Origin of the sequence: Pseudomonas flexibilis (assembly GCF_000802425.1) — a bacterium.
In the GTDB taxonomy this organism is placed as follows: Bacteria; Pseudomonadota; Gammaproteobacteria; order Pseudomonadales; family Pseudomonadaceae; genus Serpens; species Serpens flexibilis.
On sequence record NZ_JRUD01000024.1, the window covers coordinates 57672 to 169268 of the forward strand.

General features: G+C 66.3%; 113 protein-coding genes and 1 pseudogene (1 of these 114 cut by a window edge). 51 read left to right on the top strand and 63 right to left on the bottom strand.

Annotated features, from left to right (window positions below):
* The first annotated feature begins 270 nt into the window (after window positions 1–270).
* Genes SF06_RS14405 through SF06_RS14420 form a run of 4 tightly spaced genes read left to right on the top strand, consistent with a single transcriptional unit; the run spans window position 271 to window position 4998 of the window.
* The gene (locus tag SF06_RS14405) at window positions 271–1356 is read left to right on the top strand and encodes an AI-2E family transporter (protein ID WP_027589600.1); all 1086 of its coding nucleotides are present in this window, start codon (window positions 271–273) and stop codon (window positions 1354–1356) included.
* 12 nt (window positions 1357–1368) lie between these two features.
* Complete coding sequence (locus SF06_RS14410) at window positions 1369–2865, top strand: efflux transporter outer membrane subunit (RefSeq protein ID WP_039562246.1); 1497 nt, start codon at window positions 1369–1371, stop codon at window positions 2863–2865.
* Window positions 2862–3980, top strand: coding sequence for an HlyD family secretion protein (locus SF06_RS14415; RefSeq protein WP_039562249.1), 1119 nt, complete (start codon window positions 2862–2864; stop codon window positions 3978–3980). Before SF06_RS14410 ends, SF06_RS14415 begins: the two co-directional genes overlap by 4 nt.
* Window positions 3970–4998, top strand: coding sequence for a DUF2955 domain-containing protein (locus SF06_RS14420; protein ID WP_039562251.1), 1029 nt, complete (start codon window positions 3970–3972; stop codon window positions 4996–4998). The genes SF06_RS14415 and SF06_RS14420 overlap by 11 nt, the downstream gene beginning before the upstream one ends.
* A gap of 27 nt (window positions 4999–5025) precedes the next feature.
* Here SF06_RS14420 and SF06_RS14425 read toward each other — a convergent pair whose 3' ends face one another.
* The 26 genes from SF06_RS14425 to rpmH form a co-directional block, all read right to left on the bottom strand.
* Window positions 5026–5697, bottom strand: a complete 672-nt coding sequence (locus SF06_RS14425) for a DUF3313 domain-containing protein (protein ID WP_039562252.1) — start codon at window positions 5695–5697, stop codon at window positions 5026–5028.
* Window positions 5698–5829: 132 nt separating this feature from the next.
* Window positions 5830–6423, bottom strand: a complete 594-nt coding sequence (locus SF06_RS14430; RefSeq protein WP_437123600.1) for a PqiC family protein — start codon at window positions 6421–6423, stop codon at window positions 5830–5832.
* A 13-nt stretch (window positions 6424–6436) separates the two neighbouring features.
* Window positions 6437–8047: a PqiB family protein gene (locus SF06_RS14435; protein ID WP_039562253.1), complete on the bottom strand. Its 1611-nt coding sequence runs from the start codon at window positions 8045–8047 to the stop codon at window positions 6437–6439.
* Window positions 8047–8673, bottom strand: a complete 627-nt coding sequence (locus SF06_RS14440; protein ID WP_039562254.1) for a paraquat-inducible protein A — start codon at window positions 8671–8673, stop codon at window positions 8047–8049. The genes SF06_RS14435 and SF06_RS14440 overlap by 1 nt, the downstream gene beginning before the upstream one ends.
* Window positions 8670–9266 (bottom strand): paraquat-inducible protein A, encoded by a 597-nt coding sequence (locus SF06_RS14445; RefSeq protein WP_027588909.1) that lies wholly within the window; start codon window positions 9264–9266, stop codon window positions 8670–8672. Before SF06_RS14445 ends, SF06_RS14440 begins: the two co-directional genes overlap by 4 nt.
* Window positions 9267–9554: 288 nt before the next feature.
* On the bottom strand, window positions 9555–11390 hold the full coding sequence (gene glmS / locus SF06_RS14450; RefSeq protein ID WP_039562256.1) for a glutamine--fructose-6-phosphate transaminase (isomerizing): 1836 nt from the start codon (window positions 11388–11390) through the stop codon (window positions 9555–9557).
* A 12-nt stretch (window positions 11391–11402) separates the two neighbouring features.
* The gene (locus tag SF06_RS14455) at window positions 11403–12188 is read right to left on the bottom strand and encodes a DeoR/GlpR family DNA-binding transcription regulator (RefSeq protein WP_037008356.1); all 786 of its coding nucleotides are present in this window, start codon (window positions 12186–12188) and stop codon (window positions 11403–11405) included.
* A gap of 103 nt (window positions 12189–12291) precedes the next feature.
* Entirely contained in the window at window positions 12292–13656 is a 1365-nt protein-coding gene (gene glmU, locus SF06_RS14460) for a bifunctional UDP-N-acetylglucosamine diphosphorylase/glucosamine-1-phosphate N-acetyltransferase GlmU (RefSeq protein WP_039562259.1), read from the bottom strand.
* Between the two features lie 134 nt (window positions 13657–13790).
* Window positions 13791–14219: a F0F1 ATP synthase subunit epsilon gene (locus SF06_RS14465; protein ID WP_027588913.1), complete on the bottom strand. Its 429-nt coding sequence runs from the start codon at window positions 14217–14219 to the stop codon at window positions 13791–13793.
* 74 nt (window positions 14220–14293) lie between these two features.
* Window positions 14294–15670, bottom strand: coding sequence for a F0F1 ATP synthase subunit beta (atpD, locus tag SF06_RS14470; RefSeq protein WP_027588914.1), 1377 nt, complete (start codon window positions 15668–15670; stop codon window positions 14294–14296).
* Between the two features lie 30 nt (window positions 15671–15700).
* The gene (gene atpG / locus SF06_RS14475; RefSeq protein WP_027588915.1) at window positions 15701–16567 is read right to left on the bottom strand and encodes a F0F1 ATP synthase subunit gamma; all 867 of its coding nucleotides are present in this window, start codon (window positions 16565–16567) and stop codon (window positions 15701–15703) included.
* Between the two features lie 50 nt (window positions 16568–16617).
* The gene (atpA, locus tag SF06_RS14480) at window positions 16618–18162 is read right to left on the bottom strand and encodes a F0F1 ATP synthase subunit alpha (protein WP_027588916.1); all 1545 of its coding nucleotides are present in this window, start codon (window positions 18160–18162) and stop codon (window positions 16618–16620) included.
* A 15-nt stretch (window positions 18163–18177) separates the two neighbouring features.
* A complete protein-coding gene (locus SF06_RS14485) occupies window positions 18178–18714 on the bottom strand; it encodes a F0F1 ATP synthase subunit delta (RefSeq protein ID WP_027588917.1) in 537 nt (178 codons plus the stop codon).
* Window positions 18715–18726: 12 nt separating this feature from the next.
* Entirely contained in the window at window positions 18727–19197 is a 471-nt protein-coding gene (locus SF06_RS14490) for a F0F1 ATP synthase subunit B (RefSeq protein WP_027588918.1), read from the bottom strand.
* An 87-nt stretch (window positions 19198–19284) separates the two neighbouring features.
* The gene (gene atpE, locus SF06_RS14495) at window positions 19285–19524 is read right to left on the bottom strand and encodes a F0F1 ATP synthase subunit C (protein ID WP_027588919.1); all 240 of its coding nucleotides are present in this window, start codon (window positions 19522–19524) and stop codon (window positions 19285–19287) included.
* 51 nt (window positions 19525–19575) lie between these two features.
* Window positions 19576–20430 (bottom strand): F0F1 ATP synthase subunit A, encoded by an 855-nt coding sequence (atpB, locus tag SF06_RS14500; protein ID WP_027588920.1) that lies wholly within the window; start codon window positions 20428–20430, stop codon window positions 19576–19578.
* A gap of 16 nt (window positions 20431–20446) precedes the next feature.
* Window positions 20447–20857, bottom strand: coding sequence for a F0F1 ATP synthase subunit I (locus SF06_RS14505; protein ID WP_074467532.1), 411 nt, complete (start codon window positions 20855–20857; stop codon window positions 20447–20449).
* A gap of 109 nt (window positions 20858–20966) precedes the next feature.
* Window positions 20967–21839, bottom strand: a complete 873-nt coding sequence (locus SF06_RS14510) for a ParB/RepB/Spo0J family partition protein (protein WP_027588922.1) — start codon at window positions 21837–21839, stop codon at window positions 20967–20969.
* A gap of 14 nt (window positions 21840–21853) precedes the next feature.
* Window positions 21854–22630: a ParA family protein gene (locus tag SF06_RS14515; protein WP_027588923.1), complete on the bottom strand. Its 777-nt coding sequence runs from the start codon at window positions 22628–22630 to the stop codon at window positions 21854–21856.
* A 19-nt stretch (window positions 22631–22649) separates the two neighbouring features.
* Window positions 22650–23297: a 16S rRNA (guanine(527)-N(7))-methyltransferase RsmG gene (gene rsmG / locus SF06_RS14520; RefSeq protein WP_039562263.1), complete on the bottom strand. Its 648-nt coding sequence runs from the start codon at window positions 23295–23297 to the stop codon at window positions 22650–22652.
* Complete coding sequence (gene mnmG, locus SF06_RS14525) at window positions 23297–25189, bottom strand: tRNA uridine-5-carboxymethylaminomethyl(34) synthesis enzyme MnmG (protein ID WP_039562264.1); 1893 nt, start codon at window positions 25187–25189, stop codon at window positions 23297–23299. The genes rsmG and mnmG overlap by 1 nt, the downstream gene beginning before the upstream one ends.
* Before the next feature lie 383 nt (window positions 25190–25572).
* Window positions 25573–26937, bottom strand: a complete 1365-nt coding sequence (mnmE, locus tag SF06_RS14530; protein ID WP_039562266.1) for a tRNA uridine-5-carboxymethylaminomethyl(34) synthesis GTPase MnmE — start codon at window positions 26935–26937, stop codon at window positions 25573–25575.
* A 70-nt stretch (window positions 26938–27007) separates the two neighbouring features.
* A complete protein-coding gene (gene yidC / locus SF06_RS14535; RefSeq protein WP_039562268.1) occupies window positions 27008–28672 on the bottom strand; it encodes a membrane protein insertase YidC in 1665 nt (554 codons plus the stop codon).
* A 2-nt stretch (window positions 28673–28674) separates the two neighbouring features.
* Window positions 28675–28920, bottom strand: a complete 246-nt coding sequence (gene yidD / locus SF06_RS14540; RefSeq protein ID WP_039562409.1) for a membrane protein insertion efficiency factor YidD — start codon at window positions 28918–28920, stop codon at window positions 28675–28677.
* Window positions 28913–29305 carry a ribonuclease P protein component gene (rnpA, locus tag SF06_RS18120; RefSeq protein ID WP_175610502.1) on the bottom strand — a complete coding sequence of 131 codons (393 nt, stop codon included), beginning with the start codon at window positions 29303–29305 and terminating at the stop codon, window positions 28913–28915. The genes yidD and rnpA overlap by 8 nt, the downstream gene beginning before the upstream one ends.
* Before the next feature lie 17 nt (window positions 29306–29322).
* Window positions 29323–29457 carry a 50S ribosomal protein L34 gene (gene rpmH, locus SF06_RS14550; protein ID WP_021702523.1) on the bottom strand — a complete coding sequence of 45 codons (135 nt, stop codon included), beginning with the start codon at window positions 29455–29457 and terminating at the stop codon, window positions 29323–29325.
* A gap of 517 nt (window positions 29458–29974) precedes the next feature.
* Here rpmH and dnaA point away from each other — a divergent pair.
* The 4 genes from dnaA to gyrB are packed head-to-tail and all read left to right on the top strand — an operon-like array spanning window position 29975 to window position 36084.
* Window positions 29975–31408, top strand: coding sequence for a chromosomal replication initiator protein DnaA (dnaA, locus tag SF06_RS14555; RefSeq protein ID WP_039562275.1), 1434 nt, complete (start codon window positions 29975–29977; stop codon window positions 31406–31408).
* 26 nt (window positions 31409–31434) lie between these two features.
* On the top strand, window positions 31435–32538 hold the full coding sequence (dnaN, locus tag SF06_RS14560; RefSeq protein WP_027588930.1) for a DNA polymerase III subunit beta: 1104 nt from the start codon (window positions 31435–31437) through the stop codon (window positions 32536–32538).
* 22 nt (window positions 32539–32560) lie between these two features.
* Window positions 32561–33664, top strand: a complete 1104-nt coding sequence (gene recF / locus SF06_RS14565) for a DNA replication/repair protein RecF (RefSeq protein ID WP_039562277.1) — start codon at window positions 32561–32563, stop codon at window positions 33662–33664.
* On the top strand, window positions 33661–36084 hold the full coding sequence (gene gyrB, locus SF06_RS14570; RefSeq protein ID WP_027588932.1) for a DNA topoisomerase (ATP-hydrolyzing) subunit B: 2424 nt from the start codon (window positions 33661–33663) through the stop codon (window positions 36082–36084). Before recF ends, gyrB begins: the two co-directional genes overlap by 4 nt.
* A gap of 61 nt (window positions 36085–36145) precedes the next feature.
* On the opposite strand, the gene SF06_RS14575 is transcribed toward gyrB, so the two are convergent.
* The 7 genes from SF06_RS14575 to glyQ all read right to left on the bottom strand — a co-directional run bounded on the left by SF06_RS14575 (window position 36146) and on the right by glyQ (window position 43553).
* Window positions 36146–36586: a YqaA family protein gene (locus SF06_RS14575; RefSeq protein WP_039562279.1), complete on the bottom strand. Its 441-nt coding sequence runs from the start codon at window positions 36584–36586 to the stop codon at window positions 36146–36148.
* 504 nt (window positions 36587–37090) lie between these two features.
* Window positions 37091–37705, bottom strand: coding sequence for a glutathione transferase GstA (gene gstA, locus SF06_RS14580; RefSeq protein ID WP_039562281.1), 615 nt, complete (start codon window positions 37703–37705; stop codon window positions 37091–37093).
* A 71-nt stretch (window positions 37706–37776) separates the two neighbouring features.
* Window positions 37777–39141, bottom strand: a complete 1365-nt coding sequence (locus SF06_RS14585; RefSeq protein ID WP_039562283.1) for a diguanylate cyclase — start codon at window positions 39139–39141, stop codon at window positions 37777–37779.
* 55 nt (window positions 39142–39196) lie between these two features.
* On the bottom strand, window positions 39197–39961 hold the full coding sequence (locus tag SF06_RS14590) for a lysophospholipid acyltransferase family protein (protein ID WP_039562284.1): 765 nt from the start codon (window positions 39959–39961) through the stop codon (window positions 39197–39199).
* Window positions 39958–40500, bottom strand: a complete 543-nt coding sequence (gmhB, locus tag SF06_RS14595) for a D-glycero-beta-D-manno-heptose 1,7-bisphosphate 7-phosphatase (protein ID WP_039562287.1) — start codon at window positions 40498–40500, stop codon at window positions 39958–39960. The genes SF06_RS14590 and gmhB overlap by 4 nt, the downstream gene beginning before the upstream one ends.
* Before the next feature lie 51 nt (window positions 40501–40551).
* A complete protein-coding gene (gene glyS / locus SF06_RS14600; protein WP_039562290.1) occupies window positions 40552–42606 on the bottom strand; it encodes a glycine--tRNA ligase subunit beta in 2055 nt (684 codons plus the stop codon).
* A complete protein-coding gene (glyQ, locus tag SF06_RS14605) occupies window positions 42606–43553 on the bottom strand; it encodes a glycine--tRNA ligase subunit alpha (protein WP_027588939.1) in 948 nt (315 codons plus the stop codon). The genes glyS and glyQ overlap by 1 nt, the downstream gene beginning before the upstream one ends.
* 134 nt (window positions 43554–43687) lie before the next feature.
* Between glyQ and SF06_RS14610 the strand changes: the two genes are divergently transcribed.
* From SF06_RS14610 to SF06_RS14625, 4 genes are all read left to right on the top strand, one after another.
* The gene (locus tag SF06_RS14610; RefSeq protein WP_039562293.1) at window positions 43688–44248 is read left to right on the top strand and encodes a DNA-3-methyladenine glycosylase I; all 561 of its coding nucleotides are present in this window, start codon (window positions 43688–43690) and stop codon (window positions 44246–44248) included.
* 147 nt (window positions 44249–44395) lie between these two features.
* Complete coding sequence (locus SF06_RS14615; RefSeq protein ID WP_027588941.1) at window positions 44396–45283, top strand: lysophospholipid acyltransferase; 888 nt, start codon at window positions 44396–44398, stop codon at window positions 45281–45283.
* Complete coding sequence (locus SF06_RS14620; protein ID WP_039562295.1) at window positions 45280–45567, top strand: hypothetical protein; 288 nt, start codon at window positions 45280–45282, stop codon at window positions 45565–45567. Before SF06_RS14615 ends, SF06_RS14620 begins: the two co-directional genes overlap by 4 nt.
* 75 nt (window positions 45568–45642) lie before the next feature.
* Complete coding sequence (locus SF06_RS14625; RefSeq protein WP_039562297.1) at window positions 45643–46290, top strand: 7-cyano-7-deazaguanine/7-aminomethyl-7-deazaguanine transporter; 648 nt, start codon at window positions 45643–45645, stop codon at window positions 46288–46290.
* Window positions 46291–46361: 71 nt separating this feature from the next.
* Here SF06_RS14625 and SF06_RS14630 read toward each other — a convergent pair whose 3' ends face one another.
* The 5 genes from SF06_RS14630 to def are packed head-to-tail and all read right to left on the bottom strand — an operon-like array spanning window position 46362 to window position 50921.
* The gene (locus tag SF06_RS14630) at window positions 46362–46679 is read right to left on the bottom strand and encodes a tetratricopeptide repeat protein (protein WP_039562298.1); all 318 of its coding nucleotides are present in this window, start codon (window positions 46677–46679) and stop codon (window positions 46362–46364) included.
* A 30-nt stretch (window positions 46680–46709) separates the two neighbouring features.
* On the bottom strand, window positions 46710–48083 hold the full coding sequence (gene trkA, locus SF06_RS14635) for a Trk system potassium transporter TrkA (protein ID WP_027588945.1): 1374 nt from the start codon (window positions 48081–48083) through the stop codon (window positions 46710–46712).
* Window positions 48084–48121: 38 nt separating this feature from the next.
* Window positions 48122–49435, bottom strand: a complete 1314-nt coding sequence (gene rsmB / locus SF06_RS14640; RefSeq protein WP_039562301.1) for a 16S rRNA (cytosine(967)-C(5))-methyltransferase RsmB — start codon at window positions 49433–49435, stop codon at window positions 48122–48124.
* Entirely contained in the window at window positions 49432–50364 is a 933-nt protein-coding gene (fmt, locus tag SF06_RS14645) for a methionyl-tRNA formyltransferase (RefSeq protein ID WP_039562303.1), read from the bottom strand. Before fmt ends, rsmB begins: the two co-directional genes overlap by 4 nt.
* A 50-nt stretch (window positions 50365–50414) precedes the next feature.
* Complete coding sequence (gene def, locus SF06_RS14650) at window positions 50415–50921, bottom strand: peptide deformylase (RefSeq protein WP_027588660.1); 507 nt, start codon at window positions 50919–50921, stop codon at window positions 50415–50417.
* Between the two features lie 150 nt (window positions 50922–51071).
* On the opposite strand from def, the gene SF06_RS14655 reads away from it, so the two are divergent.
* From SF06_RS14655 to tsaC, 3 genes are all read left to right on the top strand, one after another.
* Window positions 51072–52097, top strand: a complete 1026-nt coding sequence (locus SF06_RS14655; protein WP_039562304.1) for a LysM peptidoglycan-binding domain-containing protein — start codon at window positions 51072–51074, stop codon at window positions 52095–52097.
* 204 nt (window positions 52098–52301) lie between these two features.
* The gene (gene dprA / locus SF06_RS14660; protein ID WP_039562305.1) at window positions 52302–53405 is read left to right on the top strand and encodes a DNA-processing protein DprA; all 1104 of its coding nucleotides are present in this window, start codon (window positions 52302–52304) and stop codon (window positions 53403–53405) included.
* 70 nt (window positions 53406–53475) lie between these two features.
* The gene (gene tsaC / locus SF06_RS14665) at window positions 53476–54033 is read left to right on the top strand and encodes an L-threonylcarbamoyladenylate synthase type 1 TsaC (RefSeq protein WP_027588663.1); all 558 of its coding nucleotides are present in this window, start codon (window positions 53476–53478) and stop codon (window positions 54031–54033) included.
* Between the two features lie 178 nt (window positions 54034–54211).
* Here tsaC and SF06_RS14670 read toward each other — a convergent pair whose 3' ends face one another.
* Window positions 54212–55189, bottom strand: a complete 978-nt coding sequence (locus tag SF06_RS14670; protein WP_039562307.1) for an NADPH:quinone reductase — start codon at window positions 55187–55189, stop codon at window positions 54212–54214.
* Between the two features lie 112 nt (window positions 55190–55301).
* Here SF06_RS14670 and hemF point away from each other — a divergent pair, with 112 nt between their 5' ends.
* Both hemF and aroE read left to right on the top strand, forming a co-directional pair.
* On the top strand, window positions 55302–56213 hold the full coding sequence (gene hemF, locus SF06_RS14675; RefSeq protein WP_039562310.1) for an oxygen-dependent coproporphyrinogen oxidase: 912 nt from the start codon (window positions 55302–55304) through the stop codon (window positions 56211–56213).
* Between the two features lie 73 nt (window positions 56214–56286).
* Complete coding sequence (aroE, locus tag SF06_RS14680; protein ID WP_039562312.1) at window positions 56287–57102, top strand: shikimate dehydrogenase; 816 nt, start codon at window positions 56287–56289, stop codon at window positions 57100–57102.
* Here the strand turns inward: aroE and SF06_RS14685 are convergent.
* Entirely contained in the window at window positions 57075–57419 is a 345-nt protein-coding gene (locus SF06_RS14685; protein ID WP_052199836.1) for a hypothetical protein, read from the bottom strand. The genes aroE and SF06_RS14685 overlap by 28 nt on opposite strands.
* A 75-nt stretch (window positions 57420–57494) precedes the next feature.
* Window positions 57495–58070, bottom strand: a complete 576-nt coding sequence (locus SF06_RS17775) for a hypothetical protein (protein ID WP_052199837.1) — start codon at window positions 58068–58070, stop codon at window positions 57495–57497.
* 227 nt (window positions 58071–58297) lie between these two features.
* On the opposite strand from SF06_RS17775, the gene SF06_RS14695 reads away from it, so the two are divergent.
* On the top strand, window positions 58298–59137 hold the full coding sequence (locus SF06_RS14695) for an autotransporter outer membrane beta-barrel domain-containing protein (protein WP_039562313.1): 840 nt from the start codon (window positions 58298–58300) through the stop codon (window positions 59135–59137).
* A gap of 123 nt (window positions 59138–59260) precedes the next feature.
* Here SF06_RS14695 and trpA read toward each other — a convergent pair whose 3' ends face one another.
* Window positions 59261–60070 carry a tryptophan synthase subunit alpha gene (gene trpA, locus SF06_RS14700; protein ID WP_039562316.1) on the bottom strand — a complete coding sequence of 270 codons (810 nt, stop codon included), beginning with the start codon at window positions 60068–60070 and terminating at the stop codon, window positions 59261–59263.
* The gene (gene trpB, locus SF06_RS14705; protein WP_039562318.1) at window positions 60067–61278 is read right to left on the bottom strand and encodes a tryptophan synthase subunit beta; all 1212 of its coding nucleotides are present in this window, start codon (window positions 61276–61278) and stop codon (window positions 60067–60069) included. Before trpB ends, trpA begins: the two co-directional genes overlap by 4 nt.
* Before the next feature lie 109 nt (window positions 61279–61387).
* Here trpB and SF06_RS14710 point away from each other — a divergent pair, with 109 nt between their 5' ends.
* The 4 genes and pseudogenes from SF06_RS14710 to SF06_RS14725 all read left to right on the top strand — a co-directional run bounded on the left by SF06_RS14710 (window position 61388) and on the right by SF06_RS14725 (window position 65056).
* Window positions 61388–62272 carry a LysR family transcriptional regulator gene (locus SF06_RS14710; protein WP_039562319.1) on the top strand — a complete coding sequence of 295 codons (885 nt, stop codon included), beginning with the start codon at window positions 61388–61390 and terminating at the stop codon, window positions 62270–62272.
* A gap of 107 nt (window positions 62273–62379) precedes the next feature.
* Entirely contained in the window at window positions 62380–62595 is a 216-nt protein-coding gene (locus SF06_RS14715; RefSeq protein WP_027588671.1) for a dodecin, read from the top strand.
* A gap of 10 nt (window positions 62596–62605) precedes the next feature.
* Window positions 62606–62824 (top strand): annotated as a pseudogene (locus tag SF06_RS18780) (DUF1161 domain-containing protein); the annotation flags it as partial.
* A 135-nt stretch (window positions 62825–62959) separates the two neighbouring features.
* Window positions 62960–65056: an acyltransferase family protein gene (locus SF06_RS14725; protein ID WP_039562320.1), complete on the top strand. Its 2097-nt coding sequence runs from the start codon at window positions 62960–62962 to the stop codon at window positions 65054–65056.
* 13 nt (window positions 65057–65069) lie between these two features.
* On the opposite strand, the gene SF06_RS14730 is transcribed toward SF06_RS14725, so the two are convergent.
* The 3 genes from SF06_RS14730 to SF06_RS14740 are packed head-to-tail and all read right to left on the bottom strand — an operon-like array spanning window position 65070 to window position 66906.
* Window positions 65070–66065 carry an LLM class flavin-dependent oxidoreductase gene (locus SF06_RS14730; RefSeq protein WP_039562321.1) on the bottom strand — a complete coding sequence of 332 codons (996 nt, stop codon included), beginning with the start codon at window positions 66063–66065 and terminating at the stop codon, window positions 65070–65072.
* Between the two features lie 18 nt (window positions 66066–66083).
* Window positions 66084–66497 carry a PA0061/PA0062 family lipoprotein gene (locus SF06_RS14735; RefSeq protein WP_039562323.1) on the bottom strand — a complete coding sequence of 138 codons (414 nt, stop codon included), beginning with the start codon at window positions 66495–66497 and terminating at the stop codon, window positions 66084–66086.
* A 1-nt stretch (window position 66498) separates the two neighbouring features.
* Window positions 66499–66906 carry a PA0061/PA0062 family lipoprotein gene (locus SF06_RS14740; RefSeq protein WP_027588675.1) on the bottom strand — a complete coding sequence of 136 codons (408 nt, stop codon included), beginning with the start codon at window positions 66904–66906 and terminating at the stop codon, window positions 66499–66501.
* 1 nt (window position 66907) lies between these two features.
* Between SF06_RS14740 and SF06_RS14745 the strand changes: the two genes are divergently transcribed.
* Window positions 66908–68062, top strand: coding sequence for an aminopeptidase (locus SF06_RS14745; protein WP_052199843.1), 1155 nt, complete (start codon window positions 66908–66910; stop codon window positions 68060–68062).
* 60 nt (window positions 68063–68122) lie between these two features.
* Here the strand turns inward: SF06_RS14745 and SF06_RS14750 are convergent, their stop codons facing one another.
* Window positions 68123–68782 carry an HAD family hydrolase gene (locus SF06_RS14750; protein WP_027588676.1) on the bottom strand — a complete coding sequence of 220 codons (660 nt, stop codon included), beginning with the start codon at window positions 68780–68782 and terminating at the stop codon, window positions 68123–68125.
* Entirely contained in the window at window positions 68782–69324 is a 543-nt protein-coding gene (locus SF06_RS14755; protein WP_027588677.1) for a gamma carbonic anhydrase family protein, read from the bottom strand. Before SF06_RS14755 ends, SF06_RS14750 begins: the two co-directional genes overlap by 1 nt.
* 106 nt (window positions 69325–69430) lie before the next feature.
* On the opposite strand from SF06_RS14755, the gene prlC reads away from it, so the two are divergent.
* Both prlC and SF06_RS14765 read left to right on the top strand, forming a co-directional pair.
* Window positions 69431–71476: an oligopeptidase A gene (gene prlC, locus SF06_RS14760; RefSeq protein WP_039562325.1), complete on the top strand. Its 2046-nt coding sequence runs from the start codon at window positions 69431–69433 to the stop codon at window positions 71474–71476.
* On the top strand, window positions 71473–71739 hold the full coding sequence (locus SF06_RS14765) for a YheV family putative zinc ribbon protein (RefSeq protein ID WP_027588679.1): 267 nt from the start codon (window positions 71473–71475) through the stop codon (window positions 71737–71739). Before prlC ends, SF06_RS14765 begins: the two co-directional genes overlap by 4 nt.
* Before the next feature lie 14 nt (window positions 71740–71753).
* Here the strand turns inward: SF06_RS14765 and SF06_RS14770 are convergent, their stop codons facing one another.
* Window positions 71754–72545: an AraC family transcriptional regulator gene (locus SF06_RS14770; protein ID WP_027588680.1), complete on the bottom strand. Its 792-nt coding sequence runs from the start codon at window positions 72543–72545 to the stop codon at window positions 71754–71756.
* An 82-nt stretch (window positions 72546–72627) separates the two neighbouring features.
* On the opposite strand from SF06_RS14770, the gene SF06_RS14775 reads away from it, so the two are divergent.
* Together SF06_RS14775 and SF06_RS14780 are read left to right on the top strand one after the other, a co-directional pair.
* Window positions 72628–73623 (top strand): bile acid:sodium symporter family protein, encoded by a 996-nt coding sequence (locus SF06_RS14775; RefSeq protein WP_039562329.1) that lies wholly within the window; start codon window positions 72628–72630, stop codon window positions 73621–73623.
* An 82-nt stretch (window positions 73624–73705) separates the two neighbouring features.
* On the top strand, window positions 73706–74764 hold the full coding sequence (locus SF06_RS14780; RefSeq protein ID WP_039562331.1) for a PA0069 family radical SAM protein: 1059 nt from the start codon (window positions 73706–73708) through the stop codon (window positions 74762–74764).
* Here the strand turns inward: SF06_RS14780 and SF06_RS14785 are convergent, their stop codons facing one another.
* The gene (locus SF06_RS14785) at window positions 74765–75400 is read right to left on the bottom strand and encodes a hypothetical protein (RefSeq protein WP_027588683.1); all 636 of its coding nucleotides are present in this window, start codon (window positions 75398–75400) and stop codon (window positions 74765–74767) included. It lies immediately after the preceding gene.
* Window positions 75401–75583: 183 nt separating this feature from the next.
* Between SF06_RS14785 and SF06_RS14790 the strand changes: the two genes are divergently transcribed.
* The 5 genes from SF06_RS14790 (at window position 75584) to SF06_RS14810 (ending at window position 80661) form a co-directional block, all read left to right on the top strand.
* Window positions 75584–76309: a carbonic anhydrase gene (locus SF06_RS14790; protein WP_039562333.1), complete on the top strand. Its 726-nt coding sequence runs from the start codon at window positions 75584–75586 to the stop codon at window positions 76307–76309.
* A gap of 197 nt (window positions 76310–76506) precedes the next feature.
* Window positions 76507–77631 carry a cytochrome c oxidase subunit II gene (gene coxB, locus SF06_RS14795; RefSeq protein ID WP_027588685.1) on the top strand — a complete coding sequence of 375 codons (1125 nt, stop codon included), beginning with the start codon at window positions 76507–76509 and terminating at the stop codon, window positions 77629–77631.
* A gap of 13 nt (window positions 77632–77644) precedes the next feature.
* A complete protein-coding gene (gene ctaD / locus SF06_RS14800) occupies window positions 77645–79234 on the top strand; it encodes a cytochrome c oxidase subunit I (RefSeq protein WP_027588686.1) in 1590 nt (529 codons plus the stop codon).
* Window positions 79231–79758, top strand: a complete 528-nt coding sequence (locus tag SF06_RS14805) for a cytochrome c oxidase assembly protein (protein WP_039562335.1) — start codon at window positions 79231–79233, stop codon at window positions 79756–79758. The genes ctaD (SF06_RS14800) and SF06_RS14805 overlap by 4 nt, the downstream gene beginning before the upstream one ends.
* Window positions 79759–79767: 9 nt before the next feature.
* The gene (locus tag SF06_RS14810) at window positions 79768–80661 is read left to right on the top strand and encodes a cytochrome c oxidase subunit 3 (RefSeq protein ID WP_039562336.1); all 894 of its coding nucleotides are present in this window, start codon (window positions 79768–79770) and stop codon (window positions 80659–80661) included.
* Here the strand turns inward: SF06_RS14810 and SF06_RS14815 are convergent.
* Window positions 80649–80843 (bottom strand): twin transmembrane helix small protein, encoded by a 195-nt coding sequence (locus SF06_RS14815; RefSeq protein WP_039562338.1) that lies wholly within the window; start codon window positions 80841–80843, stop codon window positions 80649–80651. The genes SF06_RS14810 and SF06_RS14815 overlap by 13 nt on opposite strands.
* A 92-nt stretch (window positions 80844–80935) precedes the next feature.
* On the opposite strand from SF06_RS14815, the gene SF06_RS14820 reads away from it, so the two are divergent.
* The 6 genes from SF06_RS14820 (at window position 80936) to SF06_RS14845 (ending at window position 85268) form a co-directional block, all read left to right on the top strand.
* Complete coding sequence (locus tag SF06_RS14820; RefSeq protein WP_052199838.1) at window positions 80936–81613, top strand: SURF1 family protein; 678 nt, start codon at window positions 80936–80938, stop codon at window positions 81611–81613.
* Entirely contained in the window at window positions 81591–82163 is a 573-nt protein-coding gene (locus SF06_RS14825) for a PA_0111/PP_0108 family redox-active disulfide protein (RefSeq protein WP_027588691.1), read from the top strand. The genes SF06_RS14820 and SF06_RS14825 overlap by 23 nt, the downstream gene beginning before the upstream one ends.
* Window positions 82164–82181: 18 nt before the next feature.
* Window positions 82182–83228: a COX15/CtaA family protein gene (locus tag SF06_RS14830; protein WP_027588692.1), complete on the top strand. Its 1047-nt coding sequence runs from the start codon at window positions 82182–82184 to the stop codon at window positions 83226–83228.
* Window positions 83225–84127 carry a heme o synthase gene (gene cyoE / locus SF06_RS14835; RefSeq protein ID WP_039562341.1) on the top strand — a complete coding sequence of 301 codons (903 nt, stop codon included), beginning with the start codon at window positions 83225–83227 and terminating at the stop codon, window positions 84125–84127. Before SF06_RS14830 ends, cyoE begins: the two co-directional genes overlap by 4 nt.
* Window positions 84124–84759, top strand: a complete 636-nt coding sequence (locus SF06_RS14840; RefSeq protein WP_027588694.1) for an SCO family protein — start codon at window positions 84124–84126, stop codon at window positions 84757–84759. The genes cyoE and SF06_RS14840 overlap by 4 nt, the downstream gene beginning before the upstream one ends.
* Window positions 84760–84842: 83 nt before the next feature.
* A complete protein-coding gene (locus SF06_RS14845; RefSeq protein ID WP_039562343.1) occupies window positions 84843–85268 on the top strand; it encodes a CopD family protein in 426 nt (141 codons plus the stop codon).
* 2 nt (window positions 85269–85270) lie between these two features.
* Here SF06_RS14845 and SF06_RS18375 read toward each other — a convergent pair whose 3' ends face one another.
* Window positions 85271–85738 carry a DUF2231 domain-containing protein gene (locus SF06_RS18375; protein WP_039562346.1) on the bottom strand — a complete coding sequence of 156 codons (468 nt, stop codon included), beginning with the start codon at window positions 85736–85738 and terminating at the stop codon, window positions 85271–85273.
* Window positions 85739–85795: 57 nt separating this feature from the next.
* Between SF06_RS18375 and coxB (SF06_RS18380) the strand changes: the two genes are divergently transcribed.
* From coxB (SF06_RS18380) to SF06_RS14870, 4 genes are read left to right on the top strand one after another with little or no spacing between them, the layout of a single operon-like run.
* Window positions 85796–86731, top strand: a complete 936-nt coding sequence (gene coxB / locus SF06_RS18380; protein WP_076380843.1) for a cytochrome c oxidase subunit II — start codon at window positions 85796–85798, stop codon at window positions 86729–86731.
* Window positions 86728–89247 carry a cytochrome c oxidase subunit I gene (gene ctaD, locus SF06_RS14860; RefSeq protein ID WP_039562349.1) on the top strand — a complete coding sequence of 840 codons (2520 nt, stop codon included), beginning with the start codon at window positions 86728–86730 and terminating at the stop codon, window positions 89245–89247. The genes coxB (SF06_RS18380) and ctaD (SF06_RS14860) overlap by 4 nt, the downstream gene beginning before the upstream one ends.
* Window positions 89244–89582: a hypothetical protein gene (locus SF06_RS14865; RefSeq protein ID WP_027588699.1), complete on the top strand. Its 339-nt coding sequence runs from the start codon at window positions 89244–89246 to the stop codon at window positions 89580–89582. Before ctaD (SF06_RS14860) ends, SF06_RS14865 begins: the two co-directional genes overlap by 4 nt.
* On the top strand, window positions 89582–90445 hold the full coding sequence (locus SF06_RS14870; RefSeq protein ID WP_081993450.1) for a cytochrome c oxidase assembly protein: 864 nt from the start codon (window positions 89582–89584) through the stop codon (window positions 90443–90445). The genes SF06_RS14865 and SF06_RS14870 overlap by 1 nt, the downstream gene beginning before the upstream one ends.
* Here the strand turns inward: SF06_RS14870 and SF06_RS14875 are convergent.
* From SF06_RS14875 to SF06_RS14885, 3 genes are read right to left on the bottom strand one after another with little or no spacing between them, the layout of a single operon-like run.
* Entirely contained in the window at window positions 90402–91175 is a 774-nt protein-coding gene (locus SF06_RS14875) for a MetQ/NlpA family ABC transporter substrate-binding protein (RefSeq protein WP_027588700.1), read from the bottom strand. The genes SF06_RS14870 and SF06_RS14875 overlap by 44 nt on opposite strands.
* A 58-nt stretch (window positions 91176–91233) precedes the next feature.
* Window positions 91234–91899, bottom strand: a complete 666-nt coding sequence (locus SF06_RS14880; RefSeq protein ID WP_039562351.1) for a methionine ABC transporter permease — start codon at window positions 91897–91899, stop codon at window positions 91234–91236.
* On the bottom strand, window positions 91899–92906 hold the full coding sequence (locus tag SF06_RS14885; protein WP_027588702.1) for a methionine ABC transporter ATP-binding protein: 1008 nt from the start codon (window positions 92904–92906) through the stop codon (window positions 91899–91901). The genes SF06_RS14880 and SF06_RS14885 overlap by 1 nt, the downstream gene beginning before the upstream one ends.
* A 112-nt stretch (window positions 92907–93018) precedes the next feature.
* Here SF06_RS14885 and katE point away from each other — a divergent pair, with 112 nt between their 5' ends.
* Window positions 93019–95211 (top strand): catalase HPII, encoded by a 2193-nt coding sequence (gene katE, locus SF06_RS14890; protein WP_267882111.1) that lies wholly within the window; start codon window positions 93019–93021, stop codon window positions 95209–95211.
* 113 nt (window positions 95212–95324) lie between these two features.
* Here the strand turns inward: katE and SF06_RS17780 are convergent, their stop codons facing one another.
* The 4 genes from SF06_RS17780 to SF06_RS18785 all read right to left on the bottom strand — a co-directional run bounded on the left by SF06_RS17780 (window position 95325) and on the right by SF06_RS18785 (window position 98039).
* Window positions 95325–95924 carry a hypothetical protein gene (locus SF06_RS17780; protein ID WP_051587289.1) on the bottom strand — a complete coding sequence of 200 codons (600 nt, stop codon included), beginning with the start codon at window positions 95922–95924 and terminating at the stop codon, window positions 95325–95327.
* A gap of 72 nt (window positions 95925–95996) precedes the next feature.
* Window positions 95997–96779, bottom strand: a complete 783-nt coding sequence (znuB, locus tag SF06_RS14900) for a zinc ABC transporter permease subunit ZnuB (RefSeq protein WP_027588704.1) — start codon at window positions 96777–96779, stop codon at window positions 95997–95999.
* Window positions 96772–97545, bottom strand: a complete 774-nt coding sequence (gene znuC, locus SF06_RS14905; RefSeq protein WP_027588705.1) for a zinc ABC transporter ATP-binding protein ZnuC — start codon at window positions 97543–97545, stop codon at window positions 96772–96774. Before znuC ends, znuB begins: the two co-directional genes overlap by 8 nt.
* Window positions 97542–98039 (bottom strand): Fur family transcriptional regulator, encoded by a 498-nt coding sequence (locus SF06_RS18785; protein ID WP_027588706.1) that lies wholly within the window; start codon window positions 98037–98039, stop codon window positions 97542–97544. Before SF06_RS18785 ends, znuC begins: the two co-directional genes overlap by 4 nt.
* Window positions 98040–98102: 63 nt before the next feature.
* On the opposite strand from SF06_RS18785, the gene znuA reads away from it, so the two are divergent.
* The 3 genes from znuA (at window position 98103) to SF06_RS14925 (ending at window position 102365) form a co-directional block, all read left to right on the top strand.
* Window positions 98103–99107, top strand: coding sequence for a zinc ABC transporter substrate-binding protein ZnuA (znuA, locus tag SF06_RS14915; RefSeq protein WP_437123599.1), 1005 nt, complete (start codon window positions 98103–98105; stop codon window positions 99105–99107).
* Window positions 99108–99424: 317 nt separating this feature from the next.
* A complete protein-coding gene (locus SF06_RS14920) occupies window positions 99425–101587 on the top strand; it encodes an adenosylcobalamin-dependent ribonucleoside-diphosphate reductase (RefSeq protein ID WP_437123598.1) in 2163 nt (720 codons plus the stop codon).
* A gap of 58 nt (window positions 101588–101645) precedes the next feature.
* On the top strand, window positions 101646–102365 hold the full coding sequence (locus SF06_RS14925; RefSeq protein ID WP_039562356.1) for a TSCPD domain-containing protein: 720 nt from the start codon (window positions 101646–101648) through the stop codon (window positions 102363–102365).
* A 115-nt stretch (window positions 102366–102480) separates the two neighbouring features.
* On the opposite strand, the gene SF06_RS14930 is transcribed toward SF06_RS14925, so the two are convergent.
* The 3 genes from SF06_RS14930 to SF06_RS14940 are packed head-to-tail and all read right to left on the bottom strand — an operon-like array spanning window position 102481 to window position 104701.
* Window positions 102481–103422, bottom strand: a complete 942-nt coding sequence (locus SF06_RS14930) for a ZIP family metal transporter (protein ID WP_037008237.1) — start codon at window positions 103420–103422, stop codon at window positions 102481–102483.
* A 42-nt stretch (window positions 103423–103464) separates the two neighbouring features.
* Window positions 103465–104415 (bottom strand): homoserine kinase, encoded by a 951-nt coding sequence (locus SF06_RS14935; RefSeq protein WP_039562359.1) that lies wholly within the window; start codon window positions 104413–104415, stop codon window positions 103465–103467.
* Between the two features lie 7 nt (window positions 104416–104422).
* A complete protein-coding gene (locus SF06_RS14940; RefSeq protein WP_027588712.1) occupies window positions 104423–104701 on the bottom strand; it encodes a DUF2782 domain-containing protein in 279 nt (92 codons plus the stop codon).
* Window positions 104702–104775: 74 nt separating this feature from the next.
* Here SF06_RS14940 and polA point away from each other — a divergent pair, with 74 nt between their 5' ends.
* Complete coding sequence (gene polA, locus SF06_RS14945) at window positions 104776–107538, top strand: DNA polymerase I (RefSeq protein ID WP_039562360.1); 2763 nt, start codon at window positions 104776–104778, stop codon at window positions 107536–107538.
* A gap of 218 nt (window positions 107539–107756) precedes the next feature.
* Here polA and yihA read toward each other — a convergent pair whose 3' ends face one another.
* Window positions 107757–108395, bottom strand: coding sequence for a ribosome biogenesis GTP-binding protein YihA/YsxC (gene yihA, locus SF06_RS14950; protein ID WP_027588713.1), 639 nt, complete (start codon window positions 108393–108395; stop codon window positions 107757–107759).
* Window positions 108396–108599: 204 nt separating this feature from the next.
* Between yihA and SF06_RS14955 the strand changes: the two genes are divergently transcribed.
* The 4 genes from SF06_RS14955 to SF06_RS14970 form a co-directional block, all read left to right on the top strand.
* A complete protein-coding gene (locus tag SF06_RS14955) occupies window positions 108600–109232 on the top strand; it encodes a c-type cytochrome (RefSeq protein WP_027588714.1) in 633 nt (210 codons plus the stop codon).
* A 133-nt stretch (window positions 109233–109365) separates the two neighbouring features.
* Entirely contained in the window at window positions 109366–109995 is a 630-nt protein-coding gene (locus SF06_RS14960; protein WP_027588715.1) for a thiol:disulfide interchange protein DsbA/DsbL, read from the top strand.
* A gap of 27 nt (window positions 109996–110022) precedes the next feature.
* On the top strand, window positions 110023–110877 hold the full coding sequence (locus tag SF06_RS14965; protein ID WP_027588716.1) for an endonuclease/exonuclease/phosphatase family protein: 855 nt from the start codon (window positions 110023–110025) through the stop codon (window positions 110875–110877).
* Window positions 110878–110882: 5 nt separating this feature from the next.
* On the top strand, window positions 110883–111597 hold the start of the coding sequence (locus SF06_RS14970) for a GGDEF domain-containing protein (RefSeq protein ID WP_052199839.1). 896 nt of this gene lie beyond the right edge of the window; 715 of the gene's 1611 nt are visible here — the first part of the coding sequence; it begins with the start codon at window positions 110883–110885; the stop codon falls past the right edge of the window.

The following is a 111597-nucleotide window of genomic DNA, read 5'->3' on the forward strand; positions in this document are numbered from 1 at the left end:
ACGATCTCCCAGGAAAGGGGGAGCACCACTACGGCGACATCCTTGGCGACGATGCCCGCGCCGGGAATAACCCTACCATCAGTGCGGTATCAGGAAGCTGTGTGAGTTCCGACACGGGGATTCGCGCCGAAGTGCCCGACACGCCCGGGTTTCCGATAGCCGGCGATGCATACACTCAGCCAGGGCCCGCCAGCGCACTCTGCCGTGGAGCGCTGTCTATCGATGGGTTGACCATCTCGCCGCGGCGCCGCGCGCGGCAAGGAGTTCTCCATGCCGCCCTTCGCCTATTCCGACCAGGCTCGCGACCTGCTCGATGTGCTGATCCGCGCCGGTCTGATCGTGGTGCTGGTGTTGTTCTGCTTTCAGATCTTTCGCCCCTTTCTCAACCTCATGCTCTGGTCGCTGATCCTGGCGGTGACCCTGTATCCGCTGCATCGCTGGCTGCGCGAACGCCTGGGCGGCCATGACGGCGGGTCCGCCACGCTGCTGGTGCTGGTCGCCGTGGTGGTGTTGCTGGTGCCCCTCATCCTGCTGGGCACTTCCCTGGCGGAATCCGTGGAGAAGTCCCTGGACCTCATTCGCTCCAGCGATTTCCGCGTCCGCCCCCCCGCAGCGTCGGTGGCCAACTGGCCGCTGATCGGCCAGCCGCTGTACGACGCCTGGCTGCAGGCGTCCATCGACTTCAGCGGGGCCATGCAGCGCTTCGCGCCACAGATCAAGGCCGCCCTCCTGGTCGCCTTCGGCTCGCTCGCCGGCCTCGGGATCGGCCTGCTGATCTTCATCGTCGCGCTGATCATCGCCGGCATCTTCATGGCGTATGGCGAGCTGGGTAACCGCAGCGCGATAGACATCGCCTCGCGCATTTCCGGGCCGGAGAAAGGTCCGCAGATCGCCCGGCTATGCACCTCGACCATTCGTGCCGTGGCGATGGGCGTGGTGGGCATCGCCTTCATCCAGATGCTGCTGATCGGCGTCGCCCTGGTGATCAAGGGCGTCCCCGGCGCCGGCCTGCTGGCCCTGGCGGTCCTGCTGCTGGGCATCATGCAGTTGCCCGCCACGCTGATCACCGTCCCGGTCATCGTCTATGTGTTCAGCACGGAGGGCTTTGGCACCGTGCCGCTGGTGTTCGCCGTCTACCTGTTCATCGCCGGCCTGGCCGACAACGTGCTCAAGCCGCTGCTCCTCGGCCGGGGCGTCAACGTGCCCATGCCGGTGGTGCTGATCGGCGCCCTGGGCGGGATGGTCACCAACGGAGTGATCGGCCTGTTCATCGGGCCGGTGGTGCTGGCCGTGGGTTACCAGTTGTTCTGGCAATGGGTCAGGGATCAACCGGCGCCCGGCGGGCCCGGACACTGAAGCGCCGCCGCGATGGCGCGCTATCCGTCGCTGCTGCTCGGCGCCCTTGCCCTGGGCGGCTGCATACGGGTGGGGCCGGACTTCCAGCCGCCGGGCGAAGCCTGGCTCGATCACTGGAACAGCCCGGCCATCGAGCTGGCCAGCCAGCAGCGGCCGGAACCGGATGTGTCCGCCTGGTGGCAGGTGTTCGGCGATCTGCTGCTCGACCGCCTGATCGCCGAAGCCGATATCCACAACGGCAGCCTGCGCATCGCCGGCCTGCGGGTCATGGAGGCGCGCGCGCAACTGGGCATCGCCAGCCGGGGACGTTATCCACAGGTTCTGCAGGCCAGCGCTGACAGCCTGTATGTGGATCAACGCCAGTCCGGGGGACGCAACCCGCAGGACAGCCAGTTCTGGCAGCACAGCCTGGGGGTGGACATCGGCTGGGAACTGGATTTCTGGGGCCGCTTCAGCCGCGCCATCGAGTCGGCCGACGCCAGCTACTTCGCCGCCCGGGCCAATTTCGAGGACGTGCGCGTGCTGTTGCGGGCGCAGGTTGCGGACACCTATTACCTGATGCGCACCACCGAGGCCCGCCTGCGCGTGGCTACGGAAAATGCCGCGCTGCAGAGGCGCAGCTTCGAAATCACCGAAAAGCTGTTTGCCAGCGGCCAGAGTGACGAACTCGACCTGCAGCAGGCCAAGACGCAGTACCTGGCCACGCTGAGCAGCATCCCCGAGCTGGAGGATCAGGCCCTGAGCACGCGCAATGCCTTGGCCGTGCTGGTGGGTCGGCCGCCTGGCCCGCTGGCGGAACTGGCCGAGCGCCAGGGGCTGATTCCGCTGGTCGATCAGGCGGTGCTGGACGACGTGCCGGCCAACCTGCTGCGCCGCCGGCCGGACATCCGCGCGGCGGAACTGAATGTCGCCGCCCAGTCGGCGCTGATCGGCGTGGCCCAGGCGGATCTCTACCCCTCGCTGAGCCTGCTGGGCAGCATCGTCTGGTCGACCAGCTCGCTGAGCGGCGCGCCCGATACCCTGGAGCGGGTCGGCGGCCCGAGCCTGCGCTGGAACCTGGATTTCACCCGCACCCGCCATAACGTGCGCGTGCAGGACGCCCGCCTGCAGCAACTGATCGAATCCTACCGCGAGCGCGTCCGCCAGGCCGCGCGCGAGGCCGACGACGCCGCCCGCGGCCTGAGCAAGGCCCTGCAGCGCGAGCGCATCCTGGGGGAGGCGGCGCAATCGGCCGAACGCTCGCTGAGCCTGGCCAACGCCCAGTACCGCGAAGGCCTGGCCGATTTCCAGCGCGTGCTGGACGCCCAGCGGGCCCTGCTGGTGCAGCAGGACACCTACCTGCTGACCCGCTACAGCGCGGTCAGCAACCTGATTGCCCTGTACAAGGCCCTCGGTGGTGGCTGGTCCGGCACACAACCGTGGATCGACGCGGCCACCCGCGAGCAGATGCAACAACGCACCGACTGGGGCGATCTACTGGACGAGCCCGGCACAGGAGCGCCCCGATGAACGATCAGCCCACCGCGCCGGCGGCGGAACCGGAAAGCACGCCCAGCGCGCCGGTGGACAGGGGCATTCGCCGGGTGCTCTGGCTGATCGTCATCAGCCTGGTCTGGTACCTGCTGGCCGACCGCTTCACGCCCTATACCCAGCAGGCCCGCGTGCAGGCCTTCGTCGTGCCGGTGGCCGCGGAGGTGGCCGGGCGGGTGGTGCGCGTGCCGGTGCGCAACAACCAGATGGTCGAGGCCGGCGACCTGCTCTTCGAGATCGATGCGGAGCAGTACCGGATCGCCGTGGCGCGGGCCCGCGCCGATCTGGAGTCGACCCGCCGGCAGATCGCCGCCAGCACCGCCGGCATCGACTCGGCGCTGGCCAAGTTGGCGGCGGCCCGGGCCAATGCGCTCAAGGCCCGGCAGGACCGCGAGCGCCTCGAACGCCTGTACCGGGACGACCCGGGCACCATCTCCCTGCGCCGTCTGGAGGTCTCGCGGGCCAGCCATGCCGAGGCCGACAGCCAGGTGGCGATGGCCGAGGCCGAGGTGCAGCGTGCGCGCGAACAACAGGGCGGCAGCGAGGAGCAGAACGCCCTGCTGCGCAGCGCCGCCACCGCCCTGGAAAAGGCCGAGCTGGACCTGGCCAACACCCAGGTACGGGCCCGCACCGCCGGGCTGATCACCGACCTGCGCACCGACGTCGGCCAGTTCGCCGTGGCCGGCAATCCGGTGATGACCCTGATCACCCTGCAGGATGTCTGGATCCAGGCGGAGATGACCGAGAACAACCTGGGCCGGGTGGTGCCCGGCACGCCGGTGGGCATCGTGCTGGATGCCCTGCCCGGCCGGGTCTTCGCCGGCCGGGTACGCAGCGTCGGCTATGGCGTCAGTGTCGGTTCCAGTACCCCGCCGGGCAGCCTGCCGAGCGTGCAGAACAGTCGCGACTGGCTGCGCCCGGCCCAGCGCTTCCCGGTGATCGTCGAGATCGATCCTGGCGAGCTGACCAGCCTGCGGGGCATCCGCGTCGGCGGTCAGGCCGATGTCATGGCCTTTCCCAGCCGGGGCAATCCCCTCAACCTGCTCGGCCGCCTGTTCCTGCGCCTGATGAGCTGGCTGGCCTATGCCTACTGATCCCCGCGCCCGGCGGGCGCTGCGCCTGGCCTCCGGCACCGCGCTGTGCCTGGCGGCCAGCTTCGGCCTCGGCCTGCCCCTGCCCTTCATTGCCCCGCTGCTGGCTACCTTCCTGCTCGCCCGGCTCCACCAGCCGCTGCCGCTCAAGGCCTGCCTGGGGCTGATCGTGCTGGTGGTGCTCACCACCGGCGGCGGGCTGCTGCTGATTCCGCTGCTGCGGCATACCCCGCTGACCGCCCTGCTGCTGGTGGCCGTGGCGCTGTTCCTGAGCTTTCGCCGCGGCTTGCGGGGCGAAGGCAGCGCCCTGGTGACCACCTTCCTGGTGATCGGGCTGACGATGATTTCCGCACTGGGCAGCCTCGAGTTCGCCCTGGCGCTGGCGGTGATCGGCGCCCTGGTCCAGGGCCTGCTGCTCGCCGTGCTGGCGCTATGGGTTGGCCACGCGCTGTTTCCCGAACCGCCCGGTGCAACGGCCGCGCCGGCGGCCCCGCCGCTGTCCGAGGAGGCCGACTGGCTGGCCCTGCAGGCCACGCTGGTGGTGATGCCGGCCTACCTGCTGGCGCTGATCGACCCGTCCGCCTACCTGGCGATCATTCTCAAGGCGGTCAGCCTCGGCCAGCAGAGCAGCGGCACCCCGGTGCGCACGGCCATCCGGGAACTGCTCGGCTCGACATTGCTGGGCGGCCTGCTGGCCATCCTGTTCTGGTGGGCGCTGGGCCTGTTCGTGCACCTGTGGATGTTTTTCCTGTGGATGCTGCTGGTCGGCCTGCTGCTGGCGCGCAAGCTCCATGGCCTGCGGCCAAGTCGGCACAGCCCGGGGTTCTGGCTGAACACCCAGGTGACCATGCTCATCCTGCTCGGCCTGTCGGTGCAGGACAGCGCCAACGGGCAGGATGTCTACCATGCCTTCGCGGTGCGCATGAGCCTGTTCATTGCCATCAGCCTGTACGCCGGCCTGATGGTGCATCTGCTGGCCCCCTTGCGCCACCGGCGGCGCGGGCGCGCCCTCGCAGGCTAGCCCGGCCGCCCCTGGTCGCTGCAGCGCTCAGTCCTGGAAGCGCTCGATATCGTTGACGATGGTGTCGATCACGCTCTTGAGCGTGGCCAGGGTCACCTGCTCCTCGCGGTTCTCGAGCTCCTGCCCATAGCCCTTGCGCACCACGCGCATCACCGGCTGGCCGGTGGAGGCATCCAGCATTTCCGCCTCGACGAACAGCTCCGTCGTCCGGTCGCGGCTCCCCGCGGCCGTGGTGGTAGCCGCCACCACCAATGCGATGGGAATCACCTCATAGGCCTTGAGCCCTTCGGCCTTGGTGTCCACGCCGGTGACGGCCGCCCGCAATACCAGGGTCTGCGGACGCGGCGCCGCGTTGGGGTCCAGCAACTGGAAGCGACGACCGAAGGCCGCGGAGATCTGCTGCCGGGCATAGACCCGCAGCTCATCCAGGGTCTGGTTGCTGATCTGCTCGGAGGCGCTCGGCTTGGGGTAGAAATCGACCGAGCGGATCTGCAGGTACTTGTAGTTGCCCACCTTCACGCCTGGGGCGATCCAGCGCATCACCGGCTGGCCGGTGGCCGACACCGCCGGCTGCAGCTGCGAATAGTCGGAAAGGAACCCGGAGTACTGCTCCGGCTGGGTGACGTCTTTGGATGCACAGCCACCGAGCAACAGGGCGGAAAACAGCAGCCCGGAGAGTGCGGTACTCGAACGTTTCATGGTGTCGCTCCTGCCTTGACGAGGGATTGATGGCGTCCAGCGAAACCACGCACCGGACGGTGGATGTGGCACCCTGCCCTGCGCGACCAGCCTCGTGCCTGCCAGCGCTCCTTCTTCCCGAATGGCCCCGACCTACCCGCCGCCCGCGCAGCTACGCAATCGGCCATGACTGGCGTCGACAATCAACGCCGCCAGGGCGATCAGATTGGTCTGATGCGCATTCACCAGTGCCTCCATGTCGGCGCCGGCCGGCGTTTTCAGCACCGTATGGCACAGCGTCTCGGCGCTCGAATCCGCCGGCTTAAGCCGCCATTTCACGTCCAGCAGGGCGTACTCCCCAAGCACCGAATCGAAGCGTTGCACGTCGACCCACAGCGCAGCCTTGGGTTGGGTAGGCGGGGAACCCGGCGGTGGATTCAGCCGGTACTGCAATGCGCTGTGGATTTCGTCGACCAGTGGGGCGCCCCACCACTCGGTTTCGAGCACGGCCAGGCCACTGCGTCCCTGGCGAATGACGATTTGCGTACGGTCCACCTGGGCCGGCACGGTCACCTGCTGAATACGGATATCCAAGCCCGGTGCCTGGCCGTCGGCCGGCGCCCCATAGGCAGGCACCAGCGTATGAAAGTTGACCGGCTCACTCGCGCAGCCCGTGAGGATCAGCACCAGAACGATGCCTAACGCCGGAGCCAGGCGACTCGTGAGGTTTGCGGGCTGCATCGACATGGGCTCACTCCCCTCAGGGTTCCGAGGATTTCGGGCGGCCCCGGATCAGCGATTCGGGATGCCGGCCCAGGTAGTCGGTCAGCTCGCGCAGGGAGCGTGACATGCGTCGCAGCTCGGTGATGGCCTGGTTGAGTTGCTGGCGCTGCGGGGAGTCATCGGCCAGCGTACGATTGGCCGACTCCAGGGTTTGTTGCAGCTCTTCCAGGGTGGTCTGCAGGCCCGGCAGGGTCTGCCGATTGAAGAAGCGCAGCCCTTGCCGCAGCTCGTTCAGGTTCCCATCCAGATTGGTGACGATGCTTTCGAGCGGGAGCTGGCTCAGCTTGTCGACCAGGCGCTGGAAGCGCTCCTGAACACGCTCCAGATCACCTGGCACCGTGGGAATGCGAATCGGCCGTTCCGACAGATCAACGGCAACCGCGGGCTCGTCCGGATAGAAGTCCAGGGAGATGTACAGCTGGCCGGTCAGCAGGTTGCCGCTGCGGGCCTGGGCGCGCAGGCCATGCTCCACGAAATTGCCGATGAGCCGCGCCGTGGCCATCTCGTCGTCGGGGGAGTGCTTGAGCGCCTTGAGCATCTTGGCATGGGCCGGCCCGAGGCGATCCGGATAGACCACCGCGTCGACCATGACCGGGAACGACTGCTTCTGCTCATCGAAGTCCAGCTTCACCGCCACGACCTTGCCGAACTCGACGCCCATGAACTCGACCGGCGCGTCGACCGCCAGCCCGCGCAACGCTTGATCGAAACGCAGGCGAATGAATTTCGCCTGGCCAGTGGGCGGTGCCAGTGCGCTCTGCTCATCGGCAAACAGCTCGAAACGTTGCCCCTGGGCAGCGGGCGGCCCGTCGGCGGCGTACTCCGGGGAACGGAAGGCCAATCCGCCGGCCAGCATCGCGGCCAGCGACGCGGTATCGACCCGGATGCCCTTGGCGTCCAGGGTCACATCGATGCCGCTGGCATTCCAGAAACGGGAGTTTTGCGTGACATACGCGTCGTGGGGGGCGCGAATGAAGATCTCGATGGTGACGCTTCCGCCATCGGCGTCCAGGGCATAGGAAATCACCTGGCCCACCGGGATCCGGCGATAGTAAATGGGGGAGCCAATGTCCAGCGACCCGAGGTCCGGCGCCGAGAGGAGGAAGCGCTTGCCTTCCTCCCCGTAGGTAATGGGCGGCGGGGATTCCAGCCCGGTGAAATGTTCGGCGCGCCGCGCGGACTGGCCGGCGTCGGCGCCGATGAAGCTGCCCGATAACAGTGTATCCAGCCCGGTGACGCCGCCGGCTCCGATGCGCGGACGCACCACCCAGAACTGGGAATCCTCGCTGGCGAAGGACTCCGCTTCCTTGGACAGGCGCACCGTGGCCTTCACGCTTTTCTTGTCCTCGGCCAGCTTGATCGAGGTCACCTGGCCGATGACCAGGTTGCGGTACCTGACCTCCGTCTTGTTGGCCACCAGGCCTTCCCCGGTCCTGAAGGTGATCGTGAGCGTCGGACCTTCCTGCATCCAGTTGCGCACCACCAGCGAGGCGCCCACCAGCAGGGCCACGATCGGCACGATCCACACCAGCGACACGTTCCAGCGCCGGGTCTTGATGGGAGCCGGTTGCGGCGGCGTCTCCTGCATCAGCCGTCCCTCCGGGGTGTCGCGCCGTCCCAGATCAGACGGGGATCGAAACTCATGGCCGAGAGCATGGTGAACACCACCACCAGGCCGAAGAACAGGATGCCCGGGCGGGGTTCGATGGTACCCAGCTCCTGCATCTGAACCAGGGCGGCGACCAACGCCACAACCAGCACGTCCAGCATCGACCAGTAGCCGATCACTTCAATGAAGCGATAGAGCTGTGCGCGCTGGCGCAGTGCCCAGTCGGTGTGCCGCTGCGTGGTGATCAGCAGCAGGGACAGGCCCAGGAACTTGATGCAGGGGACGCCGACGCTGGCGATGAAGATGATCAGTGCGATATCCCAGGCACCGCCCTTCCAGAACTCCACGACGCCGCCAATGATGGTGCTGCCGCCACTGCTGCCGAACATGCTGGTGTGCATGACCGGCACCACATTGGCGGGTATGTAGAGCACCAGCGCCGCGAGCAGGTAGGCCCAGCTGCGGGCAATCGCATCGCTCTTGCGCCAGTGCAGCGGTGCGCCACAGCGGACGCAGCGCTGCGGATTCCCCTGCATGTCGCAGGCCAGGCCGCAGCCGTGACACAGGCACAGGTTCAGGGTGATGGCCAGCGGTGGCTCGTTCATAACCTGTCCCAGAGGTCGCGCACATCGCGCCCGGCGATGTAGATCAGCACCACGCTCAGGGCGGCCAGCGCGATCAGCCCCGCGCCGGGTATCACATCAAGCATGCCGGCCAGCTTGATCACCGCCACCAGCGCGCCGAGCAGGCACACTTCGAGCATGTTCCACGGCCGCAGGCTCTCCAGCCCGCGCATGCACAGCGCGAACGCCGGCGAGCGCCGCCGAAGCATGGCGAACGCCAACACCCAGATCAGCAACAGCACCTGCAGGACGGGCGCGATGATGATGGTCAGTGCGGCTACCAGCGCGATGAAGGTGATGGAGCCCTGACTGAGGATCTGTACCGAGTCCCACAGCGTCGCGGAGTTGCTCACGCCCTGCAGCCTGATGCTCATCACGGGATAGAAGTGGGCGTAGACCATCAGGATCGCGGCCGTCACGCTCAGGGCCAGGCGCTGCTGTACGGTAAGGCCGACATGCCGCTGCAGAACGCCCCCGCAACGCACGCAAACCGAGCGCTGGTGGCGCGCCAGAGACGTCTTGCGATAGACCGCATCGCAGTACTCGCAAACGATCAGCTCGCTGGTTTTCGTCATGGCGCATGCAACCTGGCCAAGCCCATCCACCCAATGCGACCTCCGTCGAAGCCATGGACGGGCAGCCGCGCCTCTGCGGGTCGCTCGCTTCCAGTCCTGACCGGAGTAGCGAAGCAGGCTCAGCTGTAGAGCGGACGATGCGCGAATTAGTTCAGGCATATGCCGGGGTGACGAGGCGAGCTGGCGAGGCGGCCGATACGAAAAAAAAGAAGCCGCAGATGCGGCTTCTTTTTTTAAGCAGTGCAGCAACAACAGACCGACCAGACCAAGTGGTCGGACAGGTACGAATTACTCCACGGTCACCGACTTGGCCAGGTTGCGCGGCTGGTCGACGTCGGTGCCGCGCAGCACGGCAACGTAGTAGGACAGCAACTGCAGCGGCAGGGTGTAGTAGATCGGCGCCAACACCTCGTGCACATGCGGCATGGGAATGACCTGCACGCCATCCTCCTTGTCCATGCCGGCCTGTTCGTCGGCGAAGACGATCAGTTGGCCGCCACGGGCGCGCACTTCCTGCAGGTTGGACTTGAGCTTTTCCAGCAGCTCGTCGTTGGGCGCCACGGTGACCACCGGCATGTCGCTGTCCACCAGGGCCAGCGGGCCGTGCTTGAGCTCGCCGGCCGGGTAGGCTTCGGCGTGGATGTAGGAGATTTCCTTGAGCTTGAGCGCCCCTTCCATGGCCACCGGATACTGGACGCCACGGCCGAGGAACAGGGTGTGGTGCTTCTCTGCAAACAGTTCCGCGACCTTTTCCACAGCCTTTTCCATGCCCAGCACTTCGCCGAGGCGGCTGGGCAGGCGACGCAGCTCGCCGACCAGCTCGGCCTCCAGGCCTGCAGCCAGGCGCTGCTGGCTGCGGCCCAGGGCCAGGGTGAGCAGCAGCAGGCCGACCAGCTGGGTGGTGAAGGCCTTGGTGGACGCCACGCCGATTTCCGGGCCGGCGTTGGTCAGCAGGCACAGGTCGGATTCGCGGACCAGCGAGCTGGTGGCCACGTTGCAGATGGTCAGGCTGGCCAGGTAGCCGGCGCCCTTGGCATTGCGCAGCGCGGCCAGGGTGTCGGCGGTTTCGCCGGACTGGGAGATGGTCACGAACAGCGTGTCGGGCTGCACCGCGACCTTGCGGTAGCGGAACTCGCTGGCCACTTCCACCTGGCAGGGAATGCCGGTCAGGCCTTCCAGCCAGTAGCGCGCCACCATGCCGGCGTGGAAGCTGGTGCCGCAGGCGATGATCTGCACGTTGCGCACCTTGGCGAACAGCTCGGCGGCCTGCGGGCCGAAGGCCTGCACCAGCACCTGATCGTCGGCCAGACGGCCTTCCAGGGTGCGCTGCACCACCTTGGGCTGCTCGTGGATCTCCTTGAGCATGAAGTGGCGGTATTCGCCCTTGTCCGCGGCCTCGGCACCTTCCTGCAGTTGCAGGGTTTCGCGCTGTACCTCGCGGCCTTCGATGTCCCAGATGCGCACGCTGTCGCGGCGGATCTCGGCGATGTCGCCCTCTTCCAGGTAGAGGAAGCGGTCGGTCACCTGGCGCAGGGCCAACTGGTCGGAGGCCAGGAAGTTCTCGCCCAGGCCCAGGCCCACCACCAGCGGGCTGCCGCTGCGTGCGGCGAGGAGACGGTCCGGCTGGCTGGCGGCGACCACCGCCAGGCCATAGGCGCCATGCAGTTCCTGCACGGCGGCCTTGAGGGCTGCGGCCAGGTCGCCCATCTCGTGCAGCTTGTAGTGCAGCAGGTGGACGATGACCTCTGTGTCGGTGTCCGAGGTGAACAGGTAGCCCAGGCCTTTCAGCTGCTCGCGCAGCGCCTGGTGGTTCTCGATGATGCCGTTGTGCACCACGGCAATCTCGTTGCTGGAGAAGTGCGGGTGGGCGTTGCGCTCGCAGGGTGCGCCATGGGTGGCCCAGCGGGTGTGGGCGATACCGATGCGCCCGGCCAGGGGCTCCTGCTGCTGGGCCTGTTCCAGCTCGGCGACCTTGCCGGAGCGGCGCAGGCGCATCAGCTGGCCATCGCTGTCGATGACGGCGATGCCGGCGCTGTCATAGCCGCGGTATTCCAGGCGCTTGAGGCCTTCGAGCAGGATCGGCGTGATGTTGCGTTCGGCGACGGCGCCTACGATGCCACACATGGTTGTTTCTCCTTAGGGGTGCTCGGCCATGGCGGTACAGATGAGCCTCACGCCATGGGCCTCGATGCGTCTGCGCGCGTCGTCTTCGAGGCGCGTATCGGTGATCAGGGTATGGATCTGCGCCCAGGGCAGCTCCAGGTTGGGAATGCGCCGGCCGATCTTGTCGCTCTCCACCAGCACGATGACTTCACGGGCCACCTCGGCCATCACCCGCGACAGGCCGAGCAGTTCGTTGAAGGTGGTGGTGCCACGCTCCAGGTCGATGCCGTCGGCACCGATGAACAGCTGGTCGAAATCGTAGGAACGCAGCACTTGCTCGGCCACCTGACCCTGGAAGGATTCCGAGTTCGGGTCCCAGGTGCCGCCGGTCATCAGCAGCGCCGGCTCATGCTCCAGCTCGCGCAGCGCGTTGGCCACGTTCAACGAGTTGGTCATCACCACCAGACCGGGCTTGCGGCCCAGCTGCGGAATCATCGCGGCGGTGGTGCTGCCGCTGTCGATGATCACCCGCGCATGCTCGCGAATCAGCCCCACCGCAGCGCGGGCGATGGCCTGCTTCCAGGGGGAAGCGGTCTGTGCCTGCTCCTCGGCAATCAGTTCCTGGGGCATCGGCACGGCGCCGCCATAGCGACGCAGCAGCAGCCCGTTCTTTTCCAGCGCCGCCAGGTCTTTGCGGATGGTGACTTCGGAGGTGGAAAAACGCTTGGCCAAGGCGTCGACACCCACCTCACCCTGCTCGGCGAGCAGGCTGAGAATGGCGTGGCGACGCTGCAAGGTGTTGCGTTTGGGAAGCGACATGTTTCGATCCGAAACTTTCAGGGCGCGAATCAAAACATAGCAGCGGGCGCAGCGGCAAGCGAAAGCTGATCGCTAGCGCGCTTTCCGTGGGAGCGGACTGGCCTCAGGGCTTGTTCTTCACCGGACGCTTCCAGCCTTCGATGTTGCGCTGCTTGCCGCGCCCGACCGCCAGGCTGTCGGCCGGCACGTCCTGGGTGATGGTCGAACCGGCACCGGTGGTCGAGCCGGCGCCCAGGTTGAGCGGCGCCACCAGCGAGCTGTTGGAGCCGATGAACACGTCCTCGCCCATCACCGTGCGGTGCTTGTTGGCGCCGTCGTAGTTGCAGGTGATGGTGCCCGCACCGATGTTGGTGCGCGCACCGATCTCGGCATCGCCCAGGTAGCTCAGGTGACCGGCCTTGGCGCCCTCGCCGAGCACCGCGTTCTTCAGCTCGACGAAGTTGCCGACGTGGGCCTTCTTGCCCAGCACGGCGCCCGGGCGAAGGCGGGCGAACGGACCACAGTCGGCGCCCTCGCCGACTTGCGCGCCTTCCAGGTGCGAATTGGCCTTGATGACGACGCCGGCGCGCAGCACGGAATCCTTGATCACGCAGTTCGGGCCGATCTGCACGTTGTCCTCGATGATGACCTTGCCTTCGAGGATGACGTTGACGTCGATCAGCACGTCGCGACCCACACTGGCCTCGCCGCGCAGGTCGAAACGCGCCGGATCGATCAGCGTCACGCCCTGGGCCATCAGCCGGCGCGCGGCACGGCCCTGGTAGTGGCGCTCCAGCTGGGCGAGCTGGATGCGGTCGTTGGCGCCCAGTACTTCCATCTCGTCGGCGGCTTGTACGGTGGCGATGCGCAGGCCGTCGGCTACGGCCATGGCGATCACGTCGGTCAGGTAGTACTCGCCCTGGGCGTTGCTGTTGGACAGCCGCCCCAGCCAGTCGCCCAGGCAGTGGCCAGGTACGGCGAGGATGCCGGTGTTGCCTTCGCGGATGGCGCGCTGCGCCTCGCTGGCATCCTTGTGTTCGACGATCGCCTGCACTTCGCCGTGCCCGTCACGCAGGATGCGACCATAGCCGGTGGGATCGGCCAGTTCGACGGTAAGCAGGCCGAGCTGACGCGCGTTCACCTGCTCCAGCAGGCGCTGCAGCGTAGCGGGTTCGATCAGCGGCACATCGCCGTAGAGGATCAGCACACGCTCGGCGCTCAGGTGCGGCTGCGCCTGGGCCACAGCGTGGCCGGTGCCCAGTTGCTGCTCCTGCACCACGAAGGACAGGTCATCGGCCGCCAGGCGCTCGCGCACCTTCTCGGCACCATGGCCGATCACCACCTGGATGCTTTGCGGCGCAAGTTGGCGGGCGGTGTCGATGACGTGGCCGAGCATGGGCTTGCCGGCGACCGGATGGAGAACCTTGGGCAGGGCCGAACGCATGCGGGTACCCTGGCCGGCAGCGAGAATGACGATATCGAGCGACATGGAAAGATCCTGAACGGGGCGCCGGCGAACGCCGTGCGCGCTGGGCTTCATGCAGGGCCGTACGGCCCTTCCAAAATGAAAAAAGGGTAGCCGAAGCTACCCTTTCTCGTCTTGCGGAAAATACGGCGTGGCGATCAGCCGCGGCCGTACTTCTTGCGCATCGCCTCGATGGTCCGCAGCTGGGCAGCGGCCTCGGCCAGGCGAGCGGCGGCCGAACCGTAATCGAACTCGGCGCCCTTCTCGTTGAGGGCCTTCTCGGCGGCCTTGATGGCCTCCTGGGCGGCAGCCTCGTCGAGGTCCTTGGCGCGAGTGGCGGTATCGGCAAGCACCTTCACCATGTTCGGCTGCACTTCGATGAAGCCGCCGGAGATGTAGAAGATTTCTTCCTCACCGCCCTGCTTGATCACGCGCACCGGGCCCGGCTTGAGGTCGCTGAGCAGGGGCGCGTGGTTGGGCAGGATACCCAGGTCGCCGAGGTGACCATGGGCAACGACCATTTCCACCAGCCCGGAGAACAGCTGCTCTTCTGCACTGACGATGTCGCAATGGACTGTCATAGCCATACAAATGCCTCGGTAGTCAGGTCAGGCGGGGTTGCCCCCGCCCTGGTACGGCGCCCGTTGCCGGGCGCGACCCATTACAGTTTCTTGGCTTTCTCGATGGCTTCGTCGATGGTGCCAACCATGTAGAACGCCTGCTCCGGCAGGTGATCGTAGTCACCAGCGAGGATGCCAGCGAAACCACGGATGGTTTCCTTCAGCGGAACGTACTTGCCGGGGGCACCGGTGAACACTTCGGCCACGTGGAACGGCTGGGACAGGAAGCGCTGGATCTTACGCGCGCGGGCCACCAGCTGCTTGTCGGTCTCGGACAGTTCGTCCATACCCAGGATGGCGATGATGTCCTTCAGTTCCTTGTAGCGCTGCAGCACGTACTGCACGCCACGCGCGGTCTCGTAGTGCTCCTGGCCAACCACCAGCGGGTCCAGCGAACGGCTGGTGGAGTCCAGCGGGTCCACGGCCGGGTAGATACCCAGGGAGGCGATGTCACGGGACAGTACGACGGTGGCGTCGAGGTGGGCGAAGGTGGTCGCCGGGCTCGGGTCGGTCAGGTCGTCCGCGGGAACGTAAACGGCCTGCACGGAGGTGATCGAACCGATCTTGGTGGAGGTGATGCGCTCTTGCAGAACGCCCATTTCCTCGGCCAGGGTCGGCTGGTAACCCACTGCGGACGGCATACGACCCAGCAGCGCGGACACTTCGGTACCGGCCAGGGTGTAACGGTAGATGTTGTCGACGAACAGCAGAACGTCACGGCCTTCGTCACGGAACTTCTCGGCCATGGTCAGGCCGGTCAGGGCGACGCGCAGACGGTTTCCCGGCGGCTCGTTCATCTGGCCGTACACCATCGCCACCTTGTCGAGGACGTTGGAGTCCTTCATTTCGTGGTAGAAGTCGTTCCCTTCACGGGTACGCTCGCCCACGCCGGCGAACACGGACAGACCGCTGTGCGCCTTGGCGATGTTGTTGATCAGCTCCATCATGTTCACGGTCTTGCCGACGCCGGCGCCACCGAACAGACCGACCTTACCGCCCTTGGCGAACGGGCAGACCAGGTCGATAACCTTGATGCCGGTTTCCAGCAGCTCGTTGCCGCCCGCCTGATCGGCGTAGCTCGGCGCGGCGCGGTGGATGCCCCAATGCTCGTCGGTGGCGATCGGACCGGCTTCGTCGATCGGCTCGCCCAGCACGTTCATGATGCGGCCCAGGGTACCTGCGCCGACCGGAACGGCGATGGCGGCGCCGGTGTTGGTCACGTCCAGGCCACGCTTGAGGCCTTCGGTGGAACCCATGGCGATGGAACGGACGATGCCGTCGCCCAGCTGCTGCTGGACTTCCAGGGTGGTTGCCGCGCCTTGAACTTTCAGCGCGTCATAGACGTTCGGCACCTGATCGCGCGGAAATTCCACGTCGATGACGGCGCCGATGATTTGAACGATACGTCCACTACTCATGTTTGGTTCCTCTGAATATTTGAACCGTTCTTAAACCGCGGCAGCGCCGCCGACGATTTCCGAAATCTCTTGAGTGATCGCAGCCTGACGGGCCTTGTTGTAGACCAGTTGCAGTTCGCTGATGAGCTCACCGGCGTTGTCGGTGGCGCTCTTCATGGCGATCATCCGCGCAGCCTGCTCGGCAGCACCGTTCTCGACCACACCCTGATAGACCTGGGACTCGATGAAACGAACCAGCAGGGCATCCAGCAACTGCTGGGCATCCGGCTCGTAGAGGTAGTCCCACAGACCCTTGCGCGGGGTCTCGCCGGCGTCCAGCGATGCCAGGGGCAGCAGCTGGTCGATGTTCGGCTTCTGGGTCATGGTGTTGATGAACTTGTTCGACACCAGGTACAGACGGTCGATACGGCCGGCGTGGAAGGCGTCCAGCATGACCTTGACGTTGCCGATCAGGTCATTGATCGACGGGGCTTCGCCCAGGTTGCCGATCGCCGCGACCACGTTGCCGCCGAAGCTGCGGAAGAAGCTTGCGCCCTTGTTGCCGATCACGCACAGATCGGCCTCGACCTTCTGGTCGTGCCATTCCTTCATGTGCTTGATCAGGGCCTTGAACAGGTTGATGTTCAGGCCGCCGCACAGACCACGGTCGGTGGAGACGACGATGTAGCCGACTCGCTTGACCGGGCGCTCCACCATGAACGGATGACGGTATTCCGGATTGGCGTCGGCCAGGTGACCGATCACTTCACGGATCCGCTCCGCATAGGGGCGGCTGGCAGCCATGCGCATTTGTGCCTTGCGCATCTTGCTGACCGCCACCTTTTCCATGGCGCTGGTGATCTTCTGCGTGCTTTTGATGCTCGCAATCTTGCTGCGAATCTCTTTTGCGCCTGCCATTTCACACCTTTCGGGTTAGCAGGCGGGAGCCTTGCGGCTCCCGCTGCGGCTTACCAGGACTGGGTGGCTTTGAACGCTTCGATACCCGCCTTGATGCCGGCATCGATGTCGTCGTTAAAGTCGCCCTTCTCGTTGATCTTCGCCAGGAGGTCGGCCTTCTCGCGCTGGAAGTACGCGATCAGGGCCTGCTCGAAGGCGCCCACTTTGGACACTTCAACGTCGACCAGGTAGCCACGCTCGGCGGCGTACAGCGAAACGGCCATCTCGGCGATGGACATCGGCGCGTACTGCTTCTGCTTCATCAGCTCGGTGACACGCTGACCATGCTCCAGCTGCTTGCGGGTCGCTTCGTCCAGGTCGGAAGCGAACTGCGCGAACGCAGCCAGTTCACGGTACTGGGCCAGCGCGGTACGGATACCACCAGACAGCTTCTTGATGATCTTGGTCTGAGCGGCGCCACCCACGCGGGATACCGAGATACCGGCGTTGACGGCCGGACGGATGCCTGCGTTGAACATGGCCGATTCCAGGAAGATCTGACCGTCGGTGATGGAAATCACGTTGGTCGGAACGAACGCGGAAACGTCGCCAGCCTGGGTTTCGATGATCGGCAGTGCGGTCAGCGAGCCGGTCTTGCCCTTCACTTCGCCCTTGGTGAACTGCTCCACGTACTCTTCGGACACGCGGGAAGCGCGCTCCAGCAGGCGGCTGTGGAGATAGAACACGTCGCCCGGGTAGGCTTCACGTCCCGGCGGACGACGCAGCAGCAGGGAAATCTGGCGGTAGGCAACGGCCTGCTTGGACAGGTCGTCGTACACGATCAGGGCGTCTTCACCGCGATCGCGGAAGTATTCGCCCATGGTGCAACCGGAGTACGGCGCCAGGTATTGCAGGGCGGCGGACTCGGAGGCGGAAGCGGCAACGATGATGGTGTTGGCCAGGGCGCCGTGCTCTTCCAGCTTGCGAACCACGTTGGCGATAGTGGACTGCTTCTGGCCGATGGCCACGTAGACGCACTTGATGCCGCTGTTGCGCTGGTTGATGATCGCGTCGATCGCCATGGCGGTCTTGCCGATCTGACGGTCACCGATGATCAGCTCGCGCTGGCCACGGCCGACCGGGATCATGGCGTCAACGGACTTGTAACCGGTCTGCACCGGCTGGTCCACGGACTTACGCCAGATCACGCCCGGAGCGACCTTCTCGACTGCGTCGGTCAGCTTGGCGTTGATCGGGCCCTTGCCATCGATCGGGTTGCCCAGGGCATCGACCACGCGACCCAGCAGTTCCGGACCGACCGGGACTTCCAGGATGCGGCCGGTGCACTTGGCGCTCATGCCTTCCTTCAGGCTCAGGTAGCTGCCCAACACCACGGCGCCCACGGAGTCCTGCTCCAGGTTCAACGCCATGCCGTAGACACCACCGGGGAATTCGATCATTTCGCCGTACATGACGTCGGCGAGACCGAAGATGCGCACGATACCGTCGGAAACGCTGACGACGGTGCCCTCGTTGCGGGCTTGAGCGGCGACATCGGTTTTCTCGATGCGCTGCTTGATGATTTCACTAATCTCGGAAGGATTCAGTTGCTGCATGCCATGACCCTCAAATCAGGATTTCAACGATTCGGCCAACTGGCTCAGTTTGCCGCGGACCGAACCGTCGACAACCACGTCGCCGGCGCGAATCACGACGCCGCCGATCAGCGCAGGATTCACCGCCTGCTGGAGGTTGACGGTGCGATCTAGTCGCTTGGACAGGGCGGCAGCCAAGGATTGGAGTTGCTCGTTGCTAAGCTCGTACGCGGTTTCCACCTGCGCATCGAGCGTTTTTTCGGACTCGGCCTTGAGCTCCTCGAACAGCTCGCGCACGGTCGGCAGCACCGCCAGGCGATCGTTCTCGCCCAGGGTCAGCACGAAATTGCGGAACGCTTCGTCGATATCGCTACCGAACAGACGAACCAGAGCCTCGACCTTGCTTTCGCGGGTCAGGCGCGGGTCGTTCAGCAACGCGGCGACTTCGGGAACTTCGACGGCGACGGCTGCCAGGTTCAGCATGGCCGACCAGGCATCCGCACGACCGGCCGCGCTGGCGACCTCGAAAGCGGCTTTGGCGTAAGGCCGAGCAAGCGTCTGGGTATTGATCATCGCTCGCCTCGCTTAGAGTTGGGAGGCCAGTTTTTCGACCAGATCGTTGTGTACCTTGGCGTCCACCTGGGACTCCAGAATCTTCTCCGCACCGGCCACGGCCAGAGCCGCCACCTGGTTGCGCAGTTGATCCTTGGCGCGGTTCACTTCCTGTTCGATTTCGGCGCGGGCACCGGCGATCAGGCGTTCGCCTTCGGCGCGAGCCTGTTCTTTGGCTTCCTCGATGATCGAGTTGGCGTGCTTGTTCGCCTGCTCGAGGATCTGGGCAGCCTGTTCCTTGGTCTCGCGGAGGGTGTTGGACACCTTCTCCTGAGCCAGTTTCAGGTCTTGCTGCGCACGGCCGGCGGCATCCAGACCTTCGGCGATTTTCTTCTGGCGGGCACTCATGGCGGCCGTTACCGGCGGCCAGACGAACTTCATGCAGAACCAGACGAAAATAGCGAAGGCGAGCGTTTGACCGAGCAGCGTCAGATTAATGTTCACTGATCTACCTCATGCTATTTCGTTGTTTCACAGTGATTGCAGCCGGGTGGCGGGCCTCAGGCGCCGCCGCCCGGAAGTAATCATTGATTAGCCAGCGACGCTGGGAGCAACAACGAAGATGAGGTACATGGCGATACCAACACCGATCATCGGAACGGCGTCGAGCAGACCGGCCATCAGGAAGGTCTTGGTTTGCAGCTGGGGAGCCAGCTCGGGTTGACGAGCGGTGGATTCCAGCAGCTTGCCACCCAGGATGGAGAAGCCGATGCCGGTGCCCAGAGCACCCAGACCGATCATGATAGAGGCGGCGATGATGACGAGTTCCATGTAAAGCTCCTGAAGCTAAGGGGTTAGGGTTTGCAAAGGATCGAGCGTTGCTCAGTGGTGTTCTTCATGGGCAGCGCTGAGGTACACCACGGTCAGCACCATGAAGATGAACGCCTGCAGCGGGATCACCAGAATATGGAAGATCGCCCACGGCACGTTCAGTGCCCACTGCACGTAGAACGGCAGCAGTGCGATGAGGATGAACACCACCTCACCGGCATACATGTTGCCGAACAAACGCAGAGCCAGACTCAGCGGCTTGGTCAGCAGACCGAGGATTTCGAGGAACAGGTTGAAGGGGATCAGCGACCAGTGCTTGAACGGGGTGAAGCCCAGTTCCTTGGCGAAGCCGCCGACGCCCTTGACCTTGACGCTATAGAACAGGATCAGGATGAACACGCCCAGCGACAGGCCGAAGGTGCCGTTCGGGTCGGCGGTCGGCACGATCTTGAAGGCCGGCAGGCCCAGCAGGGTGGCGATGCCCGGGATGTAGTCGACCGGGATCCACTTCAGGCTGTTCATCAGCAGCACCCAGACGAAGATGGTCAGGGCCAGCGGCGCGATGACGGGATTGCGACCATGGAAGGTGTCCTTGACGATGCCTTCGATGAACTCGACGCTGATTTCCACCAGGTTCTGCAGCTTGCCAGGCACGCCTTCGGTGGCGCTCTTGGCAACCATGCGGAACAGGAAGATGAAGATGAAGCCCATCAGCAGCGACCAGCCCAGGGTATCCAGGTGGACGGCCATGAAGCCCATGGCCTGGGCTTCGGCGCCGGTCTGGGCGACGGTCCAGGTGGCCTGATCGAGGACGCTGCCATCTGCGCGAACATAGCCTTCCGGCAACTTGCCATAGGTCAGGTTCTGCAGGTGGTGCTGGATATACTCAGCCGGGGTGCTTGCCATAGTCGCCTCAAAATGCTCAATGCTTCGGATTGTTTTTCAGCAGCAGCAATGCGCTTGCCCCCGTGCCCAGCACCAGCAGGTAGCCGGTGAACAGAGCGAGCGGCTGCAAGGGCTTTACCGCCACGAACACCAGCGCGAACAGCGCTGCTGTCAGAATCAGCTTGCCCATTTCGCCCGCCCAGAAGGACTGGACGATGGCCCGGGCCGATCGCGCGCCAAAATAACGAAAGGCCTTGAACGCGAAATACACATTGGCCAACAGGGCAATCAGTCCGCCCAGAAGCATGGAGTACCCCGTGAGCCGGCCGAACAGGACCGTGCCACACAGGGCTGCGACCAGCATCACCAGGCTCTGCGCCCGCAACACCCGGAAAACCGGCAGGCGATACAGCGGTGTCTTGTTGCGGTAGTTCACCGATCGTCCCATTGGCTCGGCGGACCCGCCGCCGAAAAATGCGGGGCGAGTATAGGGTGGTCCCCTCTGGCACTCAACCGCCTTATGGTGGATTTCCGACTATCGCCGAATGTGAAGTGTTTCAGCGGATATGCGCCAGGACGCCCTGCAACTCGTCCAGAGAACTGTAGCGGATGATCAGTTGGCCCTTGCCTTTCTGTCCATGACGGATCTGCACGGGCGAGCCCAGGCGCTCCGCCAGCCGCTGCTCCAGTCGCTCGATATCGGGGTCCGCGCGCTCCTCGCGCGCCGGACGCTCCTTCTCGTTCAGCCACTGACGCACCAGGGCTTCGGTCTGCCGCACGGTCAGCCCGCGTGCGACAACATGCCGCGCACCTTCCACCTGACGTTCCGCCGGCAGGCCCAGCAAGGCGCGCGCATGCCCCATCTCCAGGTCGCCATGAGCCAGCAAGGTCTTGATTTCCTCAGGCAGGGCGATCAGGCGCAGCAGGTTGCTGATGGTCACCCGCGACTTGCCGACCGCATCGGCCACCTGTTGCTGGGTCAGCTGAAATTCCTGCTGCAGCCGCTGCAAGGCCACCGCTTCCTCGATGGGGTTGAGATCCTCGCGCTGGATATTCTCGATCAGCGCCATGGCGATGGCCGCCTCATCGGGCACTTCACGCACCATGGCCGGGATCTTTTCCAGTCCGGCCTGTTGGCTGGCACGCCAGCGGCGCTCACCGGCGATGATCTCGTAGCGGTTGTCACCGATCGGGCGCACCACGATCGGCTGCATGACGCCCTGGGCCTGGATCGAATGAGCCAGCTCTTCCAGGGCCTCGGGGTCCATGTCGCGACGCGGCTGGTACTTGCCGCGCTGGATCAGGTCGAGCGGCAGGTGTTGCAGCTCGCGCTGGTCGGCCGTAGCGGCCTCTTCCTGCATGGCGGTCACGCTGGCTCCGCCGAGCAGGGCATCGAGTCCACGTCCGAGACCTTTTTTCTTGATCGCCATGCGGGTTCCTTGAGTCAGGCGGGGACTGCGGCCTGGCGGCGCGCCAGTTCGCCGGCCAGCGCCAGATAGGCCAGCGCCCCGCGGGATTGCTTGTCGTAGGCCAACGCGGGCATGCCGTAGCTGGGCGCTTCGGCCAGCCGCACGTTGCGCGGAATGATGGTGTCGTAGAGACGGTCGCCGAAATGCGCCTTGAGCTGCTCGGACACTTCGTTGGCCAGGCTGATGCGGGGGTCGTACATGGTGCGCAGCAGGCCTTCGATCTTCAGCCCGGGATTGAGCGCCTGGGCGATGCGCTGGATGGAGTTGACCAGATCGGTCAGACCTTCCAGGGCGTAGTACTCGCACTGCATGGGAATGATCACCCCGTCGGCCGCGGCCAGGGCGTTGACGGTCAGCATGGACAGGGTCGGCGGGCAATCGATCAGAATGTAGTCGAAACGGTCGCGCACCGGCGCCAGGGCCTCGCGCAGGCGCAGCTCGCGGTTCGGCACCTTGAGCAGCTCCACCTCGGCGGCGGTGAGGTCACGGTTGGCCGGCAGCAGTGGATAGCCGCCGTGTTCGCAGTGCTGCAGCGCCTCGTCGACGCTGCAGTTGCCCAGCAGCACATCGTAGATGGTCAGCTCGACGGCGGACTTGTCCACACCGCTGCCACTGGTGGCGTTGCCCTGTGGATCAAGGTCGATGAGCAGCACCTTGCGCTTGGTGGCCACCAGCGAAGCTGCCAGGTTGATGCAGGTGGTGGTCTTGGCGACCCCACCCTTCTGGTTGGCGATGGCAAATACCTTGCCCATGGCTGTCACATTCCCCTGTCTAGACCGTGCGGCGCAGTATCAGCAGATGCCGCTGGCCTTGGCAACCAGGGACCTTCAGCACCTGGCAACTTTCCAGGCGGAAGTCTTCCGGCAGGGCCTGCAGCTCGTCATCCGGCTGCACGCCCTTCATGGCCAGCCAGCGGGTTTCGCCATCGCCCAGATGGCGGGTCCAGTCGGCGAAGTCCTGCAGCGAACTGAACGCGCGCGAGCAGATGCCAGCAAAGGGCTGCGCCGGGGTGTAGGCCTCGACGCGACTGTGGACAACATCCAGGTTCGACAGTTGCAACTCCAGCTTCACCTGGGTCAGGAAGCGGGTCTTCTTGCCGTTGGAATCCAGCAGGGTGAACTTCCGCTCCGGGAACAGGATGGCCAGCGGCACACCGGGCATGCCGCCGCCGGAGCCCACATCCAGCCAGCGCTCGCCCAGCGGCGCCACACTGGGCACGATGCTCAGGCTGTCGAGCAGATGACGGGACACCATCTCGTCGGGGTCGCGCACAGCAGTGAGGTTGTAGGCCTTGTTCCACTTGATCAGCAGGGCCAGGTAGGCGAGCAGCTGTTCTTCCTGGCGGGCCTGCAGGCTCACGCCAAGCTGACGCGCGCCCTGGCGCAATTCTTCGGCATGCCGTTCGGTCACCAGGCTCATCAGGCGCTTTGCTCCAGGCCGCGGGCAGCGCCGCGTTTCTTCAGGTGGATGAGCAGCAGGGAAATCGCCGCCGGAGTGACGCCGGGGATGCGCCCGGCCTGCCCCAGGGTTTCCGGGCGGGCCTGACCGAGCTTCTGCTGGATCTCCCGCGACAGACCGGATATCGCCGTGTAGTCGATATCCTCCGGCAGGCGGACGTCCTCGCTGGCCCGCAGGCGAGCAATCTCGTCCTGCTGACGCTCGATATAACCGGCGTACTTGGTGCGGATCTCCACCTGTTCGGCAACCTGCGGGTCCACTTCCGTGTCGCCGCTGACGGCCAGCAGGCCGGCGTAGTCCACCTCCGGGCGGGCCAGCAGGTTGAGCAGGTTGTATTCGTGGGTCAGCGGAGTGCCGAAGCGCTGCACAATCGCCTCACCCTCCGGCGTGCCTGGACGGACCCAGGTGCTCTTCAGGCGCTGTTCCTCGCGGGCAATGCCCTCGCGCTTGGCTTCGAAGGCTGCCCAGCGTGCGTCGTCGATCAGGCCCAGTTCGCGGCCCTTCTCGGTCAGGCGCAGGTCCGCGTTGTCCTCGCGCAGGATCAGCCGGTACTCGGCGCGCGAGGTGAACATGCGATACGGCTCCTGGGTGCCCAGGGTGATCAGGTCGTCGACCAGCACACCCAGATAGGCCTCGTCACGGCGCGGACTCCAAGCCTCGCGGCCCTGCGCACGCAGCGCGGCATTGGCGCCGGCCAGCAGGCCCTGTGCGCCGGCCTCTTCGTAGCCGGTGGTGCCGTTGATCTGACCGGCAAAGAACAGCCCGCCGATCACTTTGGTTTCCAGCGAGGACTTCAGGTCGCGGGGATCCAGGTAGTCGTACTCGATCGCATAACCCGGGCGCACGATGTGGGTGTTCTCCAGGCCGCGGATGGAACGCACGATCTCCAGCTGGACATCGAAGGGCAGCGAGGTGGATATCCCGTTCGGGTAATACTCGTTTGTGGATAACCCTTCCGGCTCCAGAAACACCTGGTGGCTGTCCTTGTCGGCGAAGCGGTGGATCTTGTCCTCGATCGACGGACAGTAGCGCGGGCCGATGCCCTCGATGATCCCCGAATACATGGGCGAGCGATCCAGGTTGCCGGCGATGATCTGGTGAGTACGCGCGTTGGTATGGGTAATCCAGCAGCTGACCTGGCGCGGGTGCTGCTCCACCTTGCCCAGGTAGGACATCACCGGCGTCGGCGTGTCTCCCGGCTGCTCGGTCATCACCGAGAAATCGATGGTGCGGCCATCCAGGCGCGGGGGCGTGCCGGTCTTCAGGCGGCCGATGCGCAGCGGCAGCTCGCGCAGGCGACGGGCCAGGGCGATCGAGGGCGGGTCGCCAGCGCGACCGCCAGAGTAGTTCTGCAACCCGATGTGGATAAGTCCGCCGAGGAAAGTTCCGGTGGTCAACACCACGTTATCGGCCAGGAAACGCAGGCCCATCTGAGTGACGACACCCTTGACCTGATCCTGTTCGACGATCAGGTCATCGGCGGATTGCTGGAATATCCACAGGTTGGGCTGGTTTTCCAGCAGGCTGCGGATGGCGGCCTTGTACAACGCGCGATCCGCCTGGGCGCGGGTGGCGCGTACGGCGGGCCCTTTGCGCGCATTGAGCACACGGAACTGGATGCCGGCCAGGTCGGTGGCTTGCGCCATGACACCGCCCAGCGCATCGATCTCCTTGACCAGGTGGCTCTTGCCGATGCCGCCGATCGCCGGGTTGCAGCTCATGTGGCCGAGGGTTTCCACGTTGTGGCTGAGCAGCAGGGTCTTCACGCCCATGCGCGCAGCGGCCAGGGCCGCCTCGGTACCGGCATGGCCACCGCCGATCACGATGACGTCGAAACGGGAAGGGAAGTCCACCACGCACCTCGCGGTTATGAACTGTGAATTCGGGGAAGCCGGCAAGTATAGGCGCAGAGAGTGCCTGAAAGAAGTCATGGCCGTCGCTTGCCCGCCACTCGGTACGCCAGGTCTTTTATAAATAGAGAGATATGAATTTCTTAAAGAGCTTTCTCTTAAAGCTATGTTTAGCAACGTTCCGTTCTGTGGATAACGGCCTGAAAGCCCTCTGGCAAAGGGCTTTCAGACAATGACAACCCTGTGCCGAACCCGGGTGCAAGCTTGGCATAAGCGGTCGGCAAGCTGGGGAGAAGTGGCCTATCTATCCACAAGCGCGTTTTCCAGTGGCCAATCCCCAGGCTTATCGACCGGGTTCACAGGCAGTTGTGCACAGGGTTTGCGGGTCACTTGCCGATGCAGAAACTGGAAAAGATGCGTCCCAGCAGGTCGTCGGAACTGAACGCGCCGGTGATCTCGCCGAGGGCCTGCTGAGCCTGGCGCAGATCCTCCGCCAGCAGTTCGCCGGCGCCGGCCAGGGTCAGCTGGGCATGCCCGTGATCCAGGTGGGCGGCTGCCTGATGCAAGGCTTCCAGGTGCCGGCGGCGTGCGCTGAAGCCACTTTCGGCGGTCTGCTGATAACCCATGCAGGTCTTCAGATGCTCGCGCAGCAGCTCCAGACCGGCGCCACTGCGTGCCGACAGGCTCAGGGTGACATGGCCATCGGCGCCCTGCTGGAGGCCGGCCGGCTCGCCGCTCAGGTCGATCTTGTTGCGAATCAGGGTGACCCGCTCGGGTGCCGGGCGCTTGTCCAGGAATTCCGGCCACAGCGCAAAGGGATCGTCGGCCTCCGCAGCGCTGGAGTCGACCAGCAGCAGAATGCGGTCGGCCTCCTCGATAGCCTTGAGCGCGCGTTCCACACCGATACGCTCCACCTGATCCTCGGTGTCGCGCAGCCCGGCGGTATCCACCACGTGCAGCGGCATGCCATCGATGTGGATATGTTCGCGCAGCAGGTCGCGGGTGGTGCCGGCGATGTCGGTAACGATCGCCGCCTCGCGGCCGGCCAGGGCATTGAGCAGGCTGGACTTGCCGGCATTGGGGCGGCCGGCGATCACCACCGTCATGCCGTCGCGCAGCAACGCGCCCTGCCCGGCCGTGCGCTGTACCTCGGCCAGGTAGGCGCGGATGGCTTCCAGCTGGCGCAGCACGTGGCCATCCGCGAGGAAGTCGATTTCCTCCTCGGGGAAGTCGATGGCCGCTTCCACATAGATGCGCAGCTGGATGAGTTGTTCGCTCAGCTCGTGCACGCGCCGCGAGAACTCACCCTGCAGCGAGCGCAGGGCGTTGCGCGCCGCCTGGGCCGAGCTGGCCTCGATCAGGTCGGCAATGGCCTCGGCCTGGGCCAGGTCGAGCTTGTCGTTGAGGAAGGCGCGCTCGCTGAACTCGCCCGGACGCGCCTGCCGCGCGCCGAGTGCCAGGCAGCGATCCAGCAGCAGATCGAGCACCACCGGCCCGCCATGCCCCTGCAACTCCAGCACGTCCTCGCCGGTGAACGAATGCGGGCCGGGGAAGAACAGCAGGATGCCCTCGTCCAGCACCTGGCCCTCGGCGTCGCGCCAGGGCCCGTAGTGGGCGTGCCGCGGGCGCGGCGTGCGGCCGCTGAGCGCCTCGGCGATCGACAGGGCCAGCGGCCCGGAAACCCGCACGATGCCGACCCCTCCACGACCCTGGGCGGTGGCGACGGCGGCAATGGTGTCACGGCTGTGCATGGAACGTTTCTCCACAATGCAAAACGCCCCGAGAACGGGGCGTTTGCAGGGTTTGGCGAATGGCGCCGGCTTACTTGGCCGCGGCCTCGATCTGCCGGGTAATGTACCACTGCTGGGCGATGGACAGGACGTTGTTGACCACCCAGTACAGCACCAGACCAGCCGGGAACCACAGGAAGAAGAACGTGAAGATGATCGGCAGCAGTTTCATCACGCGCGCCTGCATGGGGTCCGGCGGCGTCGGGTTGAGTTGCTGCTGGATGAACATGGTCACGCCCATGATGATCGGCAGGATGAAGTACGGGTCGGTGATCGACAGGTCGGTGATCCACAGGATCCACGGCGCCTGGCGCATCTCCACGCTTTCCAGCAGCACCCAGTACAGGGCCAGGAACACCGGCATCTGCACGAGGATCGGCAGGCAGCCGCCCAGCGGGTTGATCTTCTCCTTCTTGTACAGCTCCATCATCGCCTGGGACATCTTCTGGCGATCGTCACCGTACTGCTCCTTGAGCGCCTGCAGCTTGGGCGACACGGCGCGCATGCGGGCCATGGACTTGTAGCTGGCCGCCGAGAGCGGGAAGAAGATCAGCTTGATGATCAGGGTCAGCACCACGATCGACCAGCCCCAGTTGCCCAGCACGTCGTGGATCAGCTCCAGCAGCCAGAAGATCGGCTGGGCGAGGAACCAGAGGATGCCGTAGTCGACGGTCAGGTCCAGGTCAGGGGCCAGGGCCTTGAGGTCTCCCTGGATCTTCGGACCGGCGTAGAGGGTCATGCCGGTTGCGCCCTGGCTGCCGGCGGGGACGTCGAGTGCCTGACCGGTGAAGCCGACGATGTAGTTGCCCTGGCTGTCCTTGCGGCCGTAGACGCCGTTGCTGCTGTCGGCCGGCGGAATCCAGGCGGTGACGAAGTAATGCTGCAGCCAGGCGACCCAGCCACCTTGCACGGTAGTGCGCAGCGGCTTGTCGTCCAGGTCGCCCATGGAGACCTTCTTGTAGTTCTCCTCGGGGGTCCAGATCGCCGCGCCGAGGTAGGTGGCCGACGTGGCGGTGGTCGAAGACGGATCGGCGCTGCCGTCGCGCTTGAGCTGCGCGTACGGGGTGCCGCGCCAGGCCTGGCCGCTCTGGTTGTCGACCAGGTACTCGACTTTCAGGTCATAGCTGCCGCGGGTAAAGGTGAAGCGCTTGGTGTAGCTGATGCCCAGGTCGGCGTAGGTCAGGTCGACCACCAGACGGTCCTGACCTTCGGCCAGCTGGTACTGGCGCGATTCCGCGCTCCAGCGCGCCCGGCCGCTGCTGCTATCCGGCGCGTTGTTGCCGAGCAGACCGCTCTGGGCCAGATAGGTGCTGCCGTTGCGATTGTCGAACAGCTGGAACGGTACATCGGGGTTCTTCTGATGGCGCGGGTACTTCGGCAGGCTCAACTGGACGATATCGCCACCGACCGGGCTGATGGCCAGTTCCAGCACGTCGGTGCTGACACGGATCAGCTGGTCGGCACCGGTGGCATCGGCCACCTGGCTGGGTTGCGGCTGCGCCTGCTCCGCCACGGGCACATCGTCGTGCGCCGTGTTGCTCTGCGTGGTATCCGGCAGATCGCTGGCGGGGTTGGCGGCAATGGAGCTGTGTGCCGGCGGCTGTGCCGCCTGGCCGTAGTCCTCATTCCACTGCAGAACCAGCAGATAGGAGACGACTGCCAGGGCGACGAGCAATATCGAACGTTTGATATCCATGGTTACTCGGCCATCGAAGGGGGTCGGGGAGAGGAAGCGGGTGGAACCGGGTCGTAACCGCCCGGGTTCCACGGGTGACAGCGGGAAAGTCGGCGCAGGCTCAGCCAGCCGCCGCGCAGAACGCCATGCTGCTCGATGGCTTCCAGCGCGTAGCAGGAACAGGACGGATAGAAACGACAGTGGCTGGCCATCATGGGACTGATGGCGTAGCGGTAGAACCGGATCGGTGCGACGACCAGTTTACGCATCCGCGAGCTGTTGGGCATGGGAACCGTCCTGGGGGCGTGGCAGCCGGGCAAGACGCTTCCAGAGCTTGATGAACTGGCCGGCAAGCTCCGGATTGTCCAGGTCGCCGAGGCCCTTGCGGGCCACGACCACGACATCCCAGCCAGCCAGATCGCACTGCTGCTGGCGGAATGTTTCGCGGATCTGGCGCTTCAGACGGTTGCGCTCGACCGAGAGCCTGACGCTCTTCTTGCCGATCACCAGCCCAAGGCGGGGGTGATCCAGACCGTTTGCGCGGGCGAGGAGCAGAACGTTCCTGCCCGCGACCTTACCGCTGGGTGAGTCGAAGACTGCTTTGAACTGTCGGGGTTTGAGCAGGCGCTTTTCCCGACCGAAACTTCGGCTCACCACGAGTGCTGCTGTGGTCAGACAGTCAGACGCTTGCGGCCCTTGGCGCGACGACGCGACAGGACAGCACGGCCGTTCTTGGTGGCCATGCGGGCGCGGAAACCGTGGACGCGAGCGCGCTTCAGGGTGCTGGGTTGGAAAGTGCGTTTCATGATGGATTACCTGGTGGTCACTACGGGCCGGGAGTGGCCCCCGTTTTAAGAGACCGGCAATTCTAGAGAAAGCGAGGGGGCAGGTCAATTTCCAGCCAGCCCCGGCTCGTCTGAAGAAAAGGAATAGGTACTTTTGAGAAAAAGATTGTTTATGTCGTTATGTATTGGTCGCCGAGACTATTGTGGATAACCTTACCTAAGCCCTCTGTTCTAGGGCTTGCGGCGCTGTATAGGTCAGCGGATAAGCGTTGGCGTTCCGGTGCACGGGTTGCGGATAAGCGGTGGATGGAATGGCAGCTTACCCACACCCACTTTATCCCGATCGTTATCCGGTGGCTTGCCCACAGCAGTATCCCTTGGTTTATCAACAGATTGGCGCACAGCTGCGTTGCGCCTGACCCATCGGCTCGTCGGCGCGGCGATCGCCCTGTTTGTTGTGGATAACATCCCCCCTGCTCGCTACAATGCCCGCTTGTTTGGCGACCATGTTTTACGCCTTCGAGGCTTGGGGGTATCCGTGTCTGTGGAACTATGGCAGCAGTGTGTGGAACTGCTTCGCGATGAGCTGCCGGCCCAGCAATTCAACACCTGGATTCGCCCGCTGCAGGTCGAAGGGGATGCCGATGAGCTGCGCGTGTATGCGCCCAATCGCTTCGTGCTCGACTGGGTCAATGAAAAGTACCTGGGTCGTCTGATAGAGCTGCTCGGTGAGCGTGGGAATGGCCTGTCGCCCGCCGTGTCGTTGCTGATCGGTGCCCGCCGCAGTGCTCGCCCAGCTGCCACTGCGCCGCGGCCGGTGGCTGCTGCGGCTCCTGCGCCGGCCATCGATGCGATGCCGGCGCCTGCAGTCGAGGCCCCAATGGTTGCTCCGCCGCCGGCGCCCAGCCGGGTGGTCGAGCGCAACGTCCAGGTGGAAGGTGCGCTCAAGCACACCAGCTACCTTAATCGCACCTTCACCTTCGAGAACTTCGTCGAGGGCAAGTCCAACCAGCTCGCGAGGGCGGCCGCCTGGCAGGTGGCCGATAATCCCAAGCACGGCTATAACCCGCTGTTTCTGTACGGCGGGGTCGGCCTGGGCAAGACGCACCTGATGCACGCGGTGGGTAACCACCTCCTGAAGAAGAATCCTAATGCCAAGGTGGTCTACCTGCATTCCGAGCGTTTCGTGGCCGACATGGTCAAGGCGCTGCAGCTCAATGCCATCAACGAGTTCAAGCGTTTCTACCGTTCGGTGGATGCGCTGCTGATCGACGATATCCAGTTTTTTGCCAAGAAGGAGCGCTCCCAGGAGGAGTTCTTCCACACCTTCAACGCGCTGCTGGAAGGTGGTCAGCAGGTCATCCTGACCAGCGATCGCTACCCCAAGGAAATCGAGGGGTTGGAGGAGCGGCTGAAATCGCGCTTCGGCTGGGGCCTGACGGTGGCGGTCGAGCCGCCCGAGCTGGAAACTCGCGTGGCGATCCTGATGAAGAAGGCCGAGCAGACGCGTATCGAGCTGCCCCATGACGCCGCGTTCTTCATCGCGCAGCGCATCCGCTCCAACGTCCGTGAGCTGGAAGGGGCACTCAAGCGTGTGATTGCTCACTCGCATTTCACCAACAGCCCGATCAGCGTCGAGCTCATTCGCGAGTCGCTGAAGGACCTGCTCGCCCTGCAGGACAAGCTGGTCAGCATCGACAACATCCAGCGCATCGTGGCCGAGTACTACAAGATCAAGCTGACCGAGCTCCTCTCCAAGCGACGCTCGCGTTCCATCGCCCGGCCACGACAGGTGGCCATGGCGCTGTCCAAGGAGCTGACCAATCACAGCCTGCCGGAGATTGGTAATGCGTTCGGTGGGCGAGACCACACAACGGTCCTGCACGCCTGCCGTAAGATTGCCGAGCTCAAGGAATCCGACGCGGACATCCGTGAGGATTACAAGAACCTGCTGCGCACGCTGACCACCTGATTCCACCTGTTCGCAAGGAACCCACCATGCATTTCACCATTCAACGCGAAGCCCTGTTGAAACCCCTGCAACTGGTGGCCGGCGTCGTTGAGCGCCGTCAGACGCTGCCCGTGCTTTCCAACGTTCTGCTGGTGGTTCAGGGCCAGCAGCTGTCTCTGAGCGGTACCGACCTGGAAGTGGAGCTGGTTGGCCGCGTCAGCCTGGAGGAGCCAGCCGAGCCGGGGGAGATCACCGTGCCGGCGCGCAAGCTGATGGATATCTGCAAGAGCCTGTCCAGCGATGCGCTGATCGACATGCGCGTCGATGATCAGAAGTTGCTGATCAAATCCGGCCGCAGCCGCTTCACGCTCTCTACCCTCCCCGCCAACGATTTTCCCAGCGTCGAGGAAGGTCCCGGTTCGCTGGGTTTCAGCGTTGCACAAAGCAAGCTGCGTCGGCTGATCGAGCGGACCGGCTTTGCCATGGCCCAGCAGGACGTGCGCTATTACCTCAACGGCATGTTGCTGGAGGTCAATGCCGGTGTGCTGCGCGCCGTGGCCACCGATGGGCATCGTTTGGCCATGTGTGCCCTGAATGCCGGTATTCCTCATGGCGACCGCCATCAGGTCATCGTGCCACGCAAGGGGATTCTCGAGCTGGCTCGCCTGCTCACCGACCAGGACGGCGAAGTGGCTATCACCCTGGGCCAGCACCATATCCGCGCCACCACCGGTGAATTCACCTTTACGTCCAAGCTGGTCGACGGCAAGTTCCCCGACTATGAGCGCGTGCTGCCCCGTGGCGGCGACAAGGTGGTGATCGGCGACCGCCAGCAGCTTCGCGAAGCGTTCAGTCGCACTGCCATCCTCTCCAACGAAAAGTACCGTGGCATCCGGCTGCAGCTGGAGAATGGCCTGCTAAAGCTGCAGGCCAACAACCCGGAGCAGGAAGAGGCCGAGGAAGAAGTGGTAGTGGAATACCAGGGCTCGCCTCTGGAGATCGGCTTCAACGTCAGCTACCTGCTGGATGTGCTCGGTGTGATGAGTGCGGAGCAGGTGCGCCTGGTGCTCTCCGATGCCAACAGCAGTGCGCTGGTGCAGGAAGCCGACAACGACGACTCTTCCTACGTCGTCATGCCGATGCGCCTGTAATACGCGCACCTGCCTTTTCGAAGTGTCCCTGCTTCGTCTGATGGTCACCGGCGTGCGCAATCTGCAGCCGGTGACCCTGCAGCCTTCCCCCCGTATCAACATCCTCCACGGTGCCAACGGCAGCGGTAAGACCAGCGTGCTCGAAGCTATCCACCTGCTGGGCATGGCGCGGTCCTTTCGTAGTCCGCGCCTGCAACCCGTCATTCAGACCGAGCATAGCGCCCTGACTGTTTTTGGTGAGATCCAGCTTGCCGAGGGTGGCTGCAGCAGCTTGGGCCTCGGCCGTGAACGAAACGGCGAGCTGCAGATCCGTATCGACGGACAGAACGCACGTAGTGCCGCGCAGTTGGCCGAAGCGCTGCCGTTGCAGCTGATCAACCCGGACAGTTTCCGGCTGCTTGAGGGCGCGCCCAAGGTACGCCGCCAGTTCCTGGATTGGGGAGTGTTCCACGTGGAACCTCGCTTCCTAGGCAGCTGGCAACGCCTGCAAAAGGCCCTCAGGCAGCGGAATTCGTGGCTTCGGCATGGTAGACTGGACGCCATTGCGCAGGCTGCCTGGGACCGGGAGCTGTGCCTGGCAAGCCGAGAAATCGACACCTATCGACGCGCTTATCTCCACTCCCTGAAACCGGTTTTCGAGAACACGCTGGCCCAGCTGCTGGATCTTCCCGGGCTGTCCCTCAGCTACTACCGAGGGTGGGACAAGGATCGCGAGCTGGAGGAAGTGCTGGAGAGCAGCCTGCAGCGAGACATGTCGCTCGGCCACACCCAGGCAGGTCCTCAGCGCGCCGATCTGCGTTTGCGCCTGGAGGGCCACAATGCGGCAGACATTCTATCCCGCGGTCAGCAGAAGCTGGTGGTGTGCGCCTTGCGCATAGCCCAGGGGCATCTGCTCAATCAGGCCAAACAGGGTCGTTGCCTCTATCTGGTAGACGACCTGCCCTCGGAGCTGGACGAGCGTCACCGGATGGCGTTGTGTCGCCTCCTTGAAGAGTTGCAGTGCCAGGTATTCATCACCTGCGTCGAACCCCACGTATTGAAGGATGGCTGGCGCACGGATACGCCGGTTGCCATGTTCCACGTGGAACATGGTCGAATCACCCAAGACTATCGGAGTGAAGCATGAGCGAACAAAACACCTACGACTCCTCCAGTATCAAGGTGCTGAAGGGATTGGATGCAGTGCGCAAACGCCCCGGTATGTACATCGGCGATACCGACGATGGCACCGGTCTGCACCATATGGTGTTCGAGGTGGTGGACAACTCCATCGATGAAGCCCTGGCCGGCTACTGCTCCGAAATCACCATTACCATTCATACCGACGAATCGATCACCGTCCGCGACAACGGGCGGGGCATTCCTGTGGATATCCACAAGGAAGAAGGCGTTTCGGCTGCTGAGGTCATCATGACCGTGCTGCACGCTGGCGGTAAGTTTGATGACAACAGCTACAAGGTCTCGGGCGGTCTCCACGGCGTGGGCGTCTCGGTGGTCAATGCGCTCTCCGAAGAGCTGGTGATGACCATTCGGCGTGCCGGAAAAGTGTGGGAGCAGACCTACGTGCATGGCGTGCCGCAGGCGCCGCTGGCCGCAGTGGGCGAAACCGAGGGCACCGGCACGCAGATCCACTTCAAGCCGTCCGCGCAGACCTTCCGCAATATCCATTTCAGCTGGGACATCCTGGCCAAACGTCTGCGCGAGCTGTCGTTCCTCAACTCCGGCGTCGGCATCGTGCTGCGCGACGAGCGCAGCGGCAAGGAAGAACTCTTCAAATACGAAGGCGGCTTGAAGGCCTTCGTCGAATACCTGAACACCAACAAGACCGCAGTCAACAGCGTGTTCCACTTCACCGTGCAGCGCGAAGAGGACGGTGTGGGCGTAGAAGTGGCCCTGCAGTGGAACGACGGCTTCAATGAAAACATCCTGTGCTTCACCAACAACATTCCGCAGCGTGATGGCGGCACCCACCTGGCGGGCTTCCGCTCGGCGCTGACACGCAATCTGAACAACTACATCGAGGCCGAGGGCCTGGCCAAGAAGTTCAAGATTTCCACCACTGGCGACGATGCCCGTGAAGGCCTGACCGCGATCATCTCGGTGAAGGTGCCGGATCCCAAGTTCAGCTCGCAGACCAAGGACAAGTTGGTGTCCTCGGAAGTGAAGACTGCGGTGGAACAGGAAATGGGCAAGTTCTTCGCTGACTTCCTGCTGGAGAACCCCAACGACGCCAAGGCGGTGGTCGGCAAGATGATCGATGCCGCACGGGCTCGCGAGGCCGCGCGCAAGGCCCGGGAAATGACCCGTCGCAAGGGCGCCCTGGACATCGCCGGCCTGCCGGGCAAGCTGGCTGACTGCCAGGAAAAGGACCCCGCGCTGTCCGAGCTCTACCTGGTGGAGGGTGACTCCGCCGGCGGTTCCGCCAAGCAGGGCCGCAACCGGCGCACCCAGGCGATCCTGCCGCTCAAGGGCAAGATCCTCAATGTGGAGAAGGCGCGCTTCGACAAGATGCTTTCCTCCCAGGAAGTGGGCACCCTGATCACCGCGTTGGGCTGCGGCATCGGCCGCGACGAGTACAACATCGACAAGCTGCGTTACCACAACATCATCATCATGACCGACGCCGACGTCGACGGCGCCCACATCCGTACCCTGCTGCTGACCTTCTTCTTCCGTCAGCTGCCGGAGCTGATCGAGCGTGGTTACGTCTACATCGCCCAGCCGCCGCTGTACAAGGTCAAGAAGGGCAAGCAGGAGCAGTACATCAAGGACGACGAGGCCATGGAGGAGTACATGACCCAGACCGCCCTTGAAGACGCCAGCCTGCACGTCAACGAGAACGCGCCGGGCATTTCCGGCCTGGCCCTCGAAGCCTTGGTCAACGATTACCGCGCGGTGATGAAGACCCTCAAGCGCCTGTCGCGCCTGTATCCGCAGGAGCTCACTGAACACTTCATGTACCTGCCGGCCATTGGCCTGGAGCAGTTCGCCAGCGAAAGCGCCATGCAGGGCTGGTTGGATGGGCTGCGTGAGCGCCTGAAGGCCGAGGAACGCTCGGGCCAGGCCACCTACCAGCTGCAGCTGCGCGAGGACCGCGAGCGCGGTTTCTGGCTGCCGGAGGTGGAGATCAAGTCCCACGGCCTGTCGCACTACATCACCTTCAACCGCGACTTCTTTGCCAGCAACGACTACAAGAGCGTCGTGGCATTGGGCGAGAAGCTGGGCAACCTGCTCGAGGAAGGCGCATATGTGAAGCGTGGCGAGCGGCGCAAGGCGGTTAGCACCTTCAAGGAAGGCATGGACTGGCTGATGGCGGAAACCAGCAAGCGCTACAGCGTGCAGCGCTACAAGGGCCTGGGCGAAATGAACCCGGATCAGCTGTGGGAAACCACCATGGACCCGGCCGCCCGGCGCATGCTCAAGGTGACCATCGAGGACGCCATTGCCGCCGACCAGATCTTCAATACCCTGATGGGCGACGCCGTGGAGCCGCGCCGCGACTTCATCGAGGCCAATGCCCTGGCGGTGTCGAATCTGGACGTCTAACACCTGCAGACGATGAAAAAAACCCGGCCTGCGCCGGGTTTTTTTTTGCCGCGAAAGAGCCCTAGCCCATCCAGCCAAGGGTGAGGCCGGTGAGCATCAGGTAGCGCGCACCCTTGGCGACCAGGACCAGTAACAGGAAGCTCCACCAAGGCTCACGCATCACGCCGGCAATGACCGTCAGCGGATCGCCGATGATGGGGAGCCAGCTCAGCAGCAGGCTCCAGCGGCCGTAGCGTTGATAGCGCTGGCGGGCCTGTTCCAACTGCTGGGGGCTGACAGGGAACCAGCGTTGGTGCTGCCAGTGTTGCAGAGAACGACCCAGCAGCGCATTCAGGCAGGAGCCCAGCACGTTGCCGGCGGTTGCGATCCCCAGCAAGGCGACGATTGAATACTGCCCGCTCAGCAGCAGTGCCACCAGCAGGGCTTCGGATTGCAGGGGCAGCAGGGTTGCCGCTCCGAGGGCCGCAAGAAATAACCCGCTGTAGGCGCCGGCTTCGATCATCGTGTGGGCACTGCGTAGCGGGGAAAACGGCGCATGAGAAACATGTCTCTGGGAAAAGGCACGGCAGGGTAACCGAAGCGTCGCCGGCAACCCACGGAAAATCATGGACTTAGGTCTTATAGCCGACTGAGGTGGTTAACAGGCCTAATGACACTCACAACAACAATGACAAACCCGAACTCAATAACAACAGCAGTCAACGCCTCTGACATAACAACGACAAGACGGCAGGGACGTAGCAAACAGATTCTTTTGACGTGGCTGTAGGTGCCCGGGAAAGAACGGACTGTCGCTTCAGGCAGCAGCCCGGTACCGGTTGAAGTAGCCGACACCCGCAGTCAAAAAAATACGTTCGCTCTTGGCTCCATGTGGGAGCCGTCAGCAACAGACACCAATGGCCATAACAACAACAAGGCCGGGGGCAGGCAAAGATACGCAGTTGAATGTTCAAGGGGAGCCTCAGGCTCCCCTTTTTGCTGCGCGCGCAAAATCCTCCGGTGGGGGTTACTTGAGCAGCCCTTCGGCCTCGAGTGCAGCCTGTACCGCCGGGCGTGCGGCGATGCGCTGCTGGAATGCCTGCAGCGCCGGATAGGGCGCGAGATCGACGGCCAGGAACTGGCACCAGCCCAGCACCACGAACAGGTAGGCATCGGCGACACCGAAGCGGTCACCCACCAGATAATCACGTCCCTGCAGGGCATCGGCGGTATAGGTCAGGCGCTGGGCGATCGTGGCGCGAGCGGCCTCCTTGACCTCCTCCGCAGTGCCTGGACGGAACAGCGCGCCGAAGTTCTTGTGCAGTTCGGTGGCGATGTAGTTCAGCCACTCCTGAGCACGCGCCCGGGCCAGGCTGCCCGCCGGAGCCAGCAGGCCGGCGTCGGGCTTCTGGTCAGCCAGGTACTGGACAATCGCCGGGCCTTCGGTCAGCAGTTCACCATCGTCCAGGCGCAGCGCGGGCACGTAACCCTTGGCGTTGATCTGGCTGAAGTCCTCACCGGAGGCGGTGCGGTGCGGTTGGGTACGCAGGTCGACCCTTTCCAGCTGGTGATCGAGACCCAGCTCGCACAGCACGATGTGCGGAGAAAGCGAGCAGGCGCCCGGGGCGTAGTAGAGCTTCATGATGGAATCCTATGCAGGTTGGAAATGGCGTCGCAGCCCTGCCCTGGTTCCACACCCGGGCAGGGCACCGTTCAGCTTGCCAGTAGAACGCTGCGATTGCGACCGTCGCGCTTGGCCTGGTACAGCGCCTGATCGGCACGGCGCAGCAGGCGCTGGTAGTCCGGATGGCCGTCGTGTACCGCCACACCGATGCTGACGCTGAGCTGAAGTACTTGGCCGCCGATGCGGAACGATTCGGAGGCAATGCGCTGCCGCAGACTCTCGGCCACCTGCAAGGCGCGTGTCGGCTCGATGTCCACCAGGACCAGCAGGAACTCCTCGCCCCCATGGCGGAAGGCATAGTCGCCGCCGCGCGTGTTGCTGGTCAGCAGGCCGGCAATCTGCTGCAGCGCCTGGTCCCCGGCCTCGTGTCCGTAGGTGTCGTTGATCTGCTTGAAGTGGTCCACGTCGATCAGCAGCACCGCGAAGCTATGGCCACTCTGTCGGCTGTAGAGCACCTCCTTGCTCATCACCACCGGCAGGAACTTGCGGTTGAGCAGGTGGGTGAGTGCATCACGGCCGGCCTCCAGGTCGTTGGCCTGCTCGAACAGGCTGTCGAGCAGGAATCGGATCGACTTGGTCTGCTCGCGGATCTGGCGCAGCAGATCGATGGGCAGATCGCTGCGCCCGCCGTGTTCCTGGCTGCGCAAATCCTCCAGCTGGGCATCGATGGCACGGATGTAGGTGAGGATGGACGTGCTCTCCGGCGAACCCTGGAAGGCGTGCGAGGCCTTGTGGCGAAACCACAGGCCGAACTCCGAATCGCTGAGCTTCGGCAGATAGCTGGCCTGCTGGCCGGTGGCCAGGGCAAACATCAGCTGGTTCTCCCAGTCCAGCAGTGCGCCGCGTTGCCGTTCCTTCTCCGTACCCAGGTTCTGCGACACCGAGAACAGTCGGTAGGCCTCTTCGGCACGCGAGTTGCGGTCGTGGGACAGCGAATAGGCCTGGCTCATGATCTCCATGGTCAGATCGATCAACTGGCAGGCCAGGCGCGTGGCGGCGTGCTGGGCGTGATCGTCCAGGCCGCTGTCCATGAGCAGCCGGGAAAGGTGGGTCTTCAGCTGGCGGGCGCCGCGCAGCACCAGGGACACCGGCACCTCGATGCGTGCGTGCACCTTGCCGACGTGCTGCTGCAGGCGAATGCACTCGATCACCTGTTCCGTCTGCTGGGCGGCAAACACGTTGATGATCCAGCGCTGCAGCGAACTGCTCAGCTGGGTACGTACCTGCTCATGACTGAGGTAGGGAGAGGAACCGGGGTTTTCCAGCATCTGTTCGTAGAATTCGCGGGCCAGCGCGACGCGGTGCGTCTCGGCCAGCGACTGGAGAATCGGCAGGGCATCGGCGTATTGGCGGATCAGTGCCTGCCATTCTTGCGCGAGAAGTTCTTCATTCATGGGAGCACGGATCAAGGCGGGGCCGGCACGCCGGCCCGGAATACGGGGTAGACCGTCAACTGGCCAGCGAGGCGCTGCTGACAGCACGAGGGGGATCGATCTCGGCCATGCGCTCACCGATCCAGCGTTCGGCACGCTGATTCAGCTCGCTGATCGCGCGCGGGCCTTCGCCTTCGGCGTACATGGGCGGGCCGATGAACACCTGGATGGTGCCGGGGTGTTTGGCCCAGCCCTGCTTGGGCCAGCAGTGGCCGGCATTGTGTGCGATAGGCAGCACCGGTAGACCGGCGTTGACGGCCAGCGCCGAACCGCCGCGGGAGAACTTGCCGGTTTCCCCTACCGGCACGCGGGTGCCTTCCGGGAATACCAACACCCAGTTGCCGCGCATCAGGTGCTCATGTCCCTGCTTGGCCAGCTGCTTGAGGGCCAGCTTGGGATTGTCGCGGTCGATGGCGATGGGGCGCATCAGAGCCAGGGCCCAGCCGAAGAACGGCACCAGCAACAGTTCGCGCTTGAGCACCTGGCTCAGCGGACTGAACAGCCCGGACAGGAAGAAGGTTTCCCAGGTGCTCTGGTGTTTGGCGAGGATCACGCAGGGGCGCTCGGGAATGTTCTCCAGCCCATGCACCTCATAGCGAATACCCACCAGGGAGCGGGCCAGCCAGATCGCCAGCCGGCACCAGCTCTGCACGATGATCCGGTAGCGCTGGCGAAACGGCAGCAGCGGCGCGATGGCCAGGCTGGCGGTGCCCCACACAAAGGCGCTGGCCGACAGCAGCAGATAGAACACCACGGTTCTCAGGCGTTGCGTTGCGCTCATGGACGGGTTTCCAGCAAATGGTCGGCCACGGCGGCCAGGTCATCAAAGACTTGTGTGCCGGATGGAAGCGGCTTCTCCAGCGTGCGCTGGCCTTTGCCGGTGCGCACCAGGAACGGATCGGCACCGAGGGCCAGGCCGGCTTCCAGATCGCGGCGGCTGTCGCCCACCGCGGGGACGCCGCGCAGGTCGCTCAGGCGGAAATGCGTGGCGATGCGCCGGAACAGGCCGGGCAGCGGCTTGCGGCAATCGCAGGCGTCGTCCGGACCGTGAGGACAGTGTTCGATCAGGGCGATTGCGCCGCCCTGCTCTTCCACCAGCCGCCGCAGGCGCTGGTGCATCGCGTCCAGGGTCTGCGCGCTGAAATAGCCGCGGGACAGCCCGGATTGGTTGGTGGCTACCGCCACCGTCCAGCCGGCTCGGCTGAGTCGGGCGATGGCCTCGATCGAGCCGGGAATCGGAACCCACTCTTCCAGACTCTTCACGTAGTCGTCGGAGTCCTGGTTGATGACGCCGTCGCGGTCAAGAATGATCAGCTTCATACAGCAGCCTCGAAGAGGGGCTTCAGGGGGTGCCTGAAGCCCGATCGTCACCTAGCCGAGCAGCGAGATGTCCGCCACGCCCAGGAACAGGCCGCGCAGCTGCGCCAGCAGGGCATAGCGGTTGGCGCGCACGCTGGCGTCCTCGGCATTGACCAGCACCTGATCGAAGAACGCGTCCACCGGCTCGCGCAGCTTGGCCAGACGCTCCAGCGCCTCGCGGTAGCAGCGCGCGGCCGCCAGCGGCTGTACGTCCTGCAGGGCATGCTGGATGGCAGCATTCAGCGAGAACTCGCTGGCGTGGTCGAAATAGCGGGCCTCGACAGCGGCTGGAAGCTGGCCTTCCTGCTTGCTCAGCAGGTTGGACACGCGCTTGTTGGCCGCGGCCAGCGAGCCGGCTTCCGGCAGCGCACGGAACGCCTGCACGGCCTGCACGCGCTGGTCGAAGTCCAGCGCGGAACGCGGCTGCACGGCGCGCACCGACAGGTAGGTGGAGACGTCGATGCCTTCGTCCTCGTAGCGAGCGCGCAGACGGTCGAAGACGAACTCCAGTACCTGTTCGGCCAGGCCGGCGGCCTTGACCTTGTCGGCGTACTGGGCGACGGCAAACTCGACGGCTTCGACCAGGTCCAGGTCCAGTTGCTTCTCGATGAGAATACGCAGCACGCCGAGGGCGGCGCGGCGCAGGGCGTAGGGGTCCTTGGAGCCGGTGGGCAGCATGCCGATACCGAAGATGCCGACCAGGGTATCCAGCTTGTCGGCCACGGCCACGGCAGCGCCGGTCAGGGTCTGCGGCAGCTCGGCGCCGGCGCCGCGCGGCATGTACTGCTCGTTGAGCGCCAGGGCGACGTCGTCGGCTTCGCCGTCATGCTTGGCGTAGTAGTAGCCGGCGATGCCCTGCATTTCCGGAAACTCGCCGACCATCTCGGTGGCCAGGTCGCACTTGGAGAGGATGCCGGCGCGGCGGGCGTTGTCCGCATTGCCACCGATGCGTTCGGCGACGAAACCGGCCAGCGCCGAGACGCGTTCGGCCTTGTCCAGCACGGTGCCCAGCTGCGCCTGGAACACCACGTTGGCCAGGCGCTGGTTGAAGCTTTCCAGCTTCTGCTTCTTGTCCTGCTTGAAGAAGAACTCGGCGTCGGTGAGGCGCGGACGCACCACCTTCTCGTTGCCGGAAACGATCTGCGCCGGGTCCTTCGACTCGATGTTGGCCACGGTGATGAAGCGCGGCAGCAGCTTGCCGTGGGTATCCAGCAGGCAGAAGTACTTCTGGTTGTCCTGCATGGTGGAGATCAGCGCTTCCTGCGGCACGGCCAGGAAACGTTCCTCGAAGGAACAGACCAGCGGCACCGGCCACTCGACCAGCGCGGTCACCTCATCCAGCAGTGCCGGCGGCACGATGGCGGTGCCGTTCTCGGCCTTGGCCAGTTCGGCGACGCGGGATTCGATCTGCGCGCGGCGCTCGGCGAAATCAGCCAGCACGTAGGCGCTGCGCAGATCTTCCACGTAGCTGTCCGGACGGCTGATGCGCACGTCGTGGTTGGCATGGAAGCGATGCCCGCGCGAGGTGCGGCCGGCCTTCTGGGCAAGGATCTCGCACTCGACCACGCTGTCGCCGAGCAGCATCACCAGCCAGCGGGTCGGACGCACGAATTCTTCCTTGCGATCGGCCCAGCGCATGCGCTTGGGGATCGGCAGGGCATTGAGCGACGCTTCGACGATGCTCGGCAGCAGGGCCACGGCGGGCTGGCCGGCGATGCGCTGGGAGAAGCGCAGCTTGGCGCCGCTGCGGTCGATCTCCGCGACGTCCACGCCACATTTGCGGGCAAAGCCCAGGGCGGCCTGGGTCGGGTTGCCGTCCTTGTCGAAGGCGGCCTGCACCGGCGGGCCATCGAGGTTCACTTCACGATCGGGTTGCTGCACGGCCAGTTGGCTGACCTGCACGGCCAGCCGGCGCGGCGCGGCGTAGTAGCAGGCAGTGGCATAGGCCAGGCCGGCGTCCTTCAGGCCCTTCTCGATGCCGGCCAGGAAGGCTTCGGCCAGGCTCTTGAGCGCCTTGGGCGGCAGCTCTTCGGTGCCCAGTTCGACCAGAAAATCTTGAGCGCTCATTATTCGGCCTCCTTCAGCTTGGCCAGGACTTCGTCACGCAGTGCGGGGGTGGCCATCGGGAAGCCGAGGCGGGCGCGGGCCAGCAGGTAGCTCTGGGCGATGTTCCGCGCCAGGGTACGCACACGCAGGATGTACTGCTGGCGGGCAGTCACCGAGATGGCGCGGCGCGCGTCCAGCAGGTTGAAGCTGTGCGAGGCCTTGATGACCATTTCGTAGGCGGGCAGCGGCAGCTGCTGCTCCATCAGCCGGTTGGCCTCGGACTCGTAGTGGTCGAACAGCTCGAACAGCTTGTCGACGTTGGCGTGTTCGAAGTTGTAGGTGGACTGTTCCACCTCGTTCTGGTGGAACACGTCGCCATAGGTGACCTTGCCGAACGGGCCGTCGGAGTAGACCAGGTCGTACACCGAATCCACGCCTTGCAGGTACATGGCCAGGCGTTCCAGGCCGTAGGTGATCTCGCCGGTCACCGGGTAGCACTCCACCCCACCCACCTGCTGGAAGTAGGTGAACTGGGTCACCTCCATACCGTTGAGCCAGACTTCCCAGCCCAGGCCCCAGGCGCCCAGGGTCGGCGATTCCCAGTTGTCCTCGACGAAGCGGATGTCATGCACCGAGGTGTCCACGCCGATGCGGCGCAGCGATTCCAGGTACAGCTCCTGGATGTTGGCCGGGTTGGGCTTGAGCACCACCTGGAACTGGTAGTAGTGCTGCAGGCGGTTGGGGTTCTCGCCGTAGCGACCGTCGGTCGGCCGGCGGGACGGCTGCACGTAGGCGGCGTTCCAGGTTTCCGGACCGATGGCGCGCAGGAAGGTGGCGGTGTGGAAGGTGCCGGCGCCCATTTCCATGTCGTAGGGCTGCAGGATCACGCAGCCCTGTTCGGCCCAGAATTGCTGCAGGGCCAGGATCAGGTCTTGGAAGGTGCGCACGGCGGGCGTAGTCTGGCTCACGGAATTTCACCTGTGCTGATGCGGGGAGAAGCGTCCCGGCCGGATGAAGCCTGGTGGATCCGACAGGCGCTTTGACGACGTTCAAAGCCGCGAAGTATATCCGAATGACCGGCCCTCGATGCTAGGAAACACTGATGCCACGCTGCGCCTGGTGCACTGACGATCCGATCTACATCGCCTACCACGACCGCGAATGGGGCGTCCCCCAGCGCGATCCGGCGGTGCTGTTCGAATTGCTGATCCTGGAAGGTTTCCAGGCGGGACTGTCGTGGCTGACCGTGCTGCGCCGGCGTGACTATTTTCGTCAGGTACTGCACGGTTTTGACCCGCAGCGTCTGGCCAATTTCAGTGACGAGGACATCCTGCGTCTGCTGCAGGATCCTGGCCTGATCCGCAATCGCCGCAAGCTGGAGGCGGTGCGTGGCAACGCCCGCGCCTGGCTGCGCATCGACGCACCCGCCGACTGGCTGTGGTCGTTCGTCGGCGGCACGCCGATAATCAACCGCCCTGCGCATATCGGCGAGGTGCCGGTACACACCCCCGAGGCCGAGGCGATGAGCAAGGCCTTGAAGAAGGCCGGCTTCAGCTTCGTCGGGCCGACCATCTGCTATGCGCTGATGCAGTCGGCCGGCATGGTGATGGACCATGTCGTGGATTGCCCGCGTCACGCCGAGCTCAGCCAGCCGCCGCGCTAGTCGGCGAGCCTTCCCGACCCGGATTGCGCTTGCGCGGGATGCCCCTGTGAATGATCCTTGCCGCCCCGGCCTGATAGCGGCTGGCCATTTTTTTGCAATGAACGTTTCGTGATGACGAAATGCCATTCCTGTAGAGAGGAAACGCGTGTGGAAAGAATCAAGGGAGCCCTGGCAGTCGGTTTCCTGAAGCTGCTGGCCCTGTTGCCCTGGCGCGCCGTGCAGGCGCTGGGCTCCGCCGTGGGCGTACTCATGTATCGCCTGCCGAACCGCTCCCGCGAGGTGGCGCGCATCAACCTTGAACGCTGTTTCCCGGAGCTTGACCCGGCCGCCCGGGAAGCCCTGCTGCGCGACACGCTGAAAGCCATTGGCAAGACCTTCACCGAAAGCGCCTGCGCCTGGATCTGGCATCCGCAGCGCACGCTGCAGAAGGTGCGTGAAGTGGAGGGTCTCGACGTCCTCGAGCGGGCCCTGGCCTCGGGCAAGGGCGTGGTCGGCATCACCAGCCACCTGGGCAACTGGGAAGTGCTCAACCACTTCTACTGCTCGCACTGCAAGCCGATCATTTTCTACCGTCCGCCGAAGATCCAGGCGCTCGATGACCTGCTGGCCGCGCAGCGCACCCAGATGGGCAACCGCGTGGCACCTTCCACCAAGGAAGGCATCCTCAGCGTGATCAAGGAAGTGCGCAGTGGCGGGCAGGCCGGCATTCCGGCCGATCCGGAGCCGAGCCGCAGCAGCGGTCTGTTCGTGCCCTTCCTGGGCACCCAGGCGCTGACCAGCAAGTTCGTGCACGGCATGATCAGCGGCCACAAGGCCGAGGCGCTGTTCCTGCATGCGGTGCGTCTGCCCGACGGCTCCGGTTTCAAGGTGATCATGGAAGCCGCTCCGGAGGCCATGTACAGCGAAGATGCACAAACCGCCGTGGCGGCGCAGAGCGAGGTCATCGCACGTTATGTGCGCGCCTACCCGGACCAGTACATGTGGACCATGAAGCGCTTCAAGCAACGCCCCGAGGGTGAGGCGAAGTGGTATTGACTGCTGTCAGCGGCGACCGCCGTCGCCATTCGCGTACGCCGCTCTACTGGCATATCCGCGTCTGGCACGAGAGCTTCGGTGAAAAGGACGCCCATACCCGTGACGTGTCCGCCGTGGGTGTCTATGTGGAGCTGCGCGAGCTGGTCAGGCTGCCGGTGGGTACGCGCCTGAAGGCGCAGATCCAGGGACTGCCATCCCCCGCTCCGGTGCTGGAGATGGAGATTCAGCGTACCGACGAGCGCGGCGCCGGTCTGCTGTTCATCCTCGATGACGCGCGCGGCTGAAAGCCGCTAGAATGCCGCCCGCCCCAAGCGGGCTTCATGGGTTCCCTCACCCCAGGTCAAAAAAAGGATCATCCGATGCCGTTGCCTACCCTGGCGGTCCAGCGTGCGCTGGCCGTGCTTATCGCGTTTCACATCCTCATCATCATCGCCAGCAACTACCTGGTGCAGATCCCGGTCAGCCTGTTCGGCTGGCACACCACCTGGGGCGCCTTCAGTTTCCCTTTCATCTTCCTGGCCACCGACCTCACCGTGCGTCTGCTCGGCAAGCAGGTTGCGCGGCGGGTGATTGCCCGGGTCATGCTGCCGGCGCTGCTGGTCTCCTATGGGGTCTCGGTGCTGTTCCAGGAAGGCACCTACCGCGGCGTCGCGGCCTTGCTGGAGTTCAACGACTTCGTGCTGCGCATCTCGTTGGCCAGCTTCGCCGCCTATGTGGTCGGCCAGTGGCTGGACATCCAGGTGTTCGACCGCCTGCGTCGTCTGCGCCAGTGGTGGGTGGCGCCCGCCGCCTCGACCACGCTGGGCACGCTGGTGGACACCTTCGTGTTCTTTTCGGTGGCCTTCTGGAACAGCAGCAATGCATTCATGGCGGCCAACTGGGTGGAGATCGCCGCAGTGGACTATGTGATCAAGCTGGCCATCAGCCTGGCGCTGTTCGTGCCGCTCTACGGCATGCTGCTCAACGCGCTGATGCGACTGCTGCCGGGGCGCCCGGCCACGGTGTAATCGCTGGTGGTGGCCAACGCTGTGCGTTGCCCACCCTACGGTGCGTCTCCGTGTAGGGCGGTCGGCGCTGTTTACGAGCGCGCCGGCTTGTCCAGCTTCTTCAGGAACACCGTCATCTCCTTCTCGGCCTGCTTGTCGCCGTGACCCTGCGCCGCCTGCAGGCCCTGTTGCCAGGCCTGGCGCGCGCCGTCGAGGTCGCCGCTGGCGTGCAGCGCCTTGCCCAGCAGCTTCCAGGCGGCGGAATACTTGGGGTCCTGCGCCACGCAGCGGCGCAGATGCTCGGCGGCCCTGGCCGGATCGCCGGCATCCAGATAGCCCTTGCCGAGCCCGAAGCGCAGCAGCGGGTTGTCGATTCCCTTGGCGAGCATGTTTTCCAGCGATGCGAGCATGACGGCGGTCTCCGTGCGGACCCGCTCACCTTAAAAGAATGCCAACCCCACTTGGAAGAGCCGTTCCACATCGCGGATATGGCGTTTGTCCATCAGGAACAGGATCACGTGGTCGCCGGACTCGATCAGGGTGTCGTCGTGGGCGATCAGTACTTCCTCGTCGCGGATCACCGCGCCGATGGTGGTGTCCGGCGGCAGGGCGATATCGCGGATGCGCCGCCCCACTACCTTGCTGGACTTGGCGTCGCCATGGGCGATGGCCTCGATGGCCTCGGCGGCGCCCCGGCGCAGCGAGTGCACGCTGACCACATCGCCACGGCGCACGTGGGTCAACAGCGTGCCGATGGTGGCCAGCTGCGGGCTGATGGCGATGTCGATCTCGCCGCCCTGCACCAGGTCCACGTAGGCGGTGTTGTTGATCAGGGTGATCACCTTGCGCGCGCCCAGGCGCTTGGCCAGCAGCGAGGACATGATGTTGGCCTCGTCGTCGTTGGTCAGCGCCAGGAACATGTCCGCGTCGTTGATGTTCTCTTCCAGCAGCAGGTCGCGGTCCGAGGCGCTGCCCTGCAGCACGATGGTGCTGTCCAGCACTTCCGAGAGATGCCGGCAGCGCGCCGGGCTCTTCTCGATGATCTTCACCTGGTAGCGGCTTTCGATGGCCTCGGCCAGGCGCTCGCCGATGTTGCCGCCGCCGGCGATCACCACGCGCCGGTAGCTGTCTTCCAGGCGGCGAAGCTCGCTCATCACCGCGCGGATGTTGCCGCGCGCGGCGATGAAGAACACCTCGTCGTCGGCCTCGATCACCGTGTCGCCGCGCGGCACGATGGCCCGGTTGCGCCGGTAGATGGCCGCCACCCGAGTGTCCACGCCGGGCATGTGGGCGCGCAGTTCCTTGAGCTGCTGGCCGACCAGCGGCCCGCCGTAGTAGGCCTTGCTGGCCACCAGCTGGGCCTTGCCATCGGCAAAGTCGATCACCTGCAGGGCGCCGGGGTATTCGATCAGGCGCTTGATGTAGTTGGTCACTACCTGCTCGGGACTGATCAGCACGTCGACCGGGATGGCCTCGTTGTCGAACAGCCCGGCGCGGGTCAGGTAGGCGGGTTCGCGCACGCGGGCAATCTTGGTCGGCGTGTGGAACAGGGTGTAGGCCACCTGGCAGGCGACCATGTTGGTCTCGTCGCTGTTGGTCACCGCCACCAGCATGTCGGCATCGTCGGCGCCGGCCTGGCGCAGCACGGTGGGAAACGAGCCGCGGCCCTGAATGGTGCGGATGTCCAGGCGATCACCCAGCTCGCGCAGGCGGTCGCCGTCGGTGTCGACCACGGTGATGTCGTTGGCCTCGCTGGCCAGGTGCTCGGCCAGGGTGCCACCCACCTGGCCGGCGCCGAGAATGATGATCTTCACCTGTTAGCTCCGTTAGCAGGCCACTGAGAGGTCAGCCACTAGCCGCGCGGGCCAGCGGCAATCTTCATCAGCTTGGCGTAGTAGAAACCATCGTGGCCGTCCGGCTGCGGCAGCAGCTGGCGTCCGTGGGCCGGTTTGATGCCGAAGTTGCCCGGAATATCCAGTTCGCGCGCGCCCGGCGTGCGCGCCAGGAAGGCGTCGATGTTAGCGCTGTTTTCCTCGGGCAGCACCGAGCAGGTGGCGTAGAGCAGAATGCCGCCGACCTCGAGGATCGGCCACAGGGCATCCAGCAGTTCGCTCTGCAAAGTGGCCAGGGCACTGATGTCCTCGGCCTGGCGGGTGAGCTTGATGTCCGGATGGCGGCGGATTACCCCGGTGGCCGAACAGGGGGCATCCAGCAGGATGCGCTGGAACGGCGTGCCGTCCCACCAGGCGGCGGTGTCGCGGCCATCGGCGGCGACCAGCGTGGCCTGCAGGCGCAGGCGATCCAGGTTTTCACGCACCCGGGTCAGGCGCAGCGGCTCGGCATCCAGCGCGATCACCTCGCCCAGGCCCGGCTCGCGCTCCAGCAGGTGGCAGGTCTTGCCGCCCGGTGCGGCGCAGGCGTCCAGCACGCGCTGGCCGGGCGCCAGTTCCAGCAGGCCGGCGGCCAGCTGCGCGGCCTCGTCCTGCACGCTGACCCGCCCCTCGGCGAAGCCCGGCAGGCCGGTGACGTCGCAGGGCTGCAGCAGGCGGATGCCGTCGGCGCTGAACGCGCAGGGTTCGGCTGAAAGGCCGGCGGCGCGCAATTCGTCCAGATAGGCGTCGCGGCTGCCGTGGCGCCGATTGACGCGCAGGATCAGCGGCGGGTGCAGGTTGTTGGCCGCGCAGATGGCTTCCCAGTGCTCAGGCCAGTCGGCCTTCAGGCGCTTCTGCAACCAGCGCGGATGAGCGGTGCGGCTGACCGGATCGCGCTCCAGTTCGGTGAACAGCGCCTCGCCTTCGCGCTGCGCGCGGCGCAGCACGGCATTCAGCAGGCCCTTGGCCCAGGGCTTCTTCAGCTTGTCCGTGCAGCCAACCGTTTCGCCGATGGCGGCATGCGCCGGGACGCGGGTGTGGAAGAGTTGGTAGAGGCCGACCAGCAGCAGGGCCTCGACATCGCGATCGGCGGCCTTGAACGGCTTCTGCAGCAGCTTCTCGGCCAACAGCGCCAGGCGCGGTTGCCAGCGGGCGGTGCCGAAGGCCAGTTCCTGCACCAGTCCGCGGTCGCGGGCTTCGACGCGCTCGAGCAGCGGCGGCAGGCTGCTGCCCAGCGAGGCGCGGCCCTGCAGGACGGCCGCCAGGGCCTGGGCGGCCGCCAGGCGCGGGTTCATGCGCCGAACACCAGGCCGGCGGCGAACTGCTCGCGGCGGCTGTTGTACAGGTCGCTGAAAGCCAGCGGCTTGCCGCCCGGCAACTGCAGGCGGGTGAGCAGCAGCGCACCCTGGCCGCAGGCCACGCGCAGGCCGTCCTTGCCGGCGTCGAGAATCGTGCCCGGCGCGCCGCTGCCGTCAGCGAGCTGTGCCGCATGCACCTTCACCGCTTCGCCGGACAGGCCGCTGTGGCAGATCGGCCACGGATGCAGCGCGCGGATCTGCCGCTCCAGGTCGACGGCCGGACGGCTCCAGTCCAGACGCGCCTCGTCCTTGCTGAGCTTGTGGGCATAGCAGGCCAGCGCATCGTCCTGTGCTTCTCCCTTGAGCGTACCGGCCTCCAGGCCGTCGACGGCCTCGACGATGGCGCGCGCGCCCAGTTCGGCCAGGCGGTCATGCAGCGTGCCGCCGGTATCCTCGGCGCTGATCGGCGTGGTCACCTTGAGCAGCATCGGCCCGGTATCCAGGCCGGCTTCCATCTGCATCACCGTCACGCCGGATTCGGCATCACCGGCTTCCACCGCGCGCTGGATCGGCGCCGCACCACGCCAGCGCGGCAGCAGCGAAGCGTGGCTGTTGATGCAGCCCAGGCGCGGAGTATCCAGCACGGCCTGCGGCAGGATCAGCCCATAGGCGACCACCACCATCAGGTCGGGTTGCAGGGCGGCCAGTTCCGCCTGGGCGGCCGGATCACGCAGCGTCTGCGGCTGATAAACCGGGATGTTGTGGGTCATCGCCAGTTGCTTGACCGGGCTGGGCATCAGCTTCTGGCCGCGGCCGGCCGGGCGATCGGGCTGGGTGTAGACGGCCACCACCTGGCGGCCTGCCTCAAGCAGGGCCCGCAGGTGCTGGGCGGCGAATTCGGGGGTGCCGGCGAAGACGATACGCATGGGAGCTCACTGACGAAAAAGGCTTGCCGAAGCAAGCCTTTGGGTTCGGATCACGCCTGCTGGCGGTGTTGTTTTTCCAGCTTCTTCTTGATGCGGTCGCGCTTGAGCTGCGACAGGTAATCGACGAAGAGCTTGCCGTTGAGGTGGTCGCACTCGTGCTGGATGCACACCGCCAGGAGGCCTTCGGCGATCAGCTCGTAGGGCTGGCCGTCGCGGTCCAGCGCCTTGATCTTCACCTTCTGCGGGCGATCGACGTTCTCATAGAAGCCGGGCACCGACAGACAGCCTTCCTGGTACTGGTCCATCTCGTCAGTCAGCGGCTCGAACTCCGGGTTGATGAAGACCCGGGGCTCGGACTTGTCCTCGGACAAATCCATCACCACCACGCGCTTGTGTACGTTCACCTGGGTTGCCGCCAGGCCGATGCCGGGAGCGGCATACATGGTCTCGAACATGTCGTCGACCAGCTGACGAATGCTGTCATCGACCACCTCCACCGGCTTGGCGAGGGTGCGCAGCCGCGGATCGGGGAATTCGAGGATGTTGAGAATGGCCATAAGCGTTTGTGAAACAGGTATGCAATTGGAAAAAGGCCCACTGCTAAGATCCGGCAGCGGTGCAAAAGTGCCTGCAAACCACGGTTTTCAAGGGTTTGAAGCGAGGTCGGGCAATTTTGCGCGGAGCCACATCATAAAGGGATTCAGCCCATGAGGAAAACACTACTCGCCCTGCTGCTGCTGGCCGGTGGCGGCCTGGCCCAGGCCCAGGTTGAGCTGCGCGACGGACATCCGGAGCGCTACACGGTCGTCAAGGGCGATACCCTGTGGGATATCTCCGCGCGGTTTCTCGACCGACCCTGGAAATGGCCGCAGATCTGGCACGTGAATCCGCAGGTGGAGAACCCCCACCTCATCTATCCGGGCGATGTGCTCAGCCTGGTGTATGTGGATGGCCAGCCGCGCCTGACCCTGGAGCGCGGCACCTCGCGCGGTACGGTCAAGCTGTCCCCGCAGGTGCGCAGTACCCCGCTGATCGAGGCGATCGCGCCGATTCCGCTGGAAGCGATCAACAGCTTCCTGCTGGCCAACCGCATCGTCGACAGCGCGGAGGATTTCGAGCGTGCACCCTACATCGTCGCCGGCAACGCCGAACGCGTGATCAGCGGCAAGGACGATCGCGTCTACGCCCGCGGACGCTTCCCCAATGACGAGCCGGTGTACGGCATCTATCGCCAGGGTCGCACCTACGTCGATCCGGTCACCCGTGAAGTGCTGGGCATCAATGCCGACGACATCGGCACCGGCCAGCGCATCGGCGAGGAAGGCGACATCACCACCCTGCGTCTGACCCGCTCCACCCAGGAAATCCGCATCGCCGACCGGCTGTTTTCCACCGAGGAACGCACCCTCACCTCCTCCTTCGTGCCCAGCGAGCCATTGCAGACCATCGACGGGCTGATCCTCGACGTGCCGCGCGGCGTGACGCAGATCGGCCAATACGATGTGGTCACCCTCAACAAGGGCCGTCGCGACGGCCTGAGCGAGGGCAACGTGCTGGCCATCTACAAGACCGGCGAAACGGTGCGCGACCGCCTCACCGGCGAGCAGGTCAAGATTCCCGATGAGCGCGCCGGCCTGCTGATGGTGTTCCGCGCCTACGACAAGCTCAGCTACGGTCTGATCCTGCAGGCCACCCGGCAGATGGCGGTGCTCGACAAGATTCGCAATCCCTGACCCGGTTCCAGGGATCACCCAGCCGCTCTCGCCCCCTGGCAGAGCGGCTTTTTTGTGCCCTTTCGTGACCACCTTACGATCACTGGTGCCCCGCCGTGTAGGACGGATAACGCAGTGCTTGGCCGCCGAAGCGGTGTGCACAGGGCGTCGGTCGTTACCCGCGGCTATCCTTGCAGCCTTTCTGAGCCGATCAGGGACGATCGCATGAACCACCTGACTTCGCCTGCCGAACTGGAAGCGCGTCTGCGTCTGCACGCCTTGCCGGAACTGGGCCCGCGTCGTTTCCGGCGCCTGTTGCAGGCCTTCGAAACCGCCAGTGCCGCCCTTAGCGCGCCGGCCTCCGCCTGGCGCGCACTGGGGCTGCCGGCGGTGTGCGCGGAAGCGCGTCGCAGCGCGTTGGTGCGCCAGTCTGCGCAGGACGCTCTGACCTGGCTGCAGCAGCCCGACCAGCACCTGCTGTGTTGGGACCACCCCGGCTATCCGGCGCTGCTCGCCGAGCTGGATGACGCCCCGCCGCTGCTGTTCGTCGCCGGCGATCCGGGGCTGCTGGAGCGTCCGCAGCTGGCCATCGTCGGCAGCCGGAACGCCTCGCGGCCGGGGTTGGAATGTGCCGGCCGTTTCGCCCGGGAACTGGCCGGTGGCGGTTTCGTGGTCACCAGCGGGCTGGCGCTGGGCATCGACGGTGCCGCCCACGAGGGCGCGCTGCAGGCGGGCGGCGGAACCATCGGCGTGCTCGGCTCCGGGCTGCTGCGCCTCTACCCCGCCCGACATCGGCGTCTCGCCGAACGCATGCGCGCCGAGGGCGGCGCGCTGGTTTCCGAACAGCCGCTGGATGCGCCACCGCTGCCGGCCAATTTTCCCCGCCGCAATCGCATCATCAGTGGGCTGTCGCTGGGTGTGCTGGTGATCGAGGCGAGTCCTTCCAGTGGTTCGCTGATCACTGCGCGACTGGCTGCGGATCAGGGGCGTGAGGTGTTCGCCGTGCCGGGTTCGATTCACCATCCGGGCGCGCGCGGCTGCCATCAGTTGATCCGCGACGGCGCCAGCCTGGTGGAAAGCGTCGATGACATCCTCCAGCAACTGCGCGGCTGGCAGCGACTTGCGCCTGTCGCTCCGTCTGGCGCGCAGTCGGCCGAACAGAAGCAGCATCCGCTGCTTGCCCTGCTGTGGGCCGCCCCGCACAGCAGCGAAGCGCTGGCGGTGGCCAGTGGCTGGCCGATGGCGCGGGTGCTGGCCGAGTTGACCGAGCTGGAGATCGATGGCCGGGTGGCCTGTCAGGCGGGCATCTGGAGCGGGCTGGCCAAATAGCGGCGCAGCGCAACGCGGACGGGCGCTTGCGGTACACTGCGCGCCCGGTTTTTTCGGTAGAGCGAGTGGCATGAACAGCAGTTGGCGCATCCGCCAGGTGGCGGGCGTGGTGAAGGGTGGCGGGGTGATCGCGTATCCGACCGAAGCGGTCTGGGGCCTGGGGTGCGATCCCTGGAACGAGGCGGCGGTGCGCCGTCTGCTGGCCCTCAAGTCGCGACCCATGCACAAGGGGCTGATCCTGGTGGCCGCCCGCGCCACCCAGTTCGATTTCCTGCTCAACGACCTGCCCGGCGAATGGCTGCTGCGCCTGGCCGATTCCTGGCCGGGTCCGAACACTTGGCTGGTGCCCCATCAGAACCGCCTGCCCGCCTGGATCACCGGGCGGCATGCCACCGTGGCGCTGCGGGTCAGCGACCATCCGCTGGTGCGGGCCCTGTGCGCCCACACCGGCCCGCTGGTCTCCACTTCCGCCAATCCGGCCGGGCGTCCTTCGGCGCGCAGCCGCCTGCGCGTCGAACAGTACTTCCACAACCAGCTGGATGGCCTGCTGGGTGGCGAGCTGGGCGGTCGGCGCAATCCAAGCCTGATCCGCGATCTGGCCACCGGCAAGGTGATCCGCCCGTCCTGAGCGGTACGCCTCCCGCCGCGCACGTTCCGTAGCGGTCAGCGCTGTTCTGGTCGCCGAGGCGCGCCGGGCCGGCGCGTTGGTGGACAAGGAAAACGTTGTCCACCCTACGGTTGCACGGAACCTCTGGGAGCAGCTTCAGCCGCGATGGATGCCAACGGCTTCCCCCCTTCGCCAACGACTACGGCAGCAGGATGGTCGACCCCACCGTCTCCCCCGCCGCCAGCGCCCGCTGCGCCTCGGCGGCATCAGCCAGCGCATAGCGCTGGCTGATTTCCACCTGGATCTGGCCGCGGGTGATCATGCCGAACAGCTCGTCGGCCATCGCCTGCAAGCGGTCCGGAGTGTTGGCGTAGCCGGCCAGGGTCGGACGGGTGACGTACAGCGATCCCTTCTGCGCCAGCACGCCCAGGTTGACGCCGCTCACCGCACCGGAGGCATTGCCGAAGCTGACCAGCAGGCCGCGCGGCGCCACACAGTCCAGGGAGATTTCCCAGGTGGACTTGCCCACCGAGTCGTAGACCACCGGGCACTTGGCGCCGCCGGTCAGCTCCAGCACGCGCTGACGGATGTCCTCGCGGCTGCGGTCGATGGTCGCCCAGGCGCCTAGTGCCTTGGCGCGCTCGGCCTTTTCCGCCGAACCGACCACACCGATCAGCTTGGCGCCGATGGCCCTGGCCCACTGGCAGGCCAGCGAACCCACGCCACCGGCGGCGGCGTGGAACAGGCAGAACTCGCCCGGCTGCAGTTCGTGGGTCTGGCGCAGCAGGTATTGCACGGTCAGCCCCTTGAGCATCACCGCGGCGGCTTGCTCGAAGGAGATGGCCTCCGGCAGTCTGACCAGCTTGTCGGCCGGCAGCACATGCAGCTCGCTGTAGGCGCCCAGCGGGCCGGTGGCGTAGGCGACCCGGTCGCCGACCTTGAAGCCGGTCACCGCGCTGCCCAGCGCCTCCACCTCGCCGGCACCTTCGGTGCCCAGGCTGGACGGCAGCGCCGGCGGCGCGTACAGCCCGCTGCGGAAATAGGTGTCGATAAAGTTCAGACCGATGGCGCGGTTGCGCACCCGCACTTCATGGGGGCCGGGCGCGGCGGGCGCGTAGTCGCGGTACTCGAGGACCTCGGGGCCGCCGTGGGCGCTGAACTGGATACGCTTGGCCATTCTGGATCTCCACAGGAAAAGCGCCTATCGAAACCCTCCCCGACACCGGCGTCAACCGCGCGGATGGTATGCTTTCGCGCCTGTTTACCAACTTCGCCAAGGTGCTGGGTTCATGAGTGTCCCGCTCGATGCCGTCAAAGCCTACCTGCTCGACCTGCAGGACCGTATCTGTGCCGCGCTGGAGGCCGAGGACGGCCGCGCGCGCTTCGTCGAGGACGCCTGGCAGCGCCCGGCCGGCGGCGGTGGCCGCACGCGGGTGATCGGTGACGGCGCGCTGATCGAAAAGGGCGGCGTGAACTTCTCCCACGTGTTCGGCGACAACCTGCCGCCGTCGGCCAGCGCCCACCGGCCGGAACTGGCCGGGCGCGGCTTTCAGGCCATGGGCGTGTCGCTGGTCATCCACCCGGATAACCCGCACGTGCCCACCTCCCACGCCAACGTGCGACTGTTCTGCGCCGAGAAGGAAGGCGCCGAGCCGGTGTGGTGGTTCGGCGGCGGCTTCGACCTGACGCCTTACTACGCCCACGAGGAAGACTGCGTGCACTGGCACCGCGTGGCCCGCGACGCCTGCGCGCCGTTCGGCGCGGATGTCTACCCGCGCTTCAAGGCCTGGTGCGACCGTTACTTCTTCCTCAAGCATCGCAACGAGCCGCGCGGCATCGGCGGGCTGTTCTTCGACGACCTGAACGACTGGGACTTCGACACCAGCTTCGCCTTCCTGCGTGCCATCGGTGACGCCTATCTGGAGGCCTACCTGCCGATCGTGCAGCGCCGCAAGGCCACGCCGTTCACCGAAGCCCAGAAAGCCTTCCAGGAGTACCGGCGCGGCCGCTACGTGGAGTTCAACCTGGTGTTCGACCGTGGCACCCTGTTCGGCCTGCAGTCGGGCGGACGCACCGAGTCGATCCTCATGTCGCTGCCGCCCAAGGTGCGCTGGGGCTACGACTGGCACCCCGAGCCGGGCAGCGAAGAGGCGCGGCTGACCGAGCACTTTCTAACCGCCCGCGACTGGCTGGCGTCCTAGTCGCAGCGTAGGGTGGTCACGGCGTGCCGTGGCCATCGTCGGCCTTTTTCATGTTTGCAGTCTGGAGCCTTTCATGGACCGCTACGGCGTCTTCGGCAACCCCATCGCCCACAGCAAATCCCCGCTGATCCACCGCCTGTTCGCCGAACAGACCGGCCAGGCGCTGACCTACGAGGCACTGCTGGCGCCACTGGATGATTTCGCCGGTTTCGCCCGCGCGTTCTTCCGCAACGGCCTGGGCGGCAACGTCACCGTGCCGTTCAAGGAAGAGGCGTTTCGCCTGGCCGACACCCTGACCGCGCGCGCGCAGCGCGCCGGCGCGGTGAACACCCTGAAGAAGCTCGACGATGGCCGTCTGCTCGGCGACAACACCGATGGCGCCGGCCTGGTGCGCGACCTGACCCACAACGCCGGTGTTGCCCTGCGCGGCCAGCGCATCCTGATTCTCGGCGCCGGCGGCGCGGTGCGGGGCATCCTCGAACCCTTCCTTGCCGAGCGGCCGGCGGAACTGCTGATCGCCAACCGCACGCCGGCCAAGGCCGAAGCCCTGGCCGAGGCCTTCGCCGACCTCGGCCCGCTGCGCGCCTGTGGGTTCGATTACGCGGGCGAGCCGTTCGACCTGATCGTCAACGGCACCTCGGCCAGCCTGGCCGGCGACGTGCCGCCGATCGATCCGCACCTGATCCGTCCCGGCCATACCCTGTGCTACGACATGATGTACGGCGCCCGGCCAACCGCCTTCAACCAGTGGGCCGCAGACCACGGCGCGGTGACCCGCGACGGCTTGGGCATGCTGGTCGAGCAGGCGGCGGAAGCGTTCTTCCTGTGGCGCGGTGTGCGCCCCCAGGCGGAGCCGGTCCTTCAGATGTTGCGTCGCCAGTTGCTGTAGTGCTCCGGGTGGCGCCGGCAATAGGCATAGCAGCCGATCGCCGCGCCGATCCCCAGCAGCAGCGCCACGCCGGCCAGCGGATGCTGGCGCGCGCAGTCCTGCGCCGCGCGCCCGGCCGCCCGGGTACTGTCCAGCAGATCTCTGGCGTGCCAGTCGCGATCCTGCCACAGCGCTTCGGCCCGGCTGCGCAAGCCGGACAAGCCATGCTGGCCGCGCAGGTGTTCACGGCTCAGTTCCTCGAGGGCGCGCCGCAGGCGCGTCAGCTCTGCTTCGACGTCGGTCTGGGTCGATGATGAGTGGTTGCCGAACCAGGACATGATGGATCCTCCCGTGAGTGTCAGCTCAACAGACCTGACACCGTCCGGGAGGTGCGACCGGCGGGATGGCCGGTGTCAGCGCCGCACGTCGTGCAGGATCTCGTGGACGATGCCGGTGGCCAGCACCACCGGTACCAGATCGCCGCCGGCGCGCCGCCACTCATGACCCCGGTAATGCGGCACGTAACGGTGCTGCTGGGCGTTCAGGCGCCGCCCCCAGCCGGGCGGTAGCGGCTTGCCGCGCACGATATGTACATGCGGCAGCGGCGTCGGGCCGTAGCCGATGTGATGGCGGTTGGCGTGGATCTGTACGCGCACCGGTCGAAAATCCGCTGGTGGACGGGGCGCCTGATGCGCCGGGCGCGCGTGCTTGACCGGCGGCTGGTGCGCACGGGCCCCTGGATGGGCCTGATGGCGTGGTGGAGGCCCGGACTGCATGGCCGGTTGCCGGCCAGTGTGCGGTGCCTGATGCTGCGGCTTGCGCTCCGGTGCGGTCTGCTGCCAGCCGGGCATCACGGCCGTGTAGGGCGGCGGCGCGGCATGACGCGGGGGCGGATGGTGCGACTGCTCGTAGCCCGGCGCCGCCAGCGCCAGGGAGCTGCCCAGGGTCAGCAGCAGGCCGAATGAGACGGCCAGACGGGACGCTTGCATGGTCGTCTCCTTGAAGGATGAGTCCGGCGAGTGAACCGGGTGCGCTGGCATCCTAACCCTAGCCAAGGCTGAGGGAGGCCTGTCAGATGACTTTTACCTTCGCCTGCGTAATGTCAGCGGTGACTTACACACTGCAACGCAATAGACGCGGGTTCGCTTCAATAGAGCTGCCAGTCGTATAGCTTTTTGCTATTAATACGCGGCTCATTCAGGAAGGAAGCCCGGTTGTGACCCCTATTCGTTTTGCCCCGCTGCGCGCTGCTGTTCTGCTGATGGCCGGTGTCTGGTTGCCGGTGCTGTCCCACGCTGCGCCCGCCGTATGGGTGGCAGGGTTGTACAGCGAAACCGACCAGGGCAGGCGTGACGGCCACGACGGCCACATCAGTTACAGCCGTGGCGCGGCCGTCGGTGTAGATGCCCGCCTGAGCCAGCGCTGGACACTGGGTGTCGGCTACCGTCAGCTGAGCACCGATGCCCGGGATGCCAGTGGCGGTCGCCTGCACGCCGACACCTGGCAGGGGTTTCTGAACGGCGGCTTCGAGCACGGCAATCTGCAGGTGCTGGGTAGTATGGAGTATGGCAAGGCCGAACACCGGCTGAGACCGGCGGACGACTACGACGGTAGCCTGCTGGGCGCGAACCTGACCCTGGCCTATCGGCATCATCTGCAGGGCACCGTGCATGTGATTCCGCGCGTGCTGGCGCGTTACAGCCAGGTGGATATCGACGATGCGGGCCGCGTCGAGCGTCAGGAGGTGGGAGAGCTGGGCGCCGGCGTGCACCTGGTCGGGCGCGTGCCCCTCGACCAGGGCCAACTGGTCCAGACCATTCGCCTGATGCGTTACCACGAGCTGATGGATGACCGTATCGACACCGCAGCCGTGTACGTGATCGATGGAGCGCCGTTGCTGAGCGGCGGGGCGCGGCGCGACCGCAACAGCTACCAGTTGGGCTTGGGCATGGATTACCAGTTGGGCGGCTTCACCCTCGGCGCCAGCTACGGCTACTACTCCCGCGCAGACTTCCACGCCAACACGGCGTCGCTGCAGGTCCAGCTGGCGTTCTGAACCGCGCCGGCCTGAACGGCGCTGACCGCCCTGCGCTTGTGGTGCTTCGGCGCAGGGCAGGCATGAAAAAGCCGCTGCGCCCTCCCGGACGCAGCGGCTTTTTCGTTGCGCTGGAACCAGAGGTCAGCCGCGCGCCCCGCGCACCCCGGCCGCCAGCTCGCTGCACAGCGTCAGCACGTCATGGATGGCCTGCTTGGGTGTGTCGGCCTTGGCGATGCGGTCGACCAGCGCCGAGCCGACCACCACGCCGTCGGCGCGACGGGCCACGTCGGCGGCGTGTTCGGCGGTGCGGATGCCGAAGCCGATGCACAGTGGCAGGTCGGTGTGGCGACGCAGGCGGGCGACGGCTTCGTCGACCTGTTGCATGCTCGCCGAGCCGGCGCCGGTCACCCCGGCCACCGACACGTAGTACACGAAGCCGGAGCTGCCGTTGAGCACCACCGGCAGGCGTGCATCGTCAGTGGTCGGCGTGGTCAGGCGGATGAAGTCGAGGCCGGCGGCCTGGGCCGGGTCGCACAGGTCGGCGTTGTGCTCCGGAGGCAGGTCGACCACGATCAGACCGTCCACGCCTGCGGCCTTGGCGTCCTCGATGAAGCGCGGCACGCCGTAATGGTGGATCGGGTTGAAGTAGCCCATCAGCACGATCGGCGTGGTCTGGTTGTCCTCGCGGAACTCGCGGACCATCTGCAGGGTTTTCGCCAGGTTCTGGCCATTGCCCAGGGCGCGGATATTGGCCAGCTGGATCGCCGGGCCGTCGGCCATCGGGTCGGTGAACGGCATGCCCAGCTCGATCACGTCGGCGCCGGCGTCCGGCAGACCCTTGAGGATGTGCAGGGCGGTGGCGTAGTCCGGGTCGCCGGCGGTCAGGAAGGTCACCAGCGCGGCGCGATTCTGCTGTTTCAGTTCGGCGAAGCGGGTCTGCAGGCGGCTCATGCGCGGGTCTCCTCAAGCTTCAGGTGGTGCATCACGGTCTGCATGTCCTTGTCGCCGCGGCCGGACAGGTTGACCACCATGAGGTGGTCCTTGGGTAGCTGCGGCGCGCGCTTGAACATCTCCGCCAGCGCGTGGGACGACTCCAGCGCCGGGATGATGCCTTCCAGGCGGCAGCACTGGTGGAAGGCGGCCAACGCCTCGTCGTCGGTGATCGGCACGTACTCGACGCGGCCGATGTCGTGCAGCCAGGCGTGCTCGGGGCCGACGCCCGGGTAGTCGAGGCCGGCGGAAATCGAGTGGGCATCGATGATCTGCCCGTCGTCGTCCTGCAGCAGGAAGGTACGGTTGCCGTGCAGCACGCCCGGGGTGCCGCCGTTCATGCTGCTGGCGTGCTTGCCGGTGTCGATGCCGTGGCCGGCGGCTTCCACACCGACGATCTGCACCGAGGCGTCATCCAGGAACGGGTGGAACAGGCCGATGGCGTTGGAGCCGCCGCCGATGCAGGCGATCAGGCTGTCGGGCAGGCGGCCCTCCTGTTCCTGCATCTGCTGGCGGGTCTCCTTGCCGATGACGGACTGGAAGTCGCGCACCATGGCCGGGTACGGGTGCGGGCCGGCGGCGGTGCCGATCAGGTAGAAGGTGTCGTGCACGTTGGTCACCCAGTCGCGCAGCGCCTCGTTCATGGCGTCCTTGAGGGTGCCGGTGCCGGCGGTGACCGGAATCACCTCGGCGCCCAGCAGCTTCATGCGGAACACGTTGGCCTGCTGCCGGTCGATGTCGGTGGTGCCCATGTACACCACGCACTGCATGCCGAAGCGTGCGGCCACGGTGGCGGTGGCCACGCCGTGCATGCCGGCGCCGGTCTCGGCGATGATGCGCTGCTTGCCCATGCGCCTGGCCAGCAGGATCTGGCCGATGCAGTTGTTGATCTTGTGCGCGCCGGTGTGGTTCAGCTCCTCGCGCTTGAGGTAGATCTTCGCGCCGCCGCAGAACTCGGTGAGGCGTTCGGCGAAGTACAGCGGGCTCGGGCGGCCGATGTAGTCGCGCTGGAAGTAGGCCAGTTCCTTGAGGAACGCCGGATCCTGCTTGGCCTTCTCGTATTCGGCGGCCAGTTCGTGGATCAGCGGCATCAGGGTTTCGGCGACGTACTGGCCGCCGAAGCTGCCGAACAGGCCCTTGGCGTCGGGTCCGTTGCGTAATGAGGTCATGGGTAGGCTCCTGGATTCGAGGGGCGTTGCAGCGATGGTCAGACCTTAACCAATCCCCGATGCCTTAAAAAGCGATAAGATTGCCGCAATTCGTCAGGAAATATCACCTATGACCGCCTCGCTTCCCCCGCTCAATGCCCTGCGCGCCTTCGAGGCCGTGGCGCGCCTAGGTAGCCTGAAACGCGCGGCCGACGAGCTACACGTTACCCATGGGGCGGTCAGTCGGCAGCTCGCCAACTTGGAACAGACCCTCGGCGTGGCACTACTGGAGAAGGAAGGGCGCGGCGTAAAACTCACCGATGCCGGCGCCCGTCTCGGCGCGGTGGCCAGCGAGGCCTTCGAGCGGCTGACCACGCTGTGCGCCGAACTGCAACACCAGGCCAGCGAGGCGCCCTTCGTGCTCGGCTGCCCGGGCAGCCTGCTGGCGCGCTGGTTCATCCCACGCCTGGATCGCCTGCAGCGCGAGCTGCCGGAGTTACGTCTGCAGCTGTCGGCCAGCGAAGGTGAGCTGGACCCGCGCCGCGCCGGCCTGGACGCCACCCTGTGGTTTGCCGAGCCGCCCTGGCCGGCCGATGTTGCCGTGTTCGAGCTGGCCGCCGAGCGCATCGGTCCGGTGCTCAGTCCGCACCATCCCCGGGCGGCGCAATTGGGCGCGGCGCCGCCGGAGGCGCTGCTTGATGAGGCGCTGCTGCACACCGTCTCGCGGCCCCAGGCGTGGCCCACCTGGCTGCGCAGCCAGGGGCTGCAGCCGGGGCAACTGCGCCTTGGCCAGGGGTTCGAGCACCTCTACTACCTGCTGGAAGCTGCGCTGGCCGGCCTGGGCGTGGCCATCGCCCCGCAGCAGCTGGTGGCCGACGACCTGGCCGCCGGCCGTCTGTTGGCGCCCTGGGGCTTCGTGGAGACCCCGGCGCGGCTGGCCCTCTGGGTACCGCGCCGGCGCCTGGATCGGCGCGCCGAGCGACTGGCCGACTGGTTGCGTGCCGCGCTGGCGTAACGGCAAGGCTTTTCTATGCTGTTCCCCAGCCCATGCGGGCGCACTCATCCAGCGGTCCGCTGTCCATGACCGTACGGGCCAGGGCCCTTCATCAGGAGAGCGGCGACATGTCGGATCATCACACCTACAAGCTGGTCGAGCTGGTCGGCACCTCCCCCACCAGCATCGAAGACGCCATCCAGAGTGCGCTGACCGAGGCGGGCAAGAGTCTGCGCCTGCTGGAATGGTTCGAAGTGGTCAGCACGCGCGGGCACATCGTCAACGGCGCGGTCGGGCATTTCCAGGTGACGCTCAAGGTCGGCTTCCGCATCGCCAACAGCTGAGGAGGCCGCCATGAACCTGTTGCCGATCCTCGGGCTGATGCTGCTAGGCACTGAGCTCCAGGCTGCGTCCAAGCCCTGCGAGGAGCTCAAGGCGGAGATCGCCGCCAAGCTGCAAGCCCGGGGCGTGCATGAATACCAGCTGGAAATCACCAACCCCGGAGGGGCGGTGGGCTGGACCGTAGTCGGGACCTGCGAAGGGGGCAGCAAGGAAATCCTCTATCGGCGCGGCCGCGCCGAACTGCCCGATACGCTGCCGGACGATGAGGACGCCGACACGGCGCCCCTGCCTGAGGATGAGCGGGATGCCGGGCCGACGTCGCTGCCCGAGCCGATCCGGCCGTTGCCCTGATCGGGCGCCCTCGCCATGGCTCACGGAGGAGCGACTGGCAGTGCGGCGGAAGAGCTGATCCAGCGCGGCTATCAGGCGCTTTCCGCAACCGACCGACGGGCGCTGCTGCGCCCCTACCAGGACAATCGGTTTCGTGACGACGTGCAGGGCATGCGCGCCCTGGGCGCCCTGCTGATCCTGATCTTCCACCTGTGGGTCCACAAGGTATCCGGCGGCGTCGACGTGTTCTTCGTGGTGTCCGGCTACCTGATGGCCGGCCTGCTGCTGCGCCAGGCCGCCAATGGCGGGCGCCTGCGACCGATCGAGTTCTGGGCCGGCGTGGTCAAGCGGGTGGCCCCGGCGGCGTATCTGGTCCTGCTGTGCACCCTGCTGTTTGGCTATCTGTACGTTCCTGCGCCGCTCTGGCGCACCGTGATCGACGACCTGCTGTTCAGCGCCCTGCAGCTGGAGAATCTGCACCTGATGCGCAGCGGCGCGAACTATCTGGATCGCCACATGCCGCCCAGCCCCTTCCAGCAGTTCTGGGCGCTGTCCATGCAGATGCAGTTCTATCTGCTGCTGCCCGGCTTGCTGGGCGTCGCCCTGTGGCTGGCGCGCCACTTCGGCTCCCGCTGGCCGCTGCTGCTGGTCATCGGCGGCGGGGCCCTGCTCTCCTTCGCCTATGGCCTGTCGGCCACCGAGGCAAACCCGGTGCGCGCCTACTTCAATCCTCTGGCCCGACTCTGGGAGTTTCTCGTCGGTGCCCTGCTGGCGCTGGCCTTGCCCCTGCTCTCGGGGCCCGGCCGCCGGCTGAGCCTGACGCTGTCTGGCCTGGGGCTGGTCCTGCTGCTGGGCACCGGCGTGTTGGTGCCTCGGGACATGCCGTTCCCGGGCGTGGCCGCGCTGCTGCCGGTGCTGGCCGCCGCCCTGCTGCTGTATGGCGGCGCCCGCCGCGAGGCCTCGGTAATCCAGCGACTGTTGTCCACCCGCCAGCTGGTGTACCTGGGAGGCGTGTCCTTCACCCTCTACCTGTGGCACTGGCCGGTACTGGTCTTCATGCTGCACCTGCACGGGGTCGATCAGGTCAACCTGCCGCAGGGCCTGCTGGTGATCGGGCTGTCGCTGCTGCTGGCCATCCTCACCAGCCTGCTGGTGGAGACACCGGCGCGTCGCATCCCGCGCAACCACCCCTGGCGCGCCTTCATGCTCGGTGTGCTGTGCCTGATGCCGGTATTCGCGCTCTGGGTAGGGGGCAAGCATGTGATTCTCGACCGGCTGCGCATGGCGGAACAGGGCGGCGAATCCCGGGGCTTCTTCACCGGCAGCCGCATCAGCCTGCAGGACAACGCCCGCAGCGTGTCGCTGGCGCGTTTCATGGGCGTCAAGCGCGACATCAGTCCCGCCGCGCGGGAAAGCTGTGACCGTGGCATGTTCAGCGCAGAGATCATCCTGTGCACCTTCGGCGACCTCGAAGCCGCGCCGCTGGTGGCGCTGGTCGGTGGTTCCCACGCTTCGCAATGGGAGCCGGCCTTCTCGGAGATCGGCCGCCGCTACGGGTTCCGGCTGGTCACCATTGTCATGTCGGCCTGCTCGCTGGGCTATCAGCCGGTGGCGTCGCGCAGCGAGGACTGCCGGCGGTGGAATGCCGGCCTGCTGCCGGTGCTGGCGGCGCTGCGGCCGAACGTGGTGATCACCACCGCGACCCGTTCCTTCTCGCCAGGCCGGGCGGACGCTGTCGAGTTTGTGCCGGACGGGTTGGTGGAAAGTCTGAGGAAGGTCCTGGCACTGGACATCCCGGTGATCGGTATCCGCGACAATCCCTGGTTCCGCCGCGACCCCAGTGCTTGCGTCTGGCAGAACCCGGCGCGCGCCAGCCGCTGTGCGCGGCCGATGCAGGAGGTGCTGCTGGTGGTAAATCCGGCGCGCGCGCTGGAGGAGCGGCTGCCGGGCTTCCACGCCCTGGACCTGAGCCACCTGCTGTGTGTGGACGGGCGCTGTCCGGCGTACTTCGACGGCCACCTGATGTGGCGCGATCGAGACCACCTGACACGCTCCTTCGTCCACTACATGGCTTCGGCCGTGCAGGCGGCGCTCGAAACCCAGGCGCCGGTGCTACCGCGGCGCGGGCCATAGCCGGATCGCCGGATCAGCGCAGGTTGGTCAGGACGTCCAGGCTGCGCAGGCGCGCGGCGTTGTCGTAGAGGTCGCAGGTGAAGATCAGTTCGTCTGCCTGGGTGCGGTCGAGCAGCCGCTCCAGGCGCTCGCGAACCCGCTCGGGTCCGCCGATCACCGCCACGCCAAGGAAATTGTTCACCGCCTCCTGCTCCTGGGGCAGCCAAAGGTCGCGCATGTCGGCCACTGGCGGCTGCATGCGCAGGCTGTGGCCGCGGATCAGCGCCAGCACGCGCTGGTACAGCGTGGTAGCCAGGTACTCGGCTTCCTCGTTGCTGTCCGCCGCCACCAGCGGCACGCCGAGCATCACCTGCGGGCGGTCGAGCACGTCCGAGGGCTGGAACTCCTCGCGGTACAGGGCGATGGCCTGGTGCATGTACTGCGGTGCGAAGTGCGAGGCGAACGCGTAGGGCAGCCCCTTGGCGGCGGCCAGACGGGCGCTGAACAGGCTGGAGCCGAGCAGCCAGATCGGCACGCGGCTGTTGATGCCCGGCATGGCAATCACCGATTGCCCGGGCTGGCGCGGGCCGAGCAGGGCCTGCAGTTCCTCCACGTCCTGGGGGAAATCGTCCGGGCTGCCCAGACGATCGCGGCGCAGGGCGCGCGCGGTGAACGGGTCGGCGCCGGGCGCGCGGCCCAGGCCCAGGTCGATACGCCCCGGATAGAGCGCTTCCAGCGTGCCGAACTGTTCGGCGACCACCAGGGGGGAATGGTTGGGCAGCATCACGCCGCCGGCACCGAGGCGGATGCGCGAGGTGCCGGCGGCCAGATAACCGATCAGCACGGCGGTGGCCGAGCTGGCGATGCCGTCCATGTTGTGGTGTTCGGCCACCCAGAAGCGCTCGAAACCCAGCGACTCGGCATGCCGCGCCAGCGCCAGGGCATTGTGCAGGGCGTCGGCCGGCGTGCCGTCGTCACGGATCGGTGCCAGATCGAGGATGGAGAAACGGGTATCGGCAAGGCGACGCATGGCGGGACTCCCGGTCGGTCAAAACGGCCCGCAGCGTACCACTTCCGCGCGGGCCAGCGGCTCGGTGCCGTCCTGGTCGTATAACCAGCCCTGGGCCTTGAGGGCCAGCGGGCGGGCTTCGAAACGATAGTCCCGGCCGGCCTGGAAGTGGGCATAACGCAGGCGCAGCTCGCAGGTGACCCGGCGCGGCTCGCCGAACAGGCCGCTGCCCTGCCGGCTGTCGTACTGGTAGCGCAGTTGCAGCTCATGGGTGCCGGGCGCCACGTCAACATAGCGACCGTCGGCGAGCCGCTGCCCGTCCAGTCGCTGGGCGCTCAGCACATCGGCCGGGGCGGCGCGTAGGCTGATCCGCGCCTGCCCGGGATCGGCCGGCGGGACCGGTGCGGCGCAGGCGCCGAGCAGCAGTCCGAGCAAGGACGCGACGGGGCGCATGCTAGCCGCCGCGACAGCCCTGTTCCGCGCCGCGTGCGACCAGGCGGTCGTAGGGATCGTACAGGCGGATCCAGGGTCGGAAGCCATGCTGCCCGGCTTGCAGGCGGTAGCGTTGGCCTGGGGTAAAGTCGTCGTACGCCAGGGTCAGCCGGCAATCGCGACGGTGGGGAGTGTCCCCGCCGATGTCGCGGGGATTGACGTCGAACTGGTAGCGCACCGCCAACTGGTGGGCGCCGGGCGCCAGCCGGAAGTGGTTCTTGCGCCACGGCGAGCCGTCCAGCTCCAGGGTGACCAGGCGATTATCGGCGGCGCTTTGCAGGTCGACCCAGGCGCGCTCGGCGTCGGGGCCCGACAGCAGGGAGCAGCCCGGTAGGACCAGCAGGCAGAGACTCAGCAGGGTGACGCGCATGATGGACTCCGGTCGACGGCGTAGGGGGCCAGGAAAACCTACAGCGGCCAGCGGGAAAGCGCGGCGATTCAGGGTTCTCGACCGCTGGTCCTGCCGTGCGGTTCCCTGGCTGCTGTGCCTCTGGCTGAGCGGTTGCGTCAATCTTGGCTACTACCACCAGATGGCAACGGGCCAGCTGCAACTCCTGCGCCAGCGTGAGCCGATCACTCAGGTGCTTTCCGACCAACGGCGCGACCCGCAGCTGCGCGCGCGTCTGGGCGTCGCCGTGCAGGCCCGGCATTTCGCCAGCCAGGTGTTGGGGCTGCCCGACAACCGCAGCTACCTGAGCTACGTCGAGCTGGACCGGTCCCATGTGCTCTGGAGTCTGATGGCCACGCCGGAATTTTCCGTGGAGGCCAGTCCGCAATGCTTCCCGCTGGCCGGCTGTGTGGCCTACCGGGGCTACTTCCGCCTCGAGCTGGCCGAAGCCGCCGCCGCGCGGCTACGCGCCCGCGGCCTGGATGTGTGGCTGGGCGGCGTGGACGCCTACTCGAGCCTGGGCTGGTTTGCCGATCCGCTGCTCAGCAGCATGCTGCGCCGCGACGACGAGCAACTGGCCGGGTTGATCTTCCACGAACTGGCGCACCAGCGCTTCTACCTGCCGGGCGACACGGCGTTCAACGAGTCCTACGCCAGCTTCGTGGAGCGTCAGGGCTTGCGCGAGTGGCGCGCGCGGCGTGGCCTGCCGGCGCCCGATGGCGCGGCGGAGCAACGGCACCGGGCGTTCGTTGTGCTGATTCTGGACACCCGCGAACGCCTGCGCGTGCTCTATGCCGCGCCGCGCTCGGTGGAGGCGCTGCGTCAGGCCAAGGCCGAGGCCTTGGCACAGTTGCGGGCCGACTACCGCCGGCTGCGCGAGGCCGACCAGGTGGCCAATTTCGACCGTTTCATGGCCGGGCCGCTGAACAACGCCAGCCTGCTGCCCTTCGCGCTGTACGACCAGTGGGTGCCGGCCTTCGCGCGGCTGTTCGCCGAGGTGGGCGAGGACTGGTCGGCCTTCCACGAGGCGGTGCGCCAGCTCGGCGGGGTGTCCGCCGAGCAGCGCCGCAGCCGGCTGGCTGCATTGCAGGGGGGCGGGGAACTCGACCGGCCGCCGACGGGAACGGAAAACCCGTAGCCGGGGCTTCAGCCGCGACGCTTCAGGCGTGGCGCCCCATCGCGGCAGAAGTCCGCCGATCTAGGCGGCCTGGCTGCCCAGAAAGGCGCTGCGCAGCGCGTCCAGGCTTTCGAAATGCCAGTCCGGCGCCTCGGCCAGCAGCTCCTCGCGGCTGCCGAAGCCGTAACCCACGGCGGCGCAGGCCAGGCCGTTGTGACGGGCGCCGATCAGGTCGTGCTTGCGGTCGCCGATCATCAGCGTGCGCGCCGGGTCCAGCGCTTCGCTCTCCACCAGGTAGCCGATCAGCTCGCGCTTGTCGGTGCGCGTGCCGTCCAGCTCGCTGCCGTAGATGCGCTCGAAATGCTGGTTGAAGCCGAAGTGCCGGGCGATCTCCGCCGCGAACACCGTGGGCTTGCTGGTGGCGATGAACAGGCGGCGGCCCTGCCCGCGCAGCTCTTCGAGCAGCGTGCCGATACCGTCGAACGGGCGGTTCTCGTACAGGCCGGTAACGCGGAAGCGCTCGCGGTAGTGATGCACCGCCTGCCAGGCCCGTTCCTCGTCCATCCCATAGCTGCTCATGAAGCACTGCAGCAGCGGCGGGCCAATGAAATGCTCCAGGGCGGCCAGGTCCGGCTCGTGGATGCCCAGTTGCGCCAGGGCGTGCTGCACCGAGCGGGTGATGCCCTCGCGGGGGTCGGTCAGGGTGCCGTCGAGGTCGAAGAGAATGGTGTCGTGGTGCATTAGCGGTCGTACCCTTCTGCCAGGTGCTGATCCTTCAGCTTCACGTAGTTGCCGGCGGTGTAGCTGAAATAAGCCTTTTCCGCGTCGCTCAGCGGACGGGCCTGCTTCACCGGGCTGCCCACATACAGATAGCCGCTTTCCAGCCGCTTGCCCGGCGGCACCAGGCTGCCGGCGCCAATCACCACCTCGTCCTCCACCACCACGCCGTCCATGACGATGGCGCCCATGCCCACCAGGATGCGGTTGCCCAGGGTGCAGCCGTGCAGGGTCACCTTGTGGCCGACGGTGACCTCGTCGCCGATGGTCAGCGGATAACCCTCCGGGTTGTACGGCCCGGCGTGGGTGATGTGCAGGACGGAACCGTCCTGGATGCTGGTGCGCGCGCCGATGCGGATGCGGTGCATGTCGCCGCGGATCACCGCCAGCGGCCACACCGAGCTGTCCGCGCCGAGTTCGATGTCGCCGATCAGCACCGCGCTGGCGTCGACGAAGGCCCGCTCGCCGAGGCGGGGCGTGTGGTTGCGGTAGGAACGAATGGCCACGATATGCTCTCCTGAGCTGCGAGAGTGGGCGATTGTAATTAAGATGCCGGGCAAGTGGACGTTGCCTACCCTGTCCCACATCACTTCCTCCACAGGTAAGAACGCAGTGACCAGCAATCCCCTCCTGCAGGATTTCGACCTGCCGCCCTTCTCCGCCATTCGACCCGAGCATGTCGAACCGGCGATCGACCAGATCCTTGCCGACAACCGCGCGGCGATCGAGCGCCTGCTCGACAGCCAGCGCCAGAACCCGAGCTGGAGCGGCCTGGTGCAGGCCCTCGACGAGCTGGGCGCGCGCCTCGGCCAGGCCTGGAGCCCGGTCAGCCACCTCAACGCGGTCTGCAACAGCCCGGAACTGCGCGACGCCTACCAGGCCTGCCTGCCGAAGCTCTCCGCGTACTACACCGAGCTGGGGCAGAACCGCGCCCTGTTCGAGGCCTACAGTGCGCTGGCACAAAGCCCGGCGGCCGCCGGTTTCGACGTGGCGCAGCAGACCATCCTCGAACACAGCCTGCGTGACTTCCGCTTGTCGGGCATCGACCTGCCGGCCGAGCAGCAGAAGCGCTATGGCGAGATCCAGCAGCGCCTGTCCGACCTGACCAGCCGCTTCTCCAACCAGTTGCTGGACGCCACCCAGGCCTGGACCAAGCTGCTCACCGACGAGAACGAACTGGCCGGCCTGCCGGAGTCGGCCCGCGCGCAGATGAAGCAGGCCGCCGAGGCCAAGGAACTCGACGGCTGGCTGATCACCCTGGAATTCCCCAGCTACTACGCGGTGATGACCTACGCCGACAACCGTGCCCTGCGTCAGGAGGTGTACACCGCCTACAGCACCCGCGCCTCCGACCAGGGACCCAACGCCGGCCAGCACGACAACGGCCCGCTGATGGTGGAAATCCTCGACCTGCGCCAGGAACTGGCCCACCTGCTGGGCTTCGCGCACTTCGCCGAGCTGTCGCTGGCCACCAAGATGGCCGACTCCACCGAGCAGGTGCTGAGTTTCCTGCGCGACCTGGCGGTGCGCAGCAAGCCGTTCGCCCGGCGCGATCTGGAAGAATTGCGCGCCTTCGCCGCCGAGCGCGGCGTGGCCGATCTGCAGAGCTGGGACACCGGCTACTTCGCCGAGAAGCTGCGCCAGGCCCGCTACGACCTGTCCAAGGAAACCGTGCGCGAGTGGTTCCCGATCGACAAGGTGCTGTCCGGCCTGTTCGCCATCGTGCAGAAGCTCTACGGCATCGAGATCAACGAGTTGCACGACTTCGAGCGCTGGCACCCGGACGTGCGCCTGTTCGAGATCCGCGAGCACGGCGAGCAGATCGGCCGCTTCTATTTCGACCTCTACGCCCGGGCCAACAAGCGCGGCGGCGCGTGGATGGATGGCGCGCGCGACAAGCGCCGTACCGCCGATGGCCGGCTGGTCTCGCCGGTCGCCTACCTGGTGTGCAACTTCACCCCGGCGACTACTGGCAAGCCGGCGCTGCTGACCCACGATGAAGTGACCACCCTGTTCCACGAGTTCGGCCATGGCCTGCACCACCTGCTGACCCGCGTCGAACATGCCGGTGCCTCTGGCATCAACGGCGTGGCCTGGGATGCCGTCGAGCTGCCCAGCCAGTTCATGGAGAACTGGTGCTGGGAGCCGGAAGGCCTGACGCTGATTTCCGCCCACTACCAGAGTGGCGAGCCGCTGCCCCGGGAGCTGCTGGACAAGATGCTGGCGGCGAAGAACTTCCAGTCCGGGCTGATGATGCTGCGCCAGCTGGAATTCTCGATCTTCGACTTCGAGCTGCATGCCAGCCATGGCGACGGCCGCAGCGTGCTGCAGGTGCTCGAGGCGGTGCGCGACGAGGTGGCGGTGATGCGGCCGCCGCAGTGGAACCGCTTCGCCAACGGCTTCGCCCACATCTTCGCCGGCGGCTACGCGGCCGGTTACTACAGCTACAAGTGGGCCGAGGTGCTGTCCGCCGACGCCTTCTCGCGCTTCGAGGAAGAAGGCGTGCTCAATCCGGAAACCGGTCGCGCGTTCCGCGACGCCATCCTGGCGCGCGGCGGCTCCCAGGCGCCGATGCAGTTGTTCGTGGATTTTCGTGGCCGCGAGCCGGCCATTGACGCGCTGCTGCGCCACAGTGGCCTGACGGAGAATGCAGCATGAGTGAAGTGAAGAAGCGTTTCATCGCCGGCGCCGTGTGCCCGGCCTGCGAAGCCCAGGACACCATCAAGATGTGGGACATCGACGGCGTGCCGCACCGCGAATGCGTGGCCTGCGATTACGCCGACACCCTCAACGAGCAGGGTATTTCGGTACCCAAGGAGCTCGGCACGCGGGTCAACCAGGCCAAGCCAGCGGCGGCCAAACCGCAGAGCGGCCAGGCCATGCAGTTTTTCCCCAACCCGAAGCTGAAGAAGTCGGAATAAGGCCCCGGGGCGTTCTATTCGCGAAAGAACTCCCCCGGCGTGCAGCCGAACTGCTGGCGAAAGGCGGCGATGAACGCCGAGGTGGAGTCGTAGCCGCAGGCCAGCGCCACGTCGGTGACCCGTTCGCCGCGCTCCAGCGGCGCCAGCGCGCCGAGCAGGCGCAGGCGCTGGCGCCAGGCCCGGAAGCTCAGGCCGGTCTCGCGCTGGAACAGCCGGCTCAGGGTCTTTTCCGACAGGCCCAGACGCTGGCTCCAGTCGCCGAGGGTGGTTTGTCGTTCCGGATGGGCCTGCAGGCTGCGGCACAGCGGGCGCAGGCGGCTGTCGTGGGGCAGCGGCAGCATCAGATCCACCTCGCGAGCGGCGGCCAACTGGTCGAGCAACACCTGCGCCAGCCGGCCGTCCGCACCGTCTTCGTCGTAGGCTTCCGGCAGCAGGCTGAAAGTGCGGATCAGCTCGCGCAGCAGCGGACTGACCTCCAGCACCCGGCAGCCGGGCGGCGCCCAGGTGGTGATGGAACCATCCAGGTACAGGCTGCGCATTTCCGTGTGCGGCGAGCGGTACACCCGGTGCGGCATGCCCGCCGGCACCCAAACCGCGCGCTGGGGCGGGGCAATGAAACGGCCGGCCGCCGTTTGCACCTCCAGCACGCCCTGGCTGGCGTAGGAGAGCTGCGCCCACGGGTGGCTGTGGCGGTAGGCGAGCGCCAGGTTGGCCAGCGATTCGACGCGCCCGTAGAGCGGGCGTGGCAGGCTGGAAAGCGCGGCCATGCTGGGATTCAGGGACTGTTCCTGTCCGTTTGGCGACATTGGTGGGCTCATTGGCGTTAGTCGGTCGTCGGCGAACAGGGTAGTGTCCGCCTCCACCTGCCGACAACCACGAGAACTCCAAATGGCACTGACCCGTTTCCTGCCCGATGCCTACACCCAGATCCTGATTGGCGTGGTGCTGCTGGCCACCGTCCTGCCGGCCAGCGGCCAGGGCGCAGTGGCCTTCGCCTGGATCACCAGCCTGGCCATCGGCCTGCTGTTCTTCATGCACGGCGCCAAGCTGTCGCGCGAGGCGATCATCGCGGGCGCCACCCACTGGCGCCTGCACCTGCTGATCTTCGCCTGCACCTTCGTGCTGTTCCCGCTGCTCGGCCTGGCGCTCAAGCCGCTGCTGTATCCGCTGCTGGGCAACGAACTGTACCTGGGCATGCTCTACCTCTGCGCGCTGCCGGCCACCGTGCAATCGGCCATCGCCTTCACCTCGCTGGCGCGCGGCAACATTCCGGCGGCCATCTGCAGCGCGGCGGCCTCCAGCCTGCTGGGCATCTTCCTCACCCCGCTGCTGGTCATGCTGCTGATGGGCGTGGAGGGCGAAAGCGGCTCGACCCTGGACGCCATCGGCGCGATCGTGCTGCAGTTGCTGGTGCCCTTCGTCGCCGGTCAGCTGGCCCGCCCGCTGATCGGTGGCTGGGTGGCGCGCAACAGCAACTGGCTGCGCCGGGTGGATCAGGGCTCGATCCTGTTGGTGGTCTACACCGCCTTCAGCGCGGCGGTGATCGGCGGGCTCTGGGAACAGATCCCGCTGGCCCGTCTGCTGGTGTTGACGCTGGTCTGCACGCTGTTCCTGGCCTTGGTGCTGGTGCTGGTCGAGTTCATCGGCCGGCGCGTGGGGCTGAACCAGGAGGACCGCATCACCCTGCTGTTCGGCGGCTCGAAGAAGAGCATGGCGACCGGTATCCCCATGGCCCAGGTGCTGTTCGCCGGGGGGGCCGTCGGCACGCTGATCCTGCCGCTGATGATCTTCCACCAGATCCAGCTGATGGTCTGCGCGGTGCTGGCCCAGCGTTATGCGCGGCGGCCGGAGGGTGACGAGGTGGGGCTCGGCGCCGAGACGTGAGGCGGTAGAAACGTCCGCCGAACGGCTTTTGCCAAAGCGAAAACTCCGGATACTGTATATAAAAACAGTATCCGGAGCTTCCATGACCGTATCTCCACCGCCACGCGGCCGTGGCACCACCGACAATCCTGACAATCGCTATGCGCCGACCCGTTGCGAAGCCTTCGATGACGGCTGGTATCAGGAGGTGCCGCCGAGCCGGGCCACCGAAGTGCGTCAGGAGCTGGCAAAAAGTGTCATCACCCGCAACCGCTCGCCGGATGTCGGCTTCGATCGCTCCCTCAACCCCTATCGCGGCTGCGAGCACGGCTGCATCTACTGTTTCGCCCGTCCCAGCCATGCCTACTGGGACCTGTCGCCGGGGCTGGATTTCGAGACCCGGCTGATCGCCAAGACCAACCTGGCCGAGCGCCTGGAGGAACAGCTGAGCAGGCCCGGCTACCTGCCGGCGCCGATCGCCCTGGGGGTGAACACCGACGCCTATCAGCCCATCGAGCGCGAGCAGCGGCTGACCCGCCAGGCGCTGGAAATCCTGCTGCGTTATCGCCACCCCGTGCACCTGATTACCAAGAGCGCGCTGATCCTGCGCGACCTTGATCTGCTGGAGCAGTTGGCCGCGCAGAACCTGGTCAGCGTGGCCATCAGCCTGACCACGCTGGACAACGAGCTCAAGCGCATCATGGAGCCGCGCGCGGCCTCGCCCGCCGCGCGGTTGCGCTGCCTGCGCGAGCTGCATGCCGTCGGGGTGCCGGTGTCGGTGCTGTGCGCGCCGATGATTCCGATGGTCAACGATGCCGAACTGGAACAGCTGCTGAAGGCCGCCCGCGACGCCGGCGCCCAAAGCGCCGGCTATGTGCTGCTGCGCCTGCCACTGGAGATTGCCGAGCTGTTCGAGGACTGGCTGCGGGCGCATTTCCCGCAGCGCGCCGAGCATGTGATGAGCCTGGTGCGCCAGTGCCGGGGCGGAGCGAATTACGACAGCCGCTTTGGCCTTCGCATGCGTGGCGAAGGGCCGTTCGCGGACCTGCTGGCGCGGCGTTTCCAGGTTGCCTGCAAACGCCTGGGCCTGAACCGGCGGGAACTGCGCGGGCTGGATTGCCAGCGCTTCGCGCCGCCGGGCGCGCAACTGGCGCTCTGGTGATCAGAGACTGCCCAGGCGCAATTCCATGCCCAGCTGGCGGCTCAGGCACGGCCACTGCTGCCAGGCCTGGCGGGTTTCTTCATCTTCCAGGCAGGCGCGGCAGGTCTGGCGCTCCTCGCTGGTCATGCGCGCCGGATCGAGCAGGCCGTCCACCGTCTCGAAGATCGCCTGGTCCAGCGAGTTGGCGTAGGGCTCGCCGATCAGCTGATGGGCGATCAGGTTGGCGGTGGTGTTGTCGAGGGGGATCAAGGGTCGGCCGAGCTGCACCAGGTAGCGGTCGTTGACCTCCTCGATCAGCCGCTGCGCCAGATAGGCGTCGTCCAGCAGCGCTGCCAGCCCCGCCTCGGCATGCCGGGGTGCCTGGAAAAACTCCTCGGCGACCCGCAGCAGCGGGTCGATGTGGGCCTGCAGCCCGGTTTCACCGGCCACCCGGGCGGCGGCCTCCAGCAGGTCGGGCACCTGCTCGATGTAAGCGCTGACGAACTGCAGCAGGCTCTGCGAGCCGTTTTCCAGCGGCAGGCGAATGGAGGGATGCAGCTGCGGCAGGCGATTGCCGAGCAGGCGAGCCAGACGCCCGCTGCGCTGCTCCTCCAGTTGAGCCTGGTGGATGATCGCGCGCATGGAAGACAGGTTCATGGCGGCTCCTGGAATACGCTTCATGCAAAACCTTAGTTGGCGCATCGAGACTGCGGTTGACCTTCACCCTCGTTATCGACAATTCGGGCGTATAGTTCAGGGGCCGACGACAGCCTGTGACTCTGCAGGGTCGGCGGCTCGTCTTGCAGTGCAAAATCCGTTCTAGAACCGAGGTTTGAAGAAATGCCGTACAAGCACAAGGCCATCCCGATCCAGGTTCGTACCGGCAGCGAGAGTGCCGAAGAGGCCCTGAACAGCATCGTCAGTGGCTTCCGGCGTTTCCGACAGGAAGTGTTTCCGCAACAGGAGGAACTCTTCAAGGCGCTGGCCACGGCGCAGAATCCGCGGGCGATGTTCATCACCTGCGCCGACTCGCGCATCGTGCCGGAACTTATCACCCAGAGTTCCCCCGGCGACCTGTTCGTTTCACGCAATGTCGGTAACGTGGTGCCGCCCTACGGGCAGATGATGGGCGGCGTTTCCACCGCCATCGAATATGCCGTTCTGGCCCTGGGTGTGCAGCACATCATCGTTTGCGGCCATTCCGACTGCGGCGCCATGAAGGCGGTACTCGATCCGCAGAGCCTGGAGCGCATGCCGACCGTAAAGGCCTGGCTGCGTCATTCCGAAGTGGCGCTGCGTGTGGTCGAGGAGAACTGCGGCTGCGGTCATCATGACACGCTGCAGGTGCTCACCGAGGAAAACGTCGTCGCCCAGCTCGACCACCTGCGCACCCACCCCTCGGTGGCGGCGCGCCTGGCCAGCGGCCAGCTGTTCATCCATGGCTGGGTATACGACATCGAGAGCAGCGCCATCCTGGCGTACGACGCCGAGCGGGGCAGCTTCCTGCCGCTCGACGGCGACGTGGTGCCGATGGCCACGCCGCGCGCGCGCTTCTCCCGCGGCTGATCCTGCCGGCGGCCCTTCCTGGCCGCCACGACCGCCGGTCGCCGGCGGTCGGCTCCCCTGGCGCCTTCCGCGCTCTGTCTATACTCCGAGGCGAACGACGTACTCCCGACCGGCCTGAGGCCAGCGCGGCGAAGTCAGCAGTCTCGTCCCGGCCCTCCGGTCCTGTCGGCAGATAACAAGAACGATAGGGGAGCGCAATGATGCGACATCCACGACTCTGGATGGGTCTGCTGGTTGGGGTGCTTCACTCGTCGGCCCAGGGGGCCTGGGACGTCAACATGCATCGGGGCGCCACCGAGGTCAGCCGCTCGGTGTTCGACCTGCACATGACCATCTTCTGGATCTGCGTGATCATCGGTGTGCTGGTGTTCAGCGTGATGATCTGGTCGATGATCATCCACCGTCGCTCAACCGGCCAGCAGCCGGCGCATTTTCACGAAAACACCCGCGTCGAGGTGCTGTGGACGGTCATTCCGCTGCTGATCCTCATCGGCATGGCGGTGCCGGCTACCCGCACGCTGATCGACATCTACGACACGTCCGAGTCCGATGTGGACATCCAGGTCACCGGCTACCAGTGGAAGTGGCACTACAAGTACCTGGGCGAAGACGTCGAGTTCTTCAGCAACCTCACCACCTCCCGCGAGCAGATGAACAACCTGGCGCCCAAGGGCGAGCACTATCTGCTGGAGGTGGACAACCCGTTGGTGGTGCCGGTCGGCGCCAAGGTGCGCTTCCTGATCACCGCGGCCGATGTCATTCACTCCTGGTGGGTGCCGGCGCTGGCGGTGAAGAAGGACGCCATCCCGGGCTTCATCAACGAATCCTGGACACGCATCGAGGAGCCCGGCATCTACCGCGGCCAGTGCACCGAACTCTGTGGCAAGGACCACGGTTTCATGCCGGTGGTGGTGGAAGCCAAGAGCCGGGAGGACTACGCCGCCTGGTTGGCCGAACGCAAGGCCGAGGCGGCGCAGCTCAAGGAACTGACCAGCAAGGAGTGGACCCGCGAGGAGCTGGTCGAACGCGGCCAGCAGGTCTATCAGACCTACTGCTCGGCCTGCCACCAGGCCAATGGCGAGGGTCTGCCGCCCATGTTCCCGGCGCTCAAGGGCTCACCGCTCACCACCGGTCCGCTGGACGGGCACCTGAACATCGTCTTCAACGGCAAGCCGGGCACCGCCATGGCCGCCTTCGGCCGCCAGCTGTCGGAGGTGGACATCGCCGCCGTGGTGACCTACGAGCGCAACGCGCTCGGCAACAGCGTCGGCGACATGCTGACCCCGCAGGACGTGCTGGCCTTCAAACAGGCCCAGGAATGAGGACATGACGGACATGAGCGATGCAGTGATCGACCACGGTCATGCCGTGCATGACCACCACGGCCCCGCCAAGGGCCTGATGCGCTGGGTACTGACCACCAACCACAAGGACATCGGCACGCTCTACCTGTGGTTCAGCTTCTGCGCTTTCCTGCTGGGCGGCAGCATGGCCATGGTGATCCGCGCCGAGCTGTTCCAGCCGGGCCTGCAGATCGTGCAGCCAGAGTTCTTCAACCAGATGACCACCATGCACGGCCTGATCATGGTGTTCGGCGCGGTGATGCCGGCCTTCGTCGGCCTGGCCAACTGGATGATCCCGCTGATGATCGGTGCGCCGGACATGGCCCTGCCGCGCATGAACAACTTCAGCTTCTGGCTGCTGCCGGCGGCCTTCGGCCTGCTGGTCAGCACCCTGTTCATGGAGGGCGGCGGGCCGAACTTCGGCTGGACCTTCTATGCGCCGCTGTCCACCACCTATGCACCGGAATCGGTGACCTTCTTCATCTTCGCCATCCACCTGATGGGGATCAGCTCGATCATGGGCGCTATCAACGTGATCGCCACGGTGCTCAACCTGCGTGCGCCGGGCATGACACTGATGAAGATGCCGCTGTTCGTCTGGACCTGGCTGATCACCGCGTTCCTGCTGATCGCCGTGATGCCGGTGCTGGCCGGGGTGGTTACCATGATGCTGATGGACATCCACTTCGGCACCAGCTTCTTCAGCGCCGCGGGCGGTGGCGATCCCGTGCTGTTCCAGCACGTATTCTGGTTCTTCGGGCACCCCGAGGTGTACATCATGATCCTGCCGGCCTTCGGCGCGATCAGCGCGATCATCCCGGCCTTCAGCCGCAAGCCGCTGTTCGGCTACACCTCGATGGTCTACGCCACCGGCGCCATCGCCTTCCTGTCGTTCCTGGTCTGGTCCCACCACATGTTCACCGTGGGCATTCCGCTCACCGGCGAGCTGTTCTTCATGTACGCCACCATGCTGATCGCCGTGCCCACCGGGGTGAAGGTGTTCAACTGGGTGAGCACCATGTGGCAGGGTTCGCTGACCTTCGAGGCGCCGATGCTGTTCGCCGTGGCCTTCGTCATCCTGTTCACCATCGGCGGCTTCTCCGGCCTGATGCTGGCCATCGCCCCGGCTGACTTCCAGTACCACGACACCTACTTCGTGGTTGCCCACTTTCACTATGTGCTGGTGCCGGGCGCCATCTTCGGCATCTTCGCCTCGGCATACTACTGGCTGCCCAAGTGGACCGGGCACATGTACGACGAGACCCTGGCCAGGCTGCACTTCTGGCTGTCCTTCGTGGGCATGAACCTGGCCTTCTTCCCCATGCACTTCCTCGGCCTGGCTGGCATGCCACGCCGTATCCCCGACTACAACCTGATGTTCGCCAACTTCAACCTGGTGTCGAGCATTGGCGCCTTCCTGTTCGGCGCTACCCAGCTGCTGTTCCTGTTCATCGTCATCAAGTGCATTCGTGGTGGCCGTCCAGCCCCCGCCAAGCCCTGGGACGGTGCGGAGGGGCTGGAATGGAGTGTGCCGTCACCGGCGCCCTACCACACCTTTCAGGTGCCGCCGGAGGTGAAATGACCAGTACCACGCGCCTGGTGACTCGCCTGCTGCTGCTGGTGGCGGTGATGTTCGGCTTCGGCTTTGCCCTGGTGCCCCTGTACGACGTGATGTGCCAGGCCTTCGGCATCAACGGCAAGACCGCCGGACAGTACCAGGGCACGCAGCAGGTCGATGACAGCCGCACGGTGCGGGTGCAGTTCCTGGCCACCAATGCCGAGGGCATGGCCTGGACGTTCGAGCCGCTGCAGGCGGAGGTGCGGGTGCATCCCGGGGCCAGCCACGAGGTGCGTTTCGTGGCGCGCAATCCCACCGACCGACCGATGACCGCCCAGGCCGTGCCCAGTGTGGCGCCGGCGCGGGCCGCCGCCTGGTTCCACAAGACCGAATGTTTCTGTTTCACCCAGCAGGTGCTGCAGCCGGGCGAGCAGATCGAAATGCCGGTGCGCTTCATCGTCGACCGCGACCTGCCGCGCGATGTCCATCACCTGACCCTCGGCTACACGCTGTTCGACATCACGGGCCGCCAGCCCCAGGACGGATAGGAGACTTCGATGGCCACAAAACCGCACGAGCCGTACTACGTCCCCGCCCAGAGCCAGTGGCCGATCATCGCCTGCATCGGCCTGCTGGTGACTGTCACCGGGCTGGGCCACTGGTTCAACGACCTGTCCGCCGAACGCGACAGCGCCAGCGGGCCGCTGATCTTCTTCATCGGCGTGCTGCTGCTGATCTGGATGTTCTTCGGCTGGTTCGGTTCGGTGGTTCGCGAGAACCGCGCCGGGCTGTACAGCGCGCAGATGGACCGCTCGTTCCGCTGGGGCATGAGCTGGTTCATCTTCTCGGAGGTGATGTTCTTCGCCGCCTTCTTTGGCGCGCTGTTCTACATCCGCTACTGGGTCGGCCCCTGGCTCGGTGGCGAAGGCGACAAGGGCATCAGCAACATGCTCTGGCCTGGCTTCGAGTACAGCTGGCCGTTGCTGCAGAACCCCGATCCCAAGGTGTTCCCGGGCCCCAGCGAGGTGATCGGCCCGTGGGGGCTGCCGCTGATCAACACCCTCCTGCTGGTCACCTCCAGTTTCACCCTGACCTTCGCCCATCACGCCCTGCGCCGTGGCCAGCGCGGGCCGCTCAAGCTGTGGCTGGGGCTGACCCTGTTGCTGGGCTTTGCCTTCCTGGTACTGCAGGCCGAGGAATACATCCACGCCTATACCGAGCTGGGCCTGACGCTGGGCTCGGGCATCTACGGCGCCACCTTCTTCATGCTCACCGGCTTTCACGGCGCCCACGTGACCATTGGCGCCATCATGCTCAGCGTGATGTTCTTCCGCGTGCTGCGCGGCCATTTCACCCCGGACGACCATTTCGGCTTCGAGGCGGCGGCCTGGTACTGGCACTTCGTGGACGTGGTGTGGATCTGCCTGTTCGTGTTCGTTTACGTGCTTTGAAGCTGGCCGCTGTAGAAACCCCAGGCGATCAGCGCCAGGGCCAGTGCGGACAACAGGACCCGGGCATAGAGGGCATAGACCATGCGGTTCGAACGGCCCGTGTCCTTGAGCATGAAATACAGGGCGGAAAAGAGGCTCGTCAGGATGGCCAGCAAGAGCAGGAGAATCGCTGCCTTGAGCACGCGCAACTCCATGGGGAGGTGAAGTGGGGAAGCAGTATAGACAGCCCGGGCCCCGCTTTCGGCCCGGCTGGTTGCCGAGCCTGGTGGTGCTGATGCTGCTTCCGGTGCTGTGCAGCCTGGGCTACTGGCAACTGTCGCGGGCCGAGGAGAAACGCCAGATCCTGGCGGCCGAGGCGCAGCGGCGCGTGGCGTCGCCGGTCCCGGTGCAAACGCTATTGTCCGAGCCCGAGCCGGCGTTCGTGCGAGTCCGTTTGCGTGGCCGCTTCGATGCCGCCCACAGCCTGCTGCTCGACAACCGCGTGCAGCAGGGCCAGGTGGGTGTGGAGCTGGTGCAGCCGTTCATGGACCACCCCAGCGGGCGCTGGGTACTGGTGAATCGCGGCTGGCTGCCCTGGCCGGACCGGCGGCTGCCTCCGCAATTCGAGACGCCCGCCGGCGAGCTGCAGCTCACCGCCTGGACCTATGTACCGCCGGGCCGCAGTCTGCTGGCGGTGGGCAACGCCACGGGCTGGCCGCGACTGGTCAACCGCCTGGACCCGCCGGCGATCTGGCAGGAACTGCGTCGCCCCGGCGTGCTGCTGGAACTGCGACTCGAGCCGGGACCGGCGGCGCTGATCCCCAACTGGCCCAGCGTGTCCATGGCGCCCCAGAAACATCAGGGCTACGCGGTGCAATGGTTCGGCCTGGCCGCAGCGTTGCTGGCGCTGTTCATCCACCTCGGGATTCATCGGGCACGGGAGGCTCGTCATGCATCAATCGCTGCACCTTGAACAGCAGGCTCGGCCAGTGGGGCGTGGCCGCCTGCAGCTGTTGCTCATACTGCTGGTGGTGATTGGCCCCATGGTGCTGGCCACCGCCATGTACCAGTGGCGTTTCTGGGTGCCGGAAGCCCGCACCTTTCACGGCCAACTGCACGGCGGCGGCCAGACCCTGGCCGATCTGGGCGTCGCCGGGGCCGAGCGTGCGGGCTGGCAGTTGCTGGTGACCGACGCCGGCGAATGTCCGGTCGCGTGCCGCGAACTGGTTTATCTGGCGCGGCAGATCCATATCGGCCTTGGTCGCGAGGCGGGACGCGCCAGCCATGCCCTGGCGCTGGGTGGCAGCCTGGATGCTGCGTATGCCGACCAACTGGCGCGTGAATATCCACAGCTCCGGCAGCTGGTGCTGGATGCGACACGCTATGGCCGGTTCAGCCCCGGCGCCCGGCTGTGGATCGTCGATCCGCTCGGCAATCTGGTGCTGAGTTATCCACAGGGCGTTGCCGGCAAGGCGGTGCTCGACGACCTGCGCCATCTGCTCAAGCTGTCGCGCCTGGGCTAGCGCTTCAAGGAGGAAGCCATGAGTCGACCCGGATTCGCCCTGGCCATCTTCGCTACCCTGCTGGCGGCGGTGGTGGTCATGCTCGGCGCCTACACGCGCCTGACCCATGCGGGACTCGGCTGCCCGGATTGGCCTGGCTGCTATGGCTTCCTCAGCGTGCCGATGAGCGAGCGGGCCCAGGAGGTGGCGGCCTTGCGTTTCCCCGACGCACCGCTGGAGATCGACAAGGGCTGGAACGAGATGGTCCACCGTTACGTGGCCGGCCTGTTGGGCCTGGTAATCCTGATCCTGGCGCTGCGTGCCATCCAGTGGCGCTCGCGCTCGGGGCAGCCGCTGCGCTTGCCGATCCTGCTGCTGGGCCTGGTGATCCTGCAGGCGGCCTTCGGCATGTGGACGGTGACCCTCAAGCTCTGGCCCCAGGTGGTGGTGGCGCACCTGCTCGGGGGTTTCGCAACGCTGGCGCTGCTGTTCCTGCTCAGTCTGCGGCTGTCCGGTCGGCTGCCCGCCCTGCCGGCCGCGCCCGTTTCGCTGCGCCTGCTGGCCTGGCTGACGCTGCTGCTGGTGGTCGGTCAGATCACCCTGGGTGGCTGGGTCAGCGCTAACTACGCAGCCATGGCCTGTGTCGACCTACCGACCTGCCAGGGCCAATGGTGGCCGGCGATGGACTTCCACAACGGCTTCCGCGTCGCCCAGGAAAAGGGGCCGAACTACCTCGGCGGCCAGTTGGATGGTGCCGCACGTACCGCCATTCATATGACCCATCGGCTGGGTGCCCTGCTGGTGGCGCTGGTCGGGCTGCTGCTGGCCTGGCGCCTGTGGGTAGCCGGCCTGGGCGGGCTGGCCCTTTTGTTGCTGCTGGCGCTGGGCGCCCAGTTGGCGCTGGGTGTCGCCAATGTGCTGCTGCACCTGCCGCTGCACCTGGCGCTGGCCCATAACGCGGGCGGCGCGCTGCTGTTGCTGGCGGTCGTGCTGGTCCATTTCCGCCTGCGCCGCCCGGCCGGCGTGCTGCTGGTGCGGCCGCTGCCGAAACGATTCGAACCCGCCCGGGAAGGAGCCTTGCCATGACCAGCCTGCAGCGCGTTGAACCGCACCCCCCGGCCAGCTGGCGCGATTACCTGGAGCTGACCAAGCCCCGGGTGGTGCTGCTGATGCTGATCACCTCGCTGGTGGGTATGTTCCTGGCCACCCGCGCCGGGGTGCCCTGGACCGTGCTGCTGTTCGGCAACCTGGGCATCGCCCTGTGCGCCGGCGCGGCCGCCACGGTGAACCATGTGGTGGACCGACACATCGATGGGCTGATGGCGCGTACCCGGCGGCGCCCGGTGACCAGCGGCCGCGTCTCGCCCGTGGCGGCCCTGGTGTTCGCGTTGCTGCTGGCATTGGCCGGGCAACTGCTGCTGCTGGCCTTCACCAACCCCCTCACCGCCTGGCTGACCCTGGCCTCGTTGATTGGCTATGCGGCGATCTACACCGGGTTTCTCAAGCGCGCCACCCCGCAGAACATCGTCATCGGCGGACTGGCCGGCGCGGCGCCGCCGCTGTTGGGTTGGGTAGCGGTCAGCGGCCACCTGGGCGCCGAGCCGCTGCTGCTGATGCTGATCATCTTCGCCTGGACCCCGCCGCACTTCTGGGCGCTGGCCATCCACCGCAAGGCCGAGTACGCCCGGGCCGACATTCCCATGCTGCCGGTGACCCATGGCGAGCAGTACACCAAGGTGCATATCCTGCTCTATACGCTGATCCTCCTGGCGGTCAGCCTGTTGCCCTTCGTCATCCGCATGAGCGGACTGCCCTACCTGATCTGCGCCCTGCTGCTGGGTGGGCGGTTCCTCTACTGGGCCTGGGTGCTGTACCGTGACAGCCGGCCTCAGGCGGCGATCGGCACCTTCAAGTACTCTATCGCCTACCTTTTCCTGCTGTTCATCGCTCTGCTGGTGGACCATTACCTGCCGTTGATCCCATGACCCGAACGCATACAACCGTAATCGCCCTCGTCGCCGTGGTTGCCCTGGTGATGGGGCTGACCGTCTACAAGGCCCTCAATCGCCCGAACCAGCTGGACCCCGCGCGGCTGCTGGACGCCGGCATCGTGCAGCTGCCGCAGAGCCGGGAGCTGCCGGCGCTGACCCTCACCAACCAGGATGGCCAGTCGCAGGCGGTGGACGCCCTGACCGGCCGCTGGACGCTGCTGTTCTTCGGCTACACCTTCTGCCCGGACATCTGTCCGACCACGCTGGCCGAACTGCGTCAGCTGCAAGGCCTGCTGAGCGAGGAAGACCGCCAGCGCCTGCAGGTGGTGATGGTCACGGTCGATCCGGCCCGCGACACGCCCGAGCAGCTCAAGCAGTACCTGGGGTTCTTCGATGCCGGCTTCCGCGGGCTGACCGGCGAGCTGGACCAAATCCAGGCGCTGTCCGGGCGGGTGGGCATTCCCTTTATCCCCGGCAACGAAAGCCTGCCCAACTACACCGTCGACCACAGCGGCAACCTGGCCCTGCTCGGCCCGGATGGTCGCCAGCAGGGCTTCATCCGCGCCCCGCTGAAGGTGCAGAAACTGGCCGAGGCCCTGCCCGCGCTGCTGGCCAGCCAGCCCTGAGCTGAACAGTTCGGCCCGTCCCGGGTCACACATCCAGAACCCGCCGCCCGGCATCGCACGGGCATTGTTCTGGAGGGACCCGGATGCCGTGGCTCAAATTGCTGCACTTCGCCGCCCTGCTGTGCTGGTGCGGCAGCCTGCTCTACCTGCCGGCGCTGATTGCCAGCAGCGCTCAGGGTGCGCATTCCCGGCTGCATCCTGAAACCGATTACCCGGTGCGTGTGGTCTTCACCCTGTTCGCGACACCCGCCGCGTTACTGGCCATCGGCTCCGGAACCCTGTTGTTCCTGCTCGCCGGGCAGTGGGCCGGCTGGCTGATACTGAAACTCGCGGCGGTGTCGGGCATGGCGCTGTGTCACGCCCTGTGTGGTGTGCTGGTGCTGCGCCTGGAGCGCCAGCCGGAGCGCGCGCTGTCCCTGGAATGCTCTGCCCTGGGAGCGCTGGCGGCGGCGCTGGTCGGTATCACCCTCTGGCTGGTGCTGGCCAAGCCGCAGTGGGGGCCGGCATGAGCCTATTCCTGTGCCACCACGGCCACCGCGTGCTCGTAAACCAGGCGGCCGCCGAGAAAGGCCGCCAGGCCGATCAGCCCGGCCGTCAGCAACGACAGGACGAGACCCCAGAGCACAACCGTGTCGGCCGCCTCGCTGCCGACGCGCAGCACCCAGTTCAGCGAGGCGAGCGACAGCATCATCACCGCCAGCAGGGCGTGGCACCAGGCAGTGATCTTGCGGCGGATCAGCGGCACGCTGAGCAGGTCCACCACTCCGGCGGTGCTGGCGATCCAGCCGCCGAACGTGCCGACGCCGGACAGCCACAGACCGGCGCGCCACCAGAAGGGGTCCAGCGTCCAGAGGAACGCCAGGTCGGTGGCCACCAGCCCGAGCAGGGCGGCCACCGGGAAGTGGATCATCATCGGGTGCAACGGGTGGCCGGCGATGGCGGCGTTGCTGGGGATCACCTCGGGGGTTTCGCGGGGCATGGGAAGTCATCCGTGTCGCCTGTCCTTGAGTGGACAGCGCTGGCGCTGGCAGTTCCCCTGCTGGCCGGCTGCCAGGGTCCGCAGTCAGCGCTCGACCCGGCCAGCGCCACGGCCCGCGAGCTGGCGCGCCTCTGGTGGGTGATGAGCAGCGTGGCCGGGCTGGTGCTGCTGCTGGTCAGTGTGCTCTGGCTGTACGCGCTGTTCCGGGCGCCGCGCCAGTATCCGCAGCCGCAGGCACGGCGGATTCAGCGCCGCCTGCTGATCGGCGGCGGGTTGCTGTTGCCCACGCTGAGCGTCAGCGCGCTGCTGTTCTACGGCGTCAACGCCGCCCGCGGGATGCTGCCGCTGGGCGAGGCACCGCTTCGCCTGGAAATCACCGGCCATCAATGGTGGTGGGAAGTGCGCTATCCGCAGGGCGACGTGGTGACCGCCAACCAACTCATCCTGCCGGTCGGCGTGCCCGTGGATATCGAGGTGAGCAGTGCCGACGTGATCCACGCGTTCTGGGTGCCGCGCCTGGGCGGCAAACTGGACATGACGCCGGGGCGCCGGCATCGGGTGCGCCTGCAGGCCGATCGCGAGGGGGTGTTTCGCGGCCAGTGCGCCGAGTTCTGCGGCACCCAGCATGCGCACATGATCCTGCACGTCGAGGCCCTGCCTCCCGAGCGCTTCGACGTGTGGCTACAGGCGCGGACACAGCGCGAGGCCATTGCACCGGCGCCGGGTGCCGCCGGCGAGCTGTTCGCCAGCCGTTGCGCGCTCTGTCATCGGGTCGCCGGCGTGTCTGACGGACGGCGCGGGCCCGATCTGACCGACCTGGCCTCGCGCCCCACCCTCGGCGCCGGCGTGATCGCCAACGATGCCGCCGGCCTGCGCCGCTGGCTGCGCGAGCACCAGCGCCTGAAACCGGGCAACGGCATGCCGAACCATGATGACGTGGACGATACGACGCTGGACGCCCTGGCGGCCTGGCTGGAGGGACTTGCGCCATGAAACGTCGCTCGTCGCATCCGGATCCGGCCCGTCTGCACGCGCAGTTCGAACGGGTGTGGGGCAGCCCGTCGGGCTGGCGGGCGCTGACCGTCGTCAACCACACCGCCATCGGCCGCCGCTTCCTGATCACCGGCGCGGTGTTCTTCCTGATTGGCGGCCTGCTGGCGATGCTGATCCGCGCCCAGCTGGCCGTGCCCGGTTACGTGCTGCTGGAGCCGGACCTGTACAACCAGGTGTTCACCATGCACGGCACGGTGATGATGTTCCTGTTCGCCGTGCCGATGATGGAGGGTCTGGCGGTCTACCTGATCCCCAAGATGCTCGGCGCCCGCGACCTGGCCTTCCCGCGCCTGTCGGCGCTGGGCTACTGGTGCTACCTGTTCGGCGGCATCATCCTCACCGCCAGCCTGGTGCTGGAGATCGCCCCCAAGGCCGGCTGGTTCATGTACACGCCACTGTCCAGCGCCGCGCATACGCCGGGCATGAACTCGGATTTCTGGCTGCTGGGCGTCACCTTCGTGGAAATTTCCGCGGTCAGCGCCGGCGTCGAGCTGGTGGTGTCGATCCTGCGGGTACGGGCGCGCGGCATGGCCCTGCACCAGATGCCGATCTACGCCTGGTACATCCTGGTCATGGCCGGGATGATCGTGGTCGGCTTCCCGCCGCTGATCCTCGGCAGCATCCTGCTGGAGCTGGAGCGCGCCGCCGGGCTGCCGTTCTTCGATCCCGGCCGCGGCGGCGATCCGCTGCTCTGGCAGCACCTGTTCTGGCTGTTCGGCCATCCCGAGGTGTACATCATTTTCCTCCCGGGGGCGGGCATCGTCTCCACGTTGCTGCCGGTGTTCTGCGGTCGGCCGCTGGTCGGCTACCGCTGGGTGGTGCTCAGCGTGCTGGCCACCGGCTTCATCAGCTTCGGCCTGTGGGTGCACCACATGTTCACCGTGGGCATTCCGCAGCTGGCGCTGGCCTTCTTCTCCGCCGCCAGCATGCTGGTGGCGATTCCCACCGGGGTGCAGGTGTTCGCCTGGCTGACCACCCTGTGGCTGGGCACGCCGCGCTACCAGGTGCCGATGCTCTGGCTGGTGGGCTTCCTGATCGTGTTCGTGGCCGGCGGGCTGACCGGGGTGATGCTGGCGCTGGTGCCCTTCGACTGGCAGGTGCACGACACCCATTTCGTGGTGGCACACATGCACTACGTGCTGGTCGGCGGCATGTTCTTCCCGCTGATGGCCGGGCTCTACTACTGGCTGCCGCACTTCTCCGGCCGGCTGCCATCGGAACGCCTCGGCCGCTGGGGCTTCTGGCTGGTGTTCATCGGCTTCAACCTGACCTTCCTGGTGATGCACTGGACCGGCCTGCTGGGCATGCCCCGGCGCGTCTACACCTACGACACCGGCCTGGGCTGGGACTGGCCGAACCTGGTGTCTTCCATCGGCAGCTTCGTGATGGCCGCCGGGGTGGCCACCTGCCTGCTCGACCTGCTGCTGCATGTGCGCTTCGGCAGGCCGGCGGGCGTGAATCCCTGGCAGGCCGATACGCTGGAATGGGCCACGGACTATCCGCCGGCCTCCTACAACTTCCTCAGCCTGCCCGACGTGAACAACCGCCATCCGCTGTGGCGCGAGCCCGACCTGCCGCAGGGCATCGCCCGCGGCGAGCATGCCCTGGTGGAAATCGACCATGGCCGTCGCGACACCTGGGGCGTGGAGGCGCTGAGCGGACGGGTGCGCGACATCACCCAGCTGCCCGGCAACACCTGGATACCGCTGATTGCCGCGCTGCTGTTGGCCGGCCTGTGTCTGAGCCTGCTGCTCAAGCAGTACGGCCTGGCGCTGGGACTGAGCGGTGTGATCCTGCTGGTGCTGCTGCACTGGTCCTGGCGCAATGGCCCGTTGCTGAGCCCCGGGGCGAATCTGACCGTGCAGGCGAACCAGCCGCCGCTGCACTGGCAAACCCATGACGGCCCTGGGCTGTGGGGCATGGCGGTCACCCTGGTGGCCGATGGCGCCCTGTACCTGTCGCTGCTGTTCGGCTGGTTCTACCTGGGCATCGTCACGCCCGTTGCCGGGCCGACCACGGTGAAAGTCGGCGCGGGCTGGCTGCTGGGCAGCGCCCTGCTGCTCACGGTCGGCACCTTGTATCTGGGCGGACTGTTGCGTCGGTTGCGGCAGGGCAGCGAGGCGCGCCTCGGCATCCATCTTCTGCTGCTTACCTTGCTGGGGCTGCTGCAAGTGACGCTGCTGCTCGGCGCGCTGCAGGCCGCCGAACTGCAGCCGCGGGCCCGCGCACTGGATGCGGTGGTGCTGGTGATGCTGCTCTACAGCCTGATCCATTGCGCCCTGGCGACCATCCTCACCGCCCTGCAGGCCTGGCGCGCGCGGCTGGGTTACGTCAGCGCGCGCCAGTCGTACGAGCCCCGGGTGGTGGCGCAGCTGTGGCTCTACAACCTGGGCGTGCTGTGGATCAGCTACCTCGCCATCGTGCTCTTCCCGCTGGGCTGGGGGAACGGGTCATGAGTCGCCTGCGCGAGCATCCGCTGCACAGCATCCTCGGGCTGGTGATCTGGAGCCTGTGGTTCGTGGCGCTGTATGCCGGCCAGGGGCTGGGCTGCGCCCTCGCGCCGCCAGCGCCGGCAGACGGGGCGGCCACCTGGCTGAACGCCGTGCTAGGGGTGTTTACCGGGCTGACCGTGCTGCTGCTGCTGGGACTGGCGCTGTTCAGCTGGCGCTCCGCCGCCGCCGGCTCGCCGCAGCGTTTCGTGCTGCGCCTGGCCGCCGGCGTGCATCTGGTAGGGGCTGCGGCCACGGTCTTCATCGGCCTGACTTTGCTGGGCCTGCCGCCGTGCGCCTGATGCTCGGGCTGCTGGTGTGGCTGCCGCTGCCGGTGGCGGCGCACGGGCTGTTCGACCATGGACTGGTTGAGCGCCTGCCCCTGTGGCTGACCGGCCTGCTGATGCTGGCGGCCTGGGCGCTCTATCTGCTGGGCTGCCGCCGGGTACCGCCCAGGCGGGCAGACGCGGCCTGCTTCCACCTGGCGCTGCTGCTCGCCGTCGTGGCCATCTTCGGGCCGCTGGATGACTGGGCGGAAACCAGCGCCGCCTGGCACATGACCCAGCACATGCTGTTCATCCTGGTGATCGGCCCGTTGGCGGCGGCGGCCCGGCCGCTGCCGCAATGGCGCAGCGTGCTCGGTCGCGCGGGACAGTCGCTGTGGAACCCGCTGCTGCGCAGCGCCCGGCATCCGGGGGCCCTGGCGTTGCTGCACGGCGCGGTGATCTGGGTCTGGCACGTGCCCCGGCTGTATCAGCTGGCGCTGGACAACCTCTGGTGGCACGCCATCGAGCATGCCTGTTTCCTGCTCAGCGCCTGGCTGTTCTGGTGGGCGGTGCTGCGCGCCCCGCCTCGCCAGGCACCCCAGGCGCTGCTGGCGGTGCTGCTGACCCTGATGCACACCGGCCTGCTCGGCGCCCTGCTGACCTTCGCACCGGTGTCTTTCTATGGCGATGCGCGCAGCCTGGCCGACCAGCAACTGGCCGGCCTGCTGATGTGGGTGCCAGGCGGGGTGCTCTACCTGCTCGGCGCTGGCTGGGTGGCCTGGCGCTGGCTGGGGCGCGCTCCCCAAACACAACAAAGCCCGCACGGGGCGGGCTTTGTCAGGGCTGCGGGCGACGTTAGAACGCCGGCACCACGGCGCCCTGGTACTTCTCGGCAATGAACTGCTTCACCGCGTCGCTATGCAGGGCCTTGGCCAGTTTCTGCATGGCCGGGCTGTCCTTGTTGTCCTCGCGGCTGACCAGGATATTCACGTAGGGCGACTCACTGCCCTCGATGACCAGCGCATCCTCGGCCGGGTTGAGGCCGGCTTCCAGGGCGTAGTTGGTGTTGATCAGCGCCAGGTCCACCTGGTTCAGCACGCGCGGCAGGGTGGCGGCTTCCAGTTCGCGCACGCGGATGCGCTTGGGATTGTCGGCGATGTCGCGCGGGGTGGCGGTGATGCCGGCTTCCGGCTTCAGCGTGATGATGCCCGCCTTGGCCAGCAGCAGCAGGGCGCGGCCGCCGTTGGTGGCGTCGTTGGGGATCACCACGTTGGCGCCGCTGGGCAGGTCTTCGATGTCGTTGATCTTGTGCGAGTAGGCGCCGAACGGCTCGACGTGCACGCCGGCCACGCTGACCAGCCGGGTGCCACGGCTCTTGTTGAACTCGTCCAGGTACGGCTGGTGCTGGAAGAAGTTGGCGTCCAGGCGCTTCTCGGCCACCTGCACGTTGGGCTGCACGTAATCGGTGAACACCTTGATGTTCAGGGTCACACCTTCCTTGGCCAGCTGTGGCTTCACGAATTCCAGCAGCTCGGCATGCGGCACGGCGGTGGCCGCCACGGTCAGGGTCTCCGCCGCCTGGGCGGAAAAGGCCGCGACGGCGGCGAAGACGGCAAGCAGTTTCTTCATGGTGTAACTCCTTTACGGATAACGGACGCGGCTCCGACGACACGGTCGCCGCAAGGGTTCACTTGCGGGAAAAATGCACCACCAGGCGGTCGCCGACAGATTGCAGAATCTGCACCAGAACCAGCAACAACACCACGGTCACCACCATCACGTCGGTCTGGAAGCGCTGATAGCCGAAGCGGATGGCCAGGTCGCCCAGGCCGCCGGCGCCGACCACGCCGGCCATCGCGGTGTAGGACACCAGGGTAATGGCGGTGACGGTGACGGCGGCGATGATGCCCGGTCGCGCCTCCGGCAGCAGGGCGCTGACGATGATCTGCCGGGTGCTGGCGCCCATGGCCTGGGTGGCCTCGATGATGCCGCGATCCACCTCGCGCAACGCGGTTTCCACCAGGCGCGCGAAGAACGGCGTGGTGCCCACCACCAGCGGCGGAATGGCGCCGGCCACGCCCAGCGAGGTGCCGGTGAGCACCACGGTGATGGGGATCATCACGATCAGCAGGATGATGAACGGCAGCGAGCGCAGCACGTTGACCACGAACGACAGCAGCGCATACAGCGGACGGTTGTCGAACAACTGCCGCGGCCCGGTAAGGAACAGCAGCACGCCCAGCGGCAGGCCGAACACTACGGTGAACAGGAGCGAGCCGCCGAGCATCAGCAGGGTGTCCAGGGTGGCCAGCCAGATCTCGTACCAGTCGATATTGACGAAGAAGGCGTCCATCAGCGCAGTACCTCCACATGAACTTCGGCGGCTTGCAGGCGGCTCAGCGCGGCGTCCAGGTCGCCGCCGGTCAGGGCCAGGGTCAGCTGGCCGTAGGGGGTGTCCTTGATGCGGTCGATTCGCCCGGCCAGGATGCTGTAGTCCACCCCCGTCTCGCGGGCCACGGTGCCCAGCAGCGGCTTGTAGGTGGCCTCGCCCTGGAAGGTCAGACGCAGGATGCGCCCCGGCACCTGGGCGAAGTCCTCGTGCAGCTCGCCTTCGTCGATGGCCTCGTCTTCGAGCACGAAGCGCCGGGTGGTCGGGTGCTGCGGGTGCAGGAACACCTCGGCCACCGCGCCCTGCTCGACGATGCGCCCGGCATCCATCACCGCCACGCGGTCGCAGACGCGGCGAATCACGTCCATCTCGTGGGTGATCAGCACGATGGTCAGACCCAGCTCGCGGTTGATCTCGGCCAGCAGCTGCAGCACCTGGGCGGTGGTCTGCGGGTCGAGGGCGCTGGTCGCCTCGTCGCACAAGAGGATCTTCGGGTCGGTGGCCAGCGCGCGGGCGATACCGACGCGCTGCTTCTGGCCACCGGACAGCTGCGCCGGGTACTTGCGGGCGTGATCCTGCAGGCCGACGCGGCGCAGCAGCTCGTCCACGCGGCGGTTGATGTCGGCGGCGGGCAGCTCGCCGGCCAGGCGCAGCGGCAGGGCCACGTTGTCGGCCACGGTGCGCGAGCTGAGCAGGTTGAAGTGCTGGAAGATCATGCCGACCCGGCGACGGAAGGCGCGCAGGCCGTCGGCATCCAGCGCAGTGACGTCCTCGCCATCGACCCGGATGCGCCCGCCGCTGGGGTTTTCTAGACGGTTGATCAGGCGCAGCAGGGTGCTCTTGCCGGCGCCGGAATGGCCGATCAGGCCGAACACCTCGCCCGTTTCGACCACCAGATCGGTGGGCTGCAGGGCCGGTACGTCGCGGCCGGCGACGCGGTAGGTCTTGTGGACTTGCTGGAACTCGATCACGTGTGCGGACCTTTTGGGTGCATGACGTGCCCCTGGCATGCGGGCAAAAGTGGCGCATTTTAGCCGATTGTGGCGTGCGGGCCACGCAGGCTGTTGGTAAGCGGCGAGGAACATCCGATTCCGGCACCGGTCCCTTGCAGACCCGTGCGCCCACCAGGAGGGACCAGCCATGGCCCAGCAACCCACCGGCCCCAGCGAACTGGCCGGCACCGACACCACCGACCGGCAGAACAGCAGCGACAAGCTGGACGCCCTCGAGCCTTACCGCTCGGACGCCACCGGCCAGGCCCTGACCACCAACCAGGGCGTGAAGATCGCCGACAACCAGAACACCCTGAAGGCCAGGGATCGCGGCCCGTCCCTGCTCGAAGACTTCATCATGCGGGAGAAGATCACGCACTTCGACCACGAGCGCATTCCCGAGCGCATCGTGCATGCGCGTGGCACGGCGGCCCACGGCGTCTTCCGGGTCTACGCATCCCAGGCGAAGCTGACCAAGGCCGCCTTCCTGCAGGACCCGGCCAAGATCACCCCGGTGTTCGTGCGCTTTTCCACCGTGCAGGGCCCGCGCGGTTCGGCGGACACGGTGCGCGACGTGCGCGGCTTCGCGGTGAAGTTCTACACCGAGGAAGGCAACTTCGACCTGGTGGGCAACAACATGCCGGTGTTCTTCATCCAGGACGCCATCAAGTTCCCCGACTTCGTGCATGCAGTGAAGCCCGAGCCGCACAACGAGATCCCCACCGGCGCCTCGGCCCACGACACCTTCTGGGACTTTGTCTCGCTGGTGCCGGAAAGCGCGCACATGGTGATGTGGGCCATGTCCGACCGGGCCATTCCCGCCACCCTGCGCGCCATGCAGGGCTTCGGGGTGCATACGTTCCGCATGATCGATGCCCAGGGCGCCAGCCGCTTCGTCAAGTTTCACTGGCGGCCGCTGTCGGGGGTGTACTCGCTGCTCTGGGACGAGGCGCAGAAGCTGGCCGGCAAGGATCCGGACTTCAATCGTCGCCAGCTCTGGGAGGACATCGAAAGCGGCGACTATCCGGAATGGGAACTGGGCGTGCAGGTGGTCGAGGAGGCCGACGAGCACAGCTTCGACTTCGACCTGCTGGACCCGACCAAGATCATCCCCGAGGAGCAGGTGCCGGTGCAGCCGATCGGCAAGCTGACCCTCAACCGCAACCCGGACAACTTCTTCGCCGAGACCGAACAGGCGGCCTTCCACCCGGGACACATCGTGCCGGGCATCGACTTCAGCAACGATCCGCTGTTGCAGGGCCGGCTGTTCTCCTACACCGACACCCAGTTGCTGCGCCTGGGCGGGCCGAACTTCCACCAGATCCCGATCAACCGCCCGGTCTGCCCGTTTCACAACAACCAGCGCGACGCCTACCACCAGCACCAGATACACAAGGGGCGCGCGGCCTACGAACCCAACTCCATTGATGCCGGCTGGCCGAAGGAAACCCCGGCGGGGCCGGCAGGCGGAGGTTTCGAGAGCTATCCCGAACGCATCGAGGGCCACAAGATCCGCAACCGCAGTGAATCGTTCGGCGACCACTTCTCCCAGGCGCGGCTGTTCTGGAAGAGCATGAGCGAGGTGGAGCAGGCGCACATCGTCGATGCCTACAGCTTCGAGCTGGCCAAGGTGGAGCGCATGGCCATCCGCGAGCGCGAGGTCAACGAGATCCTGGCCAATATCGATCTGGACCTGGCCCGGCGGGTGGCCGCCAACATCGGCGTGCAGCCACCCGCCGCCGGCACGGTGGAACTGCCCAAGGTCCGCCAGGAGCAGTCGCCGGCGCTGAGCCAGATGAACTTGCTGACCGGCAACATCCGCTCGCGCAAGATCGCCATCCTGATCGGCAACGGCGTGGATGCCGCCGCCGTCAGCGCCGCCCAGGCTGCGCTGAAGGGCGAAGGGGCGGCCTGCAAGCTGGTGGCGCCGAGCGCCGCGCCGGTCCAGGGCAGCGACGGCAGCCGCCTGGTGCCGGATGGTTCGCTGGCTGGATTGCCGTCGATCATGTTCGACGCGGTGCTGGTCCCCGGCGGCGAGGCCGCCATGCAGGCCATGATGGCGGACGGCACCGCGCTGCATTACCTGCTGGAAGCCTACAAGCACCTCAAGCCGATGGCCTTCCTCGGCCAGGCGCAGACCCTGCTTGCGCAGCTGCGCCTGGATGAGGATGAGGGGTTGCTGGTGGGCAGCGATCTGTCGGCCATCCAGGCCTCGTACTTCGCTGCCATCGCCAGGCACCGGGTATGGGCGCGGATGCCCAAGGCCATGAGCGTGCCGGCGTAGAGGCCTGCTCCGGCCTTGCAGGGTGGCAGCCGCGATGCGTTCGTGCGGGGCGCAAGGAGACGCTCGCGGTTGAAGCCGCTCCTACGGGCCGCGCAGACATAGGGCGCCCGAGGCTATTCCTGGGCACCACCCCCGATCAGCAGCAGGCGCGGCACGCGCGAGGCGATGTGGCTGACTTCCACTTCCGAGGCGTCGCCCAGGCGTGTGCGCAGCAGTTCGGCGGCGCGGTTGGACTGCCAGCTGCCGCGGGCCTCCAGCACGATGCGGCAATCGCAGGTCCGCAGTTCGTCGGCCAGGCTGTCGAACTGCTCGGCCAGGGCGGCGTAATCGCCCTTGTCCAGCAGCGGCAGCATGATGCTGCGCACCTGCGGGTCCAGCTGGTCGCCGAGGTCGGTGGTCAGCGCCGGCGCGGCCGGCAGCAGGCTGCGGGCCCGGCTCAGCGCCGTGGTGGCAGTGTTCAGGTCGCCGGCCTGCAGCGCATCCTGTCCCTGGCGCAGGTAGGCGTCGGCCAACTGGCGCTGATACGGGGCCAGGCGCTCGGCGTCGACGCCCCGCTTGCCGGCATCGGCCAGCAACTGGTCCGCCTGTGCCAGCTGGCCCTGGGCCAGGTAGCTCTGGAACAACTGCCGCTGGGTGTCCTGCACCGGCGCACTCTGGCAGCCGGCAAGCACGACAACCAGGCCGGCAAGGGTCAGGCAACGGAACATGGGCATGTGAAGGGACCTCGAGGAAGCGGTCGACGGGATTCTAACCCTGCCCGTCTCGGGCGCACAGGACGACACGCGTCAGCGCCGCCGTGGCAGGGCAAAGCTAAGCAGAAACAGGGCGGCGGCGCTCACCACGATCGAGGGCCCGGCCGGGGTGTCCTGGAACCAGGACAGGCTCAGGCCCGCCGACACCGCCAGCAGGCCGAGCAGGCTGGCGCCGACGGCCATCTGCTCCGGCGTGCGCGCATGGCGCTGGGCGGCGGCGGCAGGAATGATCAGCAGCGAGGTGATCAGCAGCACGCCGACGATCTTCATGGCCAGGGCGATCACCAGGGCGATCAGCAGCATCAGCGCCAGGCGCAGACCGGCCACCGGCAGGCCTTCGACGCGCGCCAGCTCCTCGTGCACGGTAATGGCCAGCAGCGGGCGCCACAGCGGCACCAGCAGCAGCAGCACCAGCGCGCTGCCGCCCAATACCCAGTACAGATCCTCGCGGCTGATGGCCAGCAGATCGCCGAACAGATAGCCGAGCAGATCGACGCGCACCTCCAGGAGGCTCATGGTCACCAGGCCCAGGGCCAGCATGGTGGGCGCCAGCATGCCCAGCAGGGTGTCGGAGGCCAGCGCCTGGCGACCTTGCAGGCCGAGCAGCGCCAGCGCCAGCAGCAGGCACAGGGCGATGATTGCCAGTGTCGGGCTGATCGCCAACCACAGGCCCAAGGCCAGGCCGAGCAGCGCGGCATGGGACAGGGTTTCGCCGAAATAGGCCATGCGCCGCCAGACCACGAACGAGCCGAGTGGGCCAGCCACCAGCGCCAGGGCGAGGCCGGCGAGCAGCGCGTGAAGCAGGAAATCAGCCATGGTTGCAGTTCGGACCGTGGGTATGGGGTTTCTTCAGGACCACGCCGCCGTGCAGATCGTGGGCGTGGTCGTGGCGGTGCTGGTAGATCGCCAGGCTGCGTGCATCACGGCCGAACAGTTCGACGAACGCCGGATCGCCGCTGACCTGTTCGGGATGTCCTGAGCAGCACACATGCCGGTTCAGGCACACCACCTGGTCGGTGGCGCTCATCACCAGGTGCAGGTCATGGGAGACCATCAGCACGCCGCAGCCGTAGCGTTCGCGCAACGTGCCGATCAGCCGGTACAGCGCCGCCTGGCCGGCGACATCCACACCCTGCACCGGCTCGTCGAGCACCAGCAGTTCGGGCTTGCGCAGCAGGGCGCGGGCCAGCAGTACGCGTTGCAGCTCGCCGCCGGAGATCTTCTGCAGCGGGTGGTCGAGCACGTGGGCCGCGCCGACTTCTTCCAGCGCGGCCCGCGCCATGGCGGCGCTGACGCCAGGCACCAGGCGCAGGAAACGCTGCACGCTGAGCGGCAGGGTGGCGTCCACCTGCAGTTTCTGCGGCATGTAGCCGATGCGCAGTTTCGGTCGGCGCCAGACCTCGCCGCTGTCCGCCTTCAGCAGGCCCAGCACGACACGAACCAGGGTGGTCTTGCCGGCGCCGTTGGGGCCGATCAGCGTGACGATTTCGCCCGGTCGCACGCGCAGGTTCACCGCGTCCAGGGTGTCCTGGCCGTTGAAGCGCACGCTGACCCCGCTCAGGCGCAGCAGGTCATCGCTCATGCGGCCTCCTGGCAGCGGGCGCAGAGACCGACCACCTCGACCGTCTCGGTTTCCACGCGGAAGCCGACGCGCTGCGCACCGGCGACGATCGCTTCGCTGATGGCCGGGTGTTCCAGCTCGATGGCCGTGCGGCATTCGCGGCAGATCAGGAACTGACCCTGATGGCTGTGTTCCGGGCGGATGCAGCCGATGAAGGCGTTCAGCGAAGCGATGCGGTGGATCAGGCCGTTCTCCAGCAGGAAATCCAGGGCGCGGTAGACGGTCGGCGGCGCGGCGCGGCGGCCGTCTTCCTCGCTGAGGGTGCCGAGGATGTCGTAGGCGCCGAGCGGCTTGTGGCTCTGCCAGACCAGCTCCAGCACCCGCCTGCGCAGGGCGGTCAGGCGCACGCCCTGGCGCGCGCAGATGCTGTCGGCGTCGGCCAGTGCGTTGTCGACGCACTGGGAATGGTCGTGCGGCAGGCAGGCCAGCGGTGTGTCGGGAAGGGGTCGATACATGGCGGCGACGTCGAGTGGAAGAGACGTTATTCTATAACCCTTTCCACCCAGAGTGTCGCTGTCGTGCTGCTACGTCTGTCCGCCGTTGTGCTGTTGTGCCTGGCTTCGCTGACCGCCCGTGCCGAAGTCGCCCTGCTCACCAGCATCAAACCCCTGCAACTGATCGCCGCCGCCGTGCAGGACGGTGTCGGCACGCCCGACGTGCTGCTGCCGCCGGGGGCGTCCGCGCACCATTACATGCTCAAGCCTTCCGAGGTACGCCGCCTGCGTCAGGCCGACCTGTTCTACTGGGTCGGGCCGGACCTGGAGAGCTTCCTGCCCCGCCTGCTCGATGGCCGCACAAACCCCAGCCTGGCCGTGCAGACCCTGGCGGGCCTGCAGTTGCGCCACTTTGGCGATGATCAACACGCTGACCATGACCATGACCATGACCATGACCATGACCATGACCATGACCATGACCATGACCATGACCATGACCATGACCATGATCATGACGCCCCGGTCGCGCATGACGATCACGACCACGACCACCGCCCCGGCAGCCTGGATGCCCACCTCTGGCTGCTGCCGGCCAACGCCCGGGTGATCGCTGCGCGGATGGCTGACGACCTGGCCGCGCGCGACCCGGCCAATGCCGCGCGCTACCGGGCCAACCTGGCGGCGTTCGAGCAGCGCCTGGACACGCTCGACCAGCGCCTGCGTACCCGTCTGGCGCCGCTGGCGGGCAAGCCGTACTTCGTGTTCCACGAGGCCTACGACTATTTCGAGGCGGCCTATGGCCTGCGCCATGCCGGGGTGTTCAGCCTGGGCGAGGTGCAGCTCGGTGCGCGGCAGGTGGCCCAGCTGCGTGAACGCCTGCGTGCCGCCGGCGCGACCTGCGTGTTCTACGAGCCGCCGCAGGCACCGCGCCTGGCCCAGACCCTGATCGAGGGGCTGCCGGTGCGCCTGGCGTCGCTGGATGCCCTGGGCTACGACCTGTCCGTGGATGCTCGCGGCTATGAGCGGCTGCTGGAAAGCCTCGGCGAGCAGTTGGCCGGCTGCCTGACGCCCGCCGGCGTCCAGTAGGACGGCTTCGTACCGGCCGGCAAAGCCGCGGCAAGCGCGGCAGGTGCGCTCCGACGAGCGGTCCCGCGCACCAGCCGTTTTTGTCTTTCAGACCAACTGCCGGCACGCACCCAGCCCGCCTGGCGTCTGAGTCTTGGCGACGCGGCGCACATTTCGAGCGACTGCGGCATTTGAGCGATTGAACCGTAGCGCAAGGCAGGTATTGTGTTCGCCTGTTTGTGCACCCACAAGATGAAGTGTTCGACAAGATATCCCGGGACTGTCGCTCGGGCTGTTTTGGCGTACAATCCGCAGCCTTTTTTTCCATCCCCTTGCGAATGAGGCACACGCGCATGGCGAAGACCAATGGGCCGATGACGGCGGGCAAACAGGCTTTTGAGATCGTCCTGCAGGCGGCTTCCGAAGATATCTGGGCGCAGAAGTACCGTCTGACTGACAAGGATGGCACCCCCATCGATGGTGATGTGGACGACACCTGGAAGCGTGTCGCCCGTTCCCTGGCGGAGGTGGAGGCGCCCGAAAAGCGCGAGTACTGGCATGAGCAGTTCCTCTGGGCGCTGCGCAACGGCGCGATTCCCGCCGGCCGCATCATTTCCAACGCCGGCGCGCTGGACTACAAGCCGGCCACCTCGACCATCAACTGCACCGTATCGGCGACCATCCGCGACTCGATGGACGACATCCTGGGCAAGGTCCACGAAGCCGGGCTGACCCTCAAGGCCGGCTGTGGCATCGGCTACGAATTCAGCACCCTGCGTCCGCGCGGCTCGTTCGTGTCCGGCGCCGGCGCGCACACCAGCGGCCCGCTGTCGTTCATGGATATCTTCGACAAGATGTGCTTCACCGTTAGCTCGGCCGGCGGCCGCCGCGGCGCGCAGATGGGCACCTTCGACGTCTGTCATCCGGATGTGCGCGAATTCATCCGCGCCAAGCGCGAGGATGGCCGCCTGCGCCAGTTCAACCTCAGCCTGCTGATCACCGACGAATTCATGCAGGCGGTGGAGAACGACGGCGAATGGCCGCTGATCTTCCCGGTGCACCCCAAGGAGCGCCACGAAGTCGACCTCGCCGACGCCTCCCAGGTGGTCTGGCGCGAATGGCCGATCCACGACGACTATATCGTGCGCGAGGACGGCCTGGTGGCCTGCCGCGTCTACGGTCGCGTCAAGGCGCGTCACCTGTGGGACATGATCATGGTCTCCACCTACGACTTCGCCGAGCCGGGCTTCATCCTCATCGATCGCGTCAACCAGCTGAACAACAACTGGTGGTGCGAGGCGATCCGCGCCACCAACCCGTGTGGCGAGCAGCCGCTGCCGCCCTACGGCTCCTGCCTGCTGGGCTCGGTGAACCTGACCCGCTTCGTGATCGACCCGTTCGGTCCGGACGCGCGCTTCGACTGGGACAAGTACCGCAAGGTGGTGCGCATCTTCACCCGCATGCTGGACAACGTGGTGGAGATCAACGGCCTGCCGCTGGAACAGCAGCGTCACGAGATCATGCACAAGCGTCGCCACGGCATGGGCTTCCTCGGCCTGGGTTCGACCCTGACCCTGCTCAAGATGCGCTACGGCAGCCCGGAATCCTGCGTGTTCACCGAGGAAGTGGCCCGCGAGATGGCCCTGGTCGGCTGGGAAGAGGCGCTGGAACTGTCCCGCGAAAAGGGCCCGGCGCCGCTGCTGGCCGAGGAATTCACGGTGACCGCCGAGATGCTGCGCAAGCGTCCGGAAATGGCCAAGGACGGCTACCAGGTGGGCGACAAGGTGCCCGGCCGCGTGCTGCACGCCAAGTATTCGCGCTACATGCAGCGCCTGGCCGAATACGCGCCGGAGCTGATCGAGGCGCTGGCCGAGCAGGGTGCGCGCTTCACCCACCACAGCTCCATCGCGCCGACCGGCACCATCAGCCTGAGCCTGGCCAACAACGCCTCCAACGGCATCGAGCCGAGTTTCGCCCACAAATACTCGCGCAACGTGATCCGTTCCGGGCGCAAGGCCAAGGAAAAGGTCGACGTGTTCAGCTTCGAGCTGCTGGCCTACCGCACGCTGGTCAATGCCAAGGCCGAGCCGGGCAGCGAGGACCCGGCGCGCAAGCTGCCGGACTACTTCGTCGCCGCCGATGACATCGGCCCGACCCAGCATGTGGACATCCAGGCCGCCGCGCAGAAGTGGGTGGATTCCTCGATCTCCAAGACCGCGAACGTGCCCACCGACTATCCGTTCGAGGCGTTCAAGGACATCTACCGTTACGCCTGGCGCCAGGGCCTGAAGGGCTGCACCACCTTCCGCTTCAACCCCAAGGCCTTCCAGGGCGTGCTGGTCAAGGAAGCCGACCTGGAAAACACCCTGTACCGCTTCGAACTGGAAGACGGCAGCGTGGTCGAGCTCAAGGGCAATGCCATGGTCGAGTACGACGGCGAGGTGAACACTGCCGCCAACCTGTTCGATGCCCTCAAGGAAGGCTATTACGGCAAGTACTGAGGCCGTTTCATTTTTGCAGGGCCGGACGCCGGGGGCGTCCGGCCGGGAGTAGATTGCTATGACCGTGAAGATCGAAAAACGCATCAAGGGCTTCAAGGTGGTCGACCAGGCCCTGGAGCGCCCCGCCGCCCAGGGCAGCGAAACGGCTGCCGCAGCCCAGCCCGCGGCAGCGCCCGCCGTTGCGCCGGTGCAGATGGATGAGACGCTGCAGCGCCCCGAAACCCTGGTCGGCATGACCTACAAGATCAAGTCGCCGCTGTTCGAGCACGCCCTGTACGTGACCATCAACGACGTGGTGCTCAACGCCGGCACGCCGTTCGAGCAGCGCCGGCCCTTCGAGATCTTCATCAACTCGAAGAACATGGACCACTTCCAGTGGATCGTGGCGCTCACCCGCATCATGTCCGCCGTGTTCCGCAAGGGCGGCGACTGCACCTTCCTGGTGGAGGAGATGAAGGCGGTGTTCGACCCGCGCGGTGGCTACCTGAAGAAGGGTGGCATCTACATGCCGTCCATCGTCGCCGAGATCGGCGGCGTGGTGGAGCGCCACCTGATCAGCATCGGCATGATGGAAGGTCAGGGCCTGGACGAGGCGCAGCGCCAGTACCTGGCGGAAAAGCGCGCCGCCTACGAGGCCACACAGGGCGCGACGACCGCCGAACCGGGCGAAGGCTTCCCCGCCGGCGCGCAGCTGTGCGGCAAGTGCAGCACCAAGGCGGTGGTGCAGATGGATGGCTGCGCCACCTGCCTGAATTGCGGGCACTCCAAGTGCGGCTAGTTCGCGCCTGAAACCCCAGAGCCCCGGCACGCCGGGGCTTTTTGTGCGTGCCTCGTAGGGTGGCCAACGCGTTGCGCTGGTTACCGTGGCACCCCGCACCAACTTCCGCCGGCGATCAGCCCAGCGCGGTATCCAGGAACATCATCACCCCGAAGCCGGCCATCAGGCCGATGGTCGCCGGCGTCTGGTGACCGTTGCGGTGGGTCTCCGGAATCACCTCGTGGGAGACCACGAAGATCATCGCCCCGGCCGCCAGGCCCAGGCTGATCGGGTAGGCGACCGCAAAACCGCTGGAAATGCCCAGGCCGACCAGCGCGCCCAGCGGCTCCATCAGGCCCGAGGCGATGGCCACCAGCACCGCGCCGAACATCGACATGCCCACCACCCGCAGCGCCAGCACCACGGCCATGCCCTCGGGGATGTCCTGGATGGCGATGGCCGAGGTGAGCGGCAGGCCGACGCCGAGGTCGCCGGCCGAGAAGCTGACGCCGATGGCCATGCCTTCCGGGATGTTGTGCAGGATGATCGCCAGCACGAACAGCCACACCCGGTTCAAGCGCTCGCAATCCGGGCCGCAGGGGCCGGTGCTCTCGTGCTCGTGGGGGGTGAAATAGTCGAGGCCGAGCATCAGCAGCACGCCCAGCGCCAGGCCGGTCACCACGGTGAACGCCGCGGCCGGCGCGTTGCCGAAAATGCCTTCGGCCGCCTCCAGGCCCGGCAGGATCAGCGAGAAGGCGCTGGCCGCCAGCATCATGCCGGCGGTGAACCCCAGCATGCTGTCCTGGGTACGTACATGGATGGTGCGCAGCCCCGCTGCCAGCAGCGCGCCCAGGGCGGTGGTGGCAAAGCCGGCGCCGCCCCCGAGCAGCGCGTAGTTGAGGTGTACGCTGTGGCCGTTGCGCAGGGCGTAGACGATGCTGGCGATCAACAGGCCGATCACCACGGCGGCGGCTGCCAGCAGGCCATAGGTAATCAGCGGGTTGGCCCTGGCACGGGCGGCCCAGCCGCTGCGCAGTTCGGCATACAGGCTGTTCGGCAACGACTGGCTTTGGTCCATCGCAACGACTCCGCACGAAACGATGCGTCGAGCTTGCTCCGCTCAGAGCGCGAAAGGCAATGCCGAGTCGACCTGCTGCCGCCGGGCGAGCAGCCGGCGGAACTCGTCCGGGTCCTTGATCAGCACATCACGCCCGCGGTTCTCCTCGGCGGCGATCAGGCGCGACAGCCAGAATCGCAGGCAGGCGACGCGCAGCATGGTTGGCCAGAGTTCGGCTTCGGCCGGATGGAAGCGCCGTCGCGCCGAGTAGGCGCCCAGCAGCGCCTCGGTGCGCGCCGGGTCAAGATGCCCGTCGGCGTCCGAGCACCAGTCATTCACGCTGATCGCCAGGTCGTAGAGCATCGGGCCCGAGCAGGCGTTGTAGAAGTCGATCACGCCGGTCAGGTGGCTGCCTTCGAACAGTGCGTTGTCACGGAACAGGTCAGCGTGCAGGTTGGCCCTCGGCAGGGACCGCAGGCGGCCGGCCTGGTCGTGCAGTTCGGTCAGCGCGCCACGCAGCAGTGGCAGGTGCTCCTCGGGCAGGCCCAGGGCCAGGCTGGGACCCTGCTCCAGCATCCAGGCCAGTCCGCGGTCGCTGGGGCGCTCCAGGGGGGCATCGCAGGTCGCCAAGTGCAGGCGCGCCAGCCAGTCGCCCAGCTCGGCGCATTGGTGCGCATTCGGCGCATGCACGTGCCGGCCGGGCAGGCGCGGTTGCAGCAGCGCGGGCTTGTCGGCCAGCCGCCGCAGGGCTTGACCCTCGCGGGTACGCAGGGCGAAGGGCACCGCCAGTCCGGCGTCATGCAGCACGTCGAGCAGCTGGATGAAAAATGGCAGCTCGTCCTGCGCGCCGCGTTCCACCAGGGTCAGCACGAACTCGCCCTGCTCCAGGCTGACGAAGAAGTTGCTGTTCTCGGTGCCTTCGGCGATGCCCTGGAAACCCACCAGGCGACCTAGCCCATACGGGGCCAGGAAGTCTTCCAGTTCGTGGTGCTCGAGCGGGGTGAACACGGACATGGCGGCACTACCAACGGAAGATTTCCCAGGCGGGGATCAGCATGTCGGGCTTGTCGGCGCGTACGAAGTTGTCGCTGCCGTCGGCGCGCACCAGATAGTAAGGCTTACCGTTCTTGGGCGTTATCTTGATCGCGTACAGGAAGCCGTTGACCCGGAATTCCTCGATGCGTTTGTCGCCCTCCTGGCGGATGGTGACGTCCGGTTCGGCATCCACCGAATCCTGGGCCGCAGCGTACAACGGCAGGGCCAGCAGGCCAGCCAACAGCAGGTGATTGAAAGCGCGCATGGTACCCTTTGCCCCGACATTTCCATAAACAGGTACGGACATTCTAGCGCCGTGCCCGCGCAAAAGGTCTGCACATGAGTCAAGCGCCCCTCGTCCTGGTGGACGGTTCGTCCTACCTGTACCGCGCCTTTCACGCCCTGCCGCCGCTGACCACTTCGACCGGCCTGCCCACCGGGGCGGTGAAGGGTGTGCTGAACATGCTGCTCAGCCTGCGCAAGCAGTATCCGGACAGCCCCTTCGCGGTGGTCTTCGACGCCAAGGGGCCGACCTTCCGCGATGAACTGTTCGAGCACTACAAGTCGCACCGCCCGCCGATGCCCGACGACCTGCGTGTGCAGGTCGAGCCGCTGCATGCCACGGTGCGGGCGCTCGGTCTGCCGCTGCTGTGTGTGGACGGCGTCGAGGCCGACGACGTGATCGGCACTCTGGCGCGGCGCTGTGCCGACGCTGGCCGCGACGTGGTGATTTCCACCGGTGACAAGGACATGGCGCAGCTGGTCTGCCCGCGCGTGTGCCTGGTCAACACCATGACCGGCAGTGTCTATGACGTGGAAGGCGTGAAGAGCAAGTTCGGCGTCGGCCCGGAGCTGATCATCGACTACCTGGCGCTGATGGGCGACAAGGTCGACAACATCCCCGGCGTGCCGGGGGTCGGCGAGAAGACCGCGCAGGGCCTGCTGAACGGTATCGCCGGCGGGTTGGATGGCCTGTACGCCAATCTGGATCAGGTTGCCGCGTTGCCGATCCGCGGCGCCAAGACCCTTGGCGCCAAGCTCGCCGAGCACCGGGAGGCGGCCTATCTGTCCTATCAGCTGGCAACCATCAAGACCGATGTGGCGCTGGAGGTGGACATCGACGCGCTGCATCCGGGCGAGCCGCAGCGCGAGGCGCTGATCGAGCTGTATCGCCAGCTGGAATTCCGCGCCTGGCTGGATGCGCTGCTGCGCGAGGCGCCGGCTGCACCGGCCGCTGCAGGCGCCCCGGACGACCTGTTTGCCGAGTCGGCGGGCGCTGAGGAAGCCGCCCCGGTGCAGTACGTGACCCTCACCGATCCGGTCGACTTTCAGGCCTGGCTGAAGCGGCTGGACACGGCCGAGTACATCTCCTTCAACACCAAGCTCAACGGCAACGACCCGCAGCAGGCCGAGCTGGTCGGCCTGGCCTTCGCCGTGGCGCCTGGCGAGGCGGCCTACCTGCCGCTGGCGCACAGCTACATGGGCGTGCCGGCGCAGATCGATCGCAGCGAGGCGCTGGCCGCGCTCAAGCCGCTGCTGGAGGATCCGGCGCGGCCGAAGATCGTCCAGCACGGCAAGGCGGACATCGAGGTGCTGGTGCGCTACGGCATCGCCCTGCGCGGCGTGGCCTTCGACACCATGCTCGAATCCTACGTGCTGGACTCCACTGCCACCCGCCACGACCTGGACAGCCTGGCGCTGAAGTATCTGGGGCGCAGCACCACACGCCTGGAAGATATCGCCGGCAAGGGCGCCAAGCAGCTCAGCTTCGACCAGGTGGCCCTGGAACAGGCCGGTCCCTACGCCGCCGAAGGCGCGGACGTGGCGCTGGCGCTGCATCGGGTGCTGTGGGAGCGCCTGCAGGCGATTCCCAGCCTGGCCGGCGTGTTGCGCGACATCGAGATGCCGCTGATGCCGGTGCTGGCGCGCATCGAATGCAATGGCGCCTACGTGGATGCCCAACTGCTCGGCAAGCAGAGCCTGGAGCTGGGCGAGCGCATGGTGGAGCTGGAGCGCGAGGCCTACTCGATCGCCGGTGAGGAGTTCAACCTCGGCTCACCCAAGCAGCTGTGCGCCATCCTCTACGACAAGCTGGGCCTGCCGGTGCTGGCCAAGACGGCCACCGGCCAGCCGTCCACCGCGGAAAGCGTGCTGGCCGAGCTGGCCGAGGACGGCTATCCGCTGCCGCAGGTGATCATGTACTACCGCCAGGTCAGCAAGCTGAAGAGCACCTACACGGATCGTCTGCCGGAGCAGATCAATCCGCGCACCGGGCGCATCCATACCAGTTATCACCAGGCGGTGACCGCCACGGGTCGCCTGTCCTCCAGCGACCCGAACCTGCAGAACATCCCGATCCGCACCGCGGAGGGCCGCCGCATCCGCCAGGCCTTCGTCGCGCCGCCCGGCTACCGGCTGCTGGCCGCCGACTACTCGCAGATCGAACTGCGCATCATGGCGCACCTGGCGCAGGACGCCGGTCTGCTGAACGCCTTCCGTCAGGGACTGGACGTACACCGTGCGACCGCCGCCGAAGTGTTCGGCGTGCCGCTGGACCAGGTCAGCGGCGAGCAGCGCCGCCGCGCAAAGGCGATCAACTTCGGCCTGATCTACGGCATGAGCGCGTTCGGCCTGGCCAAGCAGCTCGGCGTGGACCGCAAGGAGGCCCAGGCCTACATCGACCTGTACTTCGCCCGCTATCCGGGCGTGCTGGCCTACATGGAACGCACCCGCGAGCAGGCACGCGAGCAGGGCTACGTGGAAACCCTGTTCGGCCGCCGCCTGTATCTGCCGGAAATCCAGTCGCGCAACGGCGCCATGCGCAAGGCCGCCGAGCGCACCGCGATCAACGCGCCCATGCAGGGCACTGCCGCCGACATCATGAAGCGCGCCATGGTGGCGGTGGACGGCTGGCTGAGCGAGAGCGGCCTGGACGCCCGGGTGATTCTCCAGGTGCACGACGAACTGGTGCTGGAGGTTCGCGAGGACCTGCTGGCGCAGGTACGCGCGCCGCTGATCGGCCTGATGAGCCAGGCTGCGGAGCTGTCCGTGCCGCTGCTGGTCGAGGCCGGCGAGGGTGCGAATTGGGACGAGGCGCACTAAGGATGTGGTCGGCCGCGAAAATTTTTTCACGGTCGGCTGAACTTATTCCGAAGAGGGTGTGTCAGAGCCTCTGAATGGGTGAAGCCGTTCAATGCTCCTTGTTGTGTTTAGTGTTGGCAGATATCTGATCGCCGCTTGGCGAGTCGGAGTTGAACCTCGAACTTCCCCCTCCCCATACGAAGTTCGAGGTTTTTTTTGCCTGCGATTCTGCTCCCGCGTCAGGCGTCCGCGCGGGCTTCTTCACCCAGGCCCAGCCAGCGGGCCAGCACGGCCTGGGCCTCCTCGATGCCCTGGCGTTTGGGGGCGGAAAACAGCTGCACGCTGATGCCGTCCCCCCAGCCCTGGCGCACGTCCTTCTGCACCTTGAGCAGGGCGTTCTTGGCAGCGCCGAAAGCCAGCTTGTCGGCTTTGGTGAGCAGGATATGCAGCGGCATGCCACTGGTGTGCGCCCAGTCGAGCATCATGCGGTCGAACTCGGTCAGCGGGTGGCGGATATCCATCATCAGCACCACGCCGGCCAGGCTGGCGCGGCTGCCCAGGTAGGCCTCCAGGTGCATCTGCCAGTGCTGCTTGAGCGGGATCGGCACCTTGGCGTAGCCGTAGCCGGGCAGGTCAACCAGGCGACGCTCATCGTCCAGGCGGAAGAAGTTGAGCAGCTGGGTGCGGCCCGGCGTCTTCGAGGTGCGCGCCAGGTTGGCATGCGTCAGGGTGTTCAGGGCGCTGGACTTGCCGGCGTTGGAACGGCCGGCAAAGGCGATCTCGCGGCCGAGGTCGGGCGGGCATTGATCCACCTTCGCAGCACTGATGAGAAAGGTGGCCTGTTGGCACAACCCGAGGATCGGATTCTTGGTAGACATGAGGATTTCCAAGGTGCGACCCGGGGTCGCAGGGGGCGGTTTCGTTTCCGTTTCAGCGGCGCAAGTATATAATGCCGCCGATTTTGTGTGCGCTTTGCTCCACTGCCGGAGCGAAGCCGAACGGGACCATGACGCCAGAACGCGCACAGACGCGGGCCTTCGGACCGAGCTCCCTCTCACCCTTAGCCGTTATTGGATTAGCTGATGAACAAAGTACTCGTGAGTCTGCTGTTGACCCTGGGCCTGACCGGCGCCGCACAGGCCGCCGGCGACGCCGCAGCCGGTCAGAACAAGGTCATGCTCTGCTCCGCCTGCCACAACGCGGACGGCAACAGCGCAGCGCCGAACTTCCCGAAGCTGGCTGGCCAGGGTGAGCGTTACCTGCTCAAGCAGATGAAGGACATCAAGGCCGGTTCCACCCCGGGCGCCCCCGAAGGTGTAGGCCGCAAGGTGCTGGAAATGACCGGCATGCTGGATACCTTCAGCGATCAGGACCTGGAAGACATCGCCGCCTACTTCGCCAGCCAGAAGGGCAGCATCGGTGCCGCCGACCCGGCGCTGGTCGAGCGTGGCGAGGCCCTGTGGCGCGGTGGCAAGCTGGCCGAGGGCATGCCCGCCTGCACCGGCTGCCACGCCCCGAACGGCATCGGCAACGCCGCCGCCGCCTATCCCAAGTTGAACGGCCAGCACGCTGCCTACATCGCCAAGCAGCTGACCGACTTCCGCGAAGGCGTACGCACCAACGATGGCGACACCATGATCATGCGCGCCATCGCCGCCAAGCTGAGCAACAAAGACATCCAGGCGCTGTCCAGCTATATCCAGGGCCTGCACTGATTGTCGTGAAGACGGAAAAAGGGTGGCGCGAGCCGCCCTTTTTTTTTGCACCTGTGGTTAAAATCCGGGCAACGCACCGGCGGCACAGCGGCCAAACGGCCGACGCCGATTTTTCAGTCGAGGAGTTCTTTGCATGCGCACGCTGCTTTTCAGTGCCCTGCTGGCCGTTGCCAGTCTGCTTTCCATCCCCGCCCACGCCGCCGACTACCGTGCCGGCAAGCACTATGTCGAACTGAACAGCCCGGTCCCGGTGTCGCAACCTGGCAAGATCGAAGTCGTCGAGCTGTTCTGGTATGGCTGCCCGCACTGCTACGAATTCGAACCGGTGCTCAACGCCTGGGTGGAAACCCTGCCCGATGATGTGAATTTTGTCCGCGTGCCGGCCCTGTTCGGCGGCGTGTGGAACACCCATGGACAGCTGTTCATCGCCCTGGAGGCCATGAAGGTCGAGCCGCAGGTGCATGAGGCGATCTTTGCCGCAGTTCACCGTGAAGGCCGCAAGCTGGCCACGCCGAAGGAGATGGCCGAATTCCTGGCGGCCCAGGGTGTCGATTCCGAGGCATTCCTCAAGACCTACAACTCCTTCGGCGTAAAGAGCCAGATGGAAAAGGCCAAGAAGCTGGCCATGGCCTACCAGGTCACTGGCGTTCCGGTGCTGGTGGTCAACGGCAAGTACCGGCTGGACCTGGGCTCGGCGGGCGGTCCCCAGCAGGCCGTTGCCCTGGCCGACCATCTGATCGCCCGCGAGCGGGCAGCGCAGTAGAGACGCCCGAGTGGCGCGGTTCCGATCATGCTCAGACAGCGTATCGTGAGAGCTCCTTCGCAACGTGAACCGCGCGTCAATCCCCGCAGCGGCAAGCCCGCGGGCCTGCCGGCGGACGGGCGCCTGCGCCTGCTCAGCTTCAACATCCAGGTGGGCATTTCCACCCAGCGCTATCACCACTACCTGACCCGCGGCTGGCAGCACCTGCTGCCACACGCCGGGCGCGGGATGAACCTGCAGCGCATCGGCGAGCTGCTGGCCGATTACGACCTGGTGGCCTTGCAGGAGGTGGACGGCGGCAGTCTGCGCTCGGGTTTCGTCAACCAGGTCGAGCACCTGGCGCAGCTCGGCGATTTCCCCTACTGGTATCAGCAGCTCAATCGCAACCTCGGTCGTTTCGCCCAGCACAGCAACGGCGTGCTCAGCCGCCTGCGCCCGCAGCATCTGGAAGACCATCCGCTGCCCGGCCCCGCCGGGCGCGGCGCCATGCTGCTGCGCTTCGGCGAGGGTCCGGACGCCCTGGCGGTGGTGATGATGCATCTGGCACTGGGCGCGCGCGCGCGCACCCGCCAGCTGTCCTACATCCGCGAACTGCTCGGCGACTTCCGTCACATGGTGTTGATGGGCGACATGAATACCCAGGCGGTGGAGCTGCTCGAGCATTCGCCGCTGCGTGATCTCGGGTTGATCGCTCCCCAGGTGTGCGCCACGTTCCCCAGCTGGCGCCCGCAGCGTTGTCTGGACCATATCCTGCTCAGCCCGGAGCTGGGGCTGGAGCGGGTCGAGGTGCTGGACGCGCCGATTTCCGACCACCTGCCGGTGGCGGTGGACATTCGTCTGCCGCACGGTTCGGTCGACCAGCTTCCCCAGCGGCGCGAGTGACCCGCATGACGCGCACCCTTGACGGCCAGACTGCCCACCCGTCCCTTGAACAGCAGCAGCGCCTGCGCGAACAGGCGCTGCTGACCGAAATCGACCTGCTGCGCCGCACCCTGGTGCGTTGCACCCTGGCCATCCGTGATCCTGCGCCGGCCATCGAGCTGTGCCTGCGCGATCTGCGCCAGGCGCTACGCGGCAAGGAAACGCTGTCCGGTCTGCGCGCCCTGCTGCCCCGCCTGGAAAACGTGCTGGCGGAAAGCGAATACCTGCGAGCCAGTCGCATGAGCCGGGAACTGGTGGCGCTGTCCGCCCAGGTGGCACGCCTGGAGGGGCAGTCGCTGCCACCGGCCTTGCGCGAGGCCATCGGCGAGTTTGCCCGCAACCTGACCGGGGCGCTCCCCCAGCAGGTCGAACTGGTGGCGCTGCACAAGGCCTTCGGCGACCTGCAGTGGCAGGTGATCGAACACTCACTCGCCCAGCGCAACCCGTCGGCGGGCCTGTTCAAGCGTTTGCTGGGCAGCCAGGAGGCCACCCCGGTCCTCGCTATCACGCCACAGCCCCTGATTGATGGTTTCGCCGAGGTCTTGCGCGCCCTGCTCAGCCAGTCGGCGTTGCCCATGAAGTACCAGATCCAGTTGCGCCGGCTGCTCGGGCGGTTGCACGGCGAGGTCGAGACGGACGCGCTGATCGGCCTGGTCGATGGGTTGGGCGAGCTGGTACTCG

Coding starts and splice junctions, on each gene's coding strand:
- SF06_RS14810 (WP_039562336.1), top strand. CDS start 79,768: ATGGCCACAAAACCGCACGAGCCGTACTACGTCCCCGCCCAGAGCCAG.
- gstA (WP_039562281.1), bottom strand. CDS start 37,705: ATGAAGCTCTACTACGCCCCGGGCGCCTGCTCGCTTTCTCCGCACATC.
- SF06_RS14775 (WP_039562329.1), top strand. CDS start 72,628: ATGGCACTGACCCGTTTCCTGCCCGATGCCTACACCCAGATCCTGATT.
- aroE (WP_039562312.1), top strand. CDS start 56,287: ATGGACCGCTACGGCGTCTTCGGCAACCCCATCGCCCACAGCAAATCC.
- SF06_RS14435 (WP_039562253.1), bottom strand. CDS start 8,047: ATGCAGGAGACGCCGCCGCAACCGGCTCCCATCAAGACCCGGCGCTGG.
- polA (WP_039562360.1), top strand. CDS start 104,776: ATGAGTCAAGCGCCCCTCGTCCTGGTGGACGGTTCGTCCTACCTGTAC.
- SF06_RS14770 (WP_027588680.1), bottom strand. CDS start 72,545: ATGTCGCCAAACGGACAGGAACAGTCCCTGAATCCCAGCATGGCCGCG.
- SF06_RS14445 (WP_027588909.1), bottom strand. CDS start 9,266: ATGACGAAAACCAGCGAGCTGATCGTTTGCGAGTACTGCGATGCGGTC.
- SF06_RS14625 (WP_039562297.1), top strand. CDS start 45,643: ATGCCGTTGCCTACCCTGGCGGTCCAGCGTGCGCTGGCCGTGCTTATC.
- glyS (WP_039562290.1), bottom strand. CDS start 42,606: ATGAGCGCTCAAGATTTTCTGGTCGAACTGGGCACCGAAGAGCTGCCG.
- rsmB (WP_039562301.1), bottom strand. CDS start 49,435: ATGAACCCGCGCCTGGCGGCCGCCCAGGCCCTGGCGGCCGTCCTGCAG.
- yidD (WP_039562409.1), bottom strand. CDS start 28,920: ATGCGTAAACTGGTCGTCGCACCGATCCGGTTCTACCGCTACGCCATC.
- SF06_RS14655 (WP_039562304.1), top strand. CDS start 51,072: ATGAGGAAAACACTACTCGCCCTGCTGCTGCTGGCCGGTGGCGGCCTG.
- SF06_RS14960 (WP_027588715.1), top strand. CDS start 109,366: ATGCGCACGCTGCTTTTCAGTGCCCTGCTGGCCGTTGCCAGTCTGCTT.
- SF06_RS14780 (WP_039562331.1), top strand. CDS start 73,706: ATGACCGTATCTCCACCGCCACGCGGCCGTGGCACCACCGACAATCCT.
- SF06_RS14845 (WP_039562343.1), top strand. CDS start 84,843: ATGCCGTGGCTCAAATTGCTGCACTTCGCCGCCCTGCTGTGCTGGTGC.
- gmhB (WP_039562287.1), bottom strand. CDS start 40,500: ATGAAGCTGATCATTCTTGACCGCGACGGCGTCATCAACCAGGACTCC.
- SF06_RS14730 (WP_039562321.1), bottom strand. CDS start 66,065: ATGCGTCGCCTTGCCGATACCCGTTTCTCCATCCTCGATCTGGCACCG.
- SF06_RS14940 (WP_027588712.1), bottom strand. CDS start 104,701: ATGCGCGCTTTCAATCACCTGCTGTTGGCTGGCCTGCTGGCCCTGCCG.
- rsmG (WP_039562263.1), bottom strand. CDS start 23,297: ATGAGCCTGGTGACCGAACGGCATGCCGAAGAATTGCGCCAGGGCGCG.
- dprA (WP_039562305.1), top strand. CDS start 52,302: ATGAACCACCTGACTTCGCCTGCCGAACTGGAAGCGCGTCTGCGTCTG.
- SF06_RS17775 (WP_052199837.1), bottom strand. CDS start 58,070: ATGCAAGCGTCCCGTCTGGCCGTCTCATTCGGCCTGCTGCTGACCCTG.
- SF06_RS14875 (WP_027588700.1), bottom strand. CDS start 91,175: ATGAAGAAACTGCTTGCCGTCTTCGCCGCCGTCGCGGCCTTTTCCGCC.
- SF06_RS14715 (WP_027588671.1), top strand. CDS start 62,380: ATGTCGGATCATCACACCTACAAGCTGGTCGAGCTGGTCGGCACCTCC.
- trpA (WP_039562316.1), bottom strand. CDS start 60,070: ATGAGCCGCCTGCAGACCCGCTTCGCCGAACTGAAACAGCAGAATCGC.
- SF06_RS14410 (WP_039562246.1), top strand. CDS start 1,369: ATGGCGCGCTATCCGTCGCTGCTGCTCGGCGCCCTTGCCCTGGGCGGC.
- dnaN (WP_027588930.1), top strand. CDS start 31,435: ATGCATTTCACCATTCAACGCGAAGCCCTGTTGAAACCCCTGCAACTG.
- SF06_RS18375 (WP_039562346.1), bottom strand. CDS start 85,738: ATGCCCCGCGAAACCCCCGAGGTGATCCCCAGCAACGCCGCCATCGCC.
- SF06_RS14830 (WP_027588692.1), top strand. CDS start 82,182: ATGAGTCGACCCGGATTCGCCCTGGCCATCTTCGCTACCCTGCTGGCG.
- SF06_RS14710 (WP_039562319.1), top strand. CDS start 61,388: ATGACCGCCTCGCTTCCCCCGCTCAATGCCCTGCGCGCCTTCGAGGCC.
- SF06_RS18785 (WP_027588706.1), bottom strand. CDS start 98,039: ATGTATCGACCCCTTCCCGACACACCGCTGGCCTGCCTGCCGCACGAC.
- SF06_RS14925 (WP_039562356.1), top strand. CDS start 101,646: ATGACCGTGAAGATCGAAAAACGCATCAAGGGCTTCAAGGTGGTCGAC.
- znuB (WP_027588704.1), bottom strand. CDS start 96,779: ATGGCTGATTTCCTGCTTCACGCGCTGCTCGCCGGCCTCGCCCTGGCG.
- SF06_RS14955 (WP_027588714.1), top strand. CDS start 108,600: ATGAACAAAGTACTCGTGAGTCTGCTGTTGACCCTGGGCCTGACCGGC.
- glmS (WP_039562256.1), bottom strand. CDS start 11,390: ATGTGTGGCATCGTAGGCGCCGTCGCCGAACGCAACATCACGCCGATC.
- SF06_RS14415 (WP_039562249.1), top strand. CDS start 2,862: ATGAACGATCAGCCCACCGCGCCGGCGGCGGAACCGGAAAGCACGCCC.
- coxB (WP_027588685.1), top strand. CDS start 76,507: ATGATGCGACATCCACGACTCTGGATGGGTCTGCTGGTTGGGGTGCTT.
- SF06_RS14420 (WP_039562251.1), top strand. CDS start 3,970: ATGCCTACTGATCCCCGCGCCCGGCGGGCGCTGCGCCTGGCCTCCGGC.
- rpmH (WP_021702523.1), bottom strand. CDS start 29,457: ATGAAACGCACTTTCCAACCCAGCACCCTGAAGCGCGCTCGCGTCCAC.
- SF06_RS14920 (WP_437123598.1), top strand. CDS start 99,425: ATGAGGCACACGCGCATGGCGAAGACCAATGGGCCGATGACGGCGGGC.
- SF06_RS14510 (WP_027588922.1), bottom strand. CDS start 21,839: ATGGCGATCAAGAAAAAAGGTCTCGGACGTGGACTCGATGCCCTGCTC.
- fmt (WP_039562303.1), bottom strand. CDS start 50,364: ATGCGTATCGTCTTCGCCGGCACCCCCGAATTCGCCGCCCAGCACCTG.
- SF06_RS14880 (WP_039562351.1), bottom strand. CDS start 91,899: ATGGACGCCTTCTTCGTCAATATCGACTGGTACGAGATCTGGCTGGCC.
- atpA (WP_027588916.1), bottom strand. CDS start 18,162: ATGCAGCAACTGAATCCTTCCGAGATTAGTGAAATCATCAAGCAGCGC.
- SF06_RS14740 (WP_027588675.1), bottom strand. CDS start 66,906: ATGCGCGTCACCCTGCTGAGTCTCTGCCTGCTGGTCCTACCGGGCTGC.
- SF06_RS14750 (WP_027588676.1), bottom strand. CDS start 68,782: ATGCACCACGACACCATTCTCTTCGACCTCGACGGCACCCTGACCGAC.
- SF06_RS14840 (WP_027588694.1), top strand. CDS start 84,124: ATGACCCGAACGCATACAACCGTAATCGCCCTCGTCGCCGTGGTTGCC.
- SF06_RS14575 (WP_039562279.1), bottom strand. CDS start 36,586: ATGATCGAAGCCGGCGCCTACAGCGGGTTATTTCTTGCGGCCCTCGGA.
- SF06_RS14765 (WP_027588679.1), top strand. CDS start 71,473: ATGAGTGAAGTGAAGAAGCGTTTCATCGCCGGCGCCGTGTGCCCGGCC.
- trpB (WP_039562318.1), bottom strand. CDS start 61,278: ATGACCTCATTACGCAACGGACCCGACGCCAAGGGCCTGTTCGGCAGC.
- znuC (WP_027588705.1), bottom strand. CDS start 97,545: ATGAGCGATGACCTGCTGCGCCTGAGCGGGGTCAGCGTGCGCTTCAAC.
- tsaC (WP_027588663.1), top strand. CDS start 53,476: ATGAACAGCAGTTGGCGCATCCGCCAGGTGGCGGGCGTGGTGAAGGGT.
- SF06_RS14585 (WP_039562283.1), bottom strand. CDS start 39,141: ATGAATGAAGAACTTCTCGCGCAAGAATGGCAGGCACTGATCCGCCAA.
- SF06_RS14935 (WP_039562359.1), bottom strand. CDS start 104,415: ATGTCCGTGTTCACCCCGCTCGAGCACCACGAACTGGAAGACTTCCTG.
- SF06_RS14455 (WP_037008356.1), bottom strand. CDS start 12,188: ATGTCGCTTCCCAAACGCAACACCTTGCAGCGTCGCCACGCCATTCTC.
- SF06_RS14685 (WP_052199836.1), bottom strand. CDS start 57,419: ATGTCCTGGTTCGGCAACCACTCATCATCGACCCAGACCGACGTCGAA.
- SF06_RS14820 (WP_052199838.1), top strand. CDS start 80,936: ATGCTGCTTCCGGTGCTGTGCAGCCTGGGCTACTGGCAACTGTCGCGG.
- hemF (WP_039562310.1), top strand. CDS start 55,302: ATGAGTGTCCCGCTCGATGCCGTCAAAGCCTACCTGCTCGACCTGCAG.
- mnmE (WP_039562266.1), bottom strand. CDS start 26,937: ATGCACAGCCGTGACACCATTGCCGCCGTCGCCACCGCCCAGGGTCGT.
- SF06_RS14425 (WP_039562252.1), bottom strand. CDS start 5,697: ATGAAACGTTCGAGTACCGCACTCTCCGGGCTGCTGTTTTCCGCCCTG.
- SF06_RS14590 (WP_039562284.1), bottom strand. CDS start 39,961: ATGAGCGCAACGCAACGCCTGAGAACCGTGGTGTTCTATCTGCTGCTG.
- SF06_RS14430 (WP_437123600.1), bottom strand. CDS start 6,423: ATGTCGATGCAGCCCGCAAACCTCACGAGTCGCCTGGCTCCGGCGTTA.
- glmU (WP_039562259.1), bottom strand. CDS start 13,656: ATGTCGCTCGATATCGTCATTCTCGCTGCCGGCCAGGGTACCCGCATG.
- SF06_RS14870 (WP_081993450.1), top strand. CDS start 89,582: ATGCTCGGGCTGCTGGTGTGGCTGCCGCTGCCGGTGGCGGCGCACGGG.
- atpG (WP_027588915.1), bottom strand. CDS start 16,567: ATGGCAGGCGCAAAAGAGATTCGCAGCAAGATTGCGAGCATCAAAAGC.
- cyoE (WP_039562341.1), top strand. CDS start 83,225: ATGACCAGCCTGCAGCGCGTTGAACCGCACCCCCCGGCCAGCTGGCGC.
- SF06_RS14965 (WP_027588716.1), top strand. CDS start 110,023: ATGCTCAGACAGCGTATCGTGAGAGCTCCTTCGCAACGTGAACCGCGC.
- SF06_RS14745 (WP_052199843.1), top strand. CDS start 66,908: ATGGACTCCGGTCGACGGCGTAGGGGGCCAGGAAAACCTACAGCGGCC.
- SF06_RS14485 (WP_027588917.1), bottom strand. CDS start 18,714: ATGATCAATACCCAGACGCTTGCTCGGCCTTACGCCAAAGCCGCTTTC.
- SF06_RS14515 (WP_027588923.1), bottom strand. CDS start 22,630: ATGGGCAAGGTATTTGCCATCGCCAACCAGAAGGGTGGGGTCGCCAAG.
- SF06_RS14670 (WP_039562307.1), bottom strand. CDS start 55,189: ATGGCCAAGCGTATCCAGTTCAGCGCCCACGGCGGCCCCGAGGTCCTC.
- atpB (WP_027588920.1), bottom strand. CDS start 20,430: ATGGCAAGCACCCCGGCTGAGTATATCCAGCACCACCTGCAGAACCTG.
- SF06_RS17780 (WP_051587289.1), bottom strand. CDS start 95,924: ATGCCCATGTTCCGTTGCCTGACCCTTGCCGGCCTGGTTGTCGTGCTT.
- SF06_RS14630 (WP_039562298.1), bottom strand. CDS start 46,679: ATGCTCGCATCGCTGGAAAACATGCTCGCCAAGGGAATCGACAACCCG.
- ctaD (WP_039562349.1), top strand. CDS start 86,728: ATGAAACGTCGCTCGTCGCATCCGGATCCGGCCCGTCTGCACGCGCAG.
- SF06_RS14805 (WP_039562335.1), top strand. CDS start 79,231: ATGACCAGTACCACGCGCCTGGTGACTCGCCTGCTGCTGCTGGTGGCG.
- ctaD (WP_027588686.1), top strand. CDS start 77,645: ATGAGCGATGCAGTGATCGACCACGGTCATGCCGTGCATGACCACCAC.
- SF06_RS14505 (WP_074467532.1), bottom strand. CDS start 20,857: ATGGGACGATCGGTGAACTACCGCAACAAGACACCGCTGTATCGCCTG.
- SF06_RS14465 (WP_027588913.1), bottom strand. CDS start 14,219: ATGGCTATGACAGTCCATTGCGACATCGTCAGTGCAGAAGAGCAGCTG.
- yihA (WP_027588713.1), bottom strand. CDS start 108,395: ATGTCTACCAAGAATCCGATCCTCGGGTTGTGCCAACAGGCCACCTTT.
- gyrB (WP_027588932.1), top strand. CDS start 33,661: ATGAGCGAACAAAACACCTACGACTCCTCCAGTATCAAGGTGCTGAAG.
- SF06_RS14865 (WP_027588699.1), top strand. CDS start 89,244: ATGAGTCGCCTGCGCGAGCATCCGCTGCACAGCATCCTCGGGCTGGTG.
- SF06_RS14440 (WP_039562254.1), bottom strand. CDS start 8,673: ATGAACGAGCCACCGCTGGCCATCACCCTGAACCTGTGCCTGTGTCAC.
- SF06_RS14825 (WP_027588691.1), top strand. CDS start 81,591: ATGCATCAATCGCTGCACCTTGAACAGCAGGCTCGGCCAGTGGGGCGT.
- atpE (WP_027588919.1), bottom strand. CDS start 19,524: ATGGAACTCGTCATCATCGCCGCCTCTATCATGATCGGTCTGGGTGCT.
- SF06_RS14785 (WP_027588683.1), bottom strand. CDS start 75,400: ATGAACCTGTCTTCCATGCGCGCGATCATCCACCAGGCTCAACTGGAG.
- SF06_RS14735 (WP_039562323.1), bottom strand. CDS start 66,497: ATGCGCCCCGTCGCGTCCTTGCTCGGACTGCTGCTCGGCGCCTGCGCC.
- def (WP_027588660.1), bottom strand. CDS start 50,921: ATGGCCATTCTCAACATCCTCGAATTCCCCGATCCGCGGCTGCGCACC.
- atpD (WP_027588914.1), bottom strand. CDS start 15,670: ATGAGTAGTGGACGTATCGTTCAAATCATCGGCGCCGTCATCGACGTG.
- SF06_RS14405 (WP_027589600.1), top strand. CDS start 271: ATGCCGCCCTTCGCCTATTCCGACCAGGCTCGCGACCTGCTCGATGTG.
- yidC (WP_039562268.1), bottom strand. CDS start 28,672: ATGGATATCAAACGTTCGATATTGCTCGTCGCCCTGGCAGTCGTCTCC.
- SF06_RS14610 (WP_039562293.1), top strand. CDS start 43,688: ATGCCACGCTGCGCCTGGTGCACTGACGATCCGATCTACATCGCCTAC.
- SF06_RS14790 (WP_039562333.1), top strand. CDS start 75,584: ATGCCGTACAAGCACAAGGCCATCCCGATCCAGGTTCGTACCGGCAGC.
- SF06_RS14725 (WP_039562320.1), top strand. CDS start 62,960: ATGGCTCACGGAGGAGCGACTGGCAGTGCGGCGGAAGAGCTGATCCAG.
- SF06_RS14930 (WP_037008237.1), bottom strand. CDS start 103,422: ATGGACCAAAGCCAGTCGTTGCCGAACAGCCTGTATGCCGAACTGCGC.